Here is a 111,280-nt window from a genome sequence, read left to right on the forward strand (position 1 = left end):
CCCCACCTCCTCGCCGTCGATCCAGACTTCGCCAGATGTCGGGATCTCCAGCCCCGCGATCATCCGCAGCGTGGTGGTCTTGCCACAGCCCGACGGCCCCAGCAGCATGAAGAACTCGCCATCCTCGATCTTGAAGGACGAGGATTGCACGGCGGTGAAACTGCCATACTCCTTGCGCAGGTTGCGAATGACGATCTCGGCCATGCCTACTCCGGGAAATGGCTGGTGATGAGGAACATCACCGTGCCGGTCAGGGTGACAAGGAAGGACCACGAATAGGCCCAGAGCGCGAAAGGCTGCATCAGCATGACCACGCCAAGCGCGATGAGGATCGAGGCGACCATCTCCCACGGTCCCCGGCGCAGGCGGATCAGGCCGTGGAGAAACCGCCTCATTTCCGCACCGCGCCAAAGGTGATCCCGCGCAGCAGGTGCTTGCGCAGAAGGATCGTGAACACCATCACCGGCAAGAGGAAAATCGTCGCCCCCGCCGCCACGGCGGGCCAGTCGCGCCCGCCGACGCCGATGATCGTGGGGATGAACGGGGGTGCCGTCTGCGCGGTGCCAGAGGTCAGCAGCACGGCGAACGCATATTCGTTCCACGCAAATATCAGACAGAAGATCGCGGTCGAGGCGATGCCGGTGGCGGCCTGCGGCAGCACCACCTTGCGAAACGCCTGAAACCGCGTGTAACCGTCGATCAGCGCCGCCTCCTCATACTCGCGCGGGATCTCGTCGATGAAGCCCTTGAGCAGCCAGACCGCCAGCGACAGGTTCACCGCTGTATAGAGCAGGATCATGCCCGCATGAGTGTCGCTGAGGCCAAGCGCGCGGAACATCAGGAAAATCGGGATCGCCACGGCAATGGGCGGCATCATCCGCGTGCTTAGGATGAAGAACATCAGATCATCCTTGAGCGGCACCCGGAACCGCGAAAACGCATAGGCCGCCAGCGTGCCCAGAAAGACCGACAGGAAGGTGGAGCCGAAGCCGATGATCACCGAATTGAGGAACCGCTCGCCATAGCGCGACGGGCCGGTGATCACCATGCCCTTGTCATGCACGATCCGCTCATACCACGTCCCGGGCGCGGACACCTCGCCCGCCACCTGCCGCGTCTGCGTGGTGAAGAGGTTGACATACCCCTCCAGCGACGGCTCGAACAGAACCTTGGGCGGATAGGCGATGGCATCCGACGAGGTCTTGAACCCCGTCGCCATGATCCACAAAAGCGGCATCAGCGTGATCAGCGCATAGACCACCACCAGCACGCCGGCGATCCACTTGAGCCGGGTCGAGGGCCCGGTGACCGAGGCGGCGCTCATCGTTCCTTTACCTTGTTGAGCGCCTTGACGTAGATCGAGGCAAGGCCGAACACCGTGACGAACAGGATCACCGCATAGGCCGAGGCGTAGCCCGTGCGCCATTTCTCGAACGCCTCGCGCTTGAGGTCGATCGAGGTGAGCGTGGTGGTGTTGCCCGGCCCGCCACCGGTCAGTTGCACCACCAGATCGAACATCTTGAAATTCTCGATGCCGCGAAACAGCACCGCCAGCATCAGAAAGGGCAGCACCATCGGCACGGTGATTGTCCAGAACTGCCGCCATTTGCTGGCGCGGTCACATTCGGCGGCCTCGTAGATCGATTCGGGGATCGAGCGCAGGCCGGCCAGACAGATCAGCATGACAAAGGGCGTCCACATCCATGTATCCACGATCACGATGGCCCAGGGTGCCAATGCCACCTCGCCGATCATGGTGAAACTCGTGGGATCAGCCCCGGTAAAGAAGGCCACGACGTAATTGAACAGGCCAATCTGCGGCTGGTAGAGGAAGGTCCAGAAATTGCCCACCACGGCGGGGCTGAGCATCATCGGCAGCACGATCACCGTGGTCCAGAAATTCGAACCGCGAAACTTCGCGTTGATCAGCCAGGCCAGCGCGAACCCGATCAGCACCTGGAAAAACAGCGTCCAGAACAGGAAATGCGCGGTGGCCTGCATGGTCTGCCAGATTTCCGGGTCGCTCAGGATGCGCTGGTAATTGCGCAAGCCCACCCATTCCACCTCGGCATTGGGCCGGTTGGCGCGGAAATTGGTGAAACTCAACCGGATCGTCCAGATCAGCGGAAAGATGTTGATGGCGAGCAGCAGAAAGATCGTCGGTGCCACGAAAACCCAGGCAATCGCCCGGTCCGAGAGGCCGCGCACGCGGCGCGCGATCCCCGGCGGCGTGGCGCTTGCGGCACGATCCATCGCTGTCCCGGACATGAGACATCGTCCTTTCATGTGGTGGGTAAGGGCCGCCGTCAGGGGCGGCGGCCCGGTGATGGCTCAGAGCTTGCCGTCGTCCTCGAACACCTCGGTCCAGTCTTTGAGCAGCGCATCGAGCGCCTCCTGCGCCGTGCCCTCGCCCGCAATCACGTAGCGGTGGACGCGGTTCTGCATCGCCAGCAGCAATTCGGCATAGGTCGGCTCTGCCCAGAAATCCTTGACGATGGCCATGGAATCAAGGAACGCCTGCGCGTAGGGCTGGCTCTCGGCGAAGCCGGGGGCGTCGACCACCGCTTGCAGCGCGGGCGCGCCGCCCATGTCCCACCAGCGCTGTTGCACCTCGGGTTGCGCGAACCACTTGATATACTCAAGTGCGGCCTCCTGGTTCTGGGAATAGGACACCACCGAAATCCCCTGCCCGCCCAGTTGTGCGAACTGTCCTGCAGGCCCCGCGGGGTTGGGGAAATAGCCCGACCGATCACCGCCCACATTGGGATCGGCATTCACCCCCGGCCAGATGAAGGCGAAATTCATCTGGAGCGCGGCCTGACCGGATTTGAAGGCGTCGATCGTCTCGGACATATACCAGTCCGACGAGCCCGGCGGCGTGCAGCAATCGTAAAGCGCCTTGTAGAATTCCAGCCCCTCGACGGCACCGGACGAGTTGACGAAACCGGGCATGTCATAGGGCTTTTCCGGGTTCTCGTAGAGAAAGCCGTAATTGTAGAGCGCGTTGGTCACGCCCATGGTGATCCCCTCCGAGCCGCGCTCGGTATAGATCGCCGCGCCATAGACCGTGGTGCCGTCGATCTCGCGGCCCTGGAAAAACTCGGCGATGTCCTTCAACTCGGCCTGCGTTTCGGGCACGCGCAAGTCGCGGCCGTATTTTTCCTTGTATTCGGCCTGCAACTCGGGCCGCTCGAACCAGTCGCGGCGATAGGTCCAGCCGACCACGTCGGCATAGGCAGGCAGCGCCCAGTAGTTCGGCGTGCCCTTGGGCCATTCTGCATAGCCCGTCACGGTGGCGGGGATGAAATCGGCCATGTCGATGCCGTTGGCGTCGAAAAAGTCGTTGAGCTTGACGTAATGGCCTGCCTCGGCCCCCAGCCCGATCCATTGGCTGTCGCCGATCATCAGATCGCAAAGCTGACCGCGTGAATTCAGCTCGTTGAGCATCCGGTCGGCGAAATTGGGCCAGGGCACGAATTCGAAATTCATCGTGTGGCCGGATTGCGCCTCGAAATCCTTGCTGAGTTCCACCAGCGCATTGGCCGGGTCCCAGGCGGCCCAGCAGAGCGTGAGATTGGCCGCGCGCGCCTCGCCCGCAGCAAGGCCGGTCGCGGCGGCAAGCGCGGTGCCTGCCAGAAGAGCGGTTTTCTTCATGGGGTTCCTCCTCCCGTGTCGGAAATGCGCCCTGTCACCGGCGCAGCACACCGCCGCGTTGGACTCGGGGTGTCGCAAGATTGGTATATGAGGAACGTGCCTCAAATCAACAAAATAATCCGCGTGCCGCGCCTCCGCTGCGCGCCGGACCGTCTTAGCCGATGTTTTCACGCAAGATTATCTCGATCCGCACGCGCTCTTGTGCCTCGTAGATCGACAACCCGTCGCAGAGCGCACGCAGCACCCGCAGCGCGCTGCGCGCCAGATGGCCCACGTTCTGCGCGATTACCGCCGCCAGCGCCCCCTCGCGCAGCGCGGATTCGGTTGTGGGGGTCAACTCATGGGCGATGCTGACCAGATTGCCGGTGCGCCCGCTCTCGCGCAGCGCATCCAGAAGCGCGGTATTGCCCGACCCCATCGAATAGACGCCCACGACATCGCGCCGCGCCAGAACCTCGGTCACGACCGCGCGCATCCGGGCCGGATCGTCGAAGGATTCCACCGACGGCAGCACCCGCAGCCCCGCGAACTCAGCCGCGATAACCGCGTCGAAACCCAGCCGCCGCTCAAGACTGTCGCGCGCGCGCATGGAGTTGGACACCACCAGAACCTCGCCCGGACGGCGCACGAAACGCCCCATCAAAAGCCCTGCCGTGCGCCCTGCGGCCACGCTGTTGGTGCCGATGAAATGATCGCGCCGCGAATTGGGCAAATCCGAGAGCAGCGCCACCACCGCGACCCCCGCCGCCTTCAATCGCGCCACTGCGTCGCGCACCTGCGGCGTCTCCGGCACCATGAGCGCGACCCCGTCCAGCGTCTCGGCGGCAAGCTGTCTCAGGCGGCGCACGATGGCGTGCGGATCGAGCAGCGGCACGCGCACGATCTCGATGGCAGTGCGGTCCGAGATCTGCGCGGCATGGGCCTCGTCAAGCGCGGCGCAGAGGCTTGCCGCGAACTGGTTCGGCCCCTCGGGCAGGATAAAAACGAACCGATAGAGCCGCTTGCGCGCAAGATTGGCGGCATAGGTGTCGCGCACATAGCCAAGCCGCACCACCGCGTCCTGAACCTTGGCAATGGTCTTGTCGCGCACGCCGGGGCGCGCATTCAGCACCCGGTCCACTGTGGCAAGGCTGACCCCCGCCTCTTTTGCGATGTCATGGACGGTGGGGCGGTTCACGGGCCTCTCCTTTGGGGACGAGGATACGTTGCGCGCGTGACAAGCGTCAACAGAGCCCGGGTGCCGCGCGGCACTGTCACGCCACGGACGGCAACACCACCTCGATCAATCTGGGGCCGTCGCCCGAGACCCGGAGCGTGGCGGGCGTGGCGCGCTCGAACGGCAGGCCGCAGGCACGGGCGAAGGCCGCAAGTTCGGGCGGGCGCGGGGCACAGCCGATCACCTCGGCCCCGGCGTCGCGCATCGCGCTTGCGATCTCGCCGAAACCACGGTTGTTGAAGACGATGAAGGTGATGTTCAGCCCCTCTTCGGCGGCGGTCAGCACCTCGCCCGGCGCGAACATCAGCCCGCCATCCCCGATAAGGCAGAGCACGTGCGCCGCCGGCTCGGCCAGTGCTGCCCCCACTGCCGCGCCCGTGGCATAGCCGAGCGCGCCATAGCCGGTGGCGGCATTGAACCAGCCGCCGGCGCGGTCATGGTCGTAATAGAGGTTGCCCGCATAGACCACCTGCGTGGAATCGCCCACCATGATCGCACCGGGCAGGCTGTCGCGCAGGCGCTCCAGAAGGGCCACCTCGCCCGCGTATCCCGCAGGCAGGGCGGCGCGGGCGGCCCGACGGGTTTCATCCGCGCGGGCGGGGCCGTTGGCTGCGGGCGCGCTGCGGAGCAACTGCGGCAGGCGCGTGGCCACATCGTCAGGAAGGGCCACCGCGACGGGGTGGCGGGCCAGTTGTTCGGCGTCGATCTCCACGCGGATCGTCGCCGCAGGCACCGCAAACCCACCGTCGCCATACATGTCGCAATCGGTCGGTCCCAATTCGCTGCCGAGCACCAGCAAGGGATCGGCATTCCGGATCAGGTCGCGCACCGGGACAAGACTGGGCGAGGCCGGCACCACGAGCGGATGCCCGTGCAGAAGCCCGCGCGCATTGGTCGTCAGGATCACCGGCGCGCCAAGCCGCTCGGCCAGCGCGCGCAAGGCCGCCTCCGCGCGCCTGCATCCGCCACCGGCCAGGAGCACCGGGGCCTGCCCGGCCTCCAGCAGCCGGTTCGCGGCTTTGATGTCGCCATGCGCCTCGCTTGTGCGCGGTTGCCCCACAGTCGCCTCCGGCGCGGCCGCCGTCATCAGGTCGAGCGGGATCTGAAGATGCACGGGACCGCCGCGCCCGGTGGTCAGCGCCGTGGCGGCACGGTCGAGGAGCGAGGGCAGATCCTCGGCCCGGTCAAGATGCAGCGCCGGACCGAGCGTCGCGGTGAGGGCCAGTTGATCGGGCAGTTCATGCAGATAGCCGAACCCCTTGCCCAAAGTGTCGCGCCTGTTCACGCCAGAGATCACCAGCATCGGCACCGAATCCGCCCGCGCCTGCGCCATCGGCGTGAGGATATTGGTGAGGCCGGGACCGGTGATGACCAGCGCCACGCCGAACCGGCCCGACACGCGCGCATACCCATCGGCCATGAAGCCTGCCCCCGCCTCGGTGCGCGGGGTGACATGGCGGATGCCTGCGCCCGCGAGCGCACGATAAAGCTCGATCGTGTGGACGCCCGGAATGCCGAAAATCACTTCGACCTCCAGCGCCCTGAGCCACGCCACCAGCCTTTCGGCCACAGTTCTCATGCGCGCAAGACCGGGCGGGTCAGGCAGGTCGGGCCGCCCTCGCAGGCAATGCAGAGCGCGTCCCCCTCGAACACCTGCACCCGGCAGCCCGCCGTCTCCATCAGGGCCCGGGTCCGGGGAAAGCCGTCGATCATCACCAGATCGCGCGGCCCGAGCGCCAGCACGTTGAGGCTGAGCCCGTTCGAGGCGAAAAATTCGTCCTCGGGGGCGTTGAGAAGGGTCCAGCCGCGCGCGGTCATCTCAACCCAGAGCGCATGAGGCAAGAGCGGCGCATGGATCAGCGCGATATCCGGCCCCAGCGGCGAGACCAGCGACATCAGGTGCAGACAGGCCGCAGGACCGGTCCAGTAAGGCAGGTCATAGGCCTGCACGCTGATGCCGTGGGGGCGCAGAATATTGCTCAGCGCCGCGATCCCCGCCTGATTGGTGCGCGCCCCGCGCCCGACGGCCAGCGTCTGCGGATCGAGCCAGAAGCAATCACCCGCCTCTGCCGTGGCCTCGCCGCTCAGCCGCCCGATCACCGGCACGCCAAGCTCTTCGTAGCACGCGGCGTGAAGCCCCGGCTCGGCCCGGCGCAACGCCTTGCCCATGTTCAGAAGAACGGCCCCGTGGCGGGTGACGAAGGACGGATCCTGCACAAAGACCGCATCCGACAGCCCGTCATCCGGCGACGGTATCCAGTGGATCTCGGCCCCGCTGTCGGCCACGATCAGGGCCAGCTCCGCGTGTTGCACCGCCGCGCGCGCCGGATCGAAGCCGGGGCCGTAATGCCAGTTCTGCGGATCGCATCCCGCCATCGCGGACCCCGGCGCGCGCATGATCACGCGGGCGAGCGGTTTCGAGCGGTCTTCGGATCCGTAAGCCATGGGCAGCCTTTCGCGCAGAACTAATCGCTTGCATGATTGCCGGGGCTTTGGCCAGATACAACGACAAACCGGTTGCGCGCCCCTTTGCGCGCGGCCTTCGGACCAAGAGGCGCACCGAGCGCCCGCCCATCCAACAGAGGAGAGAGACATGAAACGACTGGCCCTGATGACCACGACGGCCCTGATCGCCCTTGCCGGTATCGCGCAGGCGGATCAGGTGCGGATCGGCATTGCCGCCGAACCCTATCCGCCCTTCGCCGCGCCCGATGCCGGGGGCAACTGGATCGGCTGGGAGGTCGAGATCATCGACGCGGTCTGCACCGCCGCCGAGCTTGACTGCGCCCTGACCCCGACCGCTTGGGACGGGATCATCCCGGCGCTCCTCTCCGAGCGGATCGACGCCATCATGGCGTCGATGTCGATCACCGCAGACCGGCTTCAGACGATTGATTTCTCGGACCCCTATTACAACACGCCGACCGTGATCGTCGGGCAGAGCGGGATGGCTTTCGACGCCACGCCCGAAGGTCTGGCCGGCAAGGTTCTGGGCGTGCAGGTCTCGACCATCCACCAGACCTATGCCCAGGCCTATTTCGAGGCGGCGACCGAGCTGCGCACCTACCAGACCCAGGACGAGGCCAATCAGGACCTCGCCGCGGGCCGGATCGACGCCACGCAGGCCGACAGTCTGGCGATGGATGATTTCCTCAAGACCGACGCCGGCGCGTGCTGCGAAGTCAAGGGCGCGGTCGCCCATGACGAGGGCATCCTCGGCTCGGGCGTGGGGGCAGGCGTGCGCAAGGGCGATGACGCGCTGCGCGAGGCGCTCAATCGCGGGATTGCCGCGATCCTTGCCGACGGCACCTATGACGAGATCACGGCGCGCTATTTCGCCACCTCGATCTATGGCAACTGAGCCTGGCCGGGGCGGGTGATCGACTGGCTTTTCGCGCTGTGGCCGGGGCTTGAGGTCTCGGCTGGGCTCTTGGCGCTCGAGCCTCCGGGCTGGGGTGCCAATCTGCTGCGCGGCGCGCTGGCCAGCCTTCAGATCGCGGCGGGGGCCTTTGCGCTTGGTCTCGTGATCGGCACCTTCGGGGCGCTTGGCAAGCTGCATGGCGGGCCGGTCACACGCGATCTTCTTGCGATCTATACGGTCGTGGTGCGGGCCGTGCCCGAACTCATTCTGATCCTGCTTCTGTATTACGCGGGCACCGACCTGCTGAACCAGGCGCTGCGGGCCATGGGCCAACGGCCGGTGGAGATTTCCGGCGTCGCGGCGGGCATTGCCGTTCTGGGCATCGTCCAGGGGGCCTATGCGACCGAAGTGCTGCGCGGGGCGATCCAATCGGTGCCGCGCGGCCAGCATGAGGCGGCGCGCGCCTTCGGGATGGGGCCGGTCCAGACCTTCCGCCGGATCACCTTTCCGGCGATGCTGCCGCTCGCGCTGCCGGGCCTGTCCAATCTTTGGTTGATCGCCACCAAGGACACGGCATTGCTGGCCATCGTGGGTTTTGCCGAACTGACACTGGAGACGCGGCAGGCCGCCGGATCGACGCGGGCCTATTTCACCTTCTTTCTGGCGGCGGGGGCCATTTACCTGATGATGACGCTCGTCTCGGGGCGCATCTTCGGCTGGATCGAGACGCGCTACCGGCGCGGCGAGGCGTCAGGGTGAGCCGCCGATGGGAGCGCATCGCCGAGGAGGTGCTGGTGCCGCATCGCCTTGTCATGCTCGCGCTGGCGGTCGGTCTTGCGGTCTGGGCCGGGCTGTCGCTGCGCTGGCACTGGATCCCTCGCTACGCCGATCTGGCGGCACAGGGCCTCTGGCGCACGCTCTGGCTCCTGGGGGCAAGCTGCCTCATCGGCTTTGCGCTTGCCGTGCCGCTCGGGCTTGCGCAGGCGGCGGGGCCGAGGATGCTGGCGGTTCCGGCACGGGCGTTCTGCACGGTGATCCGGGGCACCCCGCTTCTGTTGCAATTGTGGCTGATCTATTTCGGCCTCGGCAGTCTTTTTCCGCAATATCCATGGATCCGCGAGAGCGATCTCTGGCCCTATCTGCGGCAGGCATGGCCCTATGCCCTGCTGACACTGTCGCTCAGTTTCGCGGGCTATGAGGGCGAGGTGATGCGCGGTGCCTTCCGCTCTGTGCCGCACGGCCAGCTCGAGGCGGCCCGCGCCATGGGCATGAGCCGCTTTGCCATCCTGCGGCGGATCTGGCTGCCGCAGGCCTTGCAGCGCGCGCTGCCCACGCTCGGCGGCGAGACCGTGCTGCAACTCAAGGCGACCCCGCTGGTGGCGACGATCACGGTGATCGACATTTACGCCGTTGCCAGCCGCGTGCGGCAGGATACCTTCATCATCTACGAGCCGCTTTTGCTGCTGGCGCTCATTTACATGGCGATTGCCGGGGTTCTGGCCTTGATCTTCAAGCTGCTTGAACAGCGTTTCAATCGCGGCATGATCGGATGACGCGCGCCCCCGGCGCGCACCGGCGCGGGATCACCGCTATCCCAGTGCATACCCCGCCCCGCGCACCGTGCGCAGCGGATCATCACCGCCATGCTGGCACAAGGCCTTCCTGAGCCGCCCGATATGCACATCCACGGTGCGCGTATCGACATAGATATCGCGCCCCCAGACCCGGTCGAGCAATTGCTCGCGCGACCAGACGCGCCCCGGCTTCTCCATGAAGGTCGAGAGCAGACGAAACTCGGTCGGGCCAAGCTTGAGCGGCTTCTCGGCGCGCATCACCCGATAGGTTTCGGAATCGAGCACGATATCCTTGTATTCCAGCCGCTCGCCCACGCTGGCGGGCCGGGTGCGGCGCAATTGTGCGCGCACCCGCGCCATGAGTTCGACCAGCGAATAGGGCTTGATGACATAGTCATCGGCACCGGTTTCCAGCCCGCGCACGCGGTCCACCTCCTCGGAACGCGCCGAAAGCATGATGATCGGAATGCCGCGCGTCTCGGACCGCGTCTTGAGCTGGCGGCAGACCTCGATCCCCGAGACATTGGGCATCATCCAATCCAGAACGATGATATCGGGCGGCATTTCGGCCACCATCATCAGCGCCTCCTCGCCATTGCTGGCCATGAGCACGCGAAAGCCGTCGGCCTCGAGATTGTAGCCCAGAACCTCCCGCTGCGCGGGCTCGTCCTCGACCAGAAGCACGGTGGGTTGATCGGCTGGCATTGGATATGTCTTTCGTTCAGGCGGGCGCGATGGAGGGGTCGGTCGAGGTCTTGTCGCCCTTGGGGCGCGGCTCGTCGGGCATCTGGCCCGTCACGAGATAGATCACCTGCTCGGCCACCGACGTGACCAGATCGCCCATCCGTTCGGTGTTCTTGGCGATGAAATGCAGGTGCATGCAAGGTGTGATGTTGCGCGGGTCCTCCATCATGAAGGTCAGGAATTCGCGGAAGATGGCGTTATACATCTGGTCCACGTCCTGATCGCGATTGATCACCTCATGGGCCAGATCGGCGTCGCGCTGGATATAGGCGTCAAGCACGTCCTTGAGCATCTCCTCCACCTCGCGCGCCATCCGCCGCAGCGCGGCCGGAGAGCCGTTGACCGGCGCCATGCTCGACAGCACCGACGTGCGCTTGGCGATGTTCTTGGCATAGTCGCCGATCCGCTCGAGGCTGGCGGAAATCTTTATCACGGTCAGCACGAGGCGCAGATCGCTTGCCGTCGGCGAGCGCAGCGCCAGCACACGCGCGGCCTCCTCGTTGATCTGCTCCTCGAGCGCATCAATCGCCTTGTCGCGGCCGCGCACCTCTTCGGCCAGTTCCTCGTCGCGGGTCTCGAGCGAGCGCGCGGCATCGGCGATGGCGCGCTCGACCATGCCGCCCATCTTCATGATCTGGGCCTGGATGGTCTCAAGGTCCCTGTCGAAGGAGGAAACGATATGCTGTTCGTTGGTCATGTCTGGTCCTCGCCTCAACCGATGCGCCCGGTGATGTAGCTTTCGGTGCGCGGGTCCTTGGGATTGGTGAAAATCTGGCCGGTCTCGCCGAATTCGACGAGATCGCCGAGATGGAAGAACGCGGTTTTCTGACTGACGCGCGCGGCCTGTTGCATCGAGTGGGTCACGATCACCACCGAAAATTCCTGCCGCAATTCGTCGATCAGTTCCTCGACCTGTGCCGTGGCGATGGGATCAAGCGCCGAGCACGGCTCGTCCATCAGCAGGACCTCGGGCGCGGTGGCCACGGCGCGGGCAATGCACAGACGCTGTTGCTGGCCGCCCGAGAGGCCGGTGCCCGGCTCGTTCAACCGGTCCTTGGCCTCGGTCCAGAGCGCGGCGCGGCGCAGCGATTTCTCGACGATCACGTCAAGATCGGCCTTGGTGCGGGCCAGCCCGTGGATGCGCGGGCCGTAGGCCACGTTGTCGTAGATCGACTTGGGGAAGGGGTTCGGCTTCTGGAACACCATGCCCACCTTGGCGCGCAACTGCACCGGGTCGATGCGCTTGTCATAGATGTCGGCCCCGTCGAGCGTGATCTTGCCGGTGACGCGGCAGATGTCGATCGTGTCGTTCATGCGGTTGAGACAGCGCAGGAAGGTCGATTTGCCACAGCCCGACGGGCCGATGAAGGCGGTCACGGTGTTGTCGAGGATATCGACATCCACGCCCTTGATGGCCTCGGTCTCGCCGTAGAAGACATGCACGTCGCGGGCCGAGAATTTTACTGAGCTGTTGTCCACCGTTCTCTCCAGTGTGGGCGTATCATACATCGGGCTGTCCTCTCGGGTCCGGGTTACCATTTGCGCTCGAACTTGCTGCGCAGGTAGATGGCGACGGCGTTCATCGTGATCAGGAAGGTCAGCAGCACCAGGATAGCAGCGGATGTGCGGCTGACAAACCCGCGTTCGGGGCTGTCGGCCCAGATGAAAATCTGGGTGGGCAGGGCGGTGGCGCTGTCGAAGGGTGAGGTCGGCGCCGAGGTGATGAAGGCATTCATCCCGATCAGCAGCAGCGGCGCGGTCTCGCCCAGGGCCTGTGCAAGGCCAATGATCGTGCCGGTCAGGATGCCGGGCATGGCGAGCGGCAGCACATGGCCGAACACCACCTGATGCTTGGACGCCCCTACCCCAAGTGCCGCCTCGCGGATCGAGGGCGGCACCGCCTTCAGCGCGGCGCGCGTGGCGATGATGATCGTCGGCATGGTCATCAGCGCCAGCGTCATCCCACCCACGATGGGCGCCGAGCGCGGCATCCCGAACCAGCCGATGAACACCGCCAGTGCCAGGAGGCCGAACACGACCGAAGGCACGGCGGCGAGGTTGTTGATATTGACCTCGATAAGGTCGCTCCACTTGTTCTTGGGCGCGAATTCCTCGAGGTAGATTGCCGCCCCTATCCCGAGCGGGAAAGAGATCAGGAAACACACCAAGAGCGCCCAGAACGACCCCACCAGCGCCCCCTTGAGGCCCGCAAGCTCTGGAAACCGCGAATCGGCATTGGTGATGAGGCCCCAGTTCACCGGCTGGCTGATCTTGCCCGCCGCATCGAGTGCGTCGAACCAGGCGATTTCCCGGTCGTTGACCCGGCGTTGTGCCTCCGGGGTCTCGCGTTTGACAAGATCCTTGGCCAACTGATCGAACGGGTCGGAGACGGGCACCGTGAGCGTGACCGTCTGACCGACAAGCGAATGATCGGCCGCCACCATGTCGCGCAACGTGAACTGCGCCCCGTTGGAAAAGATGTTCTGGAGGCTGCGCAGATCGGCGCGCTCGGTCACCTCGGGAAACTCCTTCTGGAGGCTCGCCAGAAGCACCTCACGGAAGCCGCCGCGCGGCAGTTTCTCGACCGAAATCTCCTCGGGATCGACAAAGACCTCGATGGTGATATGGGTCTGGGTAAAGGCCTTGTAGCCCGTCGAGACCAGCGAGGCGATGAGGATGAAGAGCATCAGCGCGGCAAAGCTGATGGCGGCAAGGCCAAGGCCCTGAAGCATCACCTGCTTGCGGTTGCGCCGCTTCACGAGGTCAGAGCCGGAGCCCGCGAAGGGCGCGTCCTGTGCGGAAATATCGGTCATATGCCCTATCCTCAATCGTAGGCTTCGCGGTATTTGCGCACGATGCGCAACGCGAACACGTTGATTATCAGCGTCACGATGAACAGCATCATCCCGAGCGCGAATGCCGCCAGCGTCTTGGGGTTGTCAAAGGACGTATCGCCAATCAGCAGCGTCACGATCTGAACGGTGACGGTGGTTACGCTGTCGAGCGGGTTGATCGTCATCTTGGCGATGAGACCCGCGGCCATGACCACGATCATCGTCTCGCCGATGGCACGGCTCACCGCCAGCAGAACGCCGCCGACGATGCCGGGAATGGCCGCCGGAAACAGCACGTTGAGCATCATCTCGGCCCGCGTCGCCCCAAGGCCGAGCGCCCCGTCGCGCAGGCTCTGCGGCACCGCCGAGAGCGCGTCATCGGCAAAGGAGGAGATGAACGGAATGAGCATGATCCCCATCACGCTGCCCGCTGCGAGCGCAATGTTTGGCGAGACATCCACCCCGATGGCGGCGGCGAAGTTGCGCATCGCCGGGGCCACGACAAGGATGGCGAAAAAACCGTAGACCACGGTAGGCACGCCTGCGAGGATTTCCAGAAAGGGCTTGGCCACCGCGCGAAACTTCTTGGGCGCGAATTCATTGAGATAGATCGCCGTCATCAGACCGACCGGCACCGCCACCAGAAGTGCGATTACCGTGATCACCAGCGTGCCCAGCATCACCGGCAACCAGCCGAACGCCCCTTCGGCCGCCACCTGATCCTCGCGCAGGGGGATCTGCGGCTCCCAGTTGGTGCCGAACAGGAACTCTGTCACCGGCACCTTGGCAAAGAATTTGCCCGTTTCGAACATCAGCGAGGCGATGATGCCGACAGTCACGAAAATCGCCACGACCGAGCAGAAGATCATCAGGCCGGAGACGATCCTTTCCACCCCGTGACGCGCGCGAAACTCGGCTGCGACCTTGCGGCGGCTGAGCACGACAAGCGTCAGCGAGAGCACGAGGATCATGATCAGAAGCAGCGTATCGGCCCGCGTATTGAGCGTGACATACCGCTCGGCCGCGTCGAATTTCCATTGCTCCGGCGTGCCGAACACGGCCCCGCGCGAGATAGACTTGATCTCGGCCACGATGAGTTGCACCTCGCCGGTTCCAAGACCGTCGAGCCGCTCGGAAATCCCGCCCTTGAGCAGGGCGTCGATCACCGGACCCTGAAGAACCTGCCACAACAAGATGAGCACAAGGGCAGGCACGAGCACGGTCAGCAGCGAATAGAACCCGTGAAAGCCCTCGAGCGAGTGGAGCCGGGTGCCATCGGCGCGGATGGCCGATGCGGCCTGCCGGTTCCAGATATAGCCCGCGACGGCCAGCACGAAGAGACAGAGAAAGGCGGCGGTTGTCATGACAATGTCTTTCGGGATTCAAGGAAAACCGCCCGGCGCGGGGCCGGGCGGCTATCGGTTCAGGTCCCGATCAGGACTTGGGGCCCATGGTCTCGCCGCCGATCACGGCTTCCTGGGTCTTGGCGCGGATATCGTCCGGCAGCACGACCATGCCGCGCTCGGACAGGTAGCCGCCCGGTGCCATCGCGTCATCGGACATGTATTCCTCGATGAATTCCTGAAGGTTCGGGATCACGCCGCGATGCGCGTTCTTCACGTAGAAATAGAGCGGACGCGAGACCGGATAGGAGAAATCGCCGATGGTCTCGGCCGACGGCTCGACGCCGTTGATCTTGACCGGCTTCAGTGCGTCGAGGTTCTCGTAGAGAAACGAGTAGCCAAAGATGCCCATGGCATTGGGATCGGCATTGAGGCGCTGAACGATCAGGTTGTCGTTCTCACCGGCTTCGACAAACGGCCCGTCCTGGCGCATCCGCGAGCAGTTTTCCTTGACCGCCGCCTTGTAGGCGTCGGCGTCGGCTTCCTTGAGGGCCTTCATCGCCGGGCGCGCTTCGCAACCTGCGTGCATCGCCAGTTCGACAAAGGCGTCGCGCGTGCCCGAGGTCGGCGGCGGGCCATAGGCGAGGATCGCCACGTCGGGGAGGCTCGAGTCGATGTCGGACCATTTCTTGTAGGGGTTGGCAACCCAGCCATCGGCGGTCGGAACTTCGGCGGCCAGCGCAAGGAACACCTGCTCGAGGCTCAGGTCCCAATCGGCTTCGGCGCTGCGAGAAATCGCGATCGACAGGCCGTCATAGCCGATCAGGGCTTCGGTGATGTCGGTCACGCCATTCGAGGCGCAAAGCTCGAACTCCGACGCCTTGATTGCGCGCGAGGCACCCGTGATGTCGGGGTGGCCTTCGCCGATCCCGCCACAGAAAATCTTCATGCCGCCGCCGGTGCCGGTCGATTCGACGATCGGAGACGGCGCGCCGGTGTTGTTGGCGAACTGCTCGGAGACGGCCTGCGTGTAGGGGAACACGGTCGAGGAACCGACGATGCGGATCTCGTCACGCGCAGCGGCGGCGCTGGCGGAAACCGCGAGAATAGCGAGCACGGACGTGCTGAGTTTGTGAAGGGACATGATAGCTCCTGGTTTTCCGATTCGGCCCATGTCTTGAGCCTTGCTGAGAGCCGTAGGCGGCTTGGATGAAACCTATGCAACATTTTTGTGACAGATTTATAACACAGGGCGACAGAACGGGCCTGGGTTGATCACCGTGCGCTGCACTCAACCGAGAACCACCACCTCGCCCCCGGCCGCCTTTGCGTCCGAATGGTCATGCGTGACCTGAAGCACCGGCAGCGCGCGACGGCTGGCCGTGTCGAACACGAGGTCCCGCACCTGAGCGCGCAGCCCGGTATCGAGCTTGGAAAACGCCTCGTCGAGCAAAAGCGCGCGCGGCTCCGACAAGAGCATCCGTTGCAACGCCACCCGCGCCCGTTGCCCGCCCGAAAGCGTGGCCGGATCGCGCTCGGCAAAGCCCGCAAGCCCCACCTCGGCCAGAGCCGCCTCGATCCGGTCGCGCCGCGCGGCGCGAGCCCGCACCTCGGGTTTCAGCCCGAAGGCGAGGTTGGCCCCCACCGAGAGATGCGGAAACAGATACTCATCCTGAAACAGGATCCCAACCTGCCGCGCCTCTGTGGGCAGGCTCATCAAATCGCGCCCGTCGAGGCGAATGCGCCCCGCCATGTCAAAGACCGGCTCGAGCGTTCCGGTGATCGCCGCCAGCAGCGTGGACTTGCCAGAACCCGACGGCCCCATCACGGTCAGCACCTCACCAGGTGCCACGGTGCAATCGAGCGCGATGAGCCGCCTCCCCGCCAGAGAGATTGCCACCTGTTCGAACCGCAATCCGCGCGCCTCAACCATCGCGCATCCCCTTCCTGTTGCGCCAAAGAAGCCGCGGCAACAGCACGGCCAATGCAAAGGGTGCAAAGGCCGCCGCGGTCTGCGCCAGCGCGTAAACCCCGATCACCCGCCGGTCGCCGCCCGAGGCCAGCGCCACGGCCTCGGTGGTCAGGGTCGCCACCCGCCCCGCCCCCACCAGCAGCGTCGGCAGGTATTGCCCGACAGACACCGCAAACCCCACCGCCGCCGCAATGAGCAGCGGCCGCAGCAGCATCGGCAACCGCACCGCCCAGAGCACCCGGTCCGGCCCGGCACCCAAGGCGCGCGCAATCGTGTCCTGCCTGCGGTCCCAGGCGCGCCACGGGTCCGCCAGAGACAGAAACACGTAAGGCAGCACGAACACCAGATGCGCCAGCACCACCGCCGCGCGCCCGCCATCGACACCAGTCAGGATCGAAAGCGTCTGAAACCCCATGAGAAACGCGACTTGCGGCACGATGAGCGGTAGATAAAGCAGCCAGAGCGCGCGCGTGGCGGGGCGCAGACCGTGGCGATGCTCTGCCTCAAGGCTCGCCAGCGTCAGCAGAAGCGCCAGAAATGTCGCCGCCCCGGCGATCACCAGCGTTTCGGTCACAGGCCCGGACAGGCGCGGCCCGTGGCGCTGCCAGTTGCGCAAGCTTAGGGCGTCAGGCCAGAAATCGGGATACTGCCACAACCCTGCAAAGGACCAGACCACCTGTCCCGCCAGCCCGGCGATGACCGTCAGCGCCGCCAATGCTCCAAGCACCAGCGCGCCCAGCCGCACCGCCTGTTCGCCGCGTCGCCCTCCCCGCGCGCCGGAGGCGACCCAGAGCCGCCCAAGCCGCGCAACCGCTACTTCCATCAGCCGCCAGAGGCCAAGACCCAGCAGCACCAGCGCGAGTTGCAGCACCGCCCCCGCCGCCGCCTGAAAGCGGAACGCCAGATCGGGGTCGCTCATCCAGCGCACCACCTGCACCGCCAGCGACGGCGGCGTGTTGGGGCCGAGGATGATCGCCACATCCACCACCGACATGGAAAACGCCAGCACCGCATAGACCGGTAGCCGTATCTGCCGGTAGACCAGCGGAAAGATCACCTTGAGCCAGCCGGTGACGCGCCCGTAGCCCAGCGCCTGCGCCACCCGCAGGCTCTGGCCGGGGCGCACTTGCGTCAGCGCCGCGAGCGTCATCAGCAAGAGAAACGGCACCTCCTTGGTGACCAGCCCGAAGATGAGGCTGAGGCCCGCCGGGTCTTGCAGGATCAGAAGGTCGGGCGGGCGCTCCCACCCCGTCGCCCACGGAGATAGCGCGCGCGTGATCCATCCCGAAGGCGCGATCAGAAACGCAAGCCCGAAGGCCGCCGCCGCGTGCGGCACCGACAAAAGCGGCGACAAAAGCCGCTCGATCATGCCAAAGGTGCGCGTGCCCGCCCAACCGGCGCAGATCAGGACAACGATGGCAAGCGACAGCGCCGTCGCGGCAAAGCCCACCCCGAGACTGAGCATAACCGCGCGCGGCAGGCCCGGCCATGCAAACAGTGCCTCAAAGGCGGCAAGGCTCAGGCCTTTGCCGCCCAGCGCGGGCATATAGCCAAACGCCGGGGCCAGCGTGCCCAGAAGCCCCGCCAGCACCGGCCCCAGCATGACGGCCAGCGTCAGCAGCGGCGCCCAGGGCAGGAACCGCGCCCGCCGCATGCTGCGTGGCGGCACCGGCGAGGTGCTGCTGAGCGCCGCGCGCATTCCGGCTTACTGACCGACGCCGTAGCGCGCGGTCCAGTCCTCTTCCAGCCGCACCATCCAGGACGGGTGCGGCTCGGGCAGGGATTGGCCCAGTTCCGCAGGCGAGAGCGTTGCCACGCCAAGCTCGATCGCGTCAAAGGCCGCGCGATCCTCGGGGCTCAGCTTGTCCAGCGCCAGCACCGTGCCGCTGCCCCAGATCACCGGGTCTTGCTTGCGCGCCTGCGCCTCGGGCGACATCAGGAAATTGGCAAGAACCAGCGCACCCTCCTTGGCGTTGGCGTTGTAGGGAATGGCGACAAAGCTGGCATTGCCGATGGTGCCACCGTCCAGCACATAGGTGCGCACCGTCTCGGGCAGCTCATAATTGGCAATCGCGTTCGACGGCTCGTTGGGGTTGAAGCTGAGCGCAAGGTCGATCTCGCCATCGTTCATCAACTGGATGAGGCGCGGCCCGGATTGCGGATAGGCGGCACCACCGCGCCACAGGTTGGGCGTGAGATCGTCGAGATAGCCCCAAAGCGGCGCGGTGGCGGCAGCGTAGGTCTCCTCGCTCACCGGCTCTTGCAACACCCTTGGGTCGGGGGTGAGTTCGATCACCGCCTGTTTGAGGAAGGTAGAGCCGAGGAAATCGGGCGGCTGCGGATAGGCGAAGCGACCCGGATTGGCGCGCGCCCACTCGAGCAGCGCCGGGATCGAGCGCGGCGGCTCGGCAAGCCGCGCGGTATCGTGATAGAACACGATCTGCGCCATGCCCCACGGCGCCTCCAGCCCCTCGGTCGGCACGGTGAAATCCGAGGTCACGGCGGGTTTGCCCGCGACATCGACGAATTGCCAGTTCGGCAGATCCTCGGCCCAGGGACCGAAGAGCAGCCCCTGTTCCTTCATCGCCGCGAAATTCTCGCCGTTGATCCAGATGAGATCGACCGCGCCGCCCGCATCCTTGCCCGCCGATTTCTCGGCGATGACGCGGCTCACGGCGTCGGCGGTGTCCTTGAGCTTCACATGCTCGACGGTGACGCCGTAGCGCGATTTCACCTCGTCTGCCGCCCAGGCGATATAGTCGTTGATGGCATTGCCGCCGCCCCAGGCATGCCAATAGACGGTCTGGCCCTCGGCTGCCTCGGTGATGGCGGGCCAGTTCGTGGGGTCGGGCGTGACCTCTTGCGCGGCCAGCGGCGCGGCGAGGGCAAAGGCCGCCAGCGCGGCCGTCATGGATCGGATCATCGGGGGTCTCCTGTTGGATCAAAGATTACAGAATATCGGCCAGCAGACCGAACTCGGAGTCAAGCCGCGTCGCCGTGTCGGGCGCGAGATAGTGATCGACACGGCCCCGGACATGGGCAATCAGCGCGGCCTCGCTATTGTCCGCCGCCCAGTCCTCGCCATCGCTGTCCGCCTTCGCGCCCGCGCCAGAAAGAACCCACCATTTCGCGCACCACGTCATCGACCAGAGCCACATCGCGCGGCGCAGCGGTAAAATCCACGGGCGCAGCGCCGCGCGGTCGGTCTCGGGCAGATGATCGAGCCAGTGATGACAGGCGCGCGCCACCTGTTGCAGGTCCAGCACGGCATGGCTCGCCACATCCCAGGTGGTCGAGGTATAAAGCGTGGCATGTGCCAGATCGAGCGGCGGCGCGCTGTAGCGGGCCTTTTCCAGATCGACCAGAACGGCACGCCCATCGGCCAGGATCAGGAAATTTCCGGGATGCGCGTCAAAGGAAATGAGCCGCTTGGGCGGGCGCGCGGCGCGGGCGGCAAGATCGCGCAGCGCGGCGATATGCGCCTCTATGATGGCGCGCGTGTCGGGGTGGGCGGCGTGAAGATACGCGGCCTGCGCCTCGATTTCCGCCAGAAGATCGGCCAGAGGATCGGCGGGATCGAGCAGCGGCGCGCGCCCCTCCGGCACCGGCAGGCCATGGATCGCCGCCAGCGCCGCCATGATCGCGGGCAGGTCTTCGGGCAGGCGCGCGGCGCGCCCCTCGATCTCTTCCACGATCAGCCCGCCGCGCGGCAGGGTCTGCGACGGCGGCAATACGGCATAGAGGTGCGGCGCATGGGCCGAGGCGCTTGCGCGGGTGAAACAGGCGGCCTGATAGTCAAGGTTCTCGGCTGCGCCAAGCTGCATCTGGCTCTGCTTGGGCAGCCGTGCGATGCGCCCGGTCCCGCCAAGGCGGATATGGTCATGGGCCAGCCCGGTATCGGGCATCAACTCGGGCAGGCCGGGGGCCTGATCCGCAGCCTTGAGCGCCGCCATCAGCGCCGGGATGAGCGCGGCGCGCCGATCCGGGGCCGCTTCGGTCATTCCGCCGCCCGCTTTGCCGCCAGCCGGTCCGCACGCAGGCGCTGCAATTCCGGCCCCAGAACCTTCTCGAAATAGCGATCACAGCCGATGCAGAGGTTGCGATAGGGCGCGCCATCGGGGCGTTTCGTGCGGGATTCGTCAAGAAACCGCGCCACATCCCAGCCCTGCGCCAGCCCCATCCGCTCGGGGTGGCCCATCGAAATGGCCTCTAGCGCCGGGTGGCCTGTGAGACTGTCAAGGATATCGTCGAGCCGCTCTTCGCAGAGATTGCCCAAGGGGGCGGCGGTCTTGAGGCAGCAGGGGAACACATCGCCATTGGGATCGATCGAGACTTCCGACCCCGAATAGCCGCGATTGAGAAAGCCCAGCCCCCCCGACCAGACATTGCAGAAATTATCGGTGATCGTGGCCTGTGACAGCGAGTTTTCCCAGGCTCGCCCGCGCGGCCAGATCTTGCCGATCCAGGCATCCTCGGTCGCGCCGAACATCGAATAGACCGGCTGATCCTCGGTCTGATCGGCCCAGTTGCGGGTGGTGGAGGCCAGCGCGCTGTCGCGCATCCCGGCGGCCTCGAACATGGCGCGCAGCCGGTCGATAAGCGGCACGCGCCTGTCGCCTTCGTGGCCCACGTGAAAATCGTCCATCCCGGCGCAGGAAATCATCCAGACGCCGCGCGCCAGCAACTCGTCCACGATCTGCGGCGTGACCAGATCACCCGTGGTCTGCACGATCACCCGCACGCCCTGCGCGCCATATCGGGCCTGAATCGCCTCGAGTGCCGGATAAAGCACCTCCTCGCGCACCGGATCGACCAGCACCTCGCCGCCGGCCAGAATGATCCGGCTGGCGCGGCGCTCGTATCCGCCCGGTGCCGTCTCGGAGGGGGCGTTGAGGTCGAGATAGCTCAGCTCATCCGGCAGGCTTGCCAACACCTTGGGAAAGCTCTCTCTGGCCTCGTCCACGACCTTGCGCAGCGCGCCGCGCACATAGGGACGAAACCGCGACTCATAGCAATGCTTGCAGCGACGGTGACAGGCCCAGCAGAGGACGTAGTAAATGCTTTCCATGGGCGCGGGGGTTCCTTTCAATCGTGTGTGCTGTGGATGCCTCATTACCTATGGCGGTGAAAGGGCCGTCGCGTGTCACCTCACGGGATTGTCAGGCGTGCCCCTCACACAAGGGTGACAGGGTAACGCTAGGCAGCGGGCAACCTTTGTGCAACGCTTGACATGCACCCAGGAGTTCGTCCCATGCGCCTTGCCGTTGCCTTTGCCGCCTTTCTCGCCCTTGCCACACCCGCGAATTCGCAACCCGCTTGCGGCGGCGATATGCCCTGCACCACAGCTTCGGGCAGCTATCGCATCGCCCTGCCCGAGGGCGACGGTCCATTTCCCGTGGTGATTTTTCTGCACGGCTATGGCGGCAGCGCGCAAGGCACGATGCGCGGCGGCACGGCGCGCGCGGCGCTGGCGCGCGGCTATGCCTTCATTGCACCCGAAGGGTTGACGCGACCGGGGCGCAACCGCACAAGCTGGAATTTCCACCCCGAGTTTCCCGGACCGCGCGACGAGGCGGGTTTTCTCCGGGAGGTGATGCAGGATGCCACCGCGCGGTTCGGCATTGATCCCGCGCGCGGCCTGCTGACCGGGTTTTCCATCGGCGGCTCGCTCACCAGCTATATTGCCTGCGCACACCCCGATGATTTCGCCGCATATGCCCCCGTGTCGGGCAGCTTCTGGCGGCCCCATCCCGAGGGCTGTGCGGGGCCGGTGCGGCTTTTGCACACCCATGGCTGGCGCGATCAGGTCGTCCCGCTCGAGGGCCGCGAGATCCGGGCGGGCTTTGCCCAGGGCGATGTGTTCGAGGCCATGCAGATCTGGCGCGCGGCCAATCGCTGCGTGCGTCCCTATCCCGACCTTTTCGAGATCGGCGACGGCTTCTGGCGGCGCGTCTGGCTCGACTGTGCCCCCGGCTCGGCCTTGGAACTGGCGCTGTTCGATGGCGGCCACGGTGTGCCGCGCGGCTGGAGCGGCATGGCGCTCGACTGGTTCGAGGCGCAGGTCGGGCCTACGCAATAGAGGCTATTCCGCCGCAAGCGGCGGCATGTCCGCCGCCCGGAACAGAGCGCGGTGACGCCGCGCAAGTTGCAGGATCGCGGGCGGCTCGATCATCTCGGGCGTGGCCATGAGCGCCCCCATCCGCCGCCCCGACATCATCGACAGCGGCACCGCGCCGACAAGGCTTAGCCCGATCGGCAAGAGCCAGAGCGAGACGACGCCCGCCGCCATGCCCATGGCCAGAAGTGCGCCGCTGACCGTTTCAAGCGCGTGGAACTTGGCCACCGTGCCGAGACTGTAATCCCCGCCCTTGCGCGCCTGCGGCGACCAGATCGGGCGGATCCCGATGATGGTGCGCAGCACCGCCACCACCTGTTGCACCATCATGATCGGCGCAAACAGGATCGACAGCAGGATTTCCACCATGAGCGACAGGCTGAACCGCCCCGCCCCCCCGAACCGCGCAATCTGCACCTCGCCAAGGCCCAGCGCCAGCGCGCCCATGAGCTTCGGGGCCAGGAGCATCCCATACATGAAGACAAGGATCAGCACCGAATTGACACGGCTCATCTCGGGCCAGACCGGGTAGAGCGGATTTTCCACCGAGAAATAGGTGATCACGCTGTCCGGCCCGTTGCCCAGAAGCGCCCAGATCACCAGAAGCCCGAACCAGGCGGGCGAAAGAAGATAGCTCATCGCGCCGTGAAACAGGTGAAACCGCGACACGGCATGAAAGCCGCGCGTGCCCAGCAGGCGCAGGTGCTGCAAATTGCCATGGCACCAGCGCCGGTCGCGCAGCGCATAGTCGATGAGGGTCGCGGGCGGCTCCTCGTAACTGCCGGTGATATGCGGCACGAAGCGCACCGCCCATCCGGCCCGGCGCAACAGGCCCGCCTCGACGAAATCATGGCTGAGGATCAGCCCGCCCGTCCCCGATAGCGACGGCATCCGGGGCAGGCCCGCGCAACCCGCAAAGGCGCGCGTGCGGATGATCGCGTTATGACCCCAGTAATTGCCCTCGGTGCCTGTCCAGCCTGCCAGCCCCTCGCTCAGGAGCGTGCCATAGACGGCGGCGGAAAACTGCTGCATCCGACCGAAAAGCGTATCCGACCCGATCACCATGGGTGCCGACTGAATAAGGCCCGCGGTCGGATCGGCCGCCAACTCATCGGCCAGCGCAACGATCGCCTCGGCGCTCATCAGGCTGTCGGCGTCAAGCACGAGCATGGCGTCATGCGCGGCCCCCCAACCCTCGATCCAGTCCCTGATATTGCCGACCTTGCGCTCGGTGTTGCGGGTGCGGCGGCGATACCAGACCCGCAGATCGGGCGGCAGGGCCTCGCGCAGCGTTTTGAAGGCGCGGCGTTCGGCCGGCGCGATTTCGGCATCCTGCGTGTCGCTGAGGATGAACAGATCGAACCGATGCGCCGGTTTGCTCTCGCGCAGCGCCATCATCATCGCGCAGGCATTGCCGAAGACCTCGGCAGTGTCCTCATTGTAGATCGGCACCAGCAGGGCCACGTTGAGCGGGGTTGTCCCATCTGCCCGCGCGCGTTGCCGCATGATGTGGCAGATCAGGCCAAGCGTCGCGGTGCCCATCGACAGCGCAATCCAGAAGAACGTGACCGTGACCAGCGCCAGCAACACCCATTCCAGCCACCATATGCCGCCATCCGACAGCCAGTCCGCAAACACAAAGGCTAGCGCGCCGGTGGTCAGCACCGCCGGGACAAAGGCCGCCGCCCGCCGCCACCAGAACCGGCGCGCGGGCTGCCATGCAGGCGCGTTCGGGTCACGGTGAGGCACCTTGAGGCTCTGAACCGGATGGCTCAGCGGCGCTGGCGGCGGCATATGCGCCCCGCCGGGGAAAGCGGTCACGCGGTCCATCGGTAGAGCCACACTTCCGATACGCCGCGTCCCTCGTGGAAAAGCTGCACACGCATTTCGGCCACCTGCACGTCGGCGGGATCAAAGGAAAACGCAAGGCGCGGCCCGTCGGTTTCGGGGTTGCGCTGAATGAGGCCCGGCGACGTTTCCAGCCTTGCGGAATTCACGTAGATCACCAGATCGTCGTAATCCTCCGGCAAGGCGGCATGAGGGGCAAAGTCAATCGTCACCAACTGGTGCTGATTGTGCGGAAAGCCGCGCCCGATCCGGGTTTCCAGAACCTGCGCCACGGGCTTTTGCTCGGGGATCTCGCCCGCCCACGACATGCGGTAGGTGAAGCCGTGTTCGCTCCCCGCCGCAAGCGGCTCTCGCGGGCGCCAAAAGGCCACGATATTGTCGAAAATCTCCTTGTCCGTCGGGATCTCGACCAGCGTCACTGCACCACGCCCCCAATCCTCTCCGGGCGTGATCCAGAGACTCGGGCGCAGATGATACTTCGCCTCAAGGTCATGGAAATCCGAGTAGCGCCGCGCCCGCTGCGCAAGGCCAAAGCCCTGCGGGCCATCATCCACGAAACTCGACACCTGAAGATGACGCGGATTGCCCAGGGGCCGCCACAGCATCTCGCCATTGCCGTTGAGGATCGTCAGCCCGTCGCTGTCATGGACGGCAGGGCGGAAATCGTTGAAGCGGTCGCGCATCTTGGCGTCGAAATAGAACATCGAGGTGAGCGGCGCGATACCGACATTGGCCAGATCGGCGCGCGGCCAGAGCGTGCAGCGCACATCGACATCGGCAGATTCGCCGTAAGGGTCGAGCGTGAAATGATACATGCCCGTGACCGACGGGCTTTCCATCAGGGCATGGATGCGATGCATCTGCGCGCCGGGGGCGGGCTTTTCGATCCAGAACCGGGTGAAATCGGGAAACTCCTCGCCCTCGGGCGCGGCGGTGTTCACCGCCAGACCCCGCGCCGAGAGGCCATAGACCAGATCGCGCGGGATCACGCGGAAATAGCTCGCGCCCTGGAAAACGGCATACTCCTGAAAGAAGCCGGGTTTGGATATCTCGGCCCTCAGCCGCACGCCGGAATAGCCCAGCCGGTCGTCGACGGGCAGATCGCCGGGCACGATCTCGTGCTTTTCATAAAGCGACAGGTCGAAGGGCACGCGCCGCGCGATGCCGTCCTCGACCATGTTGACCTCGACCGAACGAGGGAAATAGAGCCCCGGCGGGAAGAGGTCGAATTCAAGCGTCGCCTCGGTCCCGGCCCAGAAAACGCGCGATGGATCGTAGCGGATCGCGCGATATTGGTCATAGGTCAAATCGCGCCATTCCTGCGGCACCAGCGGGCGTTCGGCATAGGGTTGCGCCGCAATCTCGCGGGCCAGCGCGTCGAGCATCTCCTCGGAAAACGGCACGCCCTCGGCGGCCCGCGCCATACCCGGCCAGAGCGCCAGCGCGCCAAGCCCCTGCAAAACCTCGCGCCGGATCATTTCGCGCCCCTCCATGGGTGGCCCTTGAACCAAGCTGCCACATAGGCCACCACGATCAGGACCCCGAAGCCAATGAAATTGGCCAGCGTCATGTTCCAGGCGGTCCGCCCGACCTGGTCCATGACAAAGCCCGAGAGGCGCGCGAAGAACATCGAAAAGACGAACACCGCGAGCGATTGCTGCCCCACCTTGAGGATCATCGCCAGAAGACCCGACCACAGCCGCGACAAAAGACCCGTGCCAGCCGCCCGGAGCCGCGCGCCCCCCTCACCCGCCGCCGCCCAGCACAGATAGGCAAGGGCAAGGAAATGCACGTAACGCAGGATGCCGAAATCGGACTTGTTGAACAGTCCGCGATTTTCGATCCGCCAGTCGCGCGCCCAGTCGAAGCCGAATTCGCGCACACCGATATTCGAGAGCGGAATATTGGCAATCACGATGAACACCGCCAGCCCGATCAGCACCCGGTTCACCGGCGGTTTCGGCAACCAGCCGCGCATGAATGCAAAGCCGGTGAAGAACACAAGCTGCCAGCCGAACGGGTTGAAGAACCATGTGCGATCCGACCACGGCTCTGCTGGCAACCCCAGATGCCAGTCGTTCAGGCCAAGCGGCTCCAGCACCGCGCGCTGCGCGAAAAGCCAGATCAGACCCATCGCGCCGAACACCGCCCAAGGGCTCACCCGGCTCAGCGCCATCATCATGGGCATCATCACCAGAATGACCATATACATCGGCAGGATGTCGAAATAGTTGGGCACGTAGGTCAGGGTGAAGAGGCCGACAAGCTGCGGCCCCGGATCCTCGAAGAACTTCCACAGGTTCAGCGTGCCGATATAGGTCTTGTCGAATTCCCCGAAATGATCGAACGCCGCAAGCAGTGTCACCGTGGCAAAGAACAACGCGATATGCGCCCAGTAGACCTGCCAGACACGGTAACCCACCCGCGAGGAGCCAAGGGTCCAGCCCGCCCGGTCGAAGGTCCGGCCAAAGGCGATAGCCGAGGCCATGCCGGAGCAGAACACGAAAATCTCGGTCGCGTCCGAGAAGCCCCAGCGCGCCGGGATCCAGCTTGTGAAGAAATTGCGCGGGGTATGGGCCGCAAGGATGATGAACATCGCCAGCCCGCGAAAGAAATCCAGCCGGATATCGCGCGTGCCCGCCACGGGGGCGGCAACCGCTTTCTGGGATTGACCATGGGCCATGGCGGGATCGGCAACACTCGTCATCGCGGTGTCGGCTCCTTGCAAATTGTGTCGCGGGGTCACTCGGCCGGAAGTCGCCCCGCCTCGGACCAGCCGCTGCGGGCCTCCTCGATCAGGTCGAGACGGGTGGCGGCATAGCTGTCAAGCTTGCCCGCGCGGCGCGCGCGGCGCTCCTTGAGAATGGTCTCGGCCTCGTCCATGAACCCCGCGCGCAACGCCGAATCTATGGTCAGACGTTCGAACACGTCCCGTTGCGCATGGCTTCCGCCGGCAAGTTGCATGGAGTGGCGCGCCCGTCCCAGATTGAGAAACGCCGTCTTGTAATCCCCGGCACCGAAAGCCTCAAGCCCCGTCGCCGCCGATAGGCCGGGATTTGCCATCCGCGCCATCATGTCCGAGGCATTGGCGCGCTTGGCATCGCCATGCAACCGCGCCAAAAGGCGTTTGACCGCCGTCTCGCGCTTGCCGCCGATAAGTGCCAGCAGATAGTGGAGATCGGCGAAGATGAGACATGCATCCTCTGTGCGGCGCTCACTGATCTCGGCCATTTCCTCCCATCGGTCGCCGACATTGACGCCTTCGAGCTCCAGCCGCATGAGCATCGAGGCCCCGTTGGAAATGTCGCGGAAATCGTCGGTGTGATCGCGGCGCACCTCGGTGTCGTAAAGCGCGAACACCGTGTCGATCTCACCCTGATCGAGATGCATCAGCGCCTTGTGCCACCAGACGTGGTAGCGGAAATTGTTGCAATGCGTCCAGGCCGCCTCGCGCCCCTCGAGCCAGGTCAGGCCCGCGCGCGAATTACACGTCATGTCAAAGACATGCGCCACCGCGTGCAGCCCCCAGGCATCGTCGGGCGAGAGGCTCAGGCCCAGCCGCCCCGCCGTCTCGGCGCGACCGTAATCGCCGGTTTCTTCCAGCGCGAAAGCATGACAGCCGAAGAGATAGCCCCGCGCCGGGTTCTTGGCGTCATAGGCGGGCAGCAGCGCCTCGATGGAGGCGCGCATCCCCTTGTTGTCCCCCAGAATGAAGCGGGTGGCGTGGCCGATCTTCATCGCCAGCGCATCCTCGGGCCAGCGGGTGAGGATCGCCTCCATCTCGCGCACCGTCTCGGTGGGGCGGCCGTCGATCCAGGCACCGAGCGCGCGGACATACCCCATCTCGCGCGGCTGGGGCGCGCCCGCTTGCGCGCAGGAAATCGCCGCCTCATGGGCGGCGCGTGCGGTCTCTTCCATCTCGCTGCGGCCCAGCATCTTGCAGAACAGGCCCTTGACCGCATGAGCCATGGCAAAGCCCGGCTCCTCGCTCAGAACCTTGCCCAGATGATCGGGCGTCGCGGCGTTATGGGCAAGAAACGCCAGCACCATCCTGTCCCAGGCCTGCACGGCCTCGGGCGATGAGAGCGAGGTTTCATACCCGAATTGATCATTGCGCATGGCCCGAGAGTCCTTTCGGCAGAAGAGATGCGGTCTAGCTAGCCCGCAATTTATGACACCGGCAACCAAAGCGCGCGGCACATCACCAATACGTTATCCGTTTCTCAAGGAATGTGACGCCTCACGCCCCCGTGCTCAATATTCGAGCGCAGTCCGGGCGGCAAGAACCCGCTGAGCGTGTATTTGCCTAGTCCGCCACCGCCGCCCGCGCCACCGCGTCGAACACCCCGTCAAGCTCCGCCGCCAGCGCGCGCAGCGCCTCGCCGCCGTCGTCGAAATAGGGGGCAAAGACATGGCTGGGCGTCTTGTAGGCAAGCGTCGAGGTGCCATCGGCGTTCTCGGTGGCATAAAGCACGATCGGTGCCTCGATCCCGGCGGCAATGCTGGCATCGAGCATCCTGCGCGCATATCCGTTGTCATAGAGGCCAAAGACACGGTTGCCGGGAATGGTGATGCCTTGCGCCTTTGCTCCGGCGGAGGCGCTTGCCTGCGTCACGATTCGGATCGGGGCCTCATCGACCGCCGCATTCACCGCCTTGACCAGATCCTCAAAGGATTTCCCGCTTTGCAGGATCACCCAGCCTTCGCGTGGTTCAAGCGCCTGCGCGCTGCCTGTGACAAGCATGAAAACGGCAAGAAGTTTCAGAAATCGTTGCATGAATAGCCCTCCAATCGATGACAGAGGGCTACGCCTTGACCCGAGTCGCGGCAAATCACGTGGCCGCGAGCGACGGTTACAGATCGTCCTTCAACCGCCGCAGCACCGTTTCGGTATCCGCCCCTGTGGACGGGGGTGCAGACCGATAGCTCACCGGTGTGCGCGAAAACTTGAGCGGATTGCCGATCAGGCGCACCTCGCCCTTGGCGGTCTGCGGCGCAGGCAGCGTCACGGTCATGCCGCGCGCCCGCGCCTGTTCGCTCTCGAGCGCCTGCTCGATCGTGTTGACCGGACCGACCGGAACCTTGCGTGCCTCAAGCCCCTCGATCACGTCCTGCATGGTCCGGCCTGCCAGAACCCCGGCGAGCATCGGCACGAGCACATCTCGATTGGCCAGACGCGCGGTGTTGGTGGCAAAGCGCGGGTCAGTGGCCCAGCCCGGTTGCCCCAGATAGTCACAAAACCGGACATATTGGCTGTCATTGCCGACCGCGACAATCACATGGCCGTCAGCGGTGGCAAAGACCTGATAGGGCACGATATTGGGATGGGCATTGCCCGCCCGCGTGGGTGAAATGCCGGAGGTGAGATAGTTCAGCCCCTGATTGGTCAACCACGACAGCGTCGCATCGACCAGCGCGATGTCGATATGCTGCCCCTCGCCGGTCGCGTCCCGGTGGCGCAACGCAGCAAGGATGCCGGTCGCCGCATAAAGCCCGCAGACGATATCGGCCACGCCCACGCCCACCTTCATCGGCTCTCCCTGCGCCTCGCCGGTGATCGACATGATCCCGGCAAAGCCTTGGGCCATCAGGTCATAGCCCGGCTTGTCGCGGTTCGGCCCGGTCTGGCCGAAACCGGAGATCGAGCAATAGACAAGGCCCGGATACGCCGCACACAGCGTCTCGTGATCGAGCCCGTATTTGCGCAAACCACCCGGTTTGAAATTCTCGATCACCACATCGGCGCGGCCCGCCAGCGCGTGCAGGGCCTTTTGCACCTGCCCGTCGGTCAGATCCACCGCCACGGATTTCTTGTTGCGGTTGGAGGACATGAAATAGGCCGAAAGATCGGTGGGCTTGCCGTCGGGATCGAGCGCAAAGGGCGGCCCCCAGCCGCGCGTGTCGTCGCCCTGAAGGCTCTCGATCTTGAGCACCTCCGCCCCCAGATCGCCCAGAAGCTGCGTGCAGGTGGGACCGGCCAGAATCCGGCTCAGGTCGAGAACGACAAGGCCATCAAGCGGGCCGGGCATGGGCACCTCCTCAGATGCGGTTGTCATAAGAGCCGCGGTCGATCTCGGCGGCGATGACGGTAAAGCGGTCGGCCTGCTGCGCGGCCTGCAAGGCGGCGCGCAACTCCGCCCGGTTCGACACCCGCACGCCATGGCCGCCAAAGGCGCGCCCGATGGCGGCAAAATCGTGATGGCCGAAATCGACCGCGAGATTGACCATCTGCCGCTCGCGCTGCTTCTTCTCGATGAGCGCGAGGCTTGCATCGACGAAAACGACGAAGATCACCGGCAGGTTCAATTCCGCCACGGTCGAGAGTTCCCCCGCCACCATCAGGAAGCCGGCATCGCCGGAAAAGCTGACCACGGTGGCCTCGGGCGTGGCCAGTTTCGCCCCCATCGCCAGCGGCACGGCGCAACCCATCGTGCAAAGTGCCGTCGATTGCAGAACGCTGCGCGGGTGATGCGTTGTCCACATCTGCGACAAGAGGATACGATGCGCTCCACTGTCGACGGTGATGATCGTCTCCTCGGGCAGCACGGCACGCGCCTCGGCGATGACGGCGGCAGCGCCCCAGTCATCGCCAGTGGGAAATGCCTGCGCCAGCGCCGCGCGCACCTCTGCCACCTCACCGCCGGACCATGTGGCCCGAGGGGCGACCCCCTCGGCAATCGCCGCCAGCGACGGCGCGCAGCCCCCCACGATATTCATCGTCGCCTGATGCATGTATTGGTCATTCGGCACGGCGGCGATGTCGATCACGTTGACCGCCGCCGGGTCCCATATCTCGCGCCAGCCGGGGCGCATCTCGATGGGATCATAGCCCACGCAGAGGATCAGATCGGCCTGTTGCACCAGCGGCACGAGAATGCCATCGGCCAAGGGAGAGAGGCCCGCCCCCCCAAGGCACAGCGGATGCGTCTCGGGGATGATCCCCTTGGCCTTGTAGCTGGTGATCACCGGAATGTTCAGGCGTTCGGCGACCTCCAGAATCGCCGCCCCCGCCGCCTCGTTCACCGCATCGAGGCCCACGATCATCACCGGGCGCTCTGCCCCGGCCAGCCAGTCGCGCGGCCCTTGCGGGGCGGCGGGCACCATCTGCACCGCGTCGGGACGCCGGCGCAGACGCGGCAGGCTCACGCGCTCATCGGCCACGGAAATCGGCACGTCGATATGCACGGGGCCGGGCCTCCCTTCGGTGGCGATGCCCACGGCCTTGTCGGCGATGATGTCGGCCCCCTTCGCAGTCAGGCGAAAGGTCGCCTTGGTGATCGGTGCCAGAACCGCCTCGTGATCGAGAATCTGATGGGTATAGGTCAGCGCCTCATCGGCATCGACGCAGCCGGAAATCACAATGAGCGGCACCCGGTCCTGATGCGCGTTGGCAATCGCGTTGACCCCGTTCAACACCCCCGGCCCCAGCGTCGCCACCAGAATCCCCGGCGCGCCGGTGCGCTGCCACACGCCCTCGGCCATGAATGCCGCCGCATTCTCGTGCCGCGCCAATGTCACCTCGATCCCGGCGCGTGCCAGCGCATCCATCACCGTCAGAACCTCGCCCCCCGGCATGCCGAAGGCATGGCGGCATCCGGCCTCAAAGAGACGTCGCGCCAGATGATCGGCGGCGCGGGGCGGGGTGGTCTCGGGGCGGCTCATGCAGGCTCCTTTACTCGGTCGCGCCCTGTTGTGGCCGAGGGGCGGTGCAATCGCAAGCCGGATCGGCGCGCACGCGACTGGATTTCATGCCCGGCCGCGCCCATATCCGGGTTGAGGCAGGGACGGAAAGCGCCTAATCAGACAGGATATATCCATCCCGACAGCATCCCAGAGCGGGCATCAAGGCATCTCATGGCGAACCATCTTCATCAAGGCGACCTGCCCGACGGGCTTCACCTTGGCCCTGTCGTGGCCATTGACTGCGAGACGATGGGCCTCAACCCGCTGCGCGACCGGCTCTGCGTGGTGCAACTCTCAGACGGCGACGGCCACGCCCATCTGGTGCAGGTGGCCATGGGGCAGACAAGCGCGCCCAATCTGGAGCGGCTTCTGACCGACCCCGATACGCTCAAGCTGTTTCATTTCGGGCGCTTCGACATAGCCGCGATGTATCACGCCTTCGGCGCGCTCGCAGCCCCGGTCTATTGCACCAAGATCGCCTCGAAACTCATCCGCACCTATACCGACCGGCACGGGCTGAAATACCTGTTGCAGGAGCTTCTCGGCGTGGACATTTCCAAGCAGCAGCAAAGCTCTGATTGGGGTTCGGATGCGCTCAGCGCGGCGCAGCTCGATTACGCCGCCTCCGATGTGCTTTATCTCCATGCCCTGCGCGACCGGCTCGACACGATGCTCGCCCGCGAGGGGCGCACGGACCTCGCGCAGGCGTGTTTCGATTTCCTGCCCATGCGCGCGCGGCTCGATCTTGCGGGCTGGCCCGAGACCGACATCTTCGCGCATTGAGCCATGGCGCGGGCGGACAACACCTATTCGCGGATCGTGGCGGGGATGAAGATCCTGCTGCCGCTGGCCGCACTCGGGCTTTTATCGACGCTGTTTCTCATCTCGCGCACCATCGACCCCTCCAGATCCGTGCAGCTTTCCGAGATCGACCTTGAGAAGCGCGCGCAGGAAATGGGCGTCACCAGCCCCAGTTTCGCGGGGGTCACGGCAAAAGGCGACGAGGTTACCATCGCCGCCGATATGGCCCGCCCCGATGCGAACAGCACCGACCGGATCAGTGCCGATCAGGTGCGCGGCGAGATGCGGCTTTCGGGTGGCACCGTGATCGCCTTACGCGCCGACGCGGCGCGGGTCGATCAGGCGGCGATGACCGCAGCCTTGCTGGGCGGCGTGCACATCACCACAACCACCGGCTATGAGATCGACACCGAGCGGCTCGATGCGCGGCTCGATGTGCTCCACGCCGAGAGCGCGGGCGCGGTGCGGGCCACGGGGCCGATCGGCACGATCGAGGCGGGACAGATGCTTTTGCATCACAACGCCGAGACCGACACAGCCGAAGTGCTTTTCACCGGGGGGGTCGTGCTGATATACCTGCCGCAATCATCTGGGGACATAGATCAGTGACTTTCCTGAACCGGTTTGCCGCCGTCGCGGTTTTATCCTGCCTGCCCGGCCTTGCCATGGCACAGGCGGGTGCATTTTCCTTTGGTCAGGGCACGCGGGATCGCGCCGCCCCGGTCGAGGTTTCATCGGATGCGCTCAGCGTCGATCAGAACGACAATTCCGCGCTCTTCACCGGCTCCGTGGTGATCGCGCAGGGCGACATGCGCCTCGCCGCGCCGCGTGTGCGGGTCGTCTACCTGCCGGATCGCAGCGGGATAGAGACGCTTGAGGCCTCGGGCGGCGTGACCCTGACCAGCGGCGAGGATGCGGCAGAGGCGCAGGACGCGGCCTACAACCTCGGCACCGGCATGATCGAGTTGCGGGGCAATGTGATGCTGGTGCAGGGCACAAGCGCCATTTCCGGCGATACGGTCATCGTGGATACCAACGCCGGCACCGCGCAGGTGACGGGCCGCGTCAAGACGATCCTGAGACCGCAGGAAAACCAGTGACCGCACCGACCCTGACCCTTGCCCACAGCAATGACGCGCCCGGACTGCGGATCGTCAACCTGCGCAAGAGCTACAAGAAAAAGATCGTGATCCGCGACGTCTCGCTCGACCTGGCACAGGGCGAGGTGGTGGCGCTTCTGGGTCCCAACGGCTCGGGCAAGACCACGACATTCTACGCGATCGCGGGGCTGATCCATCCCGAGGGCGGCCATATCTATATCGACGGGCGGGATGTGACCACCCTGCCGATGTATCGCCGCGCCAAGCTGGGCATCGGCTATCTTCCGCAGGAAATGTCGATCTTTCGCGGCCTCTCGGTCGAGGACAACATCACGGCGATTCTCGACATCGCCGAGCCCAAGCGCGCGCGGCGGCGCGAGAGGCTGGAGCAACTTCTTTCGGAATTTTCCATCGAGCATCTGCGCCGCGCACCGGCGATGGCGCTCTCGGGGGGCGAACGGCGGCGCGTGGAAATCGCACGCTGCCTTGCCGCCAATCCGCGCTACCTGCTGCTTGATGAGCCTTTCGCCGGGGTCGATCCGATTTCGGTCAACGATATCCGGCACCTCGTCGCCGATCTGAAGAAACGCGGCATCGGCGTGCTGATCACCGATCACAACGTCCGCGAAACCCTCGAAATCGTGGACCGCGCCTATATCCTGCATGACGGTCGCGTGCTCATGTCCGGCACGCCGCGCGATGTGGTGGAGAACGAGAATGTGCGCCGGGTCTATCTCGGCGACAGCTTTCGCATCTCCTGACCGTGCGCCCGCATCATCGCTGCCCCCGGACCGCAAATAGATTGACAAACGGACCGAGACGGGCGTCAATTGGGGCATGACAAGTGGTGATCGCGCCCCGACTTCCGGACCGCGCCCGCGCCTTGGGCCGGGGTTCGCAGACTATCAACACTTGTCCCATATCAGCATCATAAGCCGGAGATGATCGCGCCCCATCCGGGCCGCAGCGCAACCGGTATGTCAAATGAAGGAGGCAAGATGCGCTACCAAATCAGTGGAAAGCAGATCGACATCGGCGAGGCCCTGCAAACCCATGTCAAGGACCAGCTTGGCATCGTCGTGGCGAAATACGCGGAACGCCCGACCGCCGCACAGGTCACCTTTTCCCGCATCGCGAGCGAGTTTTCCTGCGAGGCGGTCGTGCATCTTTCCACCGGTCTGACGGCGCAGGCGCGTGCCAAGGCTCATGAAATCTACGCCGCCTTTGACGCCTGCGCCGAGAAGATGGAAAAGCAGTTGCGCCGCTACAAGCGCCGTCTCAAGGATCATCACCGCGACCGCGCGGAGCCGGTTGAACTCTTCGGCGCTTCCTCCTATATCCTCGCCGCGAGTGACGAAGAGCCGGACGCGGAGCCCGACAGCCTGCAACCGATCATCGTCGCCGAGATCGAGACGCGGATTCCCTCGCTCTCGGTCGGAGAGGCGGTGATGCAGATGGAATTGGCAGGGGCGCCCGTTCTGGTGTTTCGCAAGGAAGGCAAGGAATCGGTCAATGTCGTATACCGTCGCGAGGACGGCAATATCGGATGGATTGACCCCTGATCGGAGGCGACAGGCGCCCGCGCCTGTCTGAACCACACAGCAAATGGATATACCCATGCTCCTCAAGCCCGAGGCGGTGCGTGCCTTGTCAGGCGTCACCAGCAAGAAACGCCTGATGAACGAGCTGGGCGCGCTCGTCGAGGCCGCTTACGGCGTCTCGCATTCCGCCGCCGTCGAGGCGCTTCTGGAACGCGAGAGCCTCGGGCCCACGGGCGTGGGTCATGGCGTTGCCCTGCCCCATGCCCGGCTCGACGGGCTGGAACAGGTCGTGGGCGTTCTGGTCGTGCTCGAAAAGCCCATCGAGTTCGAGGCGGTTGACCGTCAGCCGGTCGATATTGCCTTTGGTCTCTTCGCGCCGCTCGATGCCGGGGTGGAGCATCTCAAGGCACTGGCACTCGTCTCGCGCACCCTGCGCGAGCCGTCGCTTTGCGCCAAGCTGCGCGCCAACAGCGAGTCGGCCACGCTCTACACCATCGTGACCGCAGCGCAGGCGGCACAGGCCGCCTGACCGGTCTCAGCGCCAGTTGCGGAACCCGAACAGCATGTAATCGCGCAGATAGACCCCACGCGTCATCTGCTCGATGTCCTCATCGTAGAAGTCGGCCAGATCGAACGGCAGTTGCGCCGGGGCCTTTGGCGGTGCGGGAGGTTTGGCATAGCCCGCCTGCCGCGCCAGCGCCCCGAGCCAAGGCCCCATCTCGTTTTCACGCAGAATCACGTCGGGCGCGCCAAATTGCGCCATGCCTTCAATCAGCGCCGCCTGTGTCGCCCAATGCGCATCGACCCGAAGCGCGGTCTGCCCGGCCAGATTGGCCTTGAGAAACGTCAAAAAGGCCACGAAGGCCGCCCGGTGCGCCGCCAGATCATAGCCCTCGTCCGGCCAGCCGCCGGGGATCGGCAGCTTGTAGGCCTGCCGCAGCGTGCGCCGGATGTCGCGGTAACAGCCCGGTCCCTTGATCAGCACCTTGTCGCAAAACGCCGCATGGGCGCGCGCAACCGGGTGGCGCAGCACGGTAAAGCGGCGATGCCCCGGCTTGCGCCGCATCCAGCGCCGGAGCGCACTCTGATTGAGCTTGGTGGGCAAGGTCTCCACCGCCACACCGTCCAGCGCGGCGAGCCAGGCGCACACCTCCGCCACCGGCCCCGAATGCACCGGCATATAGAGCAGTGGCGCGCGCGCGGCGCTGACAAACCCCGGCACCGCCGCGCCGCGCCTCGGCTCGAAATTGGGACTGCGCGAGAGATCGAACATGTCCTGCCGGGCCAATGCGCGCGTCATCACCTCGTAATTCTCGACCTTGCTTTCCAGCGGCTCTGGATTCTGCGGCTTCAGCGACGCGTCCAGCGCCTCGAGCCGCGCAGCACAGCCCAGATAGCGCGCCAGCCCGTTCATCACCTCGACACTCTGCAAATCGTCGTAATGGACATAGAACGCCGTCTGCCCAGAGGTCTGGAGGCGGTTGAGCAACATCACCTGAAACGCCTGCAATTCCGCCAGGTGCCGCTCGAACTCATCCGGGTCGAACGTCACTGTGCTGTCACGACGCCGTTTGATATTGGTCAGCTTCCATTGCCCGGTCGCCTGCGCAATCTTCCGCGACACATAGCTGTCCACCGGGTTGCGCGTCAGCACGATCTTGGCGCAGCGCGGATCTTCGATCACCAGATCAAACACACGCGGATCATGATCGTGGAAATAGCGAAACCCGCCGATGCCCGCCGTCTGCCCCTTTATTGCCCCGATCAGGCGCGCGGGCTCCTCGTCGCGCTGCGCCTGCGTCAGGCCAAGGATCTCGGTGCGGTTGGGATAGCCGATGAAATGCGGGTTGAACGCCTCGCCATGACAGGTGATTCCGTCAAAGGCGTTGAGATTGGTTTCCAGAAAATTGGACCCCGTGCGCATTTCCGCGAAGATCACGAAATAATCGAACTGCGATCCCATACCGGCCTACCGCACCAGATACGGTTTGCGCTGCCCCTCGGGCGGCTGGTGCAGCCCCGCCTCGGCGCTGAAATCGCCCATCAGATAGGGGTGCATCCCTTGGTTCTTGAGGTTCTGGAGAAACTGGCCAAAGCCCGTGACGTCCGCCATGCGCGGCACCTCGGCCAGACCGCGCGGATTGGCCTTGCCGATCTCGTCAAGGATGCTCTGCAACGGCTCCATCGGCGATTCGATGAATTCCGCCATGGTCCAGATCCGCACCCTTGCCCGCACCCATTGCGAGCGCAGCACCTTGAGGTGATCCGCCTCGCGCTGTTGCAGCCGCGCCGCCTCGCGCCGGATGTCGGAGAAATTGGAGTTGGACTGAAACAGCGGCACCGCCCAGGCCCCGGAAATCACCGAAATCTGGGCATTGGCATCCTTGGCCATGGCCCATTCCACCTCCTCGAAGATGTCATTGGGGCCCAGCATGAAACATTGCCGCTCGCCGCGTGTGTTCCAGATCAGGCTGGCAAGAAAGGCGTGCGGGTTGTAGTCGCGCAGCGCCGCGCTGTCCGAGAGTGCGCCGGCCATGATCCGCTGGCCGTCGGCGAACTCGGCCCGCTCGGGCGCGAAGATATGGCCATGCACGCGCATCCCGGTCATCCGCGCGAGCCACGGTTCGAAATTCTCAAAGAGATCGCTGAACCCTTCAAAGACCGAATAGGGCGCGCAGGTCAGCCCGTTCTCGCGCCCTTCGACCGGAAAGCGGCTCTGCATGTAGAGGCCCGGCCGCCCGCGCGTGCGCCGCTCCACCGCCTTGGCAAAGATGCGGTCGATCTTGCCGGGGTTCGGGTCTGTCCGGTTCATCGCCCCCGCCGGATCGGTCAGGAAAGCCTCGTACAGACGGTTGGCAAAGGGCCAGATCTTGCGCGCCACAAAGCAATCCGAGCGCCGCAGGAGTTGCAGGTGATCGTCGTAGAAGATGTGCGGCTTGCCCTGGTAGTCGAATTTCGACAGCGTGAGCGACCGGCTCTCGATCTGGCGGGAATATTGCCGCGCCAGCGTCTGGAAATAGCTCTCGTCGGGGATCCAGACCTTCGAGAAATAGCGGTCATAGGCGGGGCGCTCGGGGTCCTCGAGAATGGCCGACAGGGTCTGGCGCGTCAGGCACCACCACTGGCTTCCCATATGCGGGACGATGCCGTTGGGGATGCGCCGCCTGAAGCCGACCAGCCGTTGCAGCGCCACATATTTGTCGAACAGAAACCGGTGCTTGCGCCAGGAGAACGGAAACCGCAGCGTGAATCGTTCCTCATCCAGCCCGCCGATCGTCCAGGGCACATCCGCCGTCGTCGCGCTCTCGATGAAATCGGTATGCGGGCGGGCGGCGAGATAGTCGATCAATTCCTGCACCGGACGCAGCGGCAGGCACGAGCCGGAGGCGAGATAGACATGGCGCACCTGCGGAAACTCGCGCAGCATGATGCTGGATGCGTTCTGCGTTGCCGCAACCAACCCCCACATGCCCCATTCGCAGCGATGCCGCTTGGCAAAGCGCAGGTCTGCCACGTCCGACAGAGATTTGACGAAGGCGTTATACGCCTTGTTGGGCACCGAGCGATCCACATGGATCACCAAAGGACAGCCTGACGCCGCCCAATGCCGCGCCACCTGTTCGGCCCGGCCAAAGGCCGTATGCACCAGCATGACGATGCCAAGGGTCATCTTCCCGCCGCTCCCTGCCTCATGCCCAGTTGCCCTTGGACATCAGCCCAAGGATCTCTAATTGCCGCCAGTTTATATATTTTTCCGACCATTTGCACCAAAGTTCGGGATTGTGGCGAACGTGCTCTGCATAGGCCTTGTACTCGACGCTGCCGGCGTAATGCTGACGGCGGCTCAGTTCCTCTTCCGCCTTGGCCGTGAACGTATCAAGAAACTTGGCATGAAGCAGGATACCGCTCGCCCGCTCGCCGCCCCATTCGTCATAGGTGAGGTTCAGGCCGCGCGGAAGCAGCATATGGGTCGAGCTGTCATAGGCATAGCGCCGGTCCCAGCGCACCAGCGGCGTCTTGTTGAGCGCGGGTGCCTTTTTCGGGTTATCGGCGAAAAATACCCGCGCGCGCGGCCCGCCCTGAATCCAGAGATTGCCGTAAAGCTTGTTCTTCTCGATCATGTAATTGCCGGGATCGAACCAGGCGGCAATCTCGATCGGGTCCTGCCCCGCGCGATAGGGCACCGCGTCGATGCGCCCCTTGGGATACATGTCGAGCAACATGGCGCCAAAGCTCTTGACGTGGCTGGTATCCAGCCAGTCGGTCAGCGCGCGGATGGGACGCGTATCGCTGAACGGGTAGATGAAAAATTCGTCAGGATCGACCACCAGCGTCCAGTGGCCATGGCCATAGCGCCCTTGCAACCAGTTGAGCCAGTCGATCCCGAAGCGCGCGCGCTTGTAACTCGCCTTCGTGGTCCAGAGCGAGACATCCGGCTGCCGCGCAAGATAGTCGGTGCCGCCATCGCTGCTGTCATTATCCACGATCAGGAAATGCCCGATGCCAAGGTCACGGTAATACTGAAGAAAATAGGGCAGGCGCACATATTCGTCCCGCAGCGTCGAAAACAGCAGCACGTCACCGGGATTGATATGGCCCGTGCGATCGGCCACCGGACGCAACGAGAAATGCTTGCGAAAGGCGCGGACCTTGGCCCGTTTGCGCCGAAGCCGCATCCGGTATGATTGCCAAATTCCCACCCTGCTCCGCCTCCGCGCAGTTTTCTGCGCAAAACACTATTCGAGACAGGTTAATACAACCCTTAGCCCGAACAAACCATTAAGATTCATGGAACTGTTGCCTTATACGCAACAATCAAACTGGCGTGCTTACTTCGGCGAGCGTTTCGCAAGGATCCGCTGCAAGGTTCGCCGGTGCATGTTGAGCCGCCGCGCCGTCTCGGACACATTGCGGTCGCACAGCTCATAGACCCGCTGGATATGCTCCCAGCGCACCCGATCCGCGCTCATCGGGTTCTCGGGCGGCGGCGGCAGATCGGATCCGTTGGACAAGAGCGCATTGGTGATATCGGTCGCATCAGCGGGCTTCGACAGATAATCCGTCGCCCCGATCTTGACCGCCGCCACCGCCGTGGCAATCGCGCCATACCCGGTCAGCACCACGATGCGGGCATCGGGCCGCCTGTCGCGGATCACCTCCACCACATCCAGCCCGTTTCCATCCTCGAGCCGCAGATCGCAGACCGCATAGGCAGGCGGGCGCGCCGTGGCAATCGCGCGCCCCGCAGCGACCGAACCCGCCGTCTCGACCTCGAAACCGCGCTTTTCCATCGCCTTGGCCAGCCGTTTCAGAAAGGCCTCATCGTCATCGACCAGCAAAAGCGACTTGTCCTCGCCGATATCGAGCGTTTCCTCGGTCATCGCGGGCCTCCCCCATGCGCCTGTTCGTGCAAACGGTTCTAGCCCGCCCGGTTTCCCGCGTCAAAACAATCGCGTCACTTCGCCGCGTCGATAAAGCACTGCACCCGCTCCGCCACCTCTTCGGGCGTTGCATCACGGCGGAAGAACTCGACGAAACCGTGCTCCGGCAGGGTGAGATAGCTCATGGTCGAATGATCCACGAGATAAAACTCTTCCTCGCCTTCCTTGGGGGGATGCGCCTGAAAATAGGTGCGATAGGCGCGGCTTGCGGCGCGCACCTGCTCTTCGCTGCCTGTCAGACCAAGCAGCCGGGGATGCAGGTAATCGGTCCACTCCGCCAGAACCTCGGGTGTATCGCGCGCGGGGTCGATCGAGATGAACACGGGCTTCACGATTTGCCCCGTCTCTTCAAGCAGATCGACAGCCTCGGCATTGCGCGCGGAATCGAGCGGGCACACGTCGGGGCAGAAGGTGTAGCCGAAGTAGATCAACGCGGGCTGGTCGATCACCTGCGCGTCGGTCACCGTCTCTCCGGTCTCGCTCACAAGCTCGAACGGCCCGCCGATCTGCGCCACGCCGCCCGCCACGTTCGAGGCGCGGCATTGCGCGAACCGGTCCTCGGGCGCGCTGCCCATGGTCATCAGCCAAGTCGCGCCGAGGGCGGCAACGACGATCACGGCTGCGGCGATTGCGATCATCCGGGTCATCGGAACGGCTTGCCTCCTTGCATCCTGAGTGCAAGCTAGATGTAACACCTCCTGCCCCAGACACAACGGGACCTTCGCGCGCAGATGACCGATATCTCTCCCGATCCGCTCTCACCCCGCCCCGCCAGCCCGCTCATCCGGCTGCGCACGCTCATCCTCTTGCGCTGGTGGGCCATTGTCGGGCAGGCCAGCGCCCTGATCGTCGCCGACCGGGTCTATCACCTCGATCTGGAGCTTGGCCTGTGTTTTCTGGTGATCGGCGTGTCCGTGGTCTCGAACCTCGTGGCCGGTTTCGTTTTTTCCGAAACCAAACGGTTGTCGGAGGATGACACCCTTCTGGTCGTGCTTTTCGACATGCTGCAACTGGCGCTTCTGCTTTATCTCACCGGCGGGATGAACAATCCGTTTTCCATCCTCATTGTCGGGCCCGTCACCGTCTCGGCCTCGGCGCTCTCGGGGCGGGCGACGCTGTTTCTGGGTGTCACGGCCATCATCATCGTGACGCTTCTGATGCAATTCTACCTGCCGCTGCGCACGGAAGAGGGCGTTGTGCTCATGGTGCCCGACGTGTTCCGCTTCGGCAACTGGGTCGCCATCGTCATCGCGGTGGTGTTTCTCGGGGTCTATTCCCGCCGGATCGTACAGGAGATGCGCGCCATGTCCGACGCGCTTCAGGCCACGCAAATGGCGCTCGCGCGCGAGCAGAAGCTGACCGATCTGGGCGGCGTGGTGGCAGCGGCGGCGCACGAGCTTGGCACGCCTCTGGCCACGATCAAGCTCACCAGCGCGGAGTTGGCCGAGGAACTGGAGGACCGCCCCGACTTGCGCGAGGATGCGCTGCTCATTCGCGCGCAGGCGGATCGCTGCCGCGATATCCTTCGTTCCATGGGCCGCGCCGGCAAGGACGATCTGCATCTGCGCCGCGCGCCGCTCACCGCGCTGGTGGAAGAGGCCGCAGAGCCGCATGTCGGGCGCGGCAAGGACATCCGCTTCGATCATGGCGGCCCGGCCGATCCGATGACGCAGCCCACCGTCCTGCGCCGTCCCGAGATCATCCACGGGTTGCGCAACCTTGTGCAGAATGCCGTCGATTTCGCCCGCGAGACCGTCGCCATAGAGACCCGCTGGACCGAGGACCGCATCACCCTTCGGATCATGGATGACGGGCGCGGCTTTCCCCCCGACATGATCGGGCGCATCGGCGAGCCCTTCATCAGGCGCCGCGCCACCGCGCCCGATCCGCGACGGCCCGGCTACGAGGGGATGGGGCTGGGCCTCTTCATCGCCAAGACGCTGCTGGAACGCTCGGGGGCTGACCTCACCTTTGCCAACGGCACCAGCGCCGTCGGGGCACTGGTCGAGGTCAGTTGGCCGCGCGCGGTGCTGGAGGTGTCCATCCCCCCCGGCTTGGGTGAAAATCGCCCGATTGCAGACTAAGGGGCCAGACATGCGCTGAGCGCATCTGCCGTCCCGTCACGCTGCCACGAAATCCTCGATCAGCGCGTGAAACAGGGCGGGCTTCTCCAGATGCGCGGCATGGGCCGTGCGCGGCATCACGGCGAGGCAGGCATCGGGCAGCCCCTGCCAGAGCGCCTCGACCTGCGGCCAGCGATAGGAGCGGTCGCCATCCCCCCAGAGCACAAGCGTCGGCATTGTCAGACGGGCAAGCGCACCGCGCCCATCCCAATGGCCCATGGCGTCAAGCCCGGCAAGGGCGGCGCCCTCGCTCGCCTGCGCGCCGAGTTCGGCGACGATCTCGAAGCCCCGCGCCGCAACACCATTTCGGAACCATGTCGCGCCGATGCGGCGGATGGTCTGCGCCACGCCATCGCACCGGACCCGCTCGCGCGAGGTTTCCAGCGGCTCGAACCTGTCGGGCATCAGGCCAAGCGGTCCGGTGCCGTAAAGGATCAGCCGCGCAATGCGGTCAGGATGGGTGGCGGCCAGTTCCTGCACGATCATGCCCCCCATGGAGTGCCCCAGGAGGGTGATGCGACCAACGCCCAACTCATCGAGAAGGCCCACCACCGCCGCCGCGAACTGCGCGATGCGGTCGGCAGGCGGCAGCGAAGCGGAGCCGGCAAAGCCCGGCAGATCCGGCGCGATCACGTCGAACCGGTCGGCAAAACGGTCGATTTCCGCCTGCCACTGCGCCGCGCCACCTAAGTAACCATGCACCAACACCAGCGGCGCGCCCCGCCCCTTGCGCCGGTAATGCAGGCCCGCGCGCGAGATCAGCGCATCTGTTCGGGCAGCCACAGCGCCGTCTCCGGGAAGAGGATGAGAATGACGATCAGAAGGACAAGCGCGCCGATGAAGGGCAGGCAGCCCATGATCACGTCGCCGATGCTGACCTGACCGCGCCCGATGCCTTGGATGACATAGAGATTGAGCCCCACAGGCGGTGTCAGCACCGCGATTTCCATGGTGATCGTGTAGACCACGCCGAACCAGATGAGATCGAACCCGGCGGCGGCCATCAGCGGAAAGATCGTCGGCAGCGTGATGAAGGTCATCGACACCGGCTCGAGGAACATCCCCAACACGATGTAGAAGACAAGCACAATCATGAGCACCACATAGGGCGACAGATCGAAGCTGAGGAACAACTCGGTGAACTGCTGCGGCACGCGGTAATAGGTCAGCACGAAGCCGAAAAGCACCCCCGCCGAGAGAAGCAGACCGAGATAGCCCATGGTGCGCATGGTGGCAAAGAGCGAGTCCTTGAACCCCTGCCATGTCAGGCCGCCCACGCCAAAGGCGAGGATCACGGTCAGAAGCGCCGCCACGGCGGCGGCCTCTGTGGGCGTGGCGATGCCCGCGTAGATGGCGACGGTAATGACCAGACCAATCAGGCCAATGGGCGCAATGGTGGCGGCGATCTGGATGATCCCCATTTTCACCGCCGACTCGCGGTCGGGAATGTCCTCGGGTTTCAGGATGCCCCAGACCAGCACCACGATGGCGAAGGAGGTGACGAGGATGAGGCCGGGAATGACGCCCGCGATGAAGAGATCACCAATGCTCTGATCGGTGACGATGCCGTAGAACAAGAGGATCAGCGAGGGCGGCAAGAGCACGCTCAATGTGCCCCCTGCGGCCAGCACGCCCGACGACAGCCGCTTGCCATAGCCCAGCCGCAGCATCTCGGGCAGGGCCACGCCGCCGATGGTGAGCGCCCCCACCATGGACGAGCCACAGACCGCGCCGAACCCCGCGCAGGCCCCGATGGAGCCGTAAGCCGCAGAGCCGCGCACGCGCACGCCCTGATGCAGGAACTGGTAGAGATTGGGGCCGATATTGGATTTGCCGATCAACTCGCCCAAGAACACGAAAAGCGGCACGGCGAGCAGGATATAGTCGATCCACACGCCCCAGAGCTTCAATTCCGCCGAGACGATGGAGGTGTCAAAGGTCTGGATCTGCCACAGAAACGGCAAGGATGCGGCGGCCAGCGCAAAGGGGATCGGCAACCCGATGGCGATGAGGAACATCAAGAGGCCGAGAAGGCCGAGGCCCACTTCATACCATTCCATCGCTCAGACCTCCCGTGCCGGGGTGCGGATAAGCTTGATCAGCCGCAACGTTGCGTAAAGAGAGAAGAGCAGCAGCGCGAGCGCGCCTGGTGCCCAGAACGCATAGCGCGGCCAGAGCAGGATTTCCGACGAGGCACCCGAGTTGAATGAGCGGATCGTCGCGCTTACGGCGGCGAGCGAAAAGAAGAGGCCCACCCCCAGCATCACGCAGAGATTGACCACCGCCGCCACCTTGCGCCCCATCGGCGGCAACGTGTCGGTCAGCATGGTGACCTTGGGATAGGCATCCTCGCGCATCGCATAGGCCAGGCCCGCAAAGGCCACCGGAAAGAGCAAGAGCGCCGTCGCCTCTGTCACCATGCGGTCGGGTGCGTTGAGCGCGTAGCGGGTAAAAACGCCGTAGGTGATCCACACCATCTGCACGAGCACCACCACGGCCCCTGCCGCCGCGAGCCACACGACGGCGCGTTCCACATGGCCGATCAAACGGTCAAGACCGGGTTGCATGGCACATCTCCCTTTGTCGGAAACGGGGTGCCACCGTCCGGGACGGTGGCACCTGTCAGATCAGGGCGCGTGCTGCGCGAAAAGGGCACGGACCTTGCCCGCCAGCTCGGGGCCGCAAGCCTCGTTCACGGTCTCGTCCCACTTGCCCTGCACGCTGGCAATCAGTTCCATGCGCTTGTCCTTCGGGATCGAAACGGCGGCCCCGCCGCCCTTCATCACCGCGTTGCCGACGCGCTGATCGACCCAATCCTCATAAAGCGGCTTGAGCCATTCCTCTGTCTCGCGGGCGGCTTCCATCACGGCGGCCTGCTCATCGGCGGTCATGCTGTCGAATTTCGACTTGTTCATCATGTATTGGATGTTGCCGTAAAAGAGGTTGGCATTGACCATGTAGGGCATCACGTCCCACAGCTTCCAGCTGGAATAGGTGGCCACACCCATGTTGATGCCGTCGACCACGCCGCGCTCGGCGGATTGGAACACCTCCTTCGGGGCAACAAAGACCGGCGCGCCGCCCCATGTCTCGATCATCAGGCTCACGAGCGGGCCGATGGAGCGGACCTGCTTGCCCTGAAGATCGCCCAGATCGGCAATCCCGCCCTTGAACCACCATTCCTGATCGTAGGAATAATTCGAGTTGAACACCGGCACGAGGTTGATCGCAGCGGCCTCGTCGCGGACCAGATCGGCATAGGCGGCGTCAAGTTCGATCTGGTTTTCCAGATCAATCGCCGCCGGATAGAGTGAGGTCACCCGGTAGCAGGGCAGACGCTGATCGGCGGGCATCCAGCTCATGTCAGAGACACCGCCCTGCACCGCGTCCACGCCCTCGGACCAGCCGTGCAACGTGGCGGAGGGGAAGATCTGCACCTCGACGCTGCCACCGGTCTTTTCCTCGACCAGCTTGGCGAAATGCACGAAACCGTCATAGCGGATATCGGATTCGTTGACATAGGTGGACAGGCGGATGGTGGTTTCGGCGATGGCGGGCAGGGCCACGGTCATCCCGAGCGCGGTGGTGGCAATCAGTGTCTTGAGCGAAGTTTGCATCTCTCTCTCCTTGTTGGGGGATGTGCGGGGCCGTTCGTGCGGTCCTCGTCCTTTGGTATTTACCTAGCGTAAAGGCTAGGACAGAGCCGCGCGAGTCGGCCAATTCAAACATGTCATCAAACTATTCCGATCTTGCATGATGCGGTGGGCTGGCGCAGGCTGAGTGCGAGGGGGTGGATATGGACATCAACTGGCTGCGCGATTTCGTGTGTCTGGGGCGCACGCTCAACTTCACCCGCGCGGCGGAAGAGCGCAACATCACCCAATCGGCCTTCAGCCGTCGCATTCGCTCGCTGGAGAACTGGATCGGCGTGCCGCTCATCGACCGGGCGCGCTATCCGGTGGAATTGTCCGAGGCAGGGCGGCAGTTCCTGCCGGTGGCGCAACAGACGGTGGCGGACCTCACCGACACGCGGCAGGCGATCCGCGAGCGCGCGCGCGGCAACGCAAGCTTTCAGCGCTTTGCCGCGCTCCACGCGATCTCGGTAAATTTCCTGCAACCGCGCATGGCGGAACTGGAGCGGCAGTATCCCGACCTGCGCACACGCGTCATATCCGACAGCCTGACCGCCTGTTGCCAATTGCTGAGCGAGGGGGGGTGCGAATTCCTGCTCTATTACCGGCATCAGGATGTGGCCCCGATCCTTGATGAAACCCGGTTTCAGCGCAAGGACATCTGCGAGGAACGCCTGATCCCGGTGGCACAGCACGCGGCCGCGGCGCGGCATGGCTGGGCGCTGCCCGCGCGGGCGGGGCGAGAGGTGCCCTATCTCGGCTACGATCCCAACACGTTTCTGGGCACGGTCGTCGATCAGACCATCGGCAACCGCCGCCCCGCGCTCGACCTGCGCTACATGGATGCGCTGGCCGAGGCGCTCAAACGGCGCGCTCTGGCCGGGGCAGGGATGGCCTGGCTGCCGGAATTCTCGATCCGCGACGAACTGGCCGATGGCACGCTTGTGCAGATGGGCGGGCGCGACTGGACGGCGACGATGACGATCTCGCTCTTCTGCTCGCCCGAACGGCTGGATGACCTGGGACGCCTGATCTGGGCCGAGTTCTGAGCCGCCGCTGCGCCTACCCGCTGCCGATCAGCACCCCGGCCGCGAACACCAGCGCGCCACCCAGAACCACCTGAAAGGTCGCACGAAAGAACGGCGTATCCATGAACCGGTTCTGAATCCAGACGATGGCCCACAGCTCTATGAAAACGACGATGAACGCGATGGTCGTCGCGGTCCAGAAATCGGGGATCAGATAGGGCAGAGCATGACCCAAACCGCCCACCGTGGTCATGATGCCCGAGGCAAATCCGCGCTTGACCGGGCTGCCTCGCCCCGACAACTCACCATCGTCGCTCGCCGCCTCGGTGAACCCCATCGAGATGCCCGCGCCCACACTTGCTGCAAGCCCGACAAGGAACGTGGTCCAGGTGTCCTGCGTGGCGAAGGCTGTGGCAAAGATCGGGGCCAGAGTCGAGACAGAGCCGTCCATCAACCCCGCAAGGCCGGGCTGCACCCAGGTCAGGACAAACTGGCGGTGAGATTTTCGCTCTTCCGTTTCAAGCGCATCCTCGCTCAGATGCGCCTCTTTCAACTCACCCGCGCGCGCCTGATGGCCGGCTTCGGCCGCGGCCAGATCGCCCAGCAATTTGCGCGTTGCCGCGTCGGTGCTGACCTTCGCGGCCTTGAGGTAAAATGTCTCTGCATCGCGCTCCATGCCCTCGGCCTCGGCGCGTATGCGGTCGATCCCGAGATTTTCCACCAACCACACAGGCCGCCGCGCATAGAACCCGGCCACATGCTCGCGCCGGATCAGCGGGATCACCTCGCCGAAGCGGGCGCGGTGCAACTCGATCAACCGTTGGCGATGGCCGTCCTCTTCCTTGGCCATACCATCGAAAATCGCGGCCGTGTCGGGATAGTCGGCGCGCAGCATCTCGGCATAGGAGCGGTAGATGCGCGCGTCATCCTCCTCGGACGAGATCGCAAGTGCCAGGATTTCCTGCTCGCTCAGGTCGCTGAACCGTCGTCGTGACGAGATACCGGGGATCATGGGGCGCCCTCTCTGGAATCATTCTAAATCAGTCTATCGCGCGGCCATCACGATGGCAAAGCCAACCTTTGACTCAAAGTGAACTGAATTGTTCAGAATCGGCTTGACGCGAGACGGACCAGCCCCGATATAACGTAAACCGAACGGTTCACTTATGGAGATGACCATGAAACAGACCCTCACCGCCCTTGTCCTCTCGGTCGCGCTGGCCGCCACCCCCGCGCTGGCGTTCAGTATCGACGCAAGCACCATCACCCCGACCATCAGCTTCCCGGACCCGGCCCCACAGCCGGTCACGCAAGGCACCGCCAACCCCTTGAAGTAGCGGGCGCGCGACCGTCTGGCGCTCACGCGCAGGCTTGCACCCCTCCCCCCGGGCCGACTACACTGACCGCTCAGGGGGAGTGGTGCATGACGGCGCAGGCCGCAGAAATCAAAAAGGGGCGCAAGTTCGACCAGGTGCTCGACGGGGCGCGGCGCGTATTCATGCGCGACGGGTTCGAGGGCGCGAGCGTGGACGAGATCGCGCGAGAGGCGCAGGTATCCAAGGCGACGCTCTACAGCTATTTCCCCGACAAGCGGCTGCTGTTTTCCGAAGTGGCGCGGCTGGAATGCAACCGGCAGGCCGATGAAGCGCTCGACGCCTTCGACCTGACCCAGCCGGTCGAGACGCTCTTGCGCGAAGTTGCGAACCGTATCCTGCGGTTTTACCTGTCTGATTTCGGCCGGCAGGTCTTTCGCATCTGCATCGCGGAATCGCATCGCTTTCCCGAGTTGGGGCGGCGCTTCTACGCGTCAGGGCCGGCGCTTGCGCGGGACCGGCTTACCTATCTCCTGACGGCCTATGTCGAGCGCGGCGCGCTGCGGATCGACGATATGGACCTAGCCGCCGATCAGTTCATCGAACTCTGCAAGGGCGATCTTTTCGTGCGCGCCCTCTGCGGCCTGTGCCCCGATCCCGACGAGGCCGCGATCGCCCGTGTCACCCATGGCGCCGCCGATATGTTCCTGGCACGTTACCGCGCCTGACCATCCGGACCGCGCCCGGTCATTGCGCCCGCGATCTTTTCGGCAATCATGATCGTGGGCGCATTGGTATTGCCGCCGACAAGGCGCGGCATGATCGAGGCATCGACCACGCGCAGGCCCTCCACCCCATGCACACGGCCCTGCATGTCCACCACCGCCATCTCGCTGCGGCCCATGGCGCAGGTGCCGACCGGGTGATAGATCGTGTCCGCACGCGCCCGGATATCGCGTTCGAGCGCGCCATCGCTCCAGTCGTGATCATGCAGCCGCGCCTTGCGCCACGGGGCCAGCGGCGGAGCGCGCAGGATCGCATCCATCGCGCGCGCCCCCCGCATCATCAGCCTGAGGTCGCGCGGATCGTTCAAGAAACCGGGATCAATCAGCGGCGCATCGCCCGCCCGCGCCGACACAAGCCCCACGCGCCCGCGGCTGTGGGGCCGCAACACGCAGACATGACAGGAATAGCCGGGTCGGAAATGCAGCGTGCGCATGTGGTTCTCGACAATGCCGATGACGAAATGCAGTTGCAGATCCGGCCGCGCGAGACCGGGTTCCGAACGCAGGAAGGCCCCCGCCTCGGCATAGGGGGTGGCAAAAGGGCCGGTGCCGGTGCGCCGCCATTTCAGCGCGTCCCTTGTGATCTGCCACAGCCCCTTCGGCCCGAGGCTGACCACATCGTCGCGGCGCGATGTCTCGGCGAGGATATAGTCGAGATGATCCTGAAGGTTCGCCCCCACGCCGGGCAGGTCGCGCAGAACCGCGATGCCATGCGCCTTGAGCTCCTCCGCCGGGCCGATGCCCGACAGCATGAGCAACTGCGGCGAGCCGAAGGCCCCCGCCGAAAGGATCACCTCGCGTCGCGCGCGCATCTCATGCAGCCGCCCCAGCCTGCGATAGCGCAGCCCCACCGCACGCCCCTCCTCGATCAGCAGCCGCTCGGCCTGCGCGCGGGTGATCACCGTCAGGTTCGGGCGCGCCATCGCCGGAAAGAGATAGGCCGCCGCCGCCGAACAGCGCTCACCCTTCTGTGCACCGTCTGAAAACTGCGTGACCTGATAGAACCCCGCCCCCTCCTGCCGCGCACCGTTGAAATCGGGATTGCGCGGGACTTGCAGATGCGCGCAGGCCTCCACGAAGGCCGCAGAGATCGCGCGCGGCGCGCTCTGATCGCAGACCTTGAGCGGGCCGTTCTGCGCGTGCAGATCGTCGCCAAAGCGCGCATTGCCCTCGGCGCGGCGGAACCATGGCAGCACGCTCTGCCAGTCCCAGCCGTCGCAGCCCAGATCGGCCCATTCGTCGTAATCACTCGGGTGGCCGCGCACATAGAGCATGGCGTTGATCGCGCTCGATCCGCCAAGCGCGCGGCCGCGCGGCTGATAGCCGCGCCGACCGCCAAGGCCGGGTTGGGGCACGGTGTGAAACGCCCAGTTGTTGATCCGGGGCCGCCCCGAGACCATCGCCGCAACCAGCCCCGGCGCACGAATGAAGATGTCGCGCCCGCCGCCCCCCGCCTCGATCAGACAGACGCTGACGCCCGGATCCTCGCTCAGCCGCGCGGCCATCACGCAACCTGCCGACCCTGCCCCGACAATGATGTAATCGAACATGCCCGGCCCTTCCCGCTCTTGCGCCAGTCTAGGGCGCGGCAGAGCGACCGGCCAAGCGCGACCTCACGTCAGGTCGGGCTCATCCCCCGCAGCCGCTCGGAGCGGCGGCGCAAGAGTTCGACCGTGGTCAGCAGCGCGATGGAAATGATCACCAGAAGCGTCGCCACGGCAAGGATCGACGGGCTGATCTGTTCGCGGATACCGTTCCACATCTGGCGCGGGATGGTCTGTTGCTCATGGCTGCCGATGAAGAGCACGACCACCACCTCGTCGAATGAGGTGACAAAGGCGAAGAGCGCGCCTGACACCACCCCCGGCGTGATCAGCGGCAATTGCACCTTGAAGAAGGTGCGCACCGGCCCTGCCCCGAGATTGGCGGAGGCCCGCAAGAGCGAGCGGTCAAAGCCTGCAAGCGTCGCCGTCACCGTGATGATCACGAAGGGAATACCAAGCGTCGCATGGGCCAGAACAACGCCCAGATAACTGTTGGCCAGACCCGTCGCCGAATAGAAGAAGAACAGTCCCGTCGCCGTGATGATGATCGGCACGATCATCGGCGAGATCAGGATCGCCATGATCGCCTTTTGATAGGGCATCTCGGGCCGCGACAGGCCAAGCGCCGCCAACGTGCCAAGCGAGGTGGCCAGGATCGTCGAGAAAAACCCGATGATGACCGAATTCTTGGCCGCCTTGACCCAGGCCGCGTTCTGCCAGACGTCCGACCACCAACTATTGTCGCGGGCCGCCCCAGGCTCCAGCATCCCGAAAGTCAAAAGGTTCTCATACCAGCGCGTCGAATAGCCCTCGGAATCGAAGGTCAGCATTTTCTGGGTAAAGGTGAAATACGGCTCGGCGTTGAAGCTGAGCGGAATGATCACGAGGATCGGCGCGATCAGGAAAAAGAAGATCAGCCCGCAGAGCACCAGATAGACGTAATGCCAGAGCCGTTCGAGCGGGGATGCGTAGATCGGAAGCGCCATCGGTCCTATCCCAGTTTCATGTTGTCGATACCGACGATACGGTCATACACCCAATAGAGCACCAGCACCGCCGCCAGCAGCATCGCCGCCAGCGCCGCCGCCAGCGACCAGTTGAGCGAACTCAGCATGTGAAAGGCGATCTGGTTGGAAATCAGTGTGCCGGTGGCCCCGCCCACCAGCGCGGGCGTGATGTAATATCCGACCGCGAGGATAAAGACGAGGATCGCCCCCGCACCGATCCCCGGCACGGTCTGCGGAACATAGATGCGGCGGAAGGTGGTCCAGCTTGTGGCCCCCAGACTGCGCGCGGCGCGGGCATAGCTCGGCGGGATGGTCTTCATCACCGAATAGAGCGGCAGGATCATGAATGGCAGCAGGATATGCGTCATGGCGATGATCGTGCCGGTCTGGTTATACATCATCGCAAGCCGGTTATCATCGCCCAGTATCCCAAGCCCCACCAGCGTGTTGTTGATGACCCCCTGCCCCTGCAACAGGACCATCCAGCTTGTCGTGCGCACCAGCAACGAGGTCCAGAACGGCAGCAGCACGAGTATGAGCAGCAGGCTCGCCTTGCGCATCGGCAACACCGCAAGCAGATGCGCCACCGGAAACCCGAGGATGAGGCACAGCCCGGTGATCACGATCGACAGCACGAACGTGCGGGTGAAGAGCGTCACATAGATGCGGTTTTGCTCATCGGCGCGGGCAAACTCGCCCTCCGGCGTGATCTTGCGATCCACCGCCGCCTGATAGAAATTCAGCGTGACGGGCCTCGCCGCGGAACGCATCGCCGCCCAGAGATCGCGCCGCTCCCACCCATTGTCCACGTCAAGCACCGACTCGCGGAAGGGTGGCTCAAGCCCGTCAACGCGCCGCGCCGTCGAAGTGAAAAGCGAGCGCGTGCCCGGCACCTCGTAATTGATCCGGGTGCCGACGGCACCCTGCGTGCGCGCCTCCTTTGCGGCACGCAGGTCGGTCACGAGCGCCTCGAAGGCCGACTCGTCCGGCTCTGCATCCGGATTTTCCGAAAACCATTGGGTGAGCGCGGGCATGTTGGCGCTGAACGTGTCGTTCAGCACCGACCGCGACAGCATCTGCCCGATGGGAATGATGAAGGTCAGCAACACGAAGGCCAGGAGGGGCAGCACCAGAAGAAAGGCCCGGATACGCGCACGCCGCTCTGCCTGCGCAAGCGCCTGCTTGAGCGGCCGGCCATCCGGTGTCCGCAAGGCGCCTGCGATCTCGGTTTGCATATCGGCGGCGGTGTCGGCCATGTCGGTGCGGTCCTTCGTGTCGAATGTCGCCGGGGCGCGGGCACGGCCCCGCCCCGGCGCGTGTCACGGTTACTGAAGCAGCCAGGCGTTGAAACGCTCGGTCAACTCAACCTTGCGGTCGGCCCAGAACTCGAAGTCATTGGCCAGCGCGGTCTTGAGGTTCTCGGGCGCGGTCGGCATATGCGGGCCCATCTCGGTCTTGCCATCGTTGAACATGCCGACGAAGGGCGCCGAGGATTTGCGCGCCGGACCGTAGCTGATCCAGGCTGCCTGATCCGCCAGACGTTGCGTGTCGGTGGCAAAGCTGATGAACTTCAGCGCCTCTTCCTTGTTGGGCGCGCCCTTGGGGATCACGAAGAGGTCGAAATCAAGGATCTGACCGTCCCAGATGATGCCGAACGGCTGATTCTCGGTCACCTGCGCGTTGAAGATCCGTCCGTTATAGGCGGTGGTCATCACCACTTCGCCATCGGCCAGAAGCTGCGGCGGCTGCGCGCCCGCTTCCCACCAGACGATGTCGGACTTGATCGTGTCGAGCTTGGCAAAGGCGCGGTCAACGCCCGCGTCGGTCCCGAGCATGTCATAGACCTGATCGGCGGAAACGCCATCGGCAATGAGCGCCATTTCCAGAAGGGCGGTGGGATCCTTGCGCGCGCCGCGCTTGCCGGGGAACGTCGCGGTGTCGAAGAAATCGGCGAGGGTGGTGGGCGTGCCGCTCACGTTGTTGGTGTTGTAGGCCACAACGGTCGACCACACGATCGACGGAACGGCGCAATCCGAGACCATCCCGGCGGGAAGGAAATCCTCGGTCGCGGGCGTGCCGTCGGGCGCGGCCGGCAGGGCCGAATGGTCGATCACCTCCAGCAGGCCCTCGTCACAGAGGCGCACGGCATCGGCCAGTTCGATATCGGCCACGTCCACGGTGATGTTGCCTGCCTCGACCTGCGCCTTGATCGGCGTTGCCGGGTTGTCGGCATCGACCGAATTGACCTTGATGCCGGTCTCGGCGGTAAAGGGCTTGTGATAGGCTTCCACCTGGCTTTTGGTATAGGCCCCGCCCCAGGACATGACCGTGACTTCCTGCGCCGAGGCGGCGAAGGCCATCCCGGTCAGGGCGGTGGTAAGGATAAGTGTCTTTTTCATGGTTACTCCCTGAGTTTATCAGGCACGGGTCGCCTTTTGCGCCCCGGCCGTGTTTGCCCCGCCCACAGTCCGCGCACGGGGTATCTGGTCTAGCGCGCCGGCAGATCGAGCGCGCGGCAATCCTCCGGCAACCAGCCGATCTCGATCTCCTCGCCCGGTTGCAGGCGGCGTTGATCGGGGGCATTGCGGGTCTTGATGATGAAATCGTCGCGCCCCGCCACCTTGAGCCGGGTGCGAAAGATATCGCCCATGTAGATGAATTCGAGCACCTCGGCCTTGAGCGTATGCACGCCCGCCTTGAGCCGCTCGCGGTTGAACTCCACCCGCTCGGGGCGGATGGAAATCAGCGTGCGGTCGCCCGGCCGCTCGACATTGACGGGTTTGGCGTCGATCAGATCCCCATTGTCAAGCTCGACCAGCGCCACACCGCCCTTGATCTCCTTGACGGTGCCCTCAAGCGTGTTGTTCTCGCCGATGAACTGCGCGACGAAACTGTTCTGCGGACTCTCGTAAAGCTCGTCGGGCGGCGCGATCTGCTGGATCTTGCCATCGTTGAAAACGGCAACCCGGTCCGACATGGTCAGCGCCTCGGTCTGGTCATGGGTCACGTAGACCGTCGTGATCCCGAGGTTATGCGCGAGGTGCGTGATCTCGAACTGCATCTTTTCGCGCAACTGCTTGTCGAGCGCGCCAAGCGGCTCGTCCATCAGCACCAATTCCGGCTCGAACACCAGCGCGCGCGCGAGCGCCACGCGCTGCTGCTGCCCGCCCGATAGCTGCGCCGGACGCCGGTTGCCAAAGGCCCCCATTTCCACCATGTCGAGCGCGCGCCGGATCTTGCCCTCGCGCTCGGACTTGCCCATGCCGCGCACCTCGAGCGGAAAGCTCAGGTTCTCGGCAATCGTCATGTGCGGAAACAGCGCGTAGTTCTGGAACACCATCCCGATCCCGCGCTTGTGTGGCGGGATGTGGTTGATGGGCCGCCCGTCCAGACGGATATCGCCATGGGTCGCGGTCTCGAAGCCGGCCAGCATCATCAGGCAGGTGGTCTTGCCCGATCCCGACGGCCCGAGCATGGTCAGAAACTCGCCCTTGGGGATGCTGAGGTTGAGATCCTTCACGACAAGCGTTTCGCCGTCGTAGCTTTTTTGCACGCGTTCGAATTCAACGAACGCATCCCTTGCGGATGTTGAGGCCACCGGCCACTCCCTGTTTTATTCGCGCGTGGTTTGCCCACGTTCACATCAAAGTAAATCGTCATTAGCATGGTCGCGCAAGCAGGATTTGCCGCTTTCAGGCCGAGCGACGCATGACAATCGAAGAATCGGTCACAAATCCGGCATCTGCGCAAGAACGTCCCACGCCATGCAAGGGCCGAGCGCTATCGCAGCACTTTCTCGACCGCGCGCACCGTTTTGGTCACCACCTCATCGGCCTCCTCGCGCGTGAGGCAAAACGGTGGCGCGAACCCGAGGATGTCGCCCTGTGGCATGGCCCGCCCGATGACGTGACTCTCGGCAAGGGCTGCCGCGATCTGCGGCCCGACCTTGTCGGCGGCGTCAAAGAAGGTGCGGCTGTCACGGTCCTTGACGAATTCCACCGCGCAGAGCATCCCCTCGCCACGCACCTCGCCCACGTTCGGGTGATGCCCGAGCGCCTCGGCCATCGTGCGGTTGAGATAGCCGCCCACCTCGCGGTTGTTGGCGATGAGGTTCAGATCATCGAGCAGCTTGAGGTTGGCCACCCCCGCCGCCGCCCCGATGGGATGCGCCGAATAGGTCCAGCCGTGGCCGATGGGGCCGTTCTCGTCCGTGCCCTGCTCCAGCACGGCCCACATCCTGTCGCTGACGATGGAACCCGAGAGCGGCGCATAGGCCGAGGTCAGCCCCTTGGCGATGGTGATGAGGTCGGGCTTGAGGCCGTAATGATCCGACCCGAACATCGTCCCCAAGCGACCAAAGCCGGTCACCACCTCATCCGCGACAAGCAGGATGTCGTGCTTCTCCAGCACCTCCTGAATGGCGGCCCAATAGCCTGCGGGCGGCGGCACGATGCCCCCCGTTCCCAACACCGGCTCGCCGATGAAGGCGGCGATGGTGTCGGCCCCTTCCCGCTCGATCAACGCCTCAAGCTCTGCCGCGCAATGGGCCACGAACTGCGCCTCGGACTGCTCGAGGATGTCGCGGCGATAGTAATAGGGGGCCGTCGTGTGGATCACCTGCGCAAGCGGCAGATCGAATTTCTGGTGAAAGAGGTGCAGGCCAGTCAGCGAGCCGGTCATCAGCCCCGAGCCGTGATAGCCGCGCCAGCGCGAGATGATCTTCTTCTTCTCGGGGCGGCCGAGGATGTTGTTGTAATACCAGATCAGCTTGATGTTGGTCTCGTTCGCGTCCGAGCCCGACAGACCGAAATACACCTTCGACATATGCGCGGGCGCGCGGTCCATGATCATCTTCGCCAAAGTGATCGACGCCTCGGTGCCGTGGCCCACATAGGAATGATAATAGGCCAGCTCGCGCGCCTGCGCGGCAATCGCCTCGGCAATCTCTTGCCGCCCGTAGCCCACGTTGACACAGTAAAGTCCGGCAAAGGCATCAAGCAGCCGGTTGCCGTCACGGTCCTCGATATGACAGCCGCTTGCGGTGCGGATCACGCGGTTTGGGGCCTCGCCGCGCGCGAATTGCGCCAGATGCGTCGAGGGGTGGAAGAAGTTTTCGCGATCCCATTGATCGAGTTGGTCATTCCGCAGCATCGTTGTTCCTTTCGTTTATGGTCGGCACCGGAATTTTCAAAAAATTCCGGGCCGAAATCTTTTCAAGATTTCGTCTGCTCACGCCCAATCGCGGCAGACATACTTGATCTCCATGAATTCCTCCATGCCGCGCCGTGCCCCTTCGCGGCCCAGCCCCGATTGCTTGACCCCGCCAAAGGGAATGGGCGCGCCGGTGACCTTGGTGCGGTTGACCGCGACCATGCCGAATTGCAGCGCCCGCGTCATCCGGTAGATGCGGCGCGGATCATGGCTGTGCAGATATGCGATGAGGCCATACTCGGACGCATTGGCACGGCGCACCACCTCTTCTTCGGTGTCAAAGGGCGTGATGGCGGCCACCGGGCCGAAGGTCTCGTCACACATGATCGCCGCCTCGTCGGGCACATCGATGAGCACGGTGGGCTGATAGAAGAGCGGGCCGAGATCGTCGCGCTGCCCGCCACAGGCCAGTTTCGCGCCGTGTTCGAGCGCATCGGCTACATGCTCCTCCTGCTTGCGCACCGCCGCCTCGTTCATCAGCGGGCCGATATCGGGGTCGTCCATACCGCGCCCGAGGGTGAGCTTTTGCGTCGCTTCGGTGAACCGGCGGCAGAACTCCTCATAAATCGCGCGCTCCACGTAGATGCGGTTGGCACCCAGACAATCCTGCCCGGATGTGGCGAATTTCGCCTTGATCGTCTCCTCGACCGCCGTCTCCAGATCGGCGTTCCTGAACACGATCACCGGCGCGTGGCCGCCCAGTTCCATCACCAGTTTCTTCACGGTGCCCGCGCATTGGCGATAGAGCAACTGCCCGATATTGGTCGAGCCAGTGAAGCTCAGCGCGCGCACGCGGGTGTCTTGGGTCCACGGCTCCACCACCGTTGCGGCGCGGCCCGTCACCACGTTGAACACGCCCGCCGGGATGCCCGCGCGCTCCGCGAGTTCCGCGAGCGCCAGCGCCGAATAGGGCGTCTCTCCGCTCGGGTGCGCCACCACCGTGCAGCCCGCCGCCATCGCCGCCGCCGCCTTGCGCGTCAGCATCGCGGCGGGGAAATTCCACGGGGTGATGAGGGCAGCCACGCCCACCGGCTCCAGCCACAGCTCGACCTCGGCATCGGGCAGGTGGCTGGTCACGCCCTCGATATTGGGGCGCTTTGACTCTTCGGCGTAATATTCCACGAAACTCGCCGCATAGTCGATCTCGCCGCGCGCTTCCGAGAGGGGTTTGCCCTGCTCCAGCACCGTGATGCGCGCGAGGTCTTCCTTGTGCGCGATCATCAGATCGAACCAGCGGCGCAGCACGGCCGACCGGTCCTGCGGCAGGGTCATCGCCCAATCGTCGAACGCGTCCTGCGCGGCATCGACCGCCAGCCGCGCCTGATCGGCGCTGAGCGCGGCCACATCGCCAAGCACCGCGCCATCGGCGGGATTGCGCACGGCGAAGGTCTCTCCGCCGTCGCCGGCCACCCATTTTCCGCCCAGATAGGCGAAGTTGCGCACAAGGCGCGTGTCGGTGATCCCGTTACGGGTCCAGATCGCTGAGTGAGACATGAGGCCCTCCTTTATCGCAGAAGGATAGGCTGCGCGCGCAAAGGATGGGGCTGACTTTGTGCTCGAATGAAGATTTTTCTTCGGAAAAACCTGCTTCCAGCAGACGATTCAACCGAAAAACATCTCAAGCGGCGGCAGACGCGGGGATTTGACCGGCTTGGTCACGATATAGGTAAAATAGCGCGCCAGCCCGATGCGTGCCTCCAGCATCTCGTCGATCAGCCGCTGATAGGCGTCGATGTCGCGGGTGACGATCTGCATGAGATAATCGAACCCGCCACCCAGCGCCCAACAGGCCGTCACCTCGCCATATTGCTGCACGCTGTCCTCGAAGGCGCGAAAGCTTGCCGGGGTGTGATCGGCCAGTTCCACCGCGACGAACACCGTCACATGCGGCCCCAGCTTCTTGAGACTGATACGCGCGTGATAACCCTCGATAAGCCCTGCCTCCTCCAACCTTCGCAGCCGCTCCCAGCACGGGCTCGCCGAGAGGCCGACGCGGGCCGCCAGATCGGCCTTGGTGATGCGCCCCTCATCGGCCAGCACCCGCAAGATATCGAGATCGCGCGCGTCGAGCTTCATGGATGGATCACCGCAGCCCGCGCGCAACCGACAGGCCGGAGCCGCGCCGCGCCGGACGCCAAGGCATTGAACGGATTGACCAAAGCCGGATGATTCGCGAGGCTGGGCAAATTGACATGCTCCCTTTGCGGTGCAGGCAACTTGCAGGGATGACGCAATGGGGTCAACATGCCGCCAGAACCTGCTCTGAAAACGACACGGATTGACGGATTTCTCGGGCCGAGACCCAAGCGAACCGCCTATCCGGGCAAAAGCCACCAGCACGGGACCCGATCATGATTGAAAAAGACCTGCCCTTTTCCGCCGCCGAATATGCCCGCCGCCTCGACAAGACACGCGCGGCCATGGCGCGGCAGGGGCTTGAGGTGCTCTTCGTCACCGATCCCTCGAACCAGCACTGGATCACGGGCTATGACGGCTGGTCGTTCTACGTGCATCAGGGCGTGATCGTCCTGCCCGAGGCCGATCCGGTCTGGTGGGGGCGCAATCAGGATGCCAATGGCGCTGTGCGCACCGTGTGGATGACCGATGACCGGGTGATCGGCTATGCCGACAATTACGTGCAATCGACCGAGCGCCACCCGATGCAGGATCTGGCCGAACGCTTGCGCGGCATGGGACTGGCGGACAAGCGCATCGGCGTGGAGATGGACAATTACTATTTCTCCGCCAAGGCCATGGACGTGCTGCGCGCGGAACTGCCCGAGGCCACGTTGCTTGACGCAACGGCGCTGGTGAACTGGCAGCGCGGGGTGAAATCCGATGAGGAGCTGGCCTTTATCCGCAAGGCCGCGGCAATCTCGGAAAAGATCACCGACGGGCTGATGGAGCGGGTCGAGCCGGGTATCCCCAAGAACGAGATCGTGGCCGAGATCTTCCGCGACGCGATCCGGGGCGTTGACGGGGCCTGGGGCGACTATCCGGCCATCGTGCCCTTGCTGCCCTCGGGCTCGGATGCCGCAGCCCCCCACCTGACATGGAACGGGCGCGCCTTCGCCACCGGCGAGGCGACCTTTTTCGAGATATCCGGCTGCTACCGCCGCTATCACGCGCCGTTCTGCCGGACATTGTTTCTGGGCAAGCCGCCGCAATTCCTGCTCGACGCCGAAAAGGCGCTGGTCGAGGGGCTGGAAGCGGGGCTGGAGGCGGCAAAGGCCGGCAACCGTGCCTGCGACATCGCCAATGCGCTTGCCGCCCCGCTGGAACGCGCGGGCATCGAGCGCGGTGCGCGCTGCGGCTATCCCATCGGCCTGAGCTACCCGCCCGACTGGGGCGAGCGTACGATATCCCTGCGCGCCGAGGACGAGAGCGTGCTGGAGCCGGGCATGACCTTCCATTTCATGCCCGGTCTCTGGATGTCCGACTGGGGGCTCGAGATCACCGAATCGATCCTCATCACCGAGAGCGGCCCGGCGGAAACCTTCTGCAACCGCCCCCGCAAGATGTATGTCAAGGACTGAGGCCGCGCCCTTCATCTTGCCGCAAATATCCCGGGGAGTGTGAGGGGCTGGCCCCTCACGCCGCCGCTTGCATCAGCCCCTCGGCCCGGATCTGGCGCTCGGCCTCGTCGAGCGATTGCCAGGCGCGCTCGATCAGCGTGTCGATCTCGGATTTGGAAATCACCAGCGGCGGCGAGATGATCATGCGGTCGCCGACATGGCGCATCACCAGGTTGTTGGCAAAGCACCGTTCGCGGCAGATATAGCCCACGGTGCCCGGCTCGGAGGCGAACTTGGCGCGGTTGGCCTTGTCGGGCGTGAGCGCGATGGAGCCCATCAGCCCCACGATCCGCGCCTCGCCCACCAGGGGATGCTCGGCAAGGCTCTCCCATTTTTGCTTGAGATAGGGCCCGGTGTCTTGCGCCACGCGCTCGATGATCCGCTCTTCCTCGAGGATGCGCAGGTTTTCCAGCGCCACCGCGCAGGACACGGGATGCCCGGAATAGGTATAGCCGTGGTTGAACTCGCAGGCGTTGATAACCTTGGCCACACGGTCGTTGACGATAGAGCCGCCGATGGGCGCATAGCCCGACGAGAGGCCCTTTGCGATGGTCATGATGTCGGGGCGGATGCCCATGGTCTGGCTGCCGAACCAGTTGCCGGTGCGCCCGAACCCGCAGATCACCTCGTCGGCGATCAAGAGGATGCCGTATTTGTCGCAGATCCGCTGGATTTCCGGCCAATAGCTGTCAGGCGGGATGATCACGCCCCCCGCGCCCTGCACCGGCTCGCCGATGAAGGCGGCAATGCGGTGGGGTCCGAGTTCCTCTATCTTTTCTTCCAACTGCCGCGCACGGGCGAGGCCGAAGGCCTCGGGGTCCATGTCGCCACCTTCTGCATACCAATGCGGCTGGTCGATATGGTGGATGTCCGGGATCGGCATTCCGCCTTGCGCGTGCATTCCCGCCATGCCCCCCAGCGAGGCGCTGCCCATGGACGATCCGTGATAGCCGTTCTTGCGCGAGATGATGATCTTGCGCTCGGGCTCGCCCATCTCGGCCCAGTAGGTGCGGACCATGCGGATATTGGTGTCGTTCGCCTCGGATCCCGAGCCGGCATAAAAGATGTGGTTGAGATCGTCCGGTGCCAGCTCCGCCAGCTTGGCCGCAAGCGCGATGGCGGGCACGTGGCTGGTCTGGAAGAAGGTGTTGTAGAACGGCAATTCGCGCATCTGGCGCGCCGCCGCCTCGACCAGTTCCTCGCGCCCGTAGCCTACGTTGACGCACCAGAGCCCGGCCATGCCGTCGAGGATCTCGTTGCCCTCGCTGTCGGTGAGCGTCACGCCGCGCGCGCGGGTGATGATCCGCGCGCCTTTCGTGCCCAACTCGTCGCCATGGGTGAAGGGATGCATGTGATGCGCGGCGTCAAGCGCCTGAAGCTCGGCCGTGGGCAGGTGGTTGGTGATCGCGGTCATGGCGGTCCCTTTCGGTCCTGGGAATCGGGGGGGCGGCCCGGTCAGCCGCTTTGCGCCAAGAATATGATCAAATTTTTTGCTGTCAATCGAATCAGTGACCCCGCGCCGCCTGCGCAAGGGATTGCCGCACCTGCTCCATTCCCTGCACCACATCGGCGCGGATCGCCTCGGCGGCGGCCTCACCGTTTCGTGCGCGCATGGCCTCGAGCAGGTCCTTGTGCTTGTCAGGCAGGCCCTGCGTGCCGACCCGCCCGCACACCACCCGCAACGACGGGCCAAAGCGCAGCCAAAGACCATCCGCGACATCGGCAAGGATCGGCGCATCGGCAATCTCGTAAATACGCCGATGAAAGCGGTAGTTGAGTTCGAGATAGCCGCGCATGTCCCCGCGCAGGATCGCGCGATCTAGATCGTCGTCGATGACGGTCAGCCCGCGCAGGTCAGCGGCGTTTGCCCGCGCCGTGGCGCGCTCTGCCAGATGTGGATCAAGCCATTGACGGGCATAGATCAATTCGCCCACATGCCCGGCATCGAGCAGGGGCACGCAAACCCGCCTGTTGCCCTGAAATTCAAGCGCCCCCTCGGCGATCAGCCGCCGCAATGCCTCGCGCACCGGGGTCATGCCCGCGCCGAGACGGTCGCACAGGCCCTGGATCGTCACCGCCTGTCCCGGTGCCAGATCGCCAAAGAGCACGAGATCGCGCAACTGGCGGTAAATCGTCTCATGCGCCGGAAGGCGCGAGACGGCGGCTGACTCGCTGCCCGTTTTCCGTGCTGTCTTCTGCATCCTTGCGCCCTCTTCGATCCTTGCCGCAACTCCATACTTGCGAGTTTAGCGGCTGCATGAAAACATTACCATATTGCCAGACGCGCGATTTTTTGATCAAATCCGCGACAAGGCAGGAAACGTGCCGAACCAACGGGAGAAGATAATGCGACATCTGATGATGACCACCACCGCGGCGCTTGCCCTCACGGCTTTCGCCGCCCAGGCACAGGAAGTGCGCGTCTACAACTGGTCCGACTATATCGACGAAGGTCTTCTGACCAAGTTCGAGCAGGAGACCGGGATCAAGTTGATCTATGACGTGTTCGACAGCAACGAGGTGCGGGAAACCAAGATGCTCGCCGGGGGATCGGGCTATGACGTGGTCGTGCCCACAGGCACGTTCCTTCAGCGTCAGATCACGGCAGGGGCGTTTCAGAAGCTCGACAAATCGAAGCTGCCCAATCTCGAGAACATGTGGGACGTGATCGAGGCGCGCACCGAGCAATACGACCCCGGGAACGCCTATTCGATCAACTACATGTGGGGCACCACCGGCATCGGCGCGAATGTCGGCAAGGTGACCGAGATCCTTGGCGACGATGCGCCGCTCGACAGTCTCGAGCTGGTGCTCAACCCCGAGAACATGGCCAAGCTGGCCGAATGCGGTGTGCATTTCCTCGATGCGCCCGCCGAGATGATCCCGATGGCGCTCAAATATATCGGCGAGGACCCCAACAGCCATGACCCGGACGTGATCGCCAAGGCCGAACCGGTGCTGAGCGCGGTGCGCCCGTATATCCAGAAATTCCACAGTTCGGAATACATCAACGCGCTCGCCAACGGCGATATCTGCGTGGCTGTCGGCTGGTCGGGTGACATCCTTCAGGCGCGCGACCGCGCCGACGAGGCCGATAACGGCGTCGAGATCGTCTATAACGCCGCCATCGAAGGCGCGCAGATGTGGTTCGACCAGATGGCCATTCCGGTTGACGCGCCCAACCCGGATGCGGCGCATGTGTTCCTCAACTTCATCATGGACGCCGAGAACATGGCCGCCGCCTCGAACTATGTCTATTACGCCAATGGCAACGCGGCCTCGAAGGAGTTTCTCGAAGAGGACGTGATCGGCGACCCGGCGATCTACCCGTCGCAGGCAGCGATGGACAACCTCTTCACCACCACGCCCTATCCGGCCAACGTGCAGCGGACCGTTACCCGCCTCTGGACCAAGATCAAGTCCGGCACCTGAGTCCGCATCCGGCCCGCGCCCCATCGGCGCGGGCCTTTTTCCACCGATAATCAGCCGGGGGCACTAATGGGGCAGACCGTCTTCGAGCCGTGGAACGATCCCGAGGCAAAACCGCTCATCCAGTTCAAGGGCGTCACCAAGCGGTTCGGCGATTTCACCGCCATCGACAACCAGACATTCGACATCTACGAGCGTGAATTCTTTGCCCTGCTCGGCCCCTCGGGCGGTGGCAAGACAACGATGATGCGGATGCTGGCAGGCTTCGAGAAGCCGACCGAGGGCACGATCCTTCTGGGCGGCAAGGACATCGCCCCCATCCCGCCCAACAAGCGCGCGGTGAACATGATGTTCCAGTCCTACGCGCTCTTTCCGCATCTCTCGGTCTGGGAGAATATCGCTTTCGGCCTCAAACGCGACGGCAGGCCCAAAGACGAGATCGCGGCGCGCGTGGAGGAGATGCTCAAGCTCACCCGCCTCACGCAATTCGCAAAGCGCAAGCCGCACCAGATTTCCGGCGGCCAGCGGCAGCGCGTGGCCCTCGCGCGCAGCCTTGCGAAGGCGCCCAAGCTGCTCTTGCTCGACGAACCCCTGGGCGCGCTCGACGCCAAGCTGCGCACCGCGACGCAATTCGAGTTGATGGATATTCAGGAAAAGACCGGCACCACATTCGTCATCGTCACCCACGATCAGGAAGAGGCGATGACCGTCGCGTCGCGCGTGGCCGTGATGGACAATGGCCGCATCATCCAGGCCGACACGCCCGCGCGCATCTACGAGACGCCCAATTCCGTCTATGTCGCGGACTTCATCGGTGAGGTGACGATCATCACCGGCAAGGCGCACAAATCCGGCGCGGGATACGAGATCCACTATGCCGAAGGGGTGCCGCCGCTTTATGCCGAGTCAGAGACCGCCTTCGAGAATGGCGACACCTGCCATATCGCGCTGCGCCCCGAAAAGGTGGCGATCAGCGCCGAACGCCCCGAGGACCGGCGCAACGCGGTCGAGGGCACGATCATCGACATCGCCTATCTGGGCAATCTCTCGACCTATCACGTCAAGCTGCCGTCGGGGCAGATGATCAAGGCCCAGACCGCCAATACCCGGCGCCTCTCGCGGCGCGACTTCACATGGGAGGACACGGTGTGGCTCTCGTGGACCGACACCGCCGCCGTGCTGCTGAGGGAGTGAGGGGATGCGCCGTTTCCTGCTGATCGCGCTGCCCTATGGCTGGCTTCTGGCGCTCTTTCTTGTGCCCTTCATCATTGTGCTCAAGATATCGCTGTCGGATATCGCGCTTGCGATCCCACCCTATACCCCCACACTCGATTTCGGCGCGGGCTTGGCCGGGGTCAGGGAGTTTCTGTCACAACTCGACTTCGAGAATTTCATCTTCCTCACGCAGGACGATCTCTATTGGAAGGCCTACCTGTCGTCGCTGCAAATCGCCGTCATCGCCACGGCACTCACACTTCTCGTGGGCTATCCCATCGCCTATGGCATGGCCAATGCGCCCGATCATTGGCGACCCACGCTGATGATGCTGGTGATCCTGCCGTTCTGGACCTCGTTCCTGATCCGGGTCTATTCATGGATGGGGATCCTGTCGAACGAAGGCTATCTCAATCAGTTCCTGCTCTGGATCGGCGTGATTTCCACGCCGCTCACCATCCTGAACACGCCGACCGCGGTCTATATCGGCATCGTCTACACCTATCTGCCGTTCATGATCCTGCCGATCTATTCGGCGCTGGAACGGATGGATGGATCATTGCTGGAGGCGGCCGAGGATCTCGGCTGCTCGCGCCTCTCGGCCTTTTGGCTGGTGACGGTGCCCTTGTCGAAAAACGGCATCATCGCGGGGTGTTTTCTGGTGTTCATCCCGGTGATCGGCGAGTTTGTCATTCCTTCGCTTCTGGGCGGCTCGCAGACGCTGATGATCGGCAAGGTGCTGTGGGAGGAGTTCTTCAACAACCGCGACTGGCCGGTGGCAAGCGCCGTGGCGGTGATCCTGCTGCTGATCCTGATCGTTCCCATCGTGCTCTTTCAGATCAACCAGCAAAAGCAGCGGGAGGCCGAGGAATGAGGCGCGATACGTTCCCGAAATCTTCAGAAGATTTCGGGCCGATTTCTTTTGAAGAAATCGGCCACCGGAGGCCACGCACATGAGACGGCTCACATGGTTCAACACCACCTCGCTCACGCTCGGCTTTGTCTTTCTCTACCTGCCGATGCTCATTCTCATCATCTACAGCTTCAATGCCTCGCGGCTGGTGACGGTCTGGGCCGGGTTCTCGACGCAATGGTATGGCACGCTGTTTTCCAATCAGGGTTTCATCGACGCGGCCAAGGTCACGCTCAAGGTCGCGGTGGCGTCGTCCACCGTCGCCACGGTTCTGGGGACGATGGCAGCGCTCGTGCTGGTGAGGGTGGGGCGCTTTCCGGGCCGGACGCTGTTTTCGGGAATGATCTACGCGCCGCTTGTGATGCCCGAGGTGATCACCGGCCTGTCGCTTCTGCTTTTGTTCATCGGGATCGGGCTTGACCGGGGTATTTTCACCATCATCCTCGCGCATACCACATTTTCCATGGCCTTCGTCGCGGTGGTGGTGTCGTCGCGGCTGATGACCTTCGACCGCTCGCTGGAGGAGGCGGCGCTTGATCTTGGGTGTTCGCATTTCGACGCCTTCCGCCTTGTCACCCTGCCGATCATCGCGCCGGCGGTCATCTCGGGCTGGCTTCTGTCGTTCACGCTGTCGCTCGACGATCTGGTGATCGCGTCGTTTACGGCCGGACCATCCGCCACAACGCTGCCAATCAAGATATGGTCGGCGGTGCGCCTTGGCGTCTCGCCCGAGATCAACGCGCTTTCGACCATCATGATCGGAATCGTCGCCGTTGGCGTGATCAGTGCCTCGCTGATCACCAAGCGTTCGGCGCTGCGCCGCGAGGCCGAGGAGCGCGCCGCGGTTCAGGGATGAGGCGCGTCTTTCCCGACCATGCTTACGGCGAGGGGCCGCGCGCGCGTTGTTTCTGGCCTGACACCGCCACGCCGCCCGACTATCCGCGCGCCGACGGGCCGATCACCTGCGACGTGGCGGTGATCGGCGCGGGCTTTGCCGGGCTGTCGGCGGCGCTGCATCTGGCCGAGGCAGGGCAGGATGTGCGCGTGTTCGAGGCACAAACACCGGGCTGGGGCGCGTCGGGGCGCAATGGCGGGTTCTGCTGTCTCGGTGGGTCGGCGGCCTCTGATGCGATGCTGCGCCAGATGCATGGCGAGGAGGCCCGCCGCGCGTATCGGCGGACCGAAGTCGAGGCGGTGCGCGTGGCGCAGGACCTCATCAGGCGTCACGGGATCACCGCCGACACCCATTCCGACGGCGAGACCCTGCTCGCCCATACCCCACAGGCGGCCGCCTCTTTCCCCGCGCGTGCCGCGCGCATCGCCGAGAATTACGGCGTGACGCCCGTGCTGATCCCCGGCGAGGAACTGGCGCAGGCAGGGATGCGCGGCCCGTTTCACGCAGCCCTCACAACACCGCTTGGCTTCGCGCTCAACCCGATGAAATACGCGCTTGGACTGGCAAGGGCCGCAACGCGGGCAGGGGCGCGGATCCATGCCCGCTCCCCCGTCACCGCGATCCGGCAGGACGGCGCGTTTCACCTGACCACGGGCCGGGCGCGGATCACAGCGCGCCGCCTGATCGTGGCGACCAATGGCTATTCGTCGGACGATCTGCCCGGCTGGATGCGGGCGCGCTATCTGCCCACGCAATCCAACGTGATCGTCACCCGCCCGATGAGCGATGACGAGCTTGCCGCGCAGGGCTGGACCACGCGGCAGATGTGCTATGACGACCGGTTCTTTCTGCATTATTTCCGGCTGATGCCAGATAACCGGATGCTCTTCGGGATGCGCGGCGGGCTGTTTTCCTCGGCCCGGTTCGATGCCCGGATGCATCGCACGATCCGCAGGCATTTCGAGGCGATGTTCCCGGCATGGCGCCATGTCGAGACCCCGCATAGCTGGAACGGCCTTCTGTCGCTTGCCCCGGACCTCACGCCCTATGCCGGGCCGATCCCCGACATGCCGGGGGCCTTTACCGGGCTCAGCTATCACGGCAACGGTGTGGCGATGGCCAGTTATGCAGGCGCGCTGCTTGCCGATCTGGCGATGGACCACGCGCCGCGTAACCCCTATCCCGAGATCATGAAAAAACCGCCCCGGCGCTGGCCGTTGGGGCGGTTCCGGCGGGCGATGATGTGGCCGCCCTATGCGCTTGCGGTGCTGCGCGGCGAATGACCGTTCAGCCCGGCCCGATCATGAAGCAGGTGACTTTCTTGGCCTGAAGGCGTCGGCAGGCAAGATCGGCACTCTCGCGGCTTAGCCCCATGAAATTCGCGTCGAACCCCGCAGGCCGCTTGACCACCTTGCGCAGGCTGCCATCAAGCGTCGCCATCTCCGACAGCGCGGTCTGCAAGAGCACCTGTCGCGCCTTGTATTCGCTCGGGTAACGCCCGACATTCACGCCCCAGTGCCGCCCGTCCGAGGTGGAGAGGCGCGTGACAACCTCGGGCGTGGCCTCGGCCACGACCTCGACCGCCTGCGTGATCTCCGGCCTCGGCTCGGGGCGGCGCGAGACATCGGGTGCGACCTCGGCCACGACCTCCGGCACAGCCTGAAGCTTGGCCGCGGCCTCGGCAGCGGCCATGACCGCGCGCTCGATGGTCGCGGAATCGGTCACCGCCACCTGCACCGGCGCTGCCGCACCCGGCCGCAGTTGCGGGCGCAGGCTCTTTTTGACAGCGGCGGCGGCAGTCAGCCGCACGGTCTTGCCCGCAAGGTTGGGGCGCGCCTGCCCTTCGGCGATCATGATCGGGGCGGTGCCGGCCTTGCCCATGTAGGCGGGGCGTTGCGGGGCCACGACCGCCACCCGCGTCGACGCCTTGCGAAACCCGAGATCGAGCAATTCGGCCACCTTGGCATTGCGCGACGCCGTGGAATTGCCGCCAAAGACCGTGGCGATGATCCGCACGCCGCCCCGTTCTGCGCTTGCGGTCAGGTTGAACCCGGCCGCGTTGGTGTAGCCGGTCTTGATCCCGTCCGCGCCACGATAGCTGCTCAGCATCTGTCGGTTGGTGTGGCGCACTCTGGCCACCCCCGCATCGGCCTCAAGCCGCGAGAAGAGATTGTAGTATTGCGGATAATCGTAGAAGACGTGTCGCCCGAGAATGCTCATGTCGCGCGCGCTCGACAGGTGCCCCGCCTCGGTCAGGCCATGGGCGTTCTTGAAATTCGTGCGGGTCATTCCCATCGCCTTGGCGGTGCGATTCATGCGCCGCGCGAATTGCGCCTCCGACCCTTCGATCGCCTCGCCAAGGGCTGTCGCCGCGTCATTGGCCGAGCGCACGGCGGCGGCGCGGATGAGATAGCGCAGCTTGATCCGCTGCCCGGCCCGCAAGCCCAGCTTGCTCGGCGGCTCCGACGCGGCGTGGCGCGATATGGTCACCATGTCGTCGAGCCCGATTTCGCCATTCTCGACCGCCTCGAAGACCACGTAAAGCGTCATCATCTTGGTGAGCGAGGCCGGGTGCAGCGGCGTATCGGCATTCTGGGAATAGAGCACCTTGCCGTTGCGTGCATCCATGACAAAGCCGGCATAGGGTGCCGCCGCCGCGCTCAACGGCACGACAACCAGCATCCAAACGGCTGCCAATACGACCAAACCCCATAGAAGAGGCTGCCTGCCCCATGTTTTCATTGAACCGCTCTCTACTGCCTCGCGCTGCCACATTTTTGCGGTCAGCTTTATTGTTGCGAGAATGGTATCACATCAAGAGCGTTGATTAAAGCACGAATTTATATAGAAAATTTCACAAGAGCGCGCGCCGCTCAGGGAACATCTTGTGGTCGGACCCCAACGTTTCCCAACATGAACGGTTTGCGCCCCTCAGCGCGATTGCTCATGCTCGAAGCGCTGCCGCGCGATGGCCTCGTTGCGTTCGGCCTTCTGCTGGTCCGACAGCGCCTTTTCCACATAGCTGAGATGCGCCTCGACGGCGGCGCGCGCCGCGCGGGAATCGCGCGCCTGGATCGCGGTGTTGATCGCCCGGTGCTGATCAAGAAGCGCGCCGCGAGTCGTGCGCTGCTTGAACATGACCTGACGGTTGTAGAACACCCCCTCGCGCAGAAGCTGGAACATCGAGCGCATCATGTGCAGCATGATGACGTTATGGCTCGCCTCGATGATCGCCATGTGAAACTCGGCATCGAGCCGCGCCTCGTCGGCGGGGTTGGTTTTTTTATGGGCCGCCTCCATCTTGTCCATGATGGTCTGGATCACCCGCAGGTCGGTATCGGACGCCAGCCGCGCCGCCCGGCACGCGGCAAGCCCCTCCAGATCGCGGCGAAAGCCGATATAGTCGAACACCGCCTCGTCATGATCGGCGAAAAGCCGGATCAGGGCGGGCGAGAACGCGCTCCCCAGAACATCGGCCACGTAAACACCCGCGCCGGCCCGCGTGCTGAGCAGCCCCTTGCCCTGAAGATCGGCCACCGCCTCGCGCAGCGAGGGGCGCGACACGCCCAGTTTCTCGGCCAGTTCGCGCTCGGCGGGCAGCCGCTCACCGGGGCGCAGGATTCCGCGGAGGATAAGTTTCTCGATCTGCCGCGTCACGGCGGTCGAGAGCTTTTCGGGGGTGACCTTTTCAAATGGCATTGCGCTGTCCTGAAACGACTGGTCAAATCATATGACCAGACAGGGGGTCCGGCAATCCCCACGCGCCATTGATTTCCCTGTCCGCGTCCCATCTTCTATGATGAGACTTCAGAGGAGACCGACATGCCCCACTATCACAAGGACCCGGCGCGGATCGCCGCCCTTACCGCCGAGCAATACCGCGTCACCCAGAAAAACGGTACGGAACGCCCCGGCACGGGCACCTATCTGACCAACAAGGCGCCGGGCATCTATGTGGACATCGTCTCGGGCGAGCCGCTTTTCGCCAGTTCCGACAAGTTCGAGTCGGGCTGCGGCTGGCCGAGTTTCACCAAGCCGATCACGCCTGCGCATGTGGTGGAAAAACATGATTTCACGATGGGCATGATCCGCACCGAAGTCCGCAGCCGCGACGGCGACAGCCATTTGGGCCATGTCTTTCCAGACGGGCCGCGCGACCGGGGGGGCCTGCGCTATTGCATCAACTCGGCGAGCCTGCGATTCATCCATCGGGACGACATGGAGGCCGAAGGCTATGGGGATTATCTCGATCAGGTGGAGGATGTGACATGAGCGAACGCGCGGTTCTGGCGGGGGGCTGTTTCTGGGGGATGCAGGACCTTGTCCGCAAGCTTGACGGGGTGATTTCCACCCGCGTCGGCTATACCGGGGGCGATGTGCCCAATGCCACCTATCGCAACCACGGCACCCATGCCGAGGGGATCGAGATCATCTTCGATCCTGCGCGCATCAGCTATCGGCGGCTCTTGGAATTCTTCTTCCAGATCCACGATCCGACCACGGTCAACCGGCAGGGCAACGATGTGGGCCTCAGCTATCGCTCGGCGATTTACTATTGCTCCGAGGAGCAGAGGGCCGAGGCGCTGCGCACCATCGCCGATGTCGAGGCGTCCGGCCTCTGGCCCGGCAAGGTGGTGACCGAGGTGGAACCCGTGGGCGATTTCTGGGAGGCGGAGCCCGAGCATCAGGACTATCTCGACCGTTTTCCGCAGGGCTACACTTGCCACTTCCCCCGCGCGGACTGGGTTCTGCCGCGCCGCACGGAAGAGGTCTGAACGGGGCCGAGGGCGCACAGGGCGGGGTGTTCCCTGCCCTGTGCGCGCCGTGCAGCGGTCACTTGACCGATTTGCCCGCGATCACGGTGGCATTCTTGCCGCTGTTGGAATTCGCGGTGGCAAGGACCTTGGGCTTTTCCTTCTTCGGCTTCTTGGCCTCGCGGTTGCTCTGGCTTTTACCTTTGGACATGGGAGCGTCTCCTGAAAGATCCCGGTCGGGCGGGATGCCGGACCGGTCCGTGCTCAGGGGATCAGGGGGCCTGACAGGGTCAGGGCGATGAGCCCTCGGGCGCAGCGGGCACGGCGCGGGGCCGGTGCTGCATCGGCGAAGATATGCCTGCCGGGGCGTGGCGGCAAGGGGCGCGACCGGGCCGCACGCACTTCTCCGTTATCCTCGCGCAGACGGCGATCCCCTGCAAGCGGCGCATGGGGTCCAAGTTTCAGCGTTTGCGGTCGCGGCGGCTCGACATCGGCTGAAAGGCGACACCGACATGCGCCTCGCAATAGGGCTTGCCGCTCTGGACCGGCAGGCCGCAGAACCAGAAATCGGGTGTCGCCGGATCGCCCACGGGCCATTTGCAGGTCCGTTCGGTCAACTCCATCAGCGTGAGTTTTTTCGCCTTCTTCTCGATCGCGCTGACCTTGGCGAGGGCCTCGGGGTCGATCTCGTTGGCCGAAGGCTGCGGCGGCAGCGGACGGCCCGCCGGGATGATCGCCTTGGCACGCGCCTGCGAGACGGTCTGGACCGGTTCCGGCTCGGTGGCCTCCACCGGCCTGGGCGCGGCGGGCTTGGGTGCTACGGGCTTGGGCGCGGGCGCGGCAACCTCGGGCGCGGGCGTCTCGGGCGCGGGCGTCCCGCCGCCGCCATTGCGGTTCGAGAGGCCAAGCCTGTGCACCTTGCCAATGACCGCATTGCGCGTGACACCGCCCAATTCCTTGGCGATCTGGCTGGCGGACTGGCCTTCTGTCCACATCTTCTTCAACAGATCGACGCGCTCATCGCTCCACGACATTCGGGGCTTCCCTTGATGGTAAAAGGCGCGCGATGGCACCGAAGCGCCCGCCCGCCTTGTCATTCGGATCAGGGGCCTATTCTAATCACTCGACGGTGAGTTACAAGGCACCGAATCGCGTGAGCCGGAAAAGGAGCGCCACCATGACCGCCGCCAGGACCGATGCCCCCGAGCCGCATCCGCAGCCCATGGGCGCGCGGCGCTTCGGCCGGGTCAACTGGCTGGGCCTCTGGACGCTGGCCGAGCGCGAGAATCGCCGCTTTCTTGCGGTCTGGACCCAGACATTGCTGGCACCGCTGGTCACGGCGGCGCTCTTCATGGTGATCTTCACCATTGCCATCGGGCCGCATCGGGGCGCGGTGATGGGCGTCGATTTCACCACCTTCATAGCACCCGGCATCCTGATGATGACGGTGATCCAGAACGCCTTTGCCAACACCTCCTCCTCGGTGGTTATTTCCAAGGTGCAGGGCAATATCGTCGACACGCTGATGCCGCCGTTGTCGGGGGGCGAGTTGCTGCTTGGCTATCTCGCGGGCGGTGTAGGGCGCGGGGCGCTGGTGGCAACGGCGATAACGGTCGGGTTCTGGCTGGTGCTTGGGATCGTGCCCGCGCATCCCGTGTGGCTCATCGTGTTCGTAATGCTGGGGGCGACGCTGCTGAGCGCGGTGGGGCTGGTCGCGGGGATATATGCCAACAAGTTTGACCAGATGGCGGCGATCACCAATTTCATCGTCACCCCGCTCGCATTTCTCTCGGGCACGTTCTACTCGGTCGAGGCGCTGCCGCCCGCGCTTTATGCGGTCACCCATGTGAACCCGGTGTTTTATCTCATCGACGGGGTGCGCTTTGGTATGATCGGTGTCTCGGACAGCGCGCCGATGCTGGGGCTTGGCGTGGCAGGGGCGGTGACGCTTGCGGTATGCCTCCTCGCCTGGGTGATGCTGGCGCGGGGCACGCGCCTCAAGGTGTGAGCCGCCTGCGACCAAAACGCAACACATTCAAACACGCAAATAGATTAATTTTTTTGCACTTTTTCCGATGCGAACGGAACGGTTTAATGCACGTCGCAGGTTTCAGGATCGTGAGGCGCCCTTGAAGGACTCACGTGCGGGTGGGCCATACCGGACACCCCCAGAAGATGAAGCGCTGCCTGTCGTGTGTTACGCCACGGGATGCGTGGCCCCTATCTCCGAGAACAGTGACATCAAATAAACCGCAGGAGTTCCTGATGAAAAATTTCCATCGCAGCCGCGCAAGCTATTTGTACGCGTCCGTGGCCCTGACGATGCTTTGCGCAAGCCCCTTGATGGCTGGCGAGGTTACCGGATTTGTGGGCGTCTTCGGTGACGGCTTCGTTCTTGTCGACGAGGACGAGAACGTGGTGGCCCCCGGTCTCAAGCCGGTGACCGTGGCCCCGAACAACGATGACAGGACCTCCGCCAACGGATTCTCGCCCTCGAGCGGCCCCGGCGTGACCGAGCTTGATTACAACTGCATCATGGCCAGCAACGATCTGGTCTGTGACGCCCCTCCGGGGGATGGCAAGCGCTACAAGACCAACCTGACGGGTCGTGGCCCGCTTGACCTTGCCTTTGCCACCTCGAACTCTGGCGGCGTGACCGAATACTTCAACTTCGGCAAGACCACCAACCAGACCAACGCGCGCCTGCTGGGCTTTGACATGCAACTCGGCACCGGGACCGGGGACGATTTTGTGGTGATGGACACGGCCCTTGCGCCCGAAGCGGGGGTGTTCTTCGACCAACTCGTGCCGCTCTCGGCGCGGGCCAGTGAATGGCCCGGTCTCGACGGCTCGGGCGAGGGTCAGAACCCGCTGCAACGCATCTTTTTCCCCGGCGGCCTCTTCGGCAGCGGCGGGCAGGAAGGCGAGATCGGCTTTTTCACCGCCGTGCCGGATGGTCTGACCAGCGCCGAAATCGACGATTTCCTGACGGCGGCCAGCGCCGGCTTCGTGGCCGCGCCCTCGACGGATCTGACCACGATCGATGCAAGCTTCCTGTTCGGAGATGCGCACCTCGCGCTCTTTGGCGACGGCTTGCTGCCGCGCTCGGTCATCCCGACGGGCCTTTTCTGGGACGACAATGACAACCCCACCGACGAAAGTGCCCTGATCGCGTGGTTCAGCCCGGCGGAGGATGCCTGGATCTATGGCAGCATCGCGCTTGACGATCCCGGCACCGCCGAGAACGAGGTCGATCTGCGCCTGGCCGAACTTGCGACGGCCGCAGGCGTCGATGTCGCTGACCTGCAATACACGCCCGGCGATACGGTCCCTGCGGACGTCGTGGCAATTCTCGAAGGTGGCGGTGTGTTTGCCGCAGCGGGGATCGAGGACCTGTCCAACCTCAACCTCAACTTCTCTTTCGATGTCGGTGATATCGAGGCCGGGGAGTTCACCCTGCGGATCGCGCCCCGCTTTGCCGAACTGGTTGCCGAGACCGTGACCGCGAGCCAGTTCAGCACGGCTGCAACACTCGATCTGGCCAATGTGCCGTTCCTCGGCACGCTGGAAGAGCGGCAACCCTATCTCGACCTGATCGACCAACTGGTCGTGGCCGGGAACGAGGGTGAGGAAGGTCTCGCCGCCCAGAACCGGGCCCTTGACAGCATGGGCTTCAACTTTCTTGAAACCTATACCGGCCTTTCGTTCGGAATCGTGCAGGAACAGATCTACGCACTCAGCACGCCGGCCGATCTGGGCCGCCCGGGTGAGGCCACGATTTCGACCCAAGGCGGCAACTGGCGCACCCTCGGCAACAACCTGGACGCGTTCTTCGCGATTTCGGGCAGCACCGGAGACGTTGATCCGAACGGCGCCAATCTCGGCTATGACTTCGACACCTACAGCGTGACGGCCGGTCTGGCCATGCACCTGACCGAGACCCTTACAGCCGGGATCATGGTGGGCTATGGCGACGGCGATGCCGATATCGACAACGGTCTCGGCAAGATCGAGGTCGACGGGGCGTCGGTGGCGGGGTTCGTGCAGAACCGGTTTGCCAACGGTGCGTCGCTGCGTGGCTTCCTTGGATATCAGGATCTGTCCTTTGACAGCGAACGCAACATCTTCATTCCGGGCAATCCGGTGCAGACGGCCCGAGGCGATACCGACGGCTCTGTGTTCTTCGCCGGGGTGACGGGCGATCTGCCCCTCTACAAGACGCAAACCTTCGATTTCGGGCTTATGGCGGCGGTCGAATACTACGACACCGAGATCGACGGTTTCACGGAAACGGGTGCCGGTATCCTCAACCTGACGGTCGGCAAACAGGACACCGACATGACGGTGGCCCGCCTCGGCGTGCGCGCACGCGGTGCCTATGGCAATCTGCGGCCCTATGGCCACCTGGCCTGGGCGACGCGGAACGGCGATGACCTCGACGTGGGCACGTCGCTCGGCGGGCTGTTGCCGGGAAGCACGCAGGTCGCAGGCGCGGATGACGACTGGCTCGACGTTGGTCTTGGCCTTGTTGTCGATGCCGGCCAGAGCGGTCAACTGCGGGCTGAATACCGCGGTGCATACTCGGACGACTACACCCGCAATACCGCGCGGCTGTCCTACGAGATCCGCTTCTGATCCATGATGTCGCCGCGTTGGCGGCGACATCTCCGTGAACACGCGGGGCCGGGACACGCAAATGTGTCTCGGCCCCGTGCCGTTATCAAATGGCAATCGGACCCGGGGATCGCCCGGCCTCTGGCATGTATCGCCGGTCGGGAGGCGTCGCAGGCCCCCACGCGCCCGGATAACACCGCCCATTGCGTTGAGGCTCAGCCGCGCGCCGTGAGCGCACAGACATGGCGCACCTTGCGCCCGTCGCGGAAATAGTCGCGCATCCCGCGCCGGTCCGGGCCCAGGATCATCGCATGATCGAGCCAGACCAGATCCAGACCAAGCGCCTCGGCCATGAATTCGGTCGCGCGCAGGCTGGGCACGCCGACGACAGTGTGTGTCTGACCGCCCACCTCGGTCACCGCGTTCAGCGGGTTGTCCACCGCCTCCTTCAGCACCTGGATCATGGCGTTGTCGAGGGTGATGAACTCGCTGTCGATGATGATGAGGTGCGCCCCAAGCCTGCGCGCCAGCGACAGCAGGCGGAAATGATCCATGACATGATAGAAGATGCCGTAGACCGCGATCACGTCGAACCGCTCGGCCGCCGCAACGCGCGCTTCCATTTCGGCGAAAAGGTCGTTCTCGACCAGCCGCACACGGCCCTTGAAGGGGGTTTCGGGAAAGGCGTGAAAACGTGCGATCAACTCGGCACGCGCCTCTACCCCCACCACCTCGGCGGCACCCGCCGCCGCCAGCGCATAGGACCAGCGTCCGTCATGCGCCGCAAGGTCCAGCACGCGCGCACCCGCGATCTGTTCTTCGAAAGGTGCGATCAGCAGTTTATGGCGTTGCGCCAGCCGATAAAGCGTCGTCTCGTTCTCGTCATAGGGCGGCAGATTCCGCAGAAAGCCGAAAAGGCCGCTCATGCGCAGATCTGTTCGGCGCGGTCGGCATAGGCCTTGTAGGCCGCCCAGAAGCGTTGATCGCCGGGGCGCTGCGAGGTGCGCACCTCCTGTGCCTGATGCGGGTCGCGGTAGAAGCCCACGGCGCGGCGCTGTTCGGCCCCGCTCAGCGTCTGGTTGGCCACCGCCTGAATGCAGCCGCAGAGCGCGGGCGAGCGCGCCTTGCGGTCCGAGGCCAGACAGGCCGCCGAAATAGGCCCGGAAGCTGAGGGCCGTCCGGCGCGCGGATCGCTCTCGAACCGGTTTGCCCCGCCACAGGAGGCCAGCGTCAGGACCAGCCCGAAAAACGCGATCTGTTTCATGAGGATTGCCTCTGCTGCCTCTGCCCCCGTGCGTCGGAGGTCTGTTGTCGCTGAAAATGGCGCAATCTGCTGCATTTTTCAATGCAGAACCGTATCAATGGCGCGACAAGCAAAGGTATGGAGCGGGCGACGGGAATCGAACCCGTATCATCAGCTTGGAAGGCTGAGGTCTTACCATTACACAACGCCCGCAACGCCCCTCAATTAGGCCAGCCCGACGGGCGGGTCAAGACGCCGGACCGCGCCGTGACACAATCGGCCCGGTCCGGTGTCCGCAACCGGGCCGACAAGATCGTTACAGGGCCAGACCTGGGCGCACGGGCTCAGAACCGGCGGCTGACCCGCAGACCTATCTCGAATTCGGAGTGATCGCTGCTTGCGCGACCGCCAAGGCGCGCCGCCCCGGACCATCCGGAGGCATCGGCAAAACCAACCTCGACGCTGCTCCGCAGGGTTGCACTGTCGTCGCCATCGACGAGGCTCACGATCGCAGCCCCTCCCGCTGTCGTCTGGGCGACGTTGAAATCGTCGCCCGACAGGTCCGTGAGCACGGCGAGGTCGATCACGCCGAAGATGTTGCGTTGCACGCCGAGCCCGTCAAAGGCGTAGCGCACACCGACACCGACCTCGTTGGAGGTATCGGAGAAGCCAGCGGTGGTCAGCCCTGCGTTCGTCTCGGTGAAGTCGTTGATCTCGGTGTTGGTGTAGGTCCATTCGGCATAGGCCGCGAGCGTATGGTTCGCGACCGCGCTGTTTGCAGGCAGGCCGAAATTATACCCTGCGCGCAGCTTGGTGCCGTATGAATCTCCCTTCGGGTTGGAGCGGAAGGTCTGCGCGATCCCCATCCGCGTCTGATCGTAATCAAGATCGGTGAAGAACGCCGCGCCGTCCACGAAAGGGCCCTTCGGGTCGGCGACACCGCCGTAGAAGGCAAAGGACAGCCCCTCGAGGTCGATCGAGCCGAGATTGTCCTTGCGCGAGGCCGACACGTCCTCGTAGCCGATCGCAAAGCCATACAGCCCGCGCGAGAACGGCCCGCCGGTGATATCGACTTCGCGCTCGATCGAGAGGCCGAGATAATGGGAGTCGTAATCGAGCCCGACATTGTTCGTCGTGTTGTCGAAATCGCCATCGAAATAGCTGCCGGTCAGGCTGAGAACGAGGCCGTCGAAACCTGCGGGACGGAAATCGGACGCTTGCCCCCGAGTGGAGACAGTCGCAGCGGACGTGCCGAGGGAAAGCCGGTCGAGACGCTGCGCCGAGCGATAGAGATGGTGGTCCACGACGAGCGTGGCGAGTTGTGTGCCGAAGTTGAGCGGCGTCGTCGCGCCGAAACCGCCGCCGCCACCGCCGCCACCGCCGCCGCCCGGCGGGATGGGCGTGCCGCCGACCCCGGCAAAGCCGAAGATGAAGGTTTGCGGCGTCCCCAGCGTATCCCCGTCCGGCGAACTTGGCTGACCTAGCGAGAACACCTCGGCACCGACGGCCCCGAGCGCGAGAAAGGCGTCCGCCTCGCTTGCCGCCGCCCCATAGAAGATCGTGAAATCCTGCGTGCCGCCCGCGGCGAGCGTGCCGAAGCCGAAATCGAACACGGCGCCGTGATCATCCGGGCCGCTATCGGTGAAGTTGCCGTTCAGCACCGCGTCGGGCGAGAGGGTCGCGAGCGGCACGTTGGGGTTTCCGGCAACAAAGCCGTCGTCGCTCGACCCGATCAGGTTGGTGGCGGGCCAGCCGCCGATGGTCACGAATTCAGAGAACTCCGTATCCGGCACATCCCAGTCCATCGCGCGGCGATAGACAAGGTTGCCGACCGCCCCCGCGCCGGTATTCTCGATCAACACATCAACCGCGTAGAGGTTATCCGTGACCGAAGGCGCGAAATCATGGGTGAGCCGCAACGACAACGCGCCGTCCGCGATATCGGTGACCGAGACGGCGGCATTACCGACGGACAGCGGATCGCTGCCCGCGCCTGAGGCCGTGACCGAGGAGGAAACGATGTTGGAAAAGCCAAAACTCTGACCAGCCTGCGCGAAGGCCCCGGTCGAGAGGTCGGCCACGCCCCAGCCCTCGCAGGCGCAACCGGGCGCGAGCACTTCACCCGAGGAGGCTGTCGTGGTGAGGAAGGTTAGACCGATACCGCCGGTAACAAGGTTTCCTGCCGGGTTGATTCCAAGCTGAATGGTGCCGTTGTCAATGATCACCTGCGCCGAGGCCGGGGACGACATGAGGGCTGCAACGCTTGTTGCGAGGAGAAGAGAGCGGCGAGAATTGGACATGGTGCACGGGACCTCTTAAATGATGACTGCGCCGTGAACCTTAAATTATTGATTTGACGACATAAAAAAGTCCGTCGCCAAAATTCACGACCTCGTGACAACGATGAACACGAAATTGTGATTTGTCAATATCCATGAGATCGTTTCGCGATTCCGCATGGCAGGACGTCTAGTGTTCCATCACGATTCTTGACGTGCGGTCGCACGAGGACCGAGCGAGCGACTGTCAGGCCGCTCTTGCCCCGGATCGCCCGGCTTTGAGGAAGACGCCTTGCAAGGACGCGCGCCGCAACAGGCCACGGACACGCTGTGTCGGCCCTGTGCCACCCGGCTCCGCGCCCGCCCGTCGGCTTCACTGCGCCCTGCGACAAACTGCGCGGCGCGATGCTTTCCAGGTTGCCTTTTTTCAGGGGTTTACGTAGTTCGGTCCTTGGGACACCCCTCCCCAACGAGGGGCGCTTATCTGGAAGGATAGCACATGGCTATTGCACTGCCCGGCGCGCGGCCGGCCAACCCGCGTTTCTCGTCTGGCCCCTGCGCCAAATTCCCAGGACATTCCCTTGATCTTTTGGCCGGTGCCCCTCTCGGGCGCTCGCATCGGGCCGCTGTCGGCAAGGCGCGGCTCAAGGCCGCGATCGAGGGCACGCGCGAGATCCTCGGCATCCCCGACGACTATCGCATCGGCATCGTGCCCGCCTCCGACACGGGTGCCGTGGAAATGGCGATGTGGTCGCTTCTGGGGGCGCGGCCCGTGGAAATGCTCGCCTGGGAAAGCTTTGGCGCGGGCTGGGTGACCGACGCGGTCAAGCAGTTGAAACTCGACGCGGTGGTGAAAACCGCCGATTATGGCGAGATCGTCGATCTGGCCTCGGTCGATACCGACAAGGACGTGGTCTTTACCTGGAACGGCACAACGTCGGGCGTGCGCGTGCCGGATGGCGACTGGATCAAGGCCGACCGACAGGGTCTGACGATCTGCGACGCGACCTCGGCCGCCTTCGCGCAGGACCTGCCCTGGGACAAGCTCGATGTGACCACGTTCAGCTGGCAAAAAGTGCTGGGCGGCGAGGCGGCGCATGGCATGCTCGTGCTCAGCCCCCGCGCAGTCGAAAGGCTCGAAAGCTATACGCCGCCCTGGCCCTTGCCGAAGATTTTCCGCCTGACCAAGGGCGGCAAGCTGATCGAGGGCATTTTCGCGGGCGAGACGATCAACACCCCCTCGATGCTGGCAGTCGAGGATTACCTTGTCGCGCTCGACTGGGCGCGCTCGGTCGGGGGCCTCAAAGGTCTCAAGGCGCGGGCCGACGCGAACCTCGCCACGGTCGAGAGCTTTGTCGCGGCACATGACTGGCTCGGCTTTCTTGCCACCGATCCGACGATCCGCTCGAATACCTCCGTTTGCCTCACGTTCACCGATGCGCGCATCGCGGACGGCGCAGGATTTGCCAAGGCGGTGGCCAAGCGGCTCGAGGCCGAGGGCGTGGCGCTCGATATCGGGGCCTATCGTGACGCCCCGCCGGGCCTGCGCATCTGGTGCGGCGGCACGGTCGAGACGGCGGATGTGGCCGCGCTGATGCCCTGGATCGACTGGGCGTATCAATCGGAAATCGCGGCGCTCACCGAGACGGCGTGACCCCGGTTTCTTGAAAAGAAATCGGTCCGAAGTCTTTCAAAGACTTCGGACCCTTCCCCCCAACGTTTCATCAAAGGACCAGACACATGGCTCCAAGGGTTCTCGTCTCCGACAAGCTTTCCGAGACCGCCGTTCAGATCTTTCGGGATCGCGGCATCGACGTGGATTTCCGCCCCGAACTGGGCAAGGACAAGGACAGGCTGGCCGAAGTGATCGGCGATTATGACGGTCTTGCCATCCGCTCGGCCACCAAGGTCACGGAAAAGATCCTCGCCAATGCCACCAATCTCAAGGTGATCGCGCGCGCGGGCATCGGCACGGACAATATCGACAAGGACGCTGCCTCGAAAAAGGGCGTGATCGTGATGAACACGCCTTTCGGCAACATGATCACCACCGCCGAGCACGCGATTGCGATGATGTTTGCCGTGGCGCGGCAAATCCCCGAGGCCAGCGCCTCGACCCATGCCGGAAAATGGGAGAAATCCCGCTTCATGGGGGTGGAGTTGACCGGCAAGACGCTGGGCGTGATCGGCGCGGGCAATATCGGCGGCATCGTCTGCGACCGCGCGCGGGGCCTCAGGATGAAGGTGATCGCCTATGATCCGTTCCTGAGCCAGGAAAAGGCCGATCAGATGCAGGTGGAAAAGGTGGAGCTTGACGATCTGCTCAAGCGCGCCGATTTCATCACCCTGCATGTGCCGCTGACCGATCAGACCCGCAACATCCTGAGCCGCGAGAACCTTGAAAAGACCAGGAAGGGCGTCCGCATCATCAACTGCGCGCGCGGCGGTCTGGTGGACGAGCAGGCCCTCGCCGATCTGCTGAAATCCGGCCATGTCGCGGGCGCGGCTTTTGACGTGTTCGCCGAGGAGCCCGCCGTGGAAAACCCGCTTTTCGGCCTGCCGAATGTTGTCTGCACCCCGCATCTGGGCGCGGCCACCACCGAGGCGCAGGAAAACGTCGCCCTGCAAGTGGCCGAGCAGATGTCGGATTACCTGTTGACCGGGGCGGTGAGCAACGCGCTCAACATGCCCTCGGTGACGGCGGAAGAGGCCAAGGTCATGGGCCCGTGGATCAAGCTGGCGGGCCATCTGGGCAATTTCGTGGGCCAGATGACCGACGAGCCGATCAAGGCCGTCAACATCCTCTATGACGGGGTGGCCTCGGAGATGAACCTCGGCGCGCTGACCTCGGCCGCCATGGCGGGGATCATGAAATCGGTGAACCCCGAGGTGAACATGGTCTCGGCCCCGATCATCGCCAAGGAACGCGGCGTCAGGATCTCGACCACCAAGCAGGACAAATCGGGCGCGTTCGAGGGCTATATCAAGATCACCGTGGTGACCGACCTGCGCGAACGCTCCATCGGCGGCACGGTGTTTTCGGACGGCAAGCCGCGCTTCATCCAGATCAAGGGCATCAATATCGACGCCGAGATCGGGCGGCACATGCTTTATACCACCAATGACGACGTGCCCGGCATCATCGGCACGCTGGGCCAGACCATGGGCGAGAACGGCGTCAATATCGCCAACTTTACCCTTGGCCGCGCCGAGGCGCGCGGCGAGGCAATCGCCCTGCTCTATGTGGACGAGCCCGTGCCCGCGCCTGCGCTTGCGGCGCTCGAGGCCACCGGCAAGTTCCAGCAGATCCGCAGGCTTCAGTTCGACGTGACCTGATCCCTGCACGTCGCCCCGGATTGCCCCATGGACGGGATCGCCTGCCTGAGCTATCAGGCAGGCGATTTCGCATCGAGGAACGCCCATGTCCGGCCACGGCAGCCCCATTCCCATGACCTCGCACCGCGCCGCGCCGCTTTCCGGCACGGCTGAGGTGCCGGGGGACAAGTCGATCTCGCACCGGTCCCTGATCCTCGGGGCGATGTGCGTCGGCGAGACGGTGATCACCGGGCTGCTCGAGGGGCAGGACGTGCTGGATACCGCGAAGGCGATGCGCGCCCTTGGGGCCGAGGTCACGCGCGACAATGACGGCACATGGCGCGTGCAGGGTGTGGGCGTGGGCGGCTTTGCCGAGCCGGATCAGGTCATCGACTGCGGCAATTCCGGCACCGGCGTGCGGCTGATCATGGGGGCGATGGCGACCTCGCCCATCACCGCCACCTTCACCGGCGATGCCAGCCTCAACAAGCGACCCATGGCGCGCGTCACCGATCCGCTGGCGCTTTTCGGTGCGCGGGCGGTGGGGCGGTCGGGCGGGCGCCTGCCGATGACCATCATCGGTGCCGAACACCCGGTGCCGGTGCGCTACACCGTGCCGGTGCCCTCCGCGCAGGTGAAATCGGCGGTGCTGCTCGCGGGGTTGAACGCGCCGGGGCAGACCGTGGTGATCGAGCGCGAGGCGACGCGCGATCATACCGAGCGGATGCTCGCGGGGTTCGGGGCCGCGATCACCACCGAAGTGACCGACGAGGGCCGCGTCATCACCCTCACCGGGCAGCCGGAGTTGCAACCGCAGAGCATCGTGGTGCCGCGCGATCCCTCTTCGGCGGCCTTCCCGGTCTGCGCCGCACTCATCGTGCCCGGCTCGGATGTGCTGGTGCCGAATATCGGGCTCAACCCGACGCGCGCGGGCGTTTTCGAGACGCTGCGCGAGATGGGCGCGGATCTCACTTACGAGAACCTGCGTGAGGAGGGCGGCGAGCCGGTGGCCGATCTGCGCGCGCGCTTCTCGCCGGACCTGCGGGGTATCGAGGTGCCGCCCGAGCGCGCCGCCTCGATGATCGACGAATATCCCGTCCTGTCGGTGGTGGCCGCCTTTGCCGAAGGGCCGACCGTGATGCGCGGCGTCAAGGAATTGCGCGTCAAGGAAAGCGACCGGATCGAGGCCATGGCTACGGGGCTGCGCGCGGGCGGCGTCACCGTCGAGGATGGCCCCGACTGGTGGATCGTGCATGGCCGGGGGCATGGCGATGTGCCCGGCGGTCAGACCTGCGAGAGCCATCTGGACCACCGCATCGCCATGTCGTTCCTGGTGATGGGCATGGCCACGCAAAGCCCCGTGAGCGTCGATGACGCCAGCCCCATCGCCACGTCATTTCCGGTCTTCGAGCCGCTCATGGCCGCGCTTGGCGCGGATATCCGGCGGGGCGCATGAGGCCCGCCGGGACGCCTCCGGCGGGAGTATTTGCGGAACAGTGAAGCGGCGCGGCCTCAGTTGATCAGGCCCGCGTGGCGCAGTCCGTGCTCGACCAACGCCCTGGTCGGCTCGCTCAGCCCCACAAGCGGCAGGCGCACCTCTTCGCTGCACAGCCCGAGCCGCGACATGGCGTATTTCACGCCCACCAGCCCCGGCTCGACAAAGATCGCGCGATGCAGCGGCATGAGCCGGTCCTGAAGCGCAAGGGCGGTGGCGTAATCGCCCGCAAGCGTCGCCTCCTGCACCTGCGCCACCAGTTTCGGCGCGACATTGGCGGTGACGGAGATCACACCCACGCCGCCCTGGGCGTTGAACCCGTGCGCCGTCGCATCCTCGCCGGAGATCTGGAGGAAATCCTTGCCGCAACTGATGCGCTGCGCGCAGACGCGCGCCAGATCGCCGGTGGCATCCTTGACCCCGATGATGCGCGGCAATTGCGCGAGGCGGCCCATGGTCTCGGGGGTCATGTCCACGACCGAGCGGCCGGGGATATTGTAGATGATGATCGGCAAGTCGCAGCAATCGTGCAGTGCGGTGAAATGCGCGATGAGGCCCGCCTGCGTCGGCTTGTTGTAATAGGGGGTGACCACGAGGGCCGCGTCGGCGCCCACCTTCTCGGCGTGGCGCATGAAGCGAATCGCCTCGAGCGTATTGTTGGAGCCTGCGCCCGCGATCACCGGGATGCGCCCCGAAGCAGCGCGCACCACCTCTTCGATCACGCGCTCGTGCTCTTCATGGCTGAGCGTCGGGCTTTCGCCTGTGGTGCCCACGGGAACAAGGCCATGGCTGCCCTCGCCGATATGCCATTCCACCAGTTTCTTGAGCGTCTCCACATCCAGCTCGCCGTTTTTGAACGGCGTGACGAGGGCAGGAAAGGATCCTCTGAACATGACACGCTCCTTTACGTCGCAAGATGTGGCCGAGCCGTTGATCGTGAGTGGACCATGGGCGCGGGGCCGCTTAGGCTGGGGCTGTCTATCCGCATTCATGGCGAAAAAGGCAAGAGATGTTGCGCGTCCTGCTCATGGTTTTGATGCTCGGTGCGCCGCCTGGTGCGGCGCAGGCCGCCGAGGTGCCGCGGGTGGCACCACGCCCGCTGGCCAGCGCGCTTGCCGCGATGCAAGGCGGGCGGTGGGAGGTGGCGGCGCGGCTTGCTGCGCGCGAGGGGCCTGCGGCGGTGACGCTGATCGAGTGGCACCGGCTGCGCGCGGGGCTGGGGGCACCGGGCGAGATCCTCGATTTCCTGACGCGGAACGGGCATTGGCCCGGCCTTGACCATCTGCGCGCGCAGAGCGAGATGGCGATGACCCACGGCACGTTCGATCAGGTGCTGGCGTTTTACGAGGGCTACAGGCCGCAGACCGGCACCGGCACGCTCAACCTGGCGCGCGCGCTGCTTGCCCGGGGGCGGGCGGGCGAGGCAGAGGCGGGCGTGGTGCTGGCGTGGCGCACGCTCGATCTGACCCGCGCCGAGCATGACGATTTCCTGCTGGAATTCGCGCCGCTTCTGGCCGCGCATCACGCGGCGCGGCTGGAGATGGCGCTCTGGCGCGGGCTGAACGATGTGGCCGACATGCTGCCGTTGGTGAATGAGGACACGCGCCAGCGCGCCGAGACGCGCCAGCGGATTGCGCGCGAAGGGCCGGGGGAGGTGCCCGAGGCGCTCCGGCTTGACCCCGGCATCGCGTTTGAGAGTTTCACCCATCACCTCAAGGGATCGGCCGAGGAAGCGATTGCCGTGCTTTTGCGCCAGAGCCGGATCGCGGGGGGCCTGGGCGAGGCGGAACGCTGGGCAAGCTGGCGGCGTGCGCTCGCGCGGCAGAAGATGCGCGCGGGCGAGGCGGCACTGGCCTATGAACTGGCCGCGCTGCATCAGCTTGCCGAAGGCGCGAACTACGCCGATCTGGAATGGCTCGCGGGGTATATCGCGCTCGGCTATCTCGATGCGCCCGATCTGGCGCTTGACCATTTCCAGCGGTTCCGTGCCGCCGTGGCCACGCCGATTTCGCTGGGGCGCGCGGGCTATTGGTTGGGGCGCGCGCAGGAAGCGGCGGGGGACAGGGAGGCGGCGCAGCTTGCCTACACCGAAGGGGCGGCGCATGCGACCAGCTTCTACGGGATTTTGGCGGCAGAAAAGGCCGGGGTGGACGTGACCGGACCGCTCTCGGGCACGGAGTCCTTTCCCGACTGGCGCATGGCGGATTTCGCACGCTCCGACCTCCACGAGATCGCCACACTCAGCCTGCGCATGGGCGATATCGGACAGGCGCGGCGGTTCTTCCTGCATCTGGCCGATGGGCTGGACCGGGAGGGCATCGGCCAGATGGGCGCGATGCTGGAAGAGTTGGGCCAGCCCCACCTTCAGGTCATGCTGGGCAAGGCGGCGGCGGAGCGCGGGATCGTCGTCGGGGCCCCCTATTACGCGCTGCACCCGATGGCGGAGATGGATCTGCCCGCACCGATGGAGTGGGCGCTGGCCATCGCGCGCCGCGAGAGCGAGTTCAATCCCGTGGTGACAAGCGCGGCGGGCGCACGCGGGTTGATGCAGGTCATGCCCGCCACGGCGCGCGAGGTGGCGGGGGGGCTGGGGCTGGCCTATGATGCGGGTCGGCTGCTCGATGACTGGGCCTATAATGCCCGGCTTGGCAGCGCCTATCTGGCAGAGCTGGCGGCGCGCTTCGATGGCAATCCGGTTCTGATTGCGGTGGGTTACAATGCCGGGCCGGGGCGTGTCGCCGCGTGGCTCGAAGACTATGGCGATCCGCGCACGCGCGACGCCCATGGCGTGATCGACTGGATCGAGCACATCCCGTTCCGGGAGACCCGCAACTACGTGATGCGCGTGACCGAGAGCCTGCCCGCCTATCGCGCGCGCCTCGGGGAAACGGCGCTGCCGCGCCCCTTTACGGAAGAGTTGCGCGGCAGCGGGTTCGGCAGTGCGATGGACTGAGGCTCAGAACGCGTATTGCCAGCCGAGCATCGCGGTCCAGTCGGTCTCGAGCTGAAGCCCGTTGAGATCCTGGTAGACCGGCACACCGAGCTCGAGCGCAAGCCGGTGCCCGCGCAGCGCACCGCGCTGTGCCACGAGGTTGACCCCGGCAAAAAGCGTCACCGTCTCACCACCGTAATTGTCGGGGTCGAGCGTGGGCGAGGGGCCGACCATAAGCGAGTCCTGCCCGTCGATCTTGCCCACGGTCTTGGCCTCGACCCGCCCCGAGAGGCTGATCCAGGGCTTTGGCCGATAGCTGGCCCATGCGGTCAGCCTGGCCTCGTCGCCAAAGCTCCAGCCGTTGTTCTTGCCGGTGCGGATCACGCCGGAGACCTGCGCGCCCCAGGCCGTCGCGCCGGTGCGGTTGTTGTAGGTGAGCGCGGGCAGGATGTCATAGGTGCCCGAGCCGAGCTGCATCCCGTAGGGCATCCGCAGGTTGGCGGTAGTGCCCATCGGGGTGAGGACATTGGCGCGCTCGGTGGTCGATCCCGTGGGCAGGCTCAGCCCGAGATTGAGGTGCAGCCTGGCGTTGCCGCTCTCGTGCAGGCCGATGAGCGCCGAGAGCTTGGCATCGCCCCAGCCCTCGGAATTGCTCTGGAACTTGCCGAGCAGGGTTGTCCCCGCCGGACCGGCGAAGACGAAATGGTTCATCTCCTTCTTCACATAGGGCATCATCGCCATCAGCGTCACCCGGTCCGAGGGCGCATACATCGCGCCGAACATATGCATCGACATGGTCATCCAGTCGGGCACGATGCGGATATTGGGCGGCTGGCCCGGAATGCCGAAGAACCGGTTGGGCGTGCCCGCGACCTCGGCGGGCGAGAGGCCGTTGGTGCCGCTGCGATACCCGTCCATGTTCATATGCATGAAGCGGTAGGACAGCATCACCTCGCCTACCTTGTGCCGGTGATCGCCCATCACGCCAATCGGCGCATGGCCATCGGCATTGAGCGGCGGCAGGTCGGTAAAGCTGACATTGGGCCCGGTGCGCGGGGCACCCTCGTGGGCCAGCGCGGGGGTGGTCGTCAGGCAAAGGGCAAGGGCCGCGCAAAGCGCGCCTGCCCGCAGGGAAACCTGGGTCATGGTCTGTATCTCTTTTCAGGGGATCCGGGGGAGGACTGACACGGCACGGCCAGGATGCGCCGTCACGTCAATCCGTCGATTGTCAGGCCATTCGGGGGGCTGGCAAGCGCGTCCTCCGGCCCATGGATCGGGCCTGTCATGCCGCCCGCCCGCTGGAGAGGGCGACCGGCATCAAGGAGAACCGCAAGGGAACGCGATACGGGCCATCCGCCTGACCTGTCCCGCTGGAGAGGGTCCCGCCGGTCAGGCAGGATCCACGGGACGGGACCGGGGCGCGCGTGCCAGCACTTCCCCGGCCACGAGCGGGGGCGCGCGCGACTGATAGGCCGTCCAAAGCGCATCCCTGTCGGCGCGCTGTTCGGCCAGACCCTGCCAGAGGCGCGAGACGTTGGCCTCGTGCGGGCCTGCATCGGTGGTGATTTCGGTCAGGGCGACCGGCGATTTGAAGAACGGACAGGGCGAGGTGAGGTGAGGACCGTTTTCATCTCCGGCACGCGCGGAGGCATCCTCGACAAGGCACAGATCCCCACCAAGCGCGAGCGTCTCGAGCCGCAGGCTTTCCTGCGCCGACTCGACTGCGCGCGCGGCATTTGCCAGCTCGTGCTGACACTCGACAGCGGCGGCTGTGGCGACCCGGACGCTCAGCAGCAGTACAAGGAGCGCGGGGCGAAACCGCATCTCTCTCAATCCGCGCCTGAACCCTGCCCAGCCCATCAATCCTATCGCCGCAGCGATCTCCTGAAAAAATATGCCTTCGCGGACCCACGCTCACGAAACTGTGAAAAGTCTAGCCGTGACCCGCCGCTTGCGTCAAGCGATCAGCGCGCCACGCGTTGCCGCCAGAGCGTGAACAGCCCCGCCGCGACGATGAGCGCCGCGCCAAGCGCCACGTTGAGGCGGATGGTCTCCGCAAAAACAAGAATGCCGATCGTGCTGGCAAAGGGCAGTTGCAGATAGGCAAAGGGCTGCACGGCGCTCGCTTCGGCGACCTCGTAGCATTTGATGAGGGTATAATGCCCCGCCGCCCCGGTGATGCAGAGCGCGCCCATCCAGATCCAGTCGGGGCCGGTCATCGGCTCCCAGAACCAGATGCCGACGGCGGTCATGGCAAGAGAGCCCACTGTGCCCGTCCAGAAAAACGAGGTCGCCGCCGTGTCGCGCCGCGCCACGTATCGCGTGAGCAACCCGTAAAGCGCGAACATGAGCGCGGCGACAAAGGGCACCACGGCGGCGGGCTGGAACACGCCGAAGCCCGGCTCCAGAATGATCACCACACCGACAAAGCCAACGCCGATGGCAACCCATCGCCGCCAACCCACCCGCTCGCCCAGAACCGGACCCGACAGGGCCGCCACCAGAAGCGGATAGGCGGCAAAGACGGCATGGCTCTCGACCAGACCGAGAAGGGTAAAGCCATAAATCATTACGCAAATTTCCGCTACCAGCAGCAGCGCGCGAAATCCCTGAACCAGCGGCTGCGTGGTCACGGCGGCCGCCATGAGCCCGCCCGCCTTGCGCGCCGCCACCGCCATGACGAAGGCGGCGAAGAACCAGTAGCGGATCATCACCACCATGAAGACATTGTATTCGCCCGCCAGATGCCGCGAAAGGCCGTCCTGCACCGCGAAGATGAAGGTGGTGAGCACCATCATCCAGATGCCGAGGCGGGTGTTCTGATCGGTCATGCGCATCCCGGTGTTTCGCGGGCCAGTATGGCGCGCGTCATGTGGCGCTTGCGCCCGTATCCCGGCACACGAGTGACAGAAAATCCCGCCGCCTCCAAGCCCCGCCGGACATGGCCAGCCGCCGTGTAGGTCGCCGCCGTGCCGCCCCGGACCGTGTGGCGCGCAACCTCTGCCATCAGCTCGGGCTGCCACATCTCGGGGTTCTTCGCGGGCGAAAACCCGTCGAGAAACCACGCATCGGCCTTATGCGGCCAAGCCCTTAGCGTCTCGCGCGCGTCCCCCACGACCAGCGTGAAATGCAGATCCGGCAGGTGGATTTCCTGCGCGCCCCCCTGCCAATGGGGGGCAAGCTCGGCGGCCAGCCCTCCGATTTCGGCAAACCGGGCTTGCGCTCGGCGCATGTCTGCGGGGGTCATCGGGAAGGCCTCGAAACTGCTATAGCAAAGCCGCCCCGTCACACCCGCGCCCCGCCACGCGCCAAGCGCCGCGAGAAGGTTCAGACCGGTGCCGAATCCCAGTTCGGCGACGTGAAACCCGTCCCGGAAGCGCGCGGGCAGATCGTTGCCCGACAAAAACACATGCCGCGTTTCGGCCAGCCCGTCCTCGAGGCTGAAATACGGGTCATCGAACCGGGTCGAGACCGGCACCTCACCCTCGCGCCAGTCGATCCCGGCCTGCTGGTCCTGCATGGGGCACTCCGCTAGAAAGCGCGCGAAGCATGGCGGCGCACAGGGGAATTGGCAATGACCGACATCACGGTGATGGGGGCGGGGATCTTCGGTCTCTCGGTGGCCTGGGCCTGCGCGCGGCGCGGCGCGGGTGTGCGTGTGATCGACCCGCACGGGCCGGGGGCCGGGGCTTCGGGCGGGGTGGTCGGCACGCTTGCCCCGCATGTGCCGGAGAACTGGAACCCCAAGAAGGCGTTCCAGTTCGACAGCCTCATGATGGCCGAGGCATTCTGGACCGAAGTGGAGGCGGCAGGCGGGGTCTCGTCCGGCTATGCGCGGCTGGGCCGGATACAGCCCGTCGCGGACGCGCCGGCGCTGGCACTGGCACGGGCCCGCGAAGAAAGCGCCGCGCGGCTCTGGCAGGGCAAGGCCCTCTGGCGGGTGGAGGCGGCGACAGGTGCCTGGTGCCCCGAGAGCCCGAGCGGCCACGTCATCCACGACACTCTGAGCGCACGGCTTCACCCCCGACGGGCCTGCGCGGCGCTGGTGGCGGCCCTGCGCGCGACCGGGGCCGACGTGGTCCGCGACGGCGCGCAGGAGGGGCGCATCCTCTGGGCCACCGGCGTTGCGGGGCTGGCAGAGCTGAGCGCCGCCACGGGCCACCCTGTGGGCAACGGCGTCAAGGGGCAGGCCGCGCTTCTGGCGTTTGACGCGCGCGCGCTGCCGCAGGTCTTTGCCGGGGGCGTGCATATCGTGCCGCACGATGATGGGACGGTGGCCATCGGCTCCACCTCCGAGCGTGACTTTGCAGACCCTGCCGCCACCGATGCACAGCTTGACGACGTGATCGCGCGCGCCCGCGCTGCCCTGCCCGCGCTGGCGGCTGCGCCGGTGATCCTGAGATGGGCCGGGCTGCGCCCGCGCACCCGCAGCCGCGCGCCGATGCTGGGGCCGCACCCGTTCAAGGCGGGTGCGTTCATCGCCAATGGCGGCTTCAAGATCGGCTTCGGCATGGCCCCGAAGGTGGCCGAGGTGATGGCCGATCTCATGCTCGACGGGATCGACCACATCCCCGAGGGGTTTCGACCGGAGGATTGCCTATGAGCCGGTCCGGCATGACCTTCACCGTCGCGCCGCCCGACGCTAACGCACCACAGGAACACGCCCGCCCCCCGGCCCCGCACGACGCAGCAAAAGGCCGAGGCGTGCGAAACTGTTGGCGGTATCGGCCGGTTCGCGTTCGGCCAGAAAGGCGTCAAGCTCGGGCCAGATGCGGATCGCCTGATCGAGCGCGGGGTCGCTGCCCTCGGCATAAAGCCCCGCGCGCACCATCGTCTCGGAACGCGCATAGGTCCCGAGCAGGTGGCGCGCCTGCCCGATGAGGCGGTTCTCATCGTCGCTCGCCGCCTGTGGCAGGCTGCGCGAGACCGAGCGCAGCAGGTCGATGGCCGGATAGCGCCCGCGCTCGGCGATCTCGCGGTCGAGCACCACATGCCCGTCGAGCACCCCGCGCAGGATGTCGGCCACCGGCTCCTCCATGTCCGATCCGGCGACAAGCACGGTCAGAAGTGCGGTGATGTCGCCCTGCCCCCCCTCGCCCGGTCCCGCGCGCTCGCACAGCGACATGATCGTGTGCGCCGTCGAGGGCGGAAAGCCGCGCAGCGCGGGCATCTCGCCCGCCGCGATGGCCACTTCGCGATGCGCCTCGGCAAAGCGGGTGATCGAATCGGCGAGAAAGAGGACATGGCGGCCCGCGTCGCGGAAATGCTCGGCTACGGCCATGGCGGCAAGCGCGCAGCGCCGCCGCACCAGCGCCGAGCGGTCCGAGGTCGCCGTCACGATCACCGCGCGCGCCATGCCCTCGGGGCCAAGCACATGGCGCACGAACTCTCCCAGTTCGCGCCCGCGCTCGCCTATCAGCGCGACAACGACGACATCGGCCTGCATATGCCGCGCGAGATGGCCCAGAAGCATGGATTTGCCCACGCCGGACCCGGCGAAAAGCCCCATCCGCTGCCCGCGCACGACAGGCAGAAGGGTGTTGAACACGGCCATGCCCGTCTCGAGCCGCGCGCCCAGCGGATGACGGCGCGCAGGCGCGGGCGGGTCGGCGCGCAGGGGCCGCGCGACCGGTCCGCGCAATAGCGGGCGGCCATCGAGCGGCACGCCGAACGGGTCGATCACGCGACCGATCCAGTCGTCCGACGGGGCAATCTCGGATGGCCCCATCAAGCGCACGCGGTCGCCCAAAGCCACACCCTCGGCGGCCTCGTCAGGCAGGATCAGCAGCGCGGCCGCCTCCATCTGCAAGACCTCGCCCGAAAGCTGGCCGCGCGCGGTCTGAACCTGCACCCGGTCGCCAAGCCGCGCCGCGCCCGAGAGGCCACTGACCCGCAAGAGCCCGCCCGCCACCGAAATCACCCGTCCGACCGGATGCGCAGCACTCAGCCCCGTGATTTCCGCCCGCAGCCCCGCCAATGCCGTCTGTTTCATGGAATCGCTCCTGACCGTCGCCCGAGAACCATTTCTAAACGAATCAGGGTTAAGCCTTGGTTGAAGCCAATCGAGGGAGAAGCCCCGATGTTTGAAAATCTCGACGTCTTTCGCCTGTCCCATGCGCTTGCGCGGCACGCTGGCGCACGGCAGGCGGTTGTGGCGCAGAACATGGCCAATGCCGACACGCCGGACTATGCGGCGCGCGATATCGCGCCCTTTTCCGCCTATCTCGACGCCCCGCCGGGGATGCGCGCGACACGGCCCGGCCATCTTTTCGGGCAGGGCGGCCCGCAGCCCTTCGAGAGCCATGCGGAACGTGGCACCGCGCGCGATCCCAACGGCAACTCGGTCTCGCTCGAGACGGAAATGCTGCGCGCCGTCGATGTGCAGCGGCAACACGGGCGCGCGCTGGCCATATACCGGTCCGGGCTGACCGTGCTGCGCACCGCCATTTCACGCAGTTAGAAGGGCTGAGCAATGAGCGACTTTTCCAACGCGCTGAGCGTCTCGGCAAGCGGCCTCAAGGCGCAATCCCAACGGCTCCGGCATGTGGCCGAAAACATGGCCAATGCCGACACGCCCGGCTACCGGCGCAAGACCGTGGCCTTTCGCCCCGAGCACGGCGCGGCCCAAACCGGGCGCGTCGAAACCGGGCCGGTGCGCCTCGACCGCAGCGCGCTCCGCCAGGTCTATGAGCCGGGGCATCCGCTTGCCGACGAGACCGGGCATTTCGACGGCTCCAACGTCGATCTGATGATCGAGATGGCCGACGCGCGCGAGGCGCAACGCAGCTACGAGGCGAATCTCAAGATGTTCGAGCAGGCGCGACAGATGTCGTCGAGCCTGATGGATCTCTTGCGCCGCTGACCCCAACCGAGAAAAGGAGAGCCAGAATGGATGTGAGTGCCGTTTCCGCCGCGCGGGGCTATGCCGCCCTTCGCCCCGCGACCGAACCCGAGGCCGGGACCAATGCCGCCGCAGGTTTTCAGGCGCTGGCGCGCGATTTCGCCGCCACCCTGCGCGCGGGCGAAGATACGGCGATGGCCGCCATCGCGGGCAAGGCCGATCCGCACGCGCTTGTCCAGGCGCTCGCGCAGACCGAACTTGCCGTCGAGACGGCGGTGACGGTCCGTGACCGGGTGGTCGAGGCCTATCAGGAAATCCTGCGGATGCCGGTCTGACCCATGCGCGAGGAAATCCTCTTTTACGACACGCTGCGCGAGGGGCTCTGGGTTGCGATGCTGATCTCGTTGCCGATCCTCACGGTGGCGCTGGTCGGCGGACTGATCGTCGGCCTTTTCCAGGCGCTGACCTCGATCCAGGAAATGACGCTGACCTTCGTGCCCAAGCTCGGGGCCATCGTGCTCGTGTTCTGGCTCAGCATGGGATTCATGACCCAGACGCTGGTGGCGTTCTTTCAGGACCGGCTCGTGCCGCTCATCATCGGAGGCTGAGACATGGAAGCCGCAGGATATGCCACGCTCACCCGCCAGACCGGGCTGATGCGCGAAATGCAGATGATCGCCAACAATATCGCCAATGCGGCAACCACGGGCTATCGCGCCGAGGGGATGATCTTCTCGGAATTCGTCGCCCGCGCCGAGGGCGCGCCGTCGCTGTCGATGGCGCGTGGCAACACGCCCGTCACCTCGCAAGTGCAGGGGCCGGTGGAGGCCACCGGCGGCGCGTTCGATTTCGCCATCGAGGGCGAGGGGTTTTTCCTGATCGACACGCCCGAGGGCGAGCGGCTGACGCGCGCCGGGGCCTTCGCGCTCTCGGGTGAGGGCGATCTGGTGACGATGGACGGGTTTCGCGTGCTTGATGCGGGCGGCGCGCCGGTCTTCATCCCGCCCGACGCGGGCCGTCCCGGCCTCGGGACCGACGGCACGCTGAGCGCGGATGGCCGCCCGCTGGCGCAGCTTGGCCTCTTTCAGCCGGTCGAGGGCGCGGCGCTCATCCGCGTGGGTGGCAACCTCTTCGAGAGCCGGGGCGCGATTGTCCCGGTCGAGGAGGGCAAGATCCTGCAAGGGTTCCGCGAAGGCTCCAACGTGGAGCCGCTGAGCGAAATCGCGCGGATGATCGAGGTGCAGCGCGCCTATGAGATGGGCCAGAGCTTTCTCGAGGCCGAACATGAGCGCGTCCGCCGCGCGCTCGACACCTTCACCCGATAAGGAGAGACCGCCATGAGACTTCTCAAGATCGCCGCCACCGGCATGGCCGCGCAGCAGATGCGGGTCGAGACCATCTCCAACAACCTCGCCAACATGTCGACCACCGGCTACAATGCGCGCCGCGCCGAGTTTGCCGATCTGCATTACCAGCAGGTGACGCGGGCGGGCACGATCTCGGCCTCCGACGGCTCGGTCTTGCCCACCGGCGTGCAGCTGGGCCTCGGCGTGCGGCCCGCCGCCGTGACGGTGGAGTTGACCCAAGGCTCGCTGCGGGCCACGGGCGGCGATCTCGATGTGGCGATCGACGGTCACGGCTATCTCGAGGTGACGCTGCCCTCGGGGCAGTCGGGCTATACCCGCGACGGGGCGCTCAAACGTTCCGCCGAGGGGGTCATCGTCACCTCCGAGGGCTTTGCTGTCGCGCCCGAGATCACCATTCCCGACGATGCGCGCAGCCTCTCGATCAATGCCGAGGGCGAGGTATTCGCCTTCTTCGATGACGAGGTTGAGGCGCAGTCGCTGGGGCAGCTCAACCTTGTCGGTTTTGCCAATGCCAAGGGGCTCGAGGCCATCGGCAGCAATCTCTTTCTGGAAACCGAGGCCTCGGGCCCGGCCAATGTGACCACCGCCGGACAGGACGGACTTGGCACGTTGCGCCACGGTTTTCTCGAGGACAGCTCTGTAGATCCGGTGCGCGAGATCACCGAACTGATCGAGGCGCAGCGCGGCTATGAGCTCAACGCCAAGGTGATCACCGCCGCCGACCAGATGCTCGCCGCCACGACGCAGGTGCGGTGATGCGGTTTCTGCTCGCGATCCTCGTCGCCCTGGCCACCCCGGCGCTCGCGGACCGGGTGGAGGCGCTGCGCGTGATCCGCCCGCAGGAGATCATCGCGCCCGAGGACGTGATCCGGCGCGACGGTGGCGCGACGGGGCTGCCCGGGCTCGACGCGATCATCGGTCAGGAGGCGCGCGTCGCGCTCTATCCGGGCCGCGCGATCCGGGCGGGTGATATCGGCCCGCCCGCCAGCATCGAGCGCAACCAGGTGGTGCCGCTGATCTATACCCATGGCGGGCTGCGGATCGAAACCGAAGGCCGCGCGCTCGCCCGCGCCGGAACGGGCGATTACGTCCGGGTGATGAACCTTGCCTCGCGCGCCACCGTCACGGGCCGCGTCACCGCCGATGGGCGCATTGAAGTGTCAAGGTAGGAGAGGATCATGAGAGTGGTTTTACTGGTCGGGCTGGCCGTCGCGGGCTGCGGGCGGATGGATCACATCGGCAAGCCGCCGAGTTTCACGCCGACCATGAACTCGACCGAGCAACTGGCGATGCTCGATCCGGGCCTGCCGCTCGAGAGCGCGGGCCGCGTGCCTGTGCAGGAGGCCTCGCTCTGGGATGGCGGGCGCAAGTCGCTTCTGGGCGACCGGCGCGCGGCGCGGCGCGGCGATATCCTGACCGTGGTGGTGGAAATCGACGAGGAGGCGGAAATCTCCAACTCGACCGACCGCGCGCGCACCGGCTCGGAAAATCTCGGCATTCCCGATCTGTTCGGCCTGCCGCAACGGATCAACCGGAACCTGCCCGAGGGGGCGAGCCTCGATCAGGCGGTCGGGATCACTTCCTCCAGCCGCTCGGGCGGCGACGGCTCGGTCAGCCGCAGCGAGGAGTTGACGCTGCGGGTCGCGGCCACGGTGATGCAGGTACTGCCCAACGGGGTTCTGGAAATCCAGGGCTCGCAGGAGGTGCGGGTCAATTTCGAGCTGCGGGAGCTTCTGGTGACGGGCTTCGTGCGTCCCGAGGACATTTCGCGCCAGAACGAGATCACCTATGACAAGATCGCCGCCGCGCGCATTTCCTATGGCGGGCGCGGTCAGATCACCGATGTCCAGCAACCCCGGATCGGCCAGCAGGTGCTGGACGCGATCCTGCCGTTCTGAACGGGGGCCAGCGATATGATGCGCATTCTCTTACCCGTGCTGCTTTTGCTGCTTGGCCTCGGCGCCGGGATCGGCGCGGGGCTGTTTCTTGCGACACCCGTCCCCGAGGCGGGCGACGCGGAGACGGCCGCACCCGCGGCGGCGGGGCAGACCGATGGGCAGACCGATGGGCAGACCGATGGGCAGACTGGCGGGCAAACCGAATTCGTGCGGCTCAACAACCAGTTCGTCGTGCCGGTCGTTGCGCGTGACCGGGTGACCGCCATGGTGGTCATCTCACTCAGCGTCGAGATGCGGCTTGGGACAGCGGACGCGGTCTACAACCGCGAGCCGCGACTGCGCGATGGACTTCTTCAGGCAATGTTCGATCACGCCAACCGGGGTGGCTTTGACGGGGCGTTCACCGATGCCAACAGCATGGACGTGCTGCGCCGGATGCTGATCGAAGTGGCGCGCGATCTGTTGGGCGAGGATGTTCGCGGCGTGCTGATCACCGAAATCGCGCGTCAGGACGTGTGATCGCGGGCACGGGCCAGGCGCAGAAGCGCGAGATGCTCGAGGCGCTGCGCCTCGCGGGCCTGACTGTCGTGATGTCTCAGGCTGAGGTGATGCGCGACAAGCGCACGCGCCGCCTCGGCCTTGCCAAAAGCTTGGCGTAGGGGTGGCAGAGCCCGCTCCTTGCGCGCAAGTGCAAGCGCAAGCTCGGAATTGAGAGCAGCGCGGCTTCGTCCCACCCACCCCTGCCATGACAGATCCGCGCCGATTTCGCGCAGTCCGCGCATCGCCTGCTCCGGCAGCGCCCGCGCCGCCTCGGCCTGCGCGTCAAGGCGCGCGAGCGCCGCGCGCAGCCGCGCCTCGTCCGCCAGAACCGCGCGTAGCCGCGCCGTTTCCTGGTCGAGCCGCGCCGCCGTCACCGCAACAAGCGCAGAGCCGTCGCCCGGCCTCATCCGAAGGCCCGCGCCTTGCGGCGCATCGCATCGGCAAAGCGGATCGCGGCCGCGACGGCGCGATAATGGCGCGGGTCGATCTGTTGCCCGATTTCGGTCTCGGCATGGAGCGCGCGCGCGGCGGGCGGATCGCTGTGGACCGGCACGCCGTGCTCATGCGCCGTCTCGCGGATGGCACGGGCCATGTGATCGACGCCCTTGGCGACGCAGACCGGGGCCGCGCCGGGCGCACGGCTCCATTTGAGGGCCACCGCGTAATGGGTGGGGTTGACGATCACCACATCGGCCTTCGGCACCTCGGCCATCATCTGCCGAGAGGCGATGTCCATGCCGCGCTGACGGCGCTGTTGCTTCATGTGCGGATCGCCTTCGCTCTCCTTGTGCTCATCACGGATCTCCTGGTGCGACATGCGCTGGCGGCGGGCATGATCGAAGCGCTGCCAGAGATAATCGACCGCGCCGATGGCGATGGCCAGCAGCAGCACCACGGCAAGAAACTCCACCACCATGCGCGCCATGACCGCCCCGATCTGGCCTGGTGCCGCATGAAGCGTGGCCGCAAGGCGCGGCAACTGCCCGGTAAGATAGGTGCCGAGCAGCACGCAATAGGCCAAAAGCTTGACTGCGCTCTTGGCAAATTCGAATAGACCGCTGGGCCCGTATTTGTTCCTGGCATTCTCGACAGGGTCGATGCGCGACAGCTTCGGCTCAAGCTTTGACGGTGCAAAGACAAGGCTGCGCTGCGCCACCACCGACAGGAGCGCGCCCGCGCCGGGCAGCAGGAACCACGCCATGAGCGCCAGCGCGAGCCCGCCCATGAGTCCGCCGAGCGCCGCGCCGCCCGAGCCGCCTTCGAAGGCCAGCGCGGCAAGGCGGTCCGGCTGTTCGAGAAAGCGCATCATCAGGGACCCGGCCTCGGACACCGAGCCCGCGCCAAGCGCCAGTGCCGCCAGAACGAAGCCCGCATAGGAGCCTGCGGTATTGAGATCGGCGGAGCGCGCCAATTCTCCCTTTTCGCGCGCCTTTTCAATCTTTTGCGGCGTGGCCTCGTGGCTCTTGTCGCCCTCGTCCTGCGCGTCGGCCATCAGCGCGCCCCCATCGGATCGGCGAGAAAATCACCAAGTGCCTCCGCCCAGAGCCCGAGCATGGCCGGAGCCAGCAGCATCAGGAGAACGAGCCCCGCCCCGGTGATCGCCGGCGCACCGACAAAGACCACCATGAGCTGTGGCATGGCGCGGTTGATGATACCAAGGGTGAGGTTGTAGAGCGTGGAGGCGATGACGAAGGGAGCGGCCAGCGTGAAGGCAAGACCAAAGGCATGGGCCACGCGCGCAATGCCCCATTCCGCCACTGCCGCCGCAAGCGGCGGCACGCCGGGCGGAAGGAGGCGGTAACTTGCGATCACAAGCTCGGCCAGCCGCAGATGCAGCCCGAGCATCATGGCAAGCGCCAGCGCGCCGGTCACGAGCAGGTGACCGATGGCCGGCATGGGGGTGACGCCAGCCGTGCCGAGGATCTGCGACAGCGAGGTGGATTGCGCGGCAATCGCCCCGGCGGTCTGAAGCGCAAGCACGAAAAGGCGGATGCCAAGACCGAGCATCAGGCCGATGCCGGTCTCGGTCAGGATGAGACGCAGGAGGTCGGGATTGACGGGAAGCCGCCCGGCCAGGTCGGGGGCCATGGCGGGCGTGACGATGGCCGAAAGGCCGAGGGCAAGCCCGAGCTTGAGGCGCATTGGCACCGACGTCTCGCCGAAGCCGGGGAAGAGCGCGATGAGCGGCGCGATCCGGAGAAACACCAGCGCATGCAGCCATAGCAGCTCCTGCGCCAGCGGCAGGAGTGTCGCCAGCCCGCTCATGCCGCCACCACCCCCACGAGAGAGGGTCTGCTCTCGGTGCCGATCTCCTCGAAGGAAAGCACCGGCGCGCCGATCTGTTTGGCGGCAAGCGCCGTGCGCAGGAACCGGCGGCGCGGCGTCGAGGTTACGATGGCGGGTGCGATACCCTTTTCCTGCGCCGCGTTGACCGCCTCGGCGGCGGCCCCGGTCAGCGCGTTGAAGAGATCCGGCGGCAGCGCCACGTCGATCCGCCCGCGCTCGGCCTCGATCTGGTAGGCGCTGAACCGCTCTTCCCATTCCGGGGCCAGTTGGATGAGCGGCAAGGTGCCGTCGGGGCGGGTCAGCTCGGCCACGAGCTGAAAGCCGAGACGCTGGCGGACATGCTCGCAAACCGTCTCGGGCGCGGCGCCGCCCGCGCGGCCCTCCGCCGCCGCCTCTATGATCAGCGGCAGGTTGCGGATCGAGACCTGTTCGGCCAGCAGGAGCCGCAACACCGCATGCAAGAGGTCAGGTGCGATACGGTCGGGGATCATCTCCTCCAGCAGCTTGCGATTGGCCTCGCCGCGAGCACGGTCCGAGAGGTTGACCATCTCGTCGAGCAGCCGCCGCATCGCCTTCATCGTCAAGAGGCGGCTGAGATTGCGTCGGATCACCTCGAGCAGATGGGTGGCCAGCACCTCGGTCGGCGTCACGAGCGTCGCACCATCAAGCGCCGCCATGTCCCGCGCGGCACCGGGGATCCAGCGGGCAGGCGCGCCATAGACCGGCTCGCGCACCGTCTCGCCGGGGGGCAGGGCCGGGTGACTTGCCGGGTCAAGCGCGAGAAGGTTATCCGGGCGCAGCCCGGCGCGGGCCTGCTCGACCCCGTGCACGCGGATCACGTAGCTGCCCGCCTGTAGCCCTGCATCGTCGGTCAACCGGATCTCGGGCAGGATGAGGCCGTAGCGGGTGGCGACGTGACGGCGCATGTTGGCGATGCGCGCATCGAGCCCCTCGCCGGGATCGAGCACCATATTGACCAGATCGGGGGCGAATTCGACGTGGATGTCGTCGAGCTCCAGAATGTCGCCCATGGACGGCTCGGGCGGCGGCGCGCTGGGGGTTGCGGCCTCGGCCAGGGGGGCCTTTGACCGCGCGCGATACCCCATGGCCGCCACCCCGCCAAGCACCAGCCCACCCAGAATGAACGGCACGAAGGGCAGTCCCGGGACCAGTGCAAAGAGGCCCATGAGCACGGCTACCGTGGCGAGCGCCGCCGGATGGCGACCGATCTGCGCCCCGATGGCCGCGTCGGTGGCCCCAAGCGTGCCGCCGCGCGCGAGCAGAAGTGCTGTGGCGATCGAGATGACCACAGCGGGGATCTGCGTCACCAGCCCGTCGCCGACCGTCAGGATCGCGTAGGTCTCGAAAGCGCGGCCAAGCGGCATGTCGTGCACCACCGTGCCCATGATCAGCCCCATCACCAGGTTGAGAAGCGTGATCAGCAGGCCCGCGACGGCATCGCCCTTGACGAATTTCGACGCCCCGTCGAGCGAGCCGAAGAATGTCGTCTCCTGCTGTTCGCGGCTGCGGCGCTCGCGCGCCTCCTCATGGGTGATGGCGCCTGCGGACATATCGCTGTCGATGGCCAGCTGTTTGCCGGGCATCGCATCGAGGGCAAACCGCGCGCCCACCTCGGCCATGCGCGCGGCCCCCTTGGTGATCACGAGGAAATTGACGATGAGCAACACGCCAAAGACGACAAGTCCGAGAAACACGCTGCCGCCCATGACGAAATTGGCGAAGCCCTCGATCACGTCACCTGCCGCCGAGGTGCCAGTATGGCCCTGGCCGATGATGAGCTTGGTCGAAGAGACATTGAGCGACAGCCGGAGCACCAGCGAAGCCAGCAGAATCGTCGGAAAGGAGGAGAAATCAAGCGGCCGCTCGATGAAGAGCGTGATGGTGAAGATCAGGATGGCCAGCGCAAAGGAGGCAGCAAGGCCGATATCGAGCATGAACGCCGGCATCGGCAGGATCATCATGGTGATGACCGCCATCAATGCGACGGCAAGCAGAACAGTGGGCTGAAAGAGTTGGGTGGGGGTCAGGCGCGGCATGGCTCAGGACCCCCGCGCCGCAACGAGTGCGGGAAAAAACGGTGGCGGCGCGGGGCGGTCGAGCGGCACGAGCGAGCCGCGCACGACCCCCGACATGCTTCTTGTCAGGAGCGGAAATGTGTTGGAGGCGGGCGCTCGGGTCGCGGCATGGGCCGTACCAGGGCCGCGTGGCAACTTTGGGTCGCGCGGCAGGGTCGGCACATCGGGCGGGGCATCGGAAAGCGCGGCGCGCACCCGCTCGAACCGCGCGCGGTACTCTCGTGCGCGCTCCGGTGTGCGCGAGTGAAACCAGCCCGCCGCCACCGACCAGTTGCCGCTCTGCGCATGGAGATCCTTGAGAAAACGAGCGGCATAGGCGGCGTTGCGGAGCGGGTCGAACATTTCGGAGGGAGAGCGGAATGCCGTGCCATGCCAGCGGTGATTGATCTGGAAACACCCGATATCGAAGCTGCGCGCGCCACGCGCCATGGCGCGGGCGACAAACGCCTCGGCCTCGGCGCGAGTCTCGAACCAATGGCCCTTGCCCTCCATGTTGACGGTCCATGGCCAGGGCTCGAGGCCACGCCCGCGTCCGGTCTCGACGCGGGTGATCGCACGCATCACCGGCAGTGGCACGCCCGCGCGATCTGCCACCTCCCGTGCTGCGGCATCGCACAACGCGGTGCGCGCCATGGCCCGAGGCACGGGAAAAAGGACAGTCGGCAGGACAAGAGCGAAACACAGGGTGATGAGCAGGTTTTGCAAGACAATATCCATTCTGGGGTGCACCGCGGAGATCGGTGGTCGGTGCGATCTTCGCGGCGAGAGATTGAGATTCGGTAAGCGCGGCCCCGCCTTACCGCACGCCGTCCTGAGGGCGCGGGAGTGCGTCGAGCAAACCTGTCAGCGTCGCGCGCGCGCTGCCCGTTTCCGCCAGCAGGCTTGCGATCCGGTCGAGCGTTGCCACGCCATCCGGAACCGGACCCGCCGGGCCGCCCAGCAGGTCTGCCACCTCGAGCAAGAGCGGATCCGAAGCCCGCGCCAGCACCTCCGGGTCACGCGTGTACAAAGCGGCCCGATCCGCCTCGGGCAGAGCGTCGGTTGCGGAAAAGAGCGCCTGCGCGCTGACATGATCGCCGCGCAGGCTTCGGGCGCGGGCACGCAGCCGGTCGGCCTTGCGCCCGTCAAGGCCCAACAACGCAAGATCGGCTTCGGCCGGTCGTTGGAGCGCAAGCGCGATTTCGGCGCGCAGAAGCCGGAGGGAGGGATCGGACCGGATGGTCGGCAGGATACGGTCGGCGACATCGGCAAAGCCTGCGTCAAGCAGGCGGCGGGCAATCGCCCCGACAAGTTGGTCGCTCATGGCCTCCGGAGGCATGACGCGATCACCGAGCACGTAGCGCAGGAACGTAAGGTCATCGGCGGCGCGGACGACTTCGCGCAAAAGGCTCTCGGCCATGGCCCTTGCCACCGGTTGCGCCGGGTCGAGCGCCCGCCGGTCGAACGCGGTGGCGGCCTCGTCGAAGGCCCCGGCGGCGGCGAGAGCGGCCACATGGGCCACGGCGAGCCGGTCGCCGATCACCGTGTCGCGCAATTCATGCGCATACGCCCCGGCCAGTTGCGCCTGATCGACGGTCACCGGCGCGCCACGCGAGAGCGCGGCCTCAATGGCAAGAGCGAGCGCCTCGGCGGCATGGAGCGAATTGCTGCGGCTGACCTCGGCCAGCGCGGCGATGTTCGGTCCGGCCACCTGCGCCGCCAGATCGGCACGCGCCAGACCGGTTCCGGCCTCGTCCGGCGCAGCGATCCGTTCGATCATGCGCTGAAGGTGCTGGGCCGTGTCCACATGGCCGACCGCAACCAGATTGCGCACAAGCCCCGGCCCGAGGCCACGGCGCAACCCTGCCGGCAATGCCGCAAAGCTGCGTTGCAAGGCATCATGATCGAAGGTCAGCGCCGCGTCGATCGGTCCGCGTGCAAGCAGCGCCCAGAGCACCGCCGGTTCGCCGCAATCCGTCGCCTCTTGCAGCGGGCTGTTGGCGGAAAGGGGCGTCTGATCAACAAGCTGCGCGAGATCGCGCAACAGCCGGGTGTCGGCATGCGGTGCAGCGACGAGATTCAGGATCTGGTGGGCCTCGGCGCCAAAGCCGTGATGGATGTAAAACCGCGCGAGATCGTGCGCGACCTGTGGGTTGATCACGTCGAATTCACCATAAAGATCGCGGTAGAGGCGGCCCATGTCCTCCGGCAGAGCGAGGCTATCGCCCCAGGCCGGCACGTCGAGACGCCCTGGTGCCGGACAGTCAGGTTCATTGGAAACCGGCAATCGTGCCGCGCTCGCCCCTCCCGCCACGTCGCGATCCATGCTGGTCCGGGCGCGCAGGGCGATGGGATCATCGGGCGCTTCGGGCAGCACATCAACCGCCAGCGCCGCAGGCTCCGGCGTGTCGGAGGGTGGCGGCGCGAGGTGGATCCCACGCGCCTCGGGTTCTGCCGTGACCAGCCCCTGGCTGGCGGCGCGCCCCAGTTGGTGCAGCAGAACCGAGTGCATCCGGTCAAGATCGGGCACCAGGGCCGCGGAGGCTTCATCGAGTCCTCGATCCGGCGCAACCGCAAGGTCGAGCTGAGCGACCAGCGCCTCTGTGGCGGGCGACGGGGCTGCCGGTCCAAGGCGGGCGGCAGGACGGGGCGTGAGCGAGGGCTGGACCGGGTCGGCGATGTCGATGACGAGCATGGCTGCGCCATGCCAGAACGGGCGCAGCGGACAATCGCAGATCAGGTCGAGCCGGAGCCGCCCCTGCCCTTCGGGTGCGACAAGCGCGCGCAGTCGGTTTCGGGCGATCCGGGCAAAGACGGCGGTGACGTCGAAACGGAGCGTGGGACCATCAAACACAAGTGTCGCGCCGCCCGAGTGCTCCTCGATCCGGTAATCAAGGCGACGCGGCAGGTCGATCACCAGCCGGTCGAACCCCTCATGCGCGCCCGAGCGCACCGTCACGCTCTGGGAAATAGCGGGCGCGGCAAACAAAAGCACCAGACAGAAAACAGCGGCGCGGATCATGCAGCCTCCTGCTTGAGTGCCTTGAGCGCCTCTTCCAGATCGCCAAAGCTGGGCCGGTTGTGGCCGGGCGTGTTCTGCCGACCCACCTCGATGCAGATGTTCGCGGCGTGGCTGTGCAGGTTTGCGATCAGAACCTCGCGGATCAAGCGGTAGAAATGCGCATCCTCCTCGACAACCTCGCGCAGCTTTGTGGCGAAGGGCCCGACGAACCCGTAGGACAGGAACACGCCGAGAAAGGTGCCGACAAGCGCGCCACCGATCATCTTGCCAAGTATTTCGGGCGGTTGGTCAATCGAAGCCATGGTCTTGATCACCCCCAGAACGGCGGCCACGATGCCAAGCGCCGGCAGCCCGTCGGCCATGGTCTGAAGCGCGTGGCTGGTTTGCAAGGCATGGTGATGCTGAGCCTCCATCCGCTTGTCGAGCACCTCCTCGACCTGGTGAGGATCGTCGTAATTCATCGAGGCCGAGCGCATCGTGTCACCAATCAGCGCGACCGCCTCGGCATCGGCGAGGATGCGCGGATAGCGGGTAAAAATGGACGAGTCAGCCGGGTTTTCGATATGTTCCTCAACCGCTACAGGGTTCTGCCGCGCAAGCCGGATCAGGGTGAACAGCAGGCACAGCAGATCGCGATAATCGCCGGGTTTCCAGCGCGGTCCCTTGAAGACCTTGCCGATGTCCCGAACCGTATGTTTCACGGTGGATAGGTCATTGCTGATGAGGAAGGCACCAATGGCGGCACCGGCGATCATCATCATCTCGAACGGCAGCGCGTGCAGGATGATGCCCAGCTTGCCCCCCGCAGCGAGATAGCCGCCGAAGACCATGACAAAGATCATTACAATACCGACCAGTCCGATCATCACCCTCTCCGTATCGACACGCTGACCGCGAGTTTCACACCCGCCGGTTACCCGCCGGTTAAGAGCCGCCGCTCAATCGCTCTCGGCATTGCGCCCGGCGAGCACGACGCTGAACATATGCGCGGCCTCCGGGCTCAGCCCGGCCATGATCGCCGCCGCCGCATCGGGGCGCATCCGTGCCAGAAATCCCGCCGCGAACCGCGCGTCCATCTGCTCGAACAGGGCGGCGGCCTGTTTCGGTTTCATCGTCTCGTAGACGCGGGTCAGACGGTCGAGATCGTCCTCGGCCGCGGTCTCGGCGATGGCGAGGGTGCGCCTGAGCGAGTCCTCGGCCTCTGCCAGTGCCGCGAGCCGCGTGGTGATCTGCTCATCGGCGATGGCCAGCGCCTGCATCCGGTCCTCGAGCGCGCGCTCGCGGCTGGCGACGCGCGCCTCCCGGTCCTTCAGCGTCTCCAGAACGGCCTGAAGATCAGAGGGCTGCTCGCAACTGCCGCCGACCCCGGCCTGATGCTCCACCGCGTCCTTCGGGGTGGCGCGGGCCATGGCCTGCCCGATGCCGTCACCCACCCGCACCACGGCCGAGGCCAGCAAAAGCGCTGCAACAACCGTGAGCGTGCCGCGCGCGCGGCCACGGCGGCGCGCGGCGCTCATGTCCGGCTCTCCGCGCTGTCGGACGGGTGGCGGCGAAAGACCGGGCCGTCGGGCGGCGGGGTCGGCTTCGGCGGGGTCTCCGGCAGATCGTGCATCGAGGCCACCAGCAACTCGAGGCGCTTGGCCACCCCCTCGGCCCGGTCCGTGAGCGCATCGAGCGAGCCGGTGGAGCCATTGGCCGTCGCCTGCGCCGCGCGCAGCGTCCGCGCCAGATCGTCGACCTGCGCCGAGAGCACCGCAACCGCCCCGCCGACCCCGGTCTCGAGATCGTTGAAACGGCTGAGCCGCCGCGCCAGGACGTGACAGTAGACCGCCGCGCCCAGCGCGCCCGCGACCAGCAGAATGTCGGCGATAAGCTCCATTTCTCTTCCCCTCAGTCCAGCACGAATTCCATCACCAGCAGGTCGTTGACCCGCCCCTCGCCGACCACCGCCTGCACCCGCCGGAGCATCTGTCCGCGCAGCCGCATGAGCGCGCTGCTCTCCTCCAGATCGCTGAGGCGAAGCGCGCGCAGATAGGTGTTGAGCACATCGACCACGCGCGGCATGACGCGCGCCACCTCGGTGGCCTGTTTCGCGGGCACCTCAAGCTCGGCGCGGAACCGCAGATGGCGGCTGCGTCCGGCTTCGGCATAGGAGACCACAAGCGGCTCGATGGGCACGAAGACAAGATTGGCGAAATCCACCTCATGCGGCGCGGGCGCAGCCTCGGCGACATGGTCCGCGTTGCCCCCGAACGGCACCAGCCCCGCGCGCACCGCAAGGAATCCACCCGCCCCGCCAAGCACCGCCAGCACCAGCCCGAGAATCAGCGGCAGGCGCGAACGCTTTGGCGTTTCTGTCGTGGTTTCAGGGGTTTCGTCGGTTTCGGCCATGCTGTGCCCTCTTTTTCGTCGCAAGGGCACTATCGCCCAGAGAGGCTAACCGAATCTTAAGGCCGATGCGCGAAGACTGACCCCAGAGACCGGCAGAAGGCCGATCGACAGGAGACATCGACGTGCAACAATTCCTGACCCTCTGGCAATCGCTCGACATGAGGCGGCGCGTGGTCGTGATTGCGGCGACCCTGGGTGTTTTCGCGGCTGTGCTCGGACTTGCGCGGATGGCCGCCAACCCGAACCTGAGCCTGCTTTACGCGGGGCTTGAGGGCACGGCCGCGGGCGAGGTTGTGGCCGCACTCGATCAACGGGGCGTCGCCCACGAGGTGCGTGGCGACGCCATCTATGTGGCGAGCAACCAGCGTGACAGTCTGCGCATGGTGCTTGCCGGAGAGGGGCTGCCGTCGGGCACGGCGCGGGGCTACGAGATCCTTGACGGGCTGTCGGGCTTCGGCACCACCTCGCAGATGTTCGACGCCGCCTATTGGCGCGCCAAGGAGGGCGAGCTTGCGCGCACCATCCTTGCGCATCCCGCGATCACGGCGGCGCGGGTGCATCTGGCCTCGGGCGGGGCGGCGCCGTTCCATCGCAATGCGCGGCAATCCGCCTCGGTTTCGGTCACGACCAATGGCATGGGCCTCTCGCCCAAACACGCCCGCGCGCTGCAATTCCTTATCGCCTCTGCGGTGGCCGGACTGACCCCCGAGGATGTCGCGGTGATCGATTCCGAGGGTGGGCTCATCGGCGCGGAAGAGGCCCCGGCCAATGCCCCCGACGATCGCGCCGAGGCGCTGCGGCTGCGCGCGCTCAGGCTCCTCGAGGCGCGCGTCGGGCGCGGCAACGCGGTGGTGGAGGTGACGCTCGACACGGTGACCGAGACCGAGACGGTGCGCGAACGGCGCCTTGACCCCGAGAGCCGCGTCGCGATCAGCACCGATACCGAGGAAAGCAGCAGCAACGCCTCGGATCAGGGCAGCGGCGTCACCGTCGCGTCGAACCTGCCCGAGGGCGATGCGGGCGGCGGTGCCCCCTCCACCAGCCGCAGCGACGAGACCCGCGAGCGGGTGAATTTCGAGGTCTCCTCGACCGAGCGCGAGATCCTGCGCACCCCCGGCGCGATCCGGCGGATGAGCGTGGCGGTGCTGGTCAATACCCTGCCCGAGACCGGCGACGGCACACCGCGCCCCGAGGAGGAGCTTACCGCGCTGCGAGAGCTGGTGGGCTCGGCGGTGGGGCTCGATGCGGCGCGCGGCGACGTGCTGACGCTGCGCTCCCTGCCCTTCGAGGCGCTCACCCCCGAGGGCACGCTGGCCACGCCCTCTCTGCTCGACCGGCTGGCGATCGACACCATGGCGCTTGTTCAGGGGGCGGTTCTGGCGTTGGTGGCGCTCGTGCTCGGGCTTTTCGTCCTGCGTCCGGTGCTGATGCGCCCGGCCACCGCCCCGGCACGCCTTGCGCCACCGCCCCCCACCACCGCACAGGCAGCACTGACAGGCGAAATCGACGAACGCGAGATCGACGAGGCGGGCCTCTCGGTGGTCTCCGAGGGACGCGGCGAAACCGGGCTTCTGCCGGGCGCAGAGCGGGCCGAGGACCCGGTCGCACGGCTGCGCGCCCTCATCGGCGAGCGACAGGAGGAAACCGTCGAGATCCTGCGCACCTGGCTTGAAGGCGAGGAGGAGCGGATTTGATGTCGATTGCCCACCTGCTCGAGGAATTCGGCGATCCGTCCGACGGCACACCGCTCGCCATGACCGATGTCTCGCTCGAGGAAGAGCGGCTCGCGGCCTTCGAGAAGGGCTATCAGGCGGGCTGGGATGACGCGGTCAAGGCGCAATCGGAGGATGCGCGCCGCATCACCGCCGATCTGGCGCAAAACCTCCAGGACCTGCGCTTTACCTATGAGGAAGCCTATGGCGCGGTCATGGCGGCGCTGCGTCCCCTCCTGACCGAGATGGCCGGCGCGGTGCTGCCGCAACTCGCCCGCGAGAGCCTCGCACCGCGTATCGCGGAGATGTTGCACGATCACGCACGCGCGCAGGGCCGCCAGCCCATCGAGATCGCCGCCGCGCCCGAGGACCTGCCGCGCCTCGAACAGCTGACAGGCGACAGTCTCGAAATCGCTCTTGTCGCAGATGACACGCTGGCCGAGGGGCAGGTCTACCTTCGCTTCGGCGAAAGCGAAGCGGAGGTAGACCTGCCCGGCGTCCTCGCGGGCATCACCGCCGCCGTGAGCGGTTTTTTCGCCGAACAACCGACAGGAAAGGCCATCGCATGACCGACACCCCCTCGCCCGAGCCCTCCGCTAGCGGGCTTGCCAGCCCGTTT

110 protein-coding genes and 1 tRNA gene (2 of these 111 only partly in view) are annotated in these 111,280 nt (G+C 65.3%); 41 read left to right on the plus strand and 70 right to left on the minus strand.

What is annotated here, in order from left to right; all coding sequences use genetic code 11:
• From ACSSV8_RS03755 to ACSSV8_RS03790, 8 genes are all read right to left on the minus strand, one after another.
• Positions 1 to 204, minus strand: partial view of an ABC transporter ATP-binding protein gene (locus tag ACSSV8_RS03755; protein WP_454281552.1) — the 5' end (the start) only. The gene continues 894 nt to the left of window position 1, outside the view; the window shows 204 of its 1,098 coding nt (coding positions 1–204); the start codon lies at positions 202 to 204; the stop codon falls past the left edge of the window.
• A gap of 2 nt (positions 205 to 206) precedes the next feature.
• The gene (locus ACSSV8_RS03760; protein WP_354540321.1) at positions 207 to 395 is read right to left on the minus strand and encodes a hypothetical protein; all 189 of its coding nucleotides are present in this window, start codon (positions 393 to 395) and stop codon (positions 207 to 209) included.
• On the minus strand, positions 392 to 1,324 hold the full coding sequence (locus ACSSV8_RS03765) for a carbohydrate ABC transporter permease (protein ID WP_354540320.1): 933 nt from the start codon (positions 1,322 to 1,324) through the stop codon (positions 392 to 394). The genes ACSSV8_RS03760 and ACSSV8_RS03765 overlap by 4 nt, the downstream gene beginning before the upstream one ends.
• Entirely contained in the window at positions 1,321 to 2,268 is a 948-nt protein-coding gene (locus tag ACSSV8_RS03770; RefSeq protein ID WP_454281553.1) for a carbohydrate ABC transporter permease, read from the minus strand. Before ACSSV8_RS03770 ends, ACSSV8_RS03765 begins: the two co-directional genes overlap by 4 nt.
• A gap of 63 nt (positions 2,269 to 2,331) precedes the next feature.
• Entirely contained in the window at positions 2,332 to 3,654 is a 1,323-nt protein-coding gene (locus tag ACSSV8_RS03775) for an ABC transporter substrate-binding protein (RefSeq protein WP_454281554.1), read from the minus strand.
• Positions 3,655 to 3,808: 154 nt separating this feature from the next.
• A complete protein-coding gene (locus ACSSV8_RS03780; RefSeq protein WP_454281555.1) occupies positions 3,809 to 4,831 on the minus strand; it encodes a LacI family DNA-binding transcriptional regulator in 1,023 nt (340 codons plus the stop codon).
• A gap of 76 nt (positions 4,832 to 4,907) precedes the next feature.
• On the minus strand, positions 4,908 to 6,449 hold the full coding sequence (locus ACSSV8_RS03785) for a 5-guanidino-2-oxopentanoate decarboxylase (protein ID WP_454281556.1): 1,542 nt from the start codon (positions 6,447 to 6,449) through the stop codon (positions 4,908 to 4,910).
• The gene (locus tag ACSSV8_RS03790; RefSeq protein ID WP_454281557.1) at positions 6,446 to 7,315 is read right to left on the minus strand and encodes a dimethylarginine dimethylaminohydrolase family protein; all 870 of its coding nucleotides are present in this window, start codon (positions 7,313 to 7,315) and stop codon (positions 6,446 to 6,448) included. Before ACSSV8_RS03790 ends, ACSSV8_RS03785 begins: the two co-directional genes overlap by 4 nt.
• A gap of 148 nt (positions 7,316 to 7,463) precedes the next feature.
• On the opposite strand from ACSSV8_RS03790, the gene ACSSV8_RS03795 reads away from it, so the two are divergent.
• From ACSSV8_RS03795 to ACSSV8_RS03805, 3 genes are read left to right on the plus strand one after another with little or no spacing between them, the layout of a single operon-like run.
• Positions 7,464 to 8,231, plus strand: coding sequence for a transporter substrate-binding domain-containing protein (locus tag ACSSV8_RS03795; protein ID WP_454281558.1), 768 nt, complete (start codon positions 7,464 to 7,466; stop codon positions 8,229 to 8,231).
• 15 nt (positions 8,232 to 8,246) lie between these two features.
• Positions 8,247 to 8,990 carry an ABC transporter permease gene (locus ACSSV8_RS03800; RefSeq protein WP_454281559.1) on the plus strand — a complete coding sequence of 248 codons (744 nt, stop codon included), beginning with the start codon at positions 8,247 to 8,249 and terminating at the stop codon, positions 8,988 to 8,990.
• A gap of 53 nt (positions 8,991 to 9,043) precedes the next feature.
• Entirely contained in the window at positions 9,044 to 9,784 is a 741-nt protein-coding gene (locus ACSSV8_RS03805) for an ABC transporter permease (RefSeq protein WP_454281687.1), read from the plus strand.
• Between the two features lie 36 nt (positions 9,785 to 9,820).
• On the opposite strand, the gene phoB is transcribed toward ACSSV8_RS03805, so the two are convergent.
• The 11 genes from phoB to ACSSV8_RS03860 form a co-directional block, all read right to left on the minus strand.
• A complete protein-coding gene (gene phoB / locus ACSSV8_RS03810) occupies positions 9,821 to 10,510 on the minus strand; it encodes a phosphate regulon transcriptional regulator PhoB (RefSeq protein WP_354540312.1) in 690 nt (229 codons plus the stop codon).
• Positions 10,511 to 10,526: 16 nt separating this feature from the next.
• Positions 10,527 to 11,246 carry a phosphate signaling complex protein PhoU gene (gene phoU / locus ACSSV8_RS03815; RefSeq protein WP_454281560.1) on the minus strand — a complete coding sequence of 240 codons (720 nt, stop codon included), beginning with the start codon at positions 11,244 to 11,246 and terminating at the stop codon, positions 10,527 to 10,529.
• 14 nt (positions 11,247 to 11,260) lie between these two features.
• Complete coding sequence (gene pstB, locus ACSSV8_RS03820; protein WP_454281561.1) at positions 11,261 to 12,058, minus strand: phosphate ABC transporter ATP-binding protein PstB; 798 nt, start codon at positions 12,056 to 12,058, stop codon at positions 11,261 to 11,263.
• Positions 12,059 to 12,081: 23 nt separating this feature from the next.
• Entirely contained in the window at positions 12,082 to 13,362 is a 1,281-nt protein-coding gene (gene pstA, locus ACSSV8_RS03825; RefSeq protein WP_354540308.1) for a phosphate ABC transporter permease PstA, read from the minus strand.
• Positions 13,363 to 13,373: 11 nt separating this feature from the next.
• The gene (gene pstC, locus ACSSV8_RS03830) at positions 13,374 to 14,747 is read right to left on the minus strand and encodes a phosphate ABC transporter permease subunit PstC (protein WP_354540307.1); all 1,374 of its coding nucleotides are present in this window, start codon (positions 14,745 to 14,747) and stop codon (positions 13,374 to 13,376) included.
• Positions 14,748 to 14,817: 70 nt separating this feature from the next.
• Positions 14,818 to 15,870: a substrate-binding domain-containing protein gene (locus ACSSV8_RS03835; protein ID WP_454281562.1), complete on the minus strand. Its 1,053-nt coding sequence runs from the start codon at positions 15,868 to 15,870 to the stop codon at positions 14,818 to 14,820.
• 147 nt (positions 15,871 to 16,017) lie between these two features.
• On the minus strand, positions 16,018 to 16,659 hold the full coding sequence (locus ACSSV8_RS03840) for an ATP-binding cassette domain-containing protein (protein ID WP_454281563.1): 642 nt from the start codon (positions 16,657 to 16,659) through the stop codon (positions 16,018 to 16,020).
• Positions 16,652 to 18,352 carry an ABC transporter permease gene (locus tag ACSSV8_RS03845; protein WP_454281688.1) on the minus strand — a complete coding sequence of 567 codons (1,701 nt, stop codon included), beginning with the start codon at positions 18,350 to 18,352 and terminating at the stop codon, positions 16,652 to 16,654. The genes ACSSV8_RS03840 and ACSSV8_RS03845 overlap by 8 nt, the downstream gene beginning before the upstream one ends.
• 51 nt (positions 18,353 to 18,403) lie before the next feature.
• Positions 18,404 to 19,621 (minus strand): ABC transporter substrate-binding protein, encoded by a 1,218-nt coding sequence (locus tag ACSSV8_RS03850; RefSeq protein ID WP_454281564.1) that lies wholly within the window; start codon positions 19,619 to 19,621, stop codon positions 18,404 to 18,406.
• Between the two features lie 25 nt (positions 19,622 to 19,646).
• Complete coding sequence (locus ACSSV8_RS03855) at positions 19,647 to 20,699, minus strand: phosphotransferase family protein (protein WP_454281565.1); 1,053 nt, start codon at positions 20,697 to 20,699, stop codon at positions 19,647 to 19,649.
• The gene (locus ACSSV8_RS03860; protein WP_454281566.1) at positions 20,696 to 21,766 is read right to left on the minus strand and encodes a radical SAM/SPASM domain-containing protein; all 1,071 of its coding nucleotides are present in this window, start codon (positions 21,764 to 21,766) and stop codon (positions 20,696 to 20,698) included. The genes ACSSV8_RS03855 and ACSSV8_RS03860 overlap by 4 nt, the downstream gene beginning before the upstream one ends.
• A 183-nt stretch (positions 21,767 to 21,949) precedes the next feature.
• Between ACSSV8_RS03860 and ACSSV8_RS03865 the strand changes: the two genes are divergently transcribed.
• Positions 21,950 to 22,777: an alpha/beta hydrolase family esterase gene (locus ACSSV8_RS03865; protein ID WP_454281567.1), complete on the plus strand. Its 828-nt coding sequence runs from the start codon at positions 21,950 to 21,952 to the stop codon at positions 22,775 to 22,777.
• Between the two features lie 3 nt (positions 22,778 to 22,780).
• On the opposite strand, the gene mdoH is transcribed toward ACSSV8_RS03865, so the two are convergent.
• The 7 genes from mdoH to ACSSV8_RS03900 all read right to left on the minus strand — a co-directional run bounded on the left by mdoH (position 22,781) and on the right by ACSSV8_RS03900 (position 32,323).
• Positions 22,781 to 24,643 (minus strand): glucans biosynthesis glucosyltransferase MdoH, encoded by a 1,863-nt coding sequence (gene mdoH, locus ACSSV8_RS03870; protein ID WP_454281568.1) that lies wholly within the window; start codon positions 24,641 to 24,643, stop codon positions 22,781 to 22,783.
• Entirely contained in the window at positions 24,631 to 26,154 is a 1,524-nt protein-coding gene (locus ACSSV8_RS03875) for a glucan biosynthesis protein (protein ID WP_454281569.1), read from the minus strand. The genes mdoH and ACSSV8_RS03875 overlap by 13 nt, the downstream gene beginning before the upstream one ends.
• Positions 26,136 to 27,368 carry an OpgC family protein gene (locus ACSSV8_RS03880; RefSeq protein ID WP_454281570.1) on the minus strand — a complete coding sequence of 411 codons (1,233 nt, stop codon included), beginning with the start codon at positions 27,366 to 27,368 and terminating at the stop codon, positions 26,136 to 26,138. Before ACSSV8_RS03880 ends, ACSSV8_RS03875 begins: the two co-directional genes overlap by 19 nt.
• A 35-nt stretch (positions 27,369 to 27,403) precedes the next feature.
• Entirely contained in the window at positions 27,404 to 28,780 is a 1,377-nt protein-coding gene (locus ACSSV8_RS03885) for a tetratricopeptide repeat protein (protein WP_454281571.1), read from the minus strand.
• 187 nt (positions 28,781 to 28,967) lie between these two features.
• Positions 28,968 to 29,438: a DUF302 domain-containing protein gene (locus ACSSV8_RS03890; RefSeq protein ID WP_454281572.1), complete on the minus strand. Its 471-nt coding sequence runs from the start codon at positions 29,436 to 29,438 to the stop codon at positions 28,968 to 28,970.
• 76 nt (positions 29,439 to 29,514) lie between these two features.
• Complete coding sequence (locus tag ACSSV8_RS03895; RefSeq protein WP_454281573.1) at positions 29,515 to 30,690, minus strand: CaiB/BaiF CoA transferase family protein; 1,176 nt, start codon at positions 30,688 to 30,690, stop codon at positions 29,515 to 29,517.
• Between the two features lie 10 nt (positions 30,691 to 30,700).
• Positions 30,701 to 32,323 (minus strand): thiamine pyrophosphate-binding protein, encoded by a 1,623-nt coding sequence (locus ACSSV8_RS03900; protein WP_454281574.1) that lies wholly within the window; start codon positions 32,321 to 32,323, stop codon positions 30,701 to 30,703.
• A gap of 192 nt (positions 32,324 to 32,515) precedes the next feature.
• On the opposite strand from ACSSV8_RS03900, the gene ACSSV8_RS03905 reads away from it, so the two are divergent.
• The 6 genes from ACSSV8_RS03905 (at position 32,516) to ACSSV8_RS03930 (ending at position 36,315) form a co-directional block, all read left to right on the plus strand.
• Complete coding sequence (locus ACSSV8_RS03905; protein WP_454281575.1) at positions 32,516 to 33,127, plus strand: ribonuclease D; 612 nt, start codon at positions 32,516 to 32,518, stop codon at positions 33,125 to 33,127.
• Positions 33,128 to 33,130: 3 nt separating this feature from the next.
• Positions 33,131 to 33,754: an LPS export ABC transporter periplasmic protein LptC gene (locus ACSSV8_RS03910; protein WP_454281576.1), complete on the plus strand. Its 624-nt coding sequence runs from the start codon at positions 33,131 to 33,133 to the stop codon at positions 33,752 to 33,754.
• Positions 33,751 to 34,245: a lipopolysaccharide transport periplasmic protein LptA gene (gene lptA, locus ACSSV8_RS03915; protein ID WP_454281577.1), complete on the plus strand. Its 495-nt coding sequence runs from the start codon at positions 33,751 to 33,753 to the stop codon at positions 34,243 to 34,245. The genes ACSSV8_RS03910 and lptA overlap by 4 nt, the downstream gene beginning before the upstream one ends.
• Positions 34,242 to 35,006, plus strand: a complete 765-nt coding sequence (gene lptB, locus ACSSV8_RS03920; protein WP_454281578.1) for an LPS export ABC transporter ATP-binding protein — start codon at positions 34,242 to 34,244, stop codon at positions 35,004 to 35,006. The genes lptA and lptB overlap by 4 nt, the downstream gene beginning before the upstream one ends.
• Before the next feature lie 237 nt (positions 35,007 to 35,243).
• A complete protein-coding gene (hpf, locus tag ACSSV8_RS03925; RefSeq protein ID WP_354540290.1) occupies positions 35,244 to 35,807 on the plus strand; it encodes a ribosome hibernation-promoting factor, HPF/YfiA family in 564 nt (187 codons plus the stop codon).
• 43 nt (positions 35,808 to 35,850) lie between these two features.
• The gene (locus ACSSV8_RS03930) at positions 35,851 to 36,315 is read left to right on the plus strand and encodes a PTS sugar transporter subunit IIA (RefSeq protein ID WP_354540289.1); all 465 of its coding nucleotides are present in this window, start codon (positions 35,851 to 35,853) and stop codon (positions 36,313 to 36,315) included.
• A 6-nt stretch (positions 36,316 to 36,321) separates the two neighbouring features.
• Here ACSSV8_RS03930 and ACSSV8_RS03935 read toward each other — a convergent pair whose 3' ends face one another.
• The 5 genes from ACSSV8_RS03935 to ACSSV8_RS03955 form a co-directional block, all read right to left on the minus strand.
• Positions 36,322 to 37,749, minus strand: coding sequence for a nodulation protein NodH (locus ACSSV8_RS03935; RefSeq protein ID WP_454281579.1), 1,428 nt, complete (start codon positions 37,747 to 37,749; stop codon positions 36,322 to 36,324).
• Positions 37,750 to 37,755: 6 nt separating this feature from the next.
• On the minus strand, positions 37,756 to 39,456 hold the full coding sequence (locus ACSSV8_RS03940; RefSeq protein ID WP_354540287.1) for a DUF5927 domain-containing protein: 1,701 nt from the start codon (positions 39,454 to 39,456) through the stop codon (positions 37,756 to 37,758).
• A gap of 19 nt (positions 39,457 to 39,475) precedes the next feature.
• Positions 39,476 to 40,462 carry a glycosyltransferase family 2 protein gene (locus tag ACSSV8_RS03945; RefSeq protein ID WP_354540286.1) on the minus strand — a complete coding sequence of 329 codons (987 nt, stop codon included), beginning with the start codon at positions 40,460 to 40,462 and terminating at the stop codon, positions 39,476 to 39,478.
• 153 nt (positions 40,463 to 40,615) lie between these two features.
• Entirely contained in the window at positions 40,616 to 41,167 is a 552-nt protein-coding gene (locus ACSSV8_RS03950; RefSeq protein WP_454281580.1) for an ActR/PrrA/RegA family redox response regulator transcription factor, read from the minus strand.
• A gap of 74 nt (positions 41,168 to 41,241) precedes the next feature.
• Positions 41,242 to 41,874, minus strand: a complete 633-nt coding sequence (locus tag ACSSV8_RS03955) for an SCO family protein (protein WP_454281581.1) — start codon at positions 41,872 to 41,874, stop codon at positions 41,242 to 41,244.
• A gap of 84 nt (positions 41,875 to 41,958) precedes the next feature.
• Here ACSSV8_RS03955 and regB point away from each other — a divergent pair, with 84 nt between their 5' ends.
• Positions 41,959 to 43,311, plus strand: coding sequence for a sensor histidine kinase RegB (regB, locus tag ACSSV8_RS03960; RefSeq protein WP_354540283.1), 1,353 nt, complete (start codon positions 41,959 to 41,961; stop codon positions 43,309 to 43,311).
• Positions 43,312 to 43,347: 36 nt separating this feature from the next.
• Here regB and ACSSV8_RS03965 read toward each other — a convergent pair whose 3' ends face one another.
• Genes ACSSV8_RS03965 through dctP form a run of 4 tightly spaced genes read right to left on the minus strand, consistent with a single transcriptional unit; the run spans position 43,348 to position 46,967 of the window.
• On the minus strand, positions 43,348 to 44,133 hold the full coding sequence (locus tag ACSSV8_RS03965; RefSeq protein WP_354540282.1) for an alpha/beta fold hydrolase: 786 nt from the start codon (positions 44,131 to 44,133) through the stop codon (positions 43,348 to 43,350).
• Entirely contained in the window at positions 44,109 to 45,410 is a 1,302-nt protein-coding gene (locus tag ACSSV8_RS03970) for a TRAP transporter large permease (RefSeq protein ID WP_354540281.1), read from the minus strand. The genes ACSSV8_RS03965 and ACSSV8_RS03970 overlap by 25 nt, the downstream gene beginning before the upstream one ends.
• 3 nt (positions 45,411 to 45,413) lie before the next feature.
• The gene (locus ACSSV8_RS03975; protein ID WP_354540280.1) at positions 45,414 to 45,917 is read right to left on the minus strand and encodes a TRAP transporter small permease; all 504 of its coding nucleotides are present in this window, start codon (positions 45,915 to 45,917) and stop codon (positions 45,414 to 45,416) included.
• A gap of 60 nt (positions 45,918 to 45,977) precedes the next feature.
• A complete protein-coding gene (gene dctP, locus ACSSV8_RS03980) occupies positions 45,978 to 46,967 on the minus strand; it encodes a TRAP transporter substrate-binding protein DctP (protein ID WP_354540279.1) in 990 nt (329 codons plus the stop codon).
• A 179-nt stretch (positions 46,968 to 47,146) separates the two neighbouring features.
• On the opposite strand from dctP, the gene ACSSV8_RS03985 reads away from it, so the two are divergent.
• Positions 47,147 to 48,031: a LysR family transcriptional regulator gene (locus ACSSV8_RS03985; RefSeq protein ID WP_454281582.1), complete on the plus strand. Its 885-nt coding sequence runs from the start codon at positions 47,147 to 47,149 to the stop codon at positions 48,029 to 48,031.
• Positions 48,032 to 48,044: 13 nt separating this feature from the next.
• Here the strand turns inward: ACSSV8_RS03985 and mbfA are convergent, their stop codons facing one another.
• Positions 48,045 to 49,022 (minus strand): iron exporter MbfA, encoded by a 978-nt coding sequence (mbfA, locus tag ACSSV8_RS03990; protein WP_454281583.1) that lies wholly within the window; start codon positions 49,020 to 49,022, stop codon positions 48,045 to 48,047.
• Between the two features lie 166 nt (positions 49,023 to 49,188).
• Between mbfA and ACSSV8_RS03995 the strand changes: the two genes are divergently transcribed.
• Together ACSSV8_RS03995 and ACSSV8_RS04000 are read left to right on the plus strand one after the other, a co-directional pair.
• Positions 49,189 to 49,347 carry a hypothetical protein gene (locus ACSSV8_RS03995; protein ID WP_354540276.1) on the plus strand — a complete coding sequence of 53 codons (159 nt, stop codon included), beginning with the start codon at positions 49,189 to 49,191 and terminating at the stop codon, positions 49,345 to 49,347.
• A gap of 86 nt (positions 49,348 to 49,433) precedes the next feature.
• Positions 49,434 to 50,051: a TetR/AcrR family transcriptional regulator gene (locus ACSSV8_RS04000; protein ID WP_454281584.1), complete on the plus strand. Its 618-nt coding sequence runs from the start codon at positions 49,434 to 49,436 to the stop codon at positions 50,049 to 50,051.
• Here the strand turns inward: ACSSV8_RS04000 and ACSSV8_RS04005 are convergent.
• The 8 genes from ACSSV8_RS04005 to ACSSV8_RS04040 form a co-directional block, all read right to left on the minus strand.
• A complete protein-coding gene (locus ACSSV8_RS04005; protein WP_454281585.1) occupies positions 50,039 to 51,658 on the minus strand; it encodes a GMC family oxidoreductase in 1,620 nt (539 codons plus the stop codon). The genes ACSSV8_RS04000 and ACSSV8_RS04005 overlap by 13 nt on opposite strands.
• Before the next feature lie 68 nt (positions 51,659 to 51,726).
• A complete protein-coding gene (locus ACSSV8_RS04010; protein WP_354538979.1) occupies positions 51,727 to 52,638 on the minus strand; it encodes an ABC transporter permease in 912 nt (303 codons plus the stop codon).
• 5 nt (positions 52,639 to 52,643) lie between these two features.
• Positions 52,644 to 53,915, minus strand: a complete 1,272-nt coding sequence (locus ACSSV8_RS04015; RefSeq protein WP_454281586.1) for an ABC transporter permease — start codon at positions 53,913 to 53,915, stop codon at positions 52,644 to 52,646.
• Between the two features lie 69 nt (positions 53,916 to 53,984).
• Positions 53,985 to 55,058: an ABC transporter substrate-binding protein gene (locus tag ACSSV8_RS04020; RefSeq protein ID WP_454281587.1), complete on the minus strand. Its 1,074-nt coding sequence runs from the start codon at positions 55,056 to 55,058 to the stop codon at positions 53,985 to 53,987.
• An 89-nt stretch (positions 55,059 to 55,147) separates the two neighbouring features.
• Complete coding sequence (locus ACSSV8_RS04025; RefSeq protein WP_354538982.1) at positions 55,148 to 56,257, minus strand: ABC transporter ATP-binding protein; 1,110 nt, start codon at positions 56,255 to 56,257, stop codon at positions 55,148 to 55,150.
• A 182-nt stretch (positions 56,258 to 56,439) separates the two neighbouring features.
• Entirely contained in the window at positions 56,440 to 57,810 is a 1,371-nt protein-coding gene (locus tag ACSSV8_RS04030; protein ID WP_454281588.1) for an aminotransferase, read from the minus strand.
• Positions 57,811 to 57,888: 78 nt separating this feature from the next.
• A complete protein-coding gene (locus tag ACSSV8_RS04035) occupies positions 57,889 to 59,364 on the minus strand; it encodes an NAD-dependent succinate-semialdehyde dehydrogenase (protein ID WP_454281589.1) in 1,476 nt (491 codons plus the stop codon).
• A 108-nt stretch (positions 59,365 to 59,472) separates the two neighbouring features.
• Complete coding sequence (locus ACSSV8_RS04040) at positions 59,473 to 59,946, minus strand: Lrp/AsnC family transcriptional regulator (RefSeq protein ID WP_354538985.1); 474 nt, start codon at positions 59,944 to 59,946, stop codon at positions 59,473 to 59,475.
• Positions 59,947 to 60,221: 275 nt separating this feature from the next.
• Between ACSSV8_RS04040 and ACSSV8_RS04045 the strand changes: the two genes are divergently transcribed.
• Complete coding sequence (locus ACSSV8_RS04045) at positions 60,222 to 61,406, plus strand: M24 family metallopeptidase (protein ID WP_354538986.1); 1,185 nt, start codon at positions 60,222 to 60,224, stop codon at positions 61,404 to 61,406.
• A 55-nt stretch (positions 61,407 to 61,461) separates the two neighbouring features.
• On the opposite strand, the gene ACSSV8_RS04050 is transcribed toward ACSSV8_RS04045, so the two are convergent.
• Together ACSSV8_RS04050 and ACSSV8_RS04055 are read right to left on the minus strand one after the other, a co-directional pair.
• Entirely contained in the window at positions 61,462 to 62,859 is a 1,398-nt protein-coding gene (locus ACSSV8_RS04050; protein ID WP_454281590.1) for an aspartate aminotransferase family protein, read from the minus strand.
• A 91-nt stretch (positions 62,860 to 62,950) separates the two neighbouring features.
• Entirely contained in the window at positions 62,951 to 63,646 is a 696-nt protein-coding gene (locus tag ACSSV8_RS04055) for a GntR family transcriptional regulator (protein WP_354538988.1), read from the minus strand.
• A gap of 157 nt (positions 63,647 to 63,803) precedes the next feature.
• Between ACSSV8_RS04055 and ACSSV8_RS04060 the strand changes: the two genes are divergently transcribed.
• The 5 genes from ACSSV8_RS04060 (at position 63,804) to ACSSV8_RS04080 (ending at position 69,180) form a co-directional block, all read left to right on the plus strand.
• Positions 63,804 to 64,877: a polyamine ABC transporter substrate-binding protein gene (locus ACSSV8_RS04060; RefSeq protein WP_454281591.1), complete on the plus strand. Its 1,074-nt coding sequence runs from the start codon at positions 63,804 to 63,806 to the stop codon at positions 64,875 to 64,877.
• A 66-nt stretch (positions 64,878 to 64,943) separates the two neighbouring features.
• Positions 64,944 to 66,068 carry an ABC transporter ATP-binding protein gene (locus ACSSV8_RS04065; protein WP_454281592.1) on the plus strand — a complete coding sequence of 375 codons (1,125 nt, stop codon included), beginning with the start codon at positions 64,944 to 64,946 and terminating at the stop codon, positions 66,066 to 66,068.
• A gap of 4 nt (positions 66,069 to 66,072) precedes the next feature.
• Positions 66,073 to 66,963 (plus strand): ABC transporter permease subunit, encoded by an 891-nt coding sequence (locus ACSSV8_RS04070; protein ID WP_354538991.1) that lies wholly within the window; start codon positions 66,073 to 66,075, stop codon positions 66,961 to 66,963.
• Positions 66,964 to 67,042: 79 nt separating this feature from the next.
• A complete protein-coding gene (locus tag ACSSV8_RS04075) occupies positions 67,043 to 67,858 on the plus strand; it encodes an ABC transporter permease (RefSeq protein WP_454281593.1) in 816 nt (271 codons plus the stop codon).
• Entirely contained in the window at positions 67,855 to 69,180 is a 1,326-nt protein-coding gene (locus tag ACSSV8_RS04080) for an NAD(P)/FAD-dependent oxidoreductase (RefSeq protein WP_454281594.1), read from the plus strand. Before ACSSV8_RS04075 ends, ACSSV8_RS04080 begins: the two co-directional genes overlap by 4 nt.
• Before the next feature lie 4 nt (positions 69,181 to 69,184).
• Here ACSSV8_RS04080 and ACSSV8_RS04085 read toward each other — a convergent pair whose 3' ends face one another.
• Entirely contained in the window at positions 69,185 to 70,579 is a 1,395-nt protein-coding gene (locus ACSSV8_RS04085) for a D-alanyl-D-alanine carboxypeptidase family protein (protein WP_454281595.1), read from the minus strand.
• Positions 70,580 to 70,828: 249 nt separating this feature from the next.
• Positions 70,829 to 71,596, minus strand: a complete 768-nt coding sequence (locus ACSSV8_RS04090; RefSeq protein ID WP_354538995.1) for a FadR/GntR family transcriptional regulator — start codon at positions 71,594 to 71,596, stop codon at positions 70,829 to 70,831.
• A 123-nt stretch (positions 71,597 to 71,719) separates the two neighbouring features.
• Here ACSSV8_RS04090 and msrB point away from each other — a divergent pair, with 123 nt between their 5' ends.
• Both msrB and msrA read left to right on the plus strand, forming a co-directional pair.
• The gene (gene msrB / locus ACSSV8_RS04095; protein ID WP_354538996.1) at positions 71,720 to 72,169 is read left to right on the plus strand and encodes a peptide-methionine (R)-S-oxide reductase MsrB; all 450 of its coding nucleotides are present in this window, start codon (positions 71,720 to 71,722) and stop codon (positions 72,167 to 72,169) included.
• Entirely contained in the window at positions 72,166 to 72,672 is a 507-nt protein-coding gene (gene msrA, locus ACSSV8_RS04100; protein WP_454281596.1) for a peptide-methionine (S)-S-oxide reductase MsrA, read from the plus strand. The genes msrB and msrA overlap by 4 nt, the downstream gene beginning before the upstream one ends.
• A gap of 58 nt (positions 72,673 to 72,730) precedes the next feature.
• On the opposite strand, the gene ACSSV8_RS04105 is transcribed toward msrA, so the two are convergent.
• Together ACSSV8_RS04105 and ACSSV8_RS04110 are read right to left on the minus strand one after the other, a co-directional pair.
• On the minus strand, positions 72,731 to 72,862 hold the full coding sequence (locus ACSSV8_RS04105) for a hypothetical protein (protein WP_296429671.1): 132 nt from the start codon (positions 72,860 to 72,862) through the stop codon (positions 72,731 to 72,733).
• Between the two features lie 250 nt (positions 72,863 to 73,112).
• A complete protein-coding gene (locus tag ACSSV8_RS04110) occupies positions 73,113 to 73,685 on the minus strand; it encodes a GcrA family cell cycle regulator (RefSeq protein WP_454281597.1) in 573 nt (190 codons plus the stop codon).
• Positions 73,686 to 73,828: 143 nt separating this feature from the next.
• Here ACSSV8_RS04110 and ACSSV8_RS04115 point away from each other — a divergent pair, with 143 nt between their 5' ends.
• Together ACSSV8_RS04115 and ACSSV8_RS04120 are read left to right on the plus strand one after the other, a co-directional pair.
• Positions 73,829 to 74,659, plus strand: a complete 831-nt coding sequence (locus ACSSV8_RS04115) for an ABC transporter permease (RefSeq protein WP_354538999.1) — start codon at positions 73,829 to 73,831, stop codon at positions 74,657 to 74,659.
• Between the two features lie 257 nt (positions 74,660 to 74,916).
• Complete coding sequence (locus ACSSV8_RS04120; protein ID WP_454281598.1) at positions 74,917 to 77,286, plus strand: choice-of-anchor F family protein; 2,370 nt, start codon at positions 74,917 to 74,919, stop codon at positions 77,284 to 77,286.
• A 194-nt stretch (positions 77,287 to 77,480) separates the two neighbouring features.
• Here ACSSV8_RS04120 and ACSSV8_RS04125 read toward each other — a convergent pair whose 3' ends face one another.
• The 4 genes from ACSSV8_RS04125 to ACSSV8_RS04140 form a co-directional block, all read right to left on the minus strand.
• Positions 77,481 to 78,191 carry a methyltransferase domain-containing protein gene (locus ACSSV8_RS04125; RefSeq protein WP_454281599.1) on the minus strand — a complete coding sequence of 237 codons (711 nt, stop codon included), beginning with the start codon at positions 78,189 to 78,191 and terminating at the stop codon, positions 77,481 to 77,483.
• Positions 78,188 to 78,529 carry a hypothetical protein gene (locus ACSSV8_RS04130; protein ID WP_354539002.1) on the minus strand — a complete coding sequence of 114 codons (342 nt, stop codon included), beginning with the start codon at positions 78,527 to 78,529 and terminating at the stop codon, positions 78,188 to 78,190. Before ACSSV8_RS04130 ends, ACSSV8_RS04125 begins: the two co-directional genes overlap by 4 nt.
• A 118-nt stretch (positions 78,530 to 78,647) precedes the next feature.
• Positions 78,648 to 78,721 (minus strand) — tRNA-Gly (locus ACSSV8_RS04135).
• A gap of 131 nt (positions 78,722 to 78,852) precedes the next feature.
• The gene (locus ACSSV8_RS04140) at positions 78,853 to 80,757 is read right to left on the minus strand and encodes an autotransporter outer membrane beta-barrel domain-containing protein (RefSeq protein ID WP_454281600.1); all 1,905 of its coding nucleotides are present in this window, start codon (positions 80,755 to 80,757) and stop codon (positions 78,853 to 78,855) included.
• 529 nt (positions 80,758 to 81,286) lie between these two features.
• Here ACSSV8_RS04140 and ACSSV8_RS04145 point away from each other — a divergent pair.
• From ACSSV8_RS04145 to aroA, 3 genes are all read left to right on the plus strand, one after another.
• Positions 81,287 to 82,441 carry a phosphoserine transaminase gene (locus tag ACSSV8_RS04145; protein ID WP_454281601.1) on the plus strand — a complete coding sequence of 385 codons (1,155 nt, stop codon included), beginning with the start codon at positions 81,287 to 81,289 and terminating at the stop codon, positions 82,439 to 82,441.
• Between the two features lie 86 nt (positions 82,442 to 82,527).
• Positions 82,528 to 84,123 (plus strand): phosphoglycerate dehydrogenase, encoded by a 1,596-nt coding sequence (gene serA / locus ACSSV8_RS04150; protein WP_454281602.1) that lies wholly within the window; start codon positions 82,528 to 82,530, stop codon positions 84,121 to 84,123.
• A gap of 85 nt (positions 84,124 to 84,208) precedes the next feature.
• Positions 84,209 to 85,558, plus strand: a complete 1,350-nt coding sequence (gene aroA, locus ACSSV8_RS04155) for a 3-phosphoshikimate 1-carboxyvinyltransferase (RefSeq protein ID WP_454281603.1) — start codon at positions 84,209 to 84,211, stop codon at positions 85,556 to 85,558.
• A 56-nt stretch (positions 85,559 to 85,614) separates the two neighbouring features.
• Here aroA and dapA read toward each other — a convergent pair whose 3' ends face one another.
• Positions 85,615 to 86,490 (minus strand): 4-hydroxy-tetrahydrodipicolinate synthase, encoded by an 876-nt coding sequence (gene dapA / locus ACSSV8_RS04160; RefSeq protein ID WP_454281604.1) that lies wholly within the window; start codon positions 86,488 to 86,490, stop codon positions 85,615 to 85,617.
• A gap of 116 nt (positions 86,491 to 86,606) precedes the next feature.
• On the opposite strand from dapA, the gene ACSSV8_RS04165 reads away from it, so the two are divergent.
• Positions 86,607 to 88,550: a lytic transglycosylase domain-containing protein gene (locus ACSSV8_RS04165; RefSeq protein ID WP_454281605.1), complete on the plus strand. Its 1,944-nt coding sequence runs from the start codon at positions 86,607 to 86,609 to the stop codon at positions 88,548 to 88,550.
• 3 nt (positions 88,551 to 88,553) lie between these two features.
• On the opposite strand, the gene ACSSV8_RS04170 is transcribed toward ACSSV8_RS04165, so the two are convergent.
• The 4 genes from ACSSV8_RS04170 to mnmD form a co-directional block, all read right to left on the minus strand.
• Entirely contained in the window at positions 88,554 to 89,675 is a 1,122-nt protein-coding gene (locus ACSSV8_RS04170; RefSeq protein WP_454281606.1) for a transporter, read from the minus strand.
• Between the two features lie 243 nt (positions 89,676 to 89,918).
• Complete coding sequence (locus ACSSV8_RS04175; protein WP_454281607.1) at positions 89,919 to 90,353, minus strand: hypothetical protein; 435 nt, start codon at positions 90,351 to 90,353, stop codon at positions 89,919 to 89,921.
• Positions 90,354 to 90,493: 140 nt separating this feature from the next.
• Entirely contained in the window at positions 90,494 to 91,360 is an 867-nt protein-coding gene (locus ACSSV8_RS04180; protein WP_354539009.1) for a DMT family transporter, read from the minus strand.
• Positions 91,357 to 92,049 carry a tRNA (5-methylaminomethyl-2-thiouridine)(34)-methyltransferase MnmD gene (mnmD, locus tag ACSSV8_RS04185; RefSeq protein ID WP_354539010.1) on the minus strand — a complete coding sequence of 231 codons (693 nt, stop codon included), beginning with the start codon at positions 92,047 to 92,049 and terminating at the stop codon, positions 91,357 to 91,359. The genes ACSSV8_RS04180 and mnmD overlap by 4 nt, the downstream gene beginning before the upstream one ends.
• Before the next feature lie 54 nt (positions 92,050 to 92,103).
• Between mnmD and ACSSV8_RS04190 the strand changes: the two genes are divergently transcribed.
• Positions 92,104 to 93,132 (plus strand): NAD(P)/FAD-dependent oxidoreductase, encoded by a 1,029-nt coding sequence (locus ACSSV8_RS04190; RefSeq protein ID WP_354539011.1) that lies wholly within the window; start codon positions 92,104 to 92,106, stop codon positions 93,130 to 93,132.
• A gap of 39 nt (positions 93,133 to 93,171) precedes the next feature.
• On the opposite strand, the gene ACSSV8_RS04195 is transcribed toward ACSSV8_RS04190, so the two are convergent.
• Complete coding sequence (locus ACSSV8_RS04195) at positions 93,172 to 94,521, minus strand: FliI/YscN family ATPase (RefSeq protein ID WP_354539012.1); 1,350 nt, start codon at positions 94,519 to 94,521, stop codon at positions 93,172 to 93,174.
• A gap of 87 nt (positions 94,522 to 94,608) precedes the next feature.
• Here ACSSV8_RS04195 and ACSSV8_RS04200 point away from each other — a divergent pair, with 87 nt between their 5' ends.
• The 9 genes from ACSSV8_RS04200 to ACSSV8_RS04240 are packed head-to-tail and all read left to right on the plus strand — an operon-like array spanning position 94,609 to position 99,154.
• The gene (locus ACSSV8_RS04200; RefSeq protein WP_354539013.1) at positions 94,609 to 94,989 is read left to right on the plus strand and encodes a FlgB family protein; all 381 of its coding nucleotides are present in this window, start codon (positions 94,609 to 94,611) and stop codon (positions 94,987 to 94,989) included.
• Positions 94,990 to 95,001: 12 nt separating this feature from the next.
• Positions 95,002 to 95,391 carry a flagellar basal body rod protein FlgC gene (flgC, locus tag ACSSV8_RS04205; RefSeq protein ID WP_354539014.1) on the plus strand — a complete coding sequence of 130 codons (390 nt, stop codon included), beginning with the start codon at positions 95,002 to 95,004 and terminating at the stop codon, positions 95,389 to 95,391.
• Between the two features lie 26 nt (positions 95,392 to 95,417).
• Complete coding sequence (gene fliE, locus ACSSV8_RS04210) at positions 95,418 to 95,705, plus strand: flagellar hook-basal body complex protein FliE (protein ID WP_354539015.1); 288 nt, start codon at positions 95,418 to 95,420, stop codon at positions 95,703 to 95,705.
• A gap of 3 nt (positions 95,706 to 95,708) precedes the next feature.
• Positions 95,709 to 95,978, plus strand: a complete 270-nt coding sequence (locus ACSSV8_RS04215; protein WP_354539016.1) for a flagellar biosynthetic protein FliQ — start codon at positions 95,709 to 95,711, stop codon at positions 95,976 to 95,978.
• Between the two features lie 3 nt (positions 95,979 to 95,981).
• The gene (locus ACSSV8_RS04220; RefSeq protein ID WP_354539017.1) at positions 95,982 to 96,695 is read left to right on the plus strand and encodes a flagellar hook-basal body complex protein; all 714 of its coding nucleotides are present in this window, start codon (positions 95,982 to 95,984) and stop codon (positions 96,693 to 96,695) included.
• Positions 96,696 to 96,707: 12 nt separating this feature from the next.
• Positions 96,708 to 97,493 (plus strand): flagellar basal-body rod protein FlgG, encoded by a 786-nt coding sequence (gene flgG, locus ACSSV8_RS04225; RefSeq protein ID WP_454281608.1) that lies wholly within the window; start codon positions 96,708 to 96,710, stop codon positions 97,491 to 97,493.
• Complete coding sequence (gene flgA, locus ACSSV8_RS04230; protein ID WP_354539019.1) at positions 97,493 to 97,906, plus strand: flagellar basal body P-ring formation chaperone FlgA; 414 nt, start codon at positions 97,493 to 97,495, stop codon at positions 97,904 to 97,906. The genes flgG and flgA overlap by 1 nt, the downstream gene beginning before the upstream one ends.
• A 9-nt stretch (positions 97,907 to 97,915) precedes the next feature.
• On the plus strand, positions 97,916 to 98,635 hold the full coding sequence (flgH, locus tag ACSSV8_RS04235; protein WP_454281609.1) for a flagellar basal body L-ring protein FlgH: 720 nt from the start codon (positions 97,916 to 97,918) through the stop codon (positions 98,633 to 98,635).
• A 15-nt stretch (positions 98,636 to 98,650) separates the two neighbouring features.
• Entirely contained in the window at positions 98,651 to 99,154 is a 504-nt protein-coding gene (locus tag ACSSV8_RS04240) for a flagellar basal body-associated protein FliL (RefSeq protein WP_454281610.1), read from the plus strand.
• Here the strand turns inward: ACSSV8_RS04240 and ACSSV8_RS04245 are convergent.
• The 10 genes from ACSSV8_RS04245 to ACSSV8_RS04290 all read right to left on the minus strand — a co-directional run bounded on the left by ACSSV8_RS04245 (position 99,142) and on the right by ACSSV8_RS04290 (position 108,949).
• The gene (locus ACSSV8_RS04245; RefSeq protein WP_454281611.1) at positions 99,142 to 99,582 is read right to left on the minus strand and encodes a hypothetical protein; all 441 of its coding nucleotides are present in this window, start codon (positions 99,580 to 99,582) and stop codon (positions 99,142 to 99,144) included. The two genes, ACSSV8_RS04240 and ACSSV8_RS04245, sit on opposite strands and share 13 nt — an antisense overlap.
• Positions 99,579 to 100,667, minus strand: coding sequence for an EscU/YscU/HrcU family type III secretion system export apparatus switch protein (locus ACSSV8_RS04250; protein ID WP_354539023.1), 1,089 nt, complete (start codon positions 100,665 to 100,667; stop codon positions 99,579 to 99,581). Before ACSSV8_RS04250 ends, ACSSV8_RS04245 begins: the two co-directional genes overlap by 4 nt.
• Positions 100,667 to 101,440 carry a flagellar biosynthetic protein FliR gene (locus ACSSV8_RS04255; RefSeq protein ID WP_354539024.1) on the minus strand — a complete coding sequence of 258 codons (774 nt, stop codon included), beginning with the start codon at positions 101,438 to 101,440 and terminating at the stop codon, positions 100,667 to 100,669. Before ACSSV8_RS04255 ends, ACSSV8_RS04250 begins: the two co-directional genes overlap by 1 nt.
• Positions 101,437 to 103,518: a flagellar biosynthesis protein FlhA gene (gene flhA, locus ACSSV8_RS04260; protein WP_354539025.1), complete on the minus strand. Its 2,082-nt coding sequence runs from the start codon at positions 103,516 to 103,518 to the stop codon at positions 101,437 to 101,439. Before flhA ends, ACSSV8_RS04255 begins: the two co-directional genes overlap by 4 nt.
• Positions 103,519 to 103,521: 3 nt before the next feature.
• The gene (locus tag ACSSV8_RS04265; RefSeq protein WP_454281612.1) at positions 103,522 to 104,262 is read right to left on the minus strand and encodes a lytic transglycosylase domain-containing protein; all 741 of its coding nucleotides are present in this window, start codon (positions 104,260 to 104,262) and stop codon (positions 103,522 to 103,524) included.
• 91 nt (positions 104,263 to 104,353) lie between these two features.
• Positions 104,354 to 106,558 carry a hypothetical protein gene (locus ACSSV8_RS04270; protein ID WP_454281613.1) on the minus strand — a complete coding sequence of 735 codons (2,205 nt, stop codon included), beginning with the start codon at positions 106,556 to 106,558 and terminating at the stop codon, positions 104,354 to 104,356.
• Positions 106,555 to 107,424, minus strand: a complete 870-nt coding sequence (motA, locus tag ACSSV8_RS04275; protein WP_354539028.1) for a flagellar motor stator protein MotA — start codon at positions 107,422 to 107,424, stop codon at positions 106,555 to 106,557. The genes ACSSV8_RS04270 and motA overlap by 4 nt, the downstream gene beginning before the upstream one ends.
• Positions 107,425 to 107,496: 72 nt before the next feature.
• The gene (locus ACSSV8_RS04280; protein WP_354539029.1) at positions 107,497 to 108,075 is read right to left on the minus strand and encodes a MotE family protein; all 579 of its coding nucleotides are present in this window, start codon (positions 108,073 to 108,075) and stop codon (positions 107,497 to 107,499) included.
• Positions 108,072 to 108,437 (minus strand): hypothetical protein, encoded by a 366-nt coding sequence (locus tag ACSSV8_RS04285; RefSeq protein WP_354539030.1) that lies wholly within the window; start codon positions 108,435 to 108,437, stop codon positions 108,072 to 108,074. The genes ACSSV8_RS04280 and ACSSV8_RS04285 overlap by 4 nt, the downstream gene beginning before the upstream one ends.
• An 11-nt stretch (positions 108,438 to 108,448) precedes the next feature.
• Positions 108,449 to 108,949, minus strand: coding sequence for a flagellar basal body-associated FliL family protein (locus ACSSV8_RS04290; protein WP_354539031.1), 501 nt, complete (start codon positions 108,947 to 108,949; stop codon positions 108,449 to 108,451).
• Positions 108,950 to 109,071: 122 nt separating this feature from the next.
• Here ACSSV8_RS04290 and fliF point away from each other — a divergent pair, with 122 nt between their 5' ends.
• The 3 genes in view from fliF to ACSSV8_RS04305 are tightly spaced (each overlapping or abutting the next) and all read left to right on the plus strand, a layout consistent with a single transcriptional unit that may run on beyond the window.
• The gene (fliF, locus tag ACSSV8_RS04295) at positions 109,072 to 110,643 is read left to right on the plus strand and encodes a flagellar basal-body MS-ring/collar protein FliF (RefSeq protein ID WP_454281614.1); all 1,572 of its coding nucleotides are present in this window, start codon (positions 109,072 to 109,074) and stop codon (positions 110,641 to 110,643) included.
• Positions 110,643 to 111,230 carry a FliH/SctL family protein gene (locus ACSSV8_RS04300; protein ID WP_354539033.1) on the plus strand — a complete coding sequence of 196 codons (588 nt, stop codon included), beginning with the start codon at positions 110,643 to 110,645 and terminating at the stop codon, positions 111,228 to 111,230. Before fliF ends, ACSSV8_RS04300 begins: the two co-directional genes overlap by 1 nt.
• On the plus strand, positions 111,227 to 111,280 hold the 5' end (the start) of the coding sequence (locus ACSSV8_RS04305) for a FliM/FliN family flagellar motor C-terminal domain-containing protein (protein ID WP_354539034.1). Its footprint extends 243 nt past the window's final position; 54 of the gene's 297 nt are visible here — the first part of the coding sequence; its start codon is at positions 111,227 to 111,229; the stop codon falls past the right edge of the window. The genes ACSSV8_RS04300 and ACSSV8_RS04305 overlap by 4 nt, the downstream gene beginning before the upstream one ends.

The sequence above is a fragment of the Roseovarius sp. MBR-79 genome (assembly GCF_053628555.1).

Coding starts and splice junctions, on each gene's coding strand:
- ACSSV8_RS03890 (WP_454281572.1), bottom strand. CDS start 29,438: ATGCAACGATTTCTGAAACTTCTTGCCGTTTTCATGCTTGTCACAGGC.
- ACSSV8_RS04030 (WP_454281588.1), bottom strand. CDS start 57,810: ATGCTGCGGAATGACCAACTCGATCAATGGGATCGCGAAAACTTCTTC.
- ACSSV8_RS03885 (WP_454281571.1), bottom strand. CDS start 28,780: ATGCGCAATGATCAATTCGGGTATGAAACCTCGCTCTCATCGCCCGAG.
- ACSSV8_RS03840 (WP_454281563.1), bottom strand. CDS start 16,659: ATGGTTGAGGCGCGCGGATTGCGGTTCGAACAGGTGGCAATCTCTCTG.
- ACSSV8_RS03995 (WP_354540276.1), top strand. CDS start 49,189: ATGAAACAGACCCTCACCGCCCTTGTCCTCTCGGTCGCGCTGGCCGCC.
- ACSSV8_RS04020 (WP_454281587.1), bottom strand. CDS start 55,058: ATGAAAAAGACACTTATCCTTACCACCGCCCTGACCGGGATGGCCTTC.
- ACSSV8_RS03835 (WP_454281562.1), bottom strand. CDS start 15,870: ATGTCCCTTCACAAACTCAGCACGTCCGTGCTCGCTATTCTCGCGGTT.
- ACSSV8_RS04130 (WP_354539002.1), bottom strand. CDS start 78,529: ATGAAACAGATCGCGTTTTTCGGGCTGGTCCTGACGCTGGCCTCCTGT.
- ACSSV8_RS03875 (WP_454281569.1), bottom strand. CDS start 26,154: ATGGAGGGGCGCGAAATGATCCGGCGCGAGGTTTTGCAGGGGCTTGGC.
- ACSSV8_RS04005 (WP_454281585.1), bottom strand. CDS start 51,658: ATGTTCGATTACATCATTGTCGGGGCAGGGTCGGCAGGTTGCGTGATG.
- flgC (WP_354539014.1), top strand. CDS start 95,002: ATGAGCGACTTTTCCAACGCGCTGAGCGTCTCGGCAAGCGGCCTCAAG.
- pstC (WP_354540307.1), bottom strand. CDS start 14,747: ATGACAACCGCCGCCTTTCTCTGTCTCTTCGTGCTGGCCGTCGCGGGC.
- pstB (WP_454281561.1), bottom strand. CDS start 12,058: ATGTATGATACGCCCACACTGGAGAGAACGGTGGACAACAGCTCAGTA.
- mdoH (WP_454281568.1), bottom strand. CDS start 24,643: ATGGACCGCGTGACCGCTTTCCCCGGCGGGGCGCATATGCCGCCGCCA.
- ACSSV8_RS04040 (WP_354538985.1), bottom strand. CDS start 59,946: ATGAAGCTCGACGCGCGCGATCTCGATATCTTGCGGGTGCTGGCCGAT.
- ACSSV8_RS04015 (WP_454281586.1), bottom strand. CDS start 53,915: ATGGCCGACACCGCCGCCGATATGCAAACCGAGATCGCAGGCGCCTTG.
- flgA (WP_354539019.1), top strand. CDS start 97,493: ATGCGGTTTCTGCTCGCGATCCTCGTCGCCCTGGCCACCCCGGCGCTC.
- ACSSV8_RS03855 (WP_454281565.1), bottom strand. CDS start 20,699: ATGACCGAAGCGGCCCCGGATCGGCGCGCCGCGCTCATCCCGGCGCTG.
- ACSSV8_RS04280 (WP_354539029.1), bottom strand. CDS start 108,075: ATGAGCGCCGCGCGCCGCCGTGGCCGCGCGCGCGGCACGCTCACGGTT.
- ACSSV8_RS03850 (WP_454281564.1), bottom strand. CDS start 19,621: ATGATCCGATCCATGACGGCCGCGCTGGCGGCCTTTGCCCTCGCCGCG.
- ACSSV8_RS04085 (WP_454281595.1), bottom strand. CDS start 70,579: ATGCTGGTTGTCGTGCCGTTGAGCGCGGCGGCGGCACCCTATGCCGGC.
- ACSSV8_RS03955 (WP_454281581.1), bottom strand. CDS start 41,874: ATGACCCGGATGATCGCAATCGCCGCAGCCGTGATCGTCGTTGCCGCC.
- ACSSV8_RS04300 (WP_354539033.1), top strand. CDS start 110,643: ATGTCGATTGCCCACCTGCTCGAGGAATTCGGCGATCCGTCCGACGGC.
- ACSSV8_RS04000 (WP_454281584.1), top strand. CDS start 49,434: ATGACGGCGCAGGCCGCAGAAATCAAAAAGGGGCGCAAGTTCGACCAG.
- ACSSV8_RS03940 (WP_354540287.1), bottom strand. CDS start 39,456: ATGACCCTTGGCATCGTCATGCTGGTGCATACGGCCTTTGGCCGGGCC.
- ACSSV8_RS04115 (WP_354538999.1), top strand. CDS start 73,829: ATGACCGCCGCCAGGACCGATGCCCCCGAGCCGCATCCGCAGCCCATG.
- ACSSV8_RS04120 (WP_454281598.1), top strand. CDS start 74,917: ATGAAAAATTTCCATCGCAGCCGCGCAAGCTATTTGTACGCGTCCGTG.
- ACSSV8_RS04255 (WP_354539024.1), bottom strand. CDS start 101,440: ATGAGCGGGCTGGCGACACTCCTGCCGCTGGCGCAGGAGCTGCTATGG.
- hpf (WP_354540290.1), top strand. CDS start 35,244: ATGCGCTACCAAATCAGTGGAAAGCAGATCGACATCGGCGAGGCCCTG.
- ACSSV8_RS04050 (WP_454281590.1), bottom strand. CDS start 62,859: ATGACCGCGATCACCAACCACCTGCCCACGGCCGAGCTTCAGGCGCTT.
- ACSSV8_RS04290 (WP_354539031.1), bottom strand. CDS start 108,949: ATGGCCGAAACCGACGAAACCCCTGAAACCACGACAGAAACGCCAAAG.
- ACSSV8_RS03935 (WP_454281579.1), bottom strand. CDS start 37,749: ATGGGATCGCAGTTCGATTATTTCGTGATCTTCGCGGAAATGCGCACG.
- ACSSV8_RS04190 (WP_354539011.1), top strand. CDS start 92,104: ATGACCGACATCACGGTGATGGGGGCGGGGATCTTCGGTCTCTCGGTG.
- ACSSV8_RS03975 (WP_354540280.1), bottom strand. CDS start 45,917: ATGCAACCCGGTCTTGACCGTTTGATCGGCCATGTGGAACGCGCCGTC.
- flgG (WP_454281608.1), top strand. CDS start 96,708: ATGAGACTTCTCAAGATCGCCGCCACCGGCATGGCCGCGCAGCAGATG.
- regB (WP_354540283.1), top strand. CDS start 41,959: ATGACCGATATCTCTCCCGATCCGCTCTCACCCCGCCCCGCCAGCCCG.
- ACSSV8_RS03765 (WP_354540320.1), bottom strand. CDS start 1,324: ATGAGCGCCGCCTCGGTCACCGGGCCCTCGACCCGGCTCAAGTGGATC.
- ACSSV8_RS04065 (WP_454281592.1), top strand. CDS start 64,944: ATGGGGCAGACCGTCTTCGAGCCGTGGAACGATCCCGAGGCAAAACCG.
- ACSSV8_RS04110 (WP_454281597.1), bottom strand. CDS start 73,685: ATGTCGTGGAGCGATGAGCGCGTCGATCTGTTGAAGAAGATGTGGACA.
- ACSSV8_RS04010 (WP_354538979.1), bottom strand. CDS start 52,638: ATGGCGCTTCCGATCTACGCATCCCCGCTCGAACGGCTCTGGCATTAC.
- ACSSV8_RS03895 (WP_454281573.1), bottom strand. CDS start 30,690: ATGCCCGGCCCGCTTGATGGCCTTGTCGTTCTCGACCTGAGCCGGATT.
- ACSSV8_RS03790 (WP_454281557.1), bottom strand. CDS start 7,315: ATGGCTTACGGATCCGAAGACCGCTCGAAACCGCTCGCCCGCGTGATC.
- ACSSV8_RS03795 (WP_454281558.1), top strand. CDS start 7,464: ATGAAACGACTGGCCCTGATGACCACGACGGCCCTGATCGCCCTTGCC.
- ACSSV8_RS04105 (WP_296429671.1), bottom strand. CDS start 72,862: ATGTCCAAAGGTAAAAGCCAGAGCAACCGCGAGGCCAAGAAGCCGAAG.
- ACSSV8_RS04090 (WP_354538995.1), bottom strand. CDS start 71,596: ATGCCATTTGAAAAGGTCACCCCCGAAAAGCTCTCGACCGCCGTGACG.
- ACSSV8_RS03900 (WP_454281574.1), bottom strand. CDS start 32,323: ATGAGCCGCCCCGAGACCACCCCGCCCCGCGCCGCCGATCATCTGGCG.
- ACSSV8_RS04195 (WP_354539012.1), bottom strand. CDS start 94,521: ATGAAACAGACGGCATTGGCGGGGCTGCGGGCGGAAATCACGGGGCTG.
- ACSSV8_RS04240 (WP_454281610.1), top strand. CDS start 98,651: ATGATGCGCATTCTCTTACCCGTGCTGCTTTTGCTGCTTGGCCTCGGC.
- ACSSV8_RS03760 (WP_354540321.1), bottom strand. CDS start 395: ATGAGGCGGTTTCTCCACGGCCTGATCCGCCTGCGCCGGGGACCGTGG.
- dapA (WP_454281604.1), bottom strand. CDS start 86,490: ATGTTCAGAGGATCCTTTCCTGCCCTCGTCACGCCGTTCAAAAACGGC.
- ACSSV8_RS04200 (WP_354539013.1), top strand. CDS start 94,609: ATGTTTGAAAATCTCGACGTCTTTCGCCTGTCCCATGCGCTTGCGCGG.
- aroA (WP_454281603.1), top strand. CDS start 84,209: ATGTCCGGCCACGGCAGCCCCATTCCCATGACCTCGCACCGCGCCGCG.
- ACSSV8_RS04060 (WP_454281591.1), top strand. CDS start 63,804: ATGATGACCACCACCGCGGCGCTTGCCCTCACGGCTTTCGCCGCCCAG.
- ACSSV8_RS04055 (WP_354538988.1), bottom strand. CDS start 63,646: ATGCAGAAGACAGCACGGAAAACGGGCAGCGAGTCAGCCGCCGTCTCG.
- ACSSV8_RS04170 (WP_454281606.1), bottom strand. CDS start 89,675: ATGACCCAGGTTTCCCTGCGGGCAGGCGCGCTTTGCGCGGCCCTTGCC.
- ACSSV8_RS04250 (WP_354539023.1), bottom strand. CDS start 100,667: ATGGCCGACGCGCAGGACGAGGGCGACAAGAGCCACGAGGCCACGCCG.
- motA (WP_354539028.1), bottom strand. CDS start 107,424: ATGATCGGACTGGTCGGTATTGTAATGATCTTTGTCATGGTCTTCGGC.
- ACSSV8_RS03770 (WP_454281553.1), bottom strand. CDS start 2,268: ATGTCCGGGACAGCGATGGATCGTGCCGCAAGCGCCACGCCGCCGGGG.
- ACSSV8_RS04165 (WP_454281605.1), top strand. CDS start 86,607: ATGTTGCGCGTCCTGCTCATGGTTTTGATGCTCGGTGCGCCGCCTGGT.
- ACSSV8_RS03970 (WP_354540281.1), bottom strand. CDS start 45,410: ATGGAATGGTATGAAGTGGGCCTCGGCCTTCTCGGCCTCTTGATGTTC.
- msrA (WP_454281596.1), top strand. CDS start 72,166: ATGAGCGAACGCGCGGTTCTGGCGGGGGGCTGTTTCTGGGGGATGCAG.
- ACSSV8_RS03905 (WP_454281575.1), top strand. CDS start 32,516: ATGGCGAACCATCTTCATCAAGGCGACCTGCCCGACGGGCTTCACCTT.
- pstA (WP_354540308.1), bottom strand. CDS start 13,362: ATGACCGATATTTCCGCACAGGACGCGCCCTTCGCGGGCTCCGGCTCT.
- ACSSV8_RS04175 (WP_454281607.1), bottom strand. CDS start 90,353: ATGCGGTTTCGCCCCGCGCTCCTTGTACTGCTGCTGAGCGTCCGGGTC.
- ACSSV8_RS03950 (WP_454281580.1), bottom strand. CDS start 41,167: ATGACCGAGGAAACGCTCGATATCGGCGAGGACAAGTCGCTTTTGCTG.
- ACSSV8_RS04080 (WP_454281594.1), top strand. CDS start 67,855: ATGAGGCGCGTCTTTCCCGACCATGCTTACGGCGAGGGGCCGCGCGCG.
- ACSSV8_RS04035 (WP_454281589.1), bottom strand. CDS start 59,364: ATGTCTCACTCAGCGATCTGGACCCGTAACGGGATCACCGACACGCGC.
- ACSSV8_RS03805 (WP_454281687.1), top strand. CDS start 9,044: ATGCTCGCGCTGGCGGTCGGTCTTGCGGTCTGGGCCGGGCTGTCGCTG.
- ACSSV8_RS03880 (WP_454281570.1), bottom strand. CDS start 27,368: ATGACGAGTGTTGCCGATCCCGCCATGGCCCATGGTCAATCCCAGAAA.
- ACSSV8_RS04220 (WP_354539017.1), top strand. CDS start 95,982: ATGGAAGCCGCAGGATATGCCACGCTCACCCGCCAGACCGGGCTGATG.
- ACSSV8_RS04045 (WP_354538986.1), top strand. CDS start 60,222: ATGATTGAAAAAGACCTGCCCTTTTCCGCCGCCGAATATGCCCGCCGC.
- ACSSV8_RS04270 (WP_454281613.1), bottom strand. CDS start 106,558: ATGATCCGCGCCGCTGTTTTCTGTCTGGTGCTTTTGTTTGCCGCGCCC.
- fliE (WP_354539015.1), top strand. CDS start 95,418: ATGGATGTGAGTGCCGTTTCCGCCGCGCGGGGCTATGCCGCCCTTCGC.
- ACSSV8_RS04180 (WP_354539009.1), bottom strand. CDS start 91,360: ATGACCGATCAGAACACCCGCCTCGGCATCTGGATGATGGTGCTCACC.
- ACSSV8_RS03910 (WP_454281576.1), top strand. CDS start 33,131: ATGGCGCGGGCGGACAACACCTATTCGCGGATCGTGGCGGGGATGAAG.
- ACSSV8_RS04070 (WP_354538991.1), top strand. CDS start 66,073: ATGCGCCGTTTCCTGCTGATCGCGCTGCCCTATGGCTGGCTTCTGGCG.
- phoU (WP_454281560.1), bottom strand. CDS start 11,246: ATGACCAACGAACAGCATATCGTTTCCTCCTTCGACAGGGACCTTGAG.
- ACSSV8_RS03945 (WP_354540286.1), bottom strand. CDS start 40,462: ATGCGGCTTCGGCGCAAACGGGCCAAGGTCCGCGCCTTTCGCAAGCAT.
- ACSSV8_RS03845 (WP_454281688.1), bottom strand. CDS start 18,352: ATGCGGCGGGCGCGGTTCCTGCCCTGGGCGCCGCTGCTGACGCTGGCC.
- ACSSV8_RS04245 (WP_454281611.1), bottom strand. CDS start 99,582: ATGAGGCCGGGCGACGGCTCTGCGCTTGTTGCGGTGACGGCGGCGCGG.
- ACSSV8_RS04125 (WP_454281599.1), bottom strand. CDS start 78,191: ATGAGCGGCCTTTTCGGCTTTCTGCGGAATCTGCCGCCCTATGACGAG.
- ACSSV8_RS03985 (WP_454281582.1), top strand. CDS start 47,147: ATGGACATCAACTGGCTGCGCGATTTCGTGTGTCTGGGGCGCACGCTC.
- mbfA (WP_454281583.1), bottom strand. CDS start 49,022: ATGATCCCCGGTATCTCGTCACGACGACGGTTCAGCGACCTGAGCGAG.
- flgH (WP_454281609.1), top strand. CDS start 97,916: ATGAGAGTGGTTTTACTGGTCGGGCTGGCCGTCGCGGGCTGCGGGCGG.
- serA (WP_454281602.1), top strand. CDS start 82,528: ATGGCTCCAAGGGTTCTCGTCTCCGACAAGCTTTCCGAGACCGCCGTT.
- ACSSV8_RS04215 (WP_354539016.1), top strand. CDS start 95,709: ATGCGCGAGGAAATCCTCTTTTACGACACGCTGCGCGAGGGGCTCTGG.
- ACSSV8_RS04145 (WP_454281601.1), top strand. CDS start 81,287: ATGGCTATTGCACTGCCCGGCGCGCGGCCGGCCAACCCGCGTTTCTCG.
- msrB (WP_354538996.1), top strand. CDS start 71,720: ATGCCCCACTATCACAAGGACCCGGCGCGGATCGCCGCCCTTACCGCC.
- ACSSV8_RS03930 (WP_354540289.1), top strand. CDS start 35,851: ATGGATATACCCATGCTCCTCAAGCCCGAGGCGGTGCGTGCCTTGTCA.
- phoB (WP_354540312.1), bottom strand. CDS start 10,510: ATGCCAGCCGATCAACCCACCGTGCTTCTGGTCGAGGACGAGCCCGCG.
- flhA (WP_354539025.1), bottom strand. CDS start 103,518: ATGCCGCGCCTGACCCCCACCCAACTCTTTCAGCCCACTGTTCTGCTT.
- ACSSV8_RS03775 (WP_454281554.1), bottom strand. CDS start 3,654: ATGAAGAAAACCGCTCTTCTGGCAGGCACCGCGCTTGCCGCCGCGACC.
- ACSSV8_RS04075 (WP_454281593.1), top strand. CDS start 67,043: ATGAGACGGCTCACATGGTTCAACACCACCTCGCTCACGCTCGGCTTT.
- ACSSV8_RS04140 (WP_454281600.1), bottom strand. CDS start 80,757: ATGTCGTCCCCGGCCTCGGCGCAGGTGATCATTGACAACGGCACCATT.
- dctP (WP_354540279.1), bottom strand. CDS start 46,967: ATGCAAACTTCGCTCAAGACACTGATTGCCACCACCGCGCTCGGGATG.
- ACSSV8_RS03865 (WP_454281567.1), top strand. CDS start 21,950: ATGCGCCTTGCCGTTGCCTTTGCCGCCTTTCTCGCCCTTGCCACACCC.
- mnmD (WP_354539010.1), bottom strand. CDS start 92,049: ATGCAGGACCAGCAGGCCGGGATCGACTGGCGCGAGGGTGAGGTGCCG.
- ACSSV8_RS04285 (WP_354539030.1), bottom strand. CDS start 108,437: ATGGAGCTTATCGCCGACATTCTGCTGGTCGCGGGCGCGCTGGGCGCG.
- ACSSV8_RS03785 (WP_454281556.1), bottom strand. CDS start 6,449: ATGAGAACTGTGGCCGAAAGGCTGGTGGCGTGGCTCAGGGCGCTGGAG.
- ACSSV8_RS03860 (WP_454281566.1), bottom strand. CDS start 21,766: ATGGAAAGCATTTACTACGTCCTCTGCTGGGCCTGTCACCGTCGCTGC.